Raw genomic sequence first — 114273 nt, 5'->3', positions numbered from 1 at the left:
CGGCCAGCCGGAAAACAGTGGCATGGAGTTGCGCTTCATGGCGGGCAACGCCGATGTGCAGGCGGGCGACGTGCTGCAGACCTCGGGCCTGGACGGGGTCTACCCGCCCGGGCTGCCCGTGGCCCGCGTGGTGCGTGTCGACCGGCGCGCGGACTCGGCTTTCGCGCGCATCGCGCTGGGCCCTCTGGCTCACCCGGACAGCGCCCGCCATGTCCTGCTGCTCGAGCCGCTGTCATCGCAGATGCCCGCCAAGCCGGCCGATGCGGCTGCTTCGGGCGCGTCGGCCGCGGGCGGACGCCACAAGGCGGCCTCGTCGGTCACCGTCACGCCGTCGGGGGTGCGACCATGATGCCGCGTGGCAGCGAGCTGCTGCTGCCGGTCAACCCGGTCTTCATCTGGTTTTCGCTGCTCGTGGCGATGCTCTTCAACATGCTGCCGTGGGGGCGCTGGGCCGGTGTGCCGGACCTGCTGGCCGTGGTGCTGGTGTTCTGGAACGTGCACCAGCCGCGGCGCGTCGGTGTGGGCGCGGCCTTTGTGTTCGGGCTGCTGATGGACGTGCACCAGGGCGCCTTGCTGGGGCAGCACGCGCTGGCCTACACGCTGCTGAGCTTTTTTGCCATCACGGTGCACCGCCGCCTGCTGTGGTTCGCCGTGCCGTCGCAGGCCGCGCAGATCGTGCCGCTGTTCATTGCCGCCCATGCCGTCTCGTTGCTGGTGCGGCTGATGGCCGGGGCGGGGTGGCCAGGCTGGCCGCTGGTGCTGGCGCCGCTGTTCGAGTCGCTGCTGTGGCCGGTCGCGAACTGGTTGCTGCTGGCCCCGCAGCGGCGACCGCCCGACCGCGACAAGAACCGACCTCTGTGACCGGCAACCCCGAAAATCGGTCACCGCGAAGGATTCCGGACAGTCTTGACCGATTCCCCGAGTCGGTCGTCGACTCACCCCCTCTGTTTTCGGGATGGTGCGGAGTCGATACTCAAGACACACTCTGTTGCAATTAATGGAGTGTGTGATGCGGTCTGCAATGTCTTCGGTTCTGACGTCTGTCGTCCTGCTGTGGGGCGCCTCGGCTCAGGCCGCCACGTTCTCGAGCTGGGACCTGAACGGATCGGCCGCGCTGATCGACGGCGGCAACACCGTGCGCCTGACCGCCAACCAGGCCAGCCAGGTCGGTGTCACCTGGGGCCCGGGTTCGCTGGACTTGGGCACCCTGCTCACCCGTGAGGAAAAGAAGCCCGTCGAGGTGCTCTTCGACTTCCGCGTCACCGGCACCGGGGTGAAGAGCAACTGGGGCGATGGGTTCGCGGTGTTCGTGTCCAGCCAGGCGCCGCTCGCCACGGCGTCGGGTGCGTTCGGCCTGAACGCGTTCGACGATGGCATGGCCTTCCTGATCGACCCGGCCGCGAACAAGGCCCTGTCGCGGCAGGCGGGGGCCACCAGCGATCCGGCCACCACGCTGGCGGCGTCCAAGCTCAAATTCGGGGCCGACAAGGTCGACATGCTGGACAGCACGCTGGTGCACGCAAGGCTGCAGTTCAGTTGGGTGAAGGACAAGGGCTGGACGCTCAACCTGTCGATGGACGACAGCCGCCCGGGCGAGGCATGGCGCACCTTCGCGACGTCGACCGTCTCGCAAAGCACTTTCTCGGACTGGAGTGACGTGCGCATCGGCTTTGGCGCCAGCACGCTGGGCGGCGAGCGCGCCAACTTCGACATCTTGTCGTTCTCGGCGCAGGACATGCGTTACCCGGCGGCGCCCGTGCCCGAAGCGTCGACGATGGCCCTCGCCATGGCCGGCCTCGGTGTGCTCGCCTGGTCGGCGCGCCGCCGCCGCGTGGCTGCGGGCCACTGAGCACGCCATCCCTGTTCTGAACCATGTTGCGCCCGCACTGCGGGCCGATTGGAGCTTCCATGTCTCATCGTTTTCAACGTGGCGCGCTGGCGCTGGCTGCCGCCTTTGTCTGCCAGGCACCGGCCTGGGCGCTGACGCTGGACGCATCGCAGGCCACCGTGGTGTCGGGCATCGGCTCGGTGAGCACCAGCGGCACGACCACCACCGTGACGCAGGGCAGCGCGGTGCTGCGCCTGAACTGGACCTCGCTCGATGTGCCGACGGGGCACACGCTGGCCTTCGCGCAGGGCAGCGCCACGCAGGTGGCCGTCAACGTCGTGACGGGCAACACCGGTTCGCAGGTGCTGGGCACGGTGACGGCCCCGGGCTCGGTCTACTGGATCAACCCCAACGGCCTCTTCATTGCCAAGGGTGCTCGCGTGGACGTCGGCAGCTTCGTCGGCAGCGCGCTGGGGCTGTCCATGCTGGAGCCCGCAACGGGCAAGGTCGTGCTCAAGAGCACGGGCAGCGCCGGCGTCGTGACGAACGAGGGCGAGATCGTGACGAGCGCCGGGGGCACGGTGGCCCTGGTCGGCCGCCAGGTCACGAACAGCGGCCTGCTGTCGGCGCCAGAGGGCCAGGCGCTGATGCTGGCAGGCGACCGGGTCGTCTTCAAGCCGAATGGCGAAAGCGGCGCGCTGTCCTATGTGCTCGACAAGGCGGCGGTCGACGCCCTGGTCCAGCAGTCCGGCACCGTGTCCGCCCAGGGCGGTACCGTCGTGCTCGACGCGCGTTCGCTGCAACAGGCGGTGGTCAACACCTCGGGTGTGCTCGAAGCCGGCAGCATCGAGGCTGGCACGCAGGGCGTGATCCGGCTGGTGGCGCTCGGTGCGCCGGGCAGCCAGATCGACGTCCAGGGCCAGTTGCGGGCCGGTGATCTGGAAACCGTGGATTGGCGCACCATGCCGGTGAGCGCAGAGCTGGCCGAGGGCGGTGTGCTGCGCTGGCAGGCCGCCATCGAAGGCGCCGGCAAGAACTGGGGCGAGTACTTCGTCGAGGCCCAGGCGATGGACAAGGTGTATGACGGCACCGACGTGGCTTCGCTGCGCTTCGACCTGCGCGGGCTGCCGAGCAACGTGCCCACCGCGATCGAGGTGGTGAAGGCGCGCTTCGATGCGGCCTTTGTGTCCGACGAGGCCGATCCGCGCTGGGACGTGGCGACCGAGATCCGGGCCAGCCTCGACGGCGAGGGCTACATCATGGCGGCGCCGCGTGAATCCGATGAAGGCCGCGTGCTGGCCGCCATCCTGCCCAAGGCGCTGGATGTGCTGGTGAAGACCAAGGTGGTCGACGGCACCCGCACGGCCGAGTTGATCGGCATTGACAGCACGCAGTTGATCGCCGGGGACAACGTGGATCCGCTGCGGGTGGAAGAGATCCTGTTCGATTCGGCCGAGGCCAGTGCCGAGCACATTCGCGTGCAGTTCCGTGGGCTGACGTTCTCCGGTTCGGAAGCCGGCAACTATACCTTCGCCCTGCTGCCCGAGGGCGCGGCCACCAGCCTGTCCCCCGGCCCGGTCTTCGTGACCAGCGGGCGCATCGTGCCGGCCGTGGTCGTGCCCGAAACGCCGACCAACCCCACCACCCCGACCACCCCCACCACACCGACGACCCCGTCCGTGCCGGGCACCGTGATCGGCACCGTGCAGCAGGGTGGCCAGCCCACCGGTCTGGGTGCCAACCTCGCCGGCCTGTCTGACCTGCTGAGCCGCTTCCCGGCCACCGCGGCCGGTGAGGAGGAGGATCCGGACCTGCTCGGCACGGTTCGTCTGTCGGGCAACAGCCCGCTGCAGGTGAAGGACGGCGGCGTCCGCGTGCCGGCCACGCTGCGCTGAAATGACCTTGCGCCGGCCCGTCGGGTCCGGCGCGCCCGAGACCTCTCACGGCGGCCGGCCGATGTCGGCCGCCGTGCTCATTCCCTCCGATTGCCATGTCCCGACCGATCCCCTTCCGCCCGCGTGACCTCGGTGTGGCCGCAGCCGGCCTGATGGCCGCCGTGGGGCTGCATGCCCAGACCCCGACTTTGCCCGGTGCGGGCGACGTGCAGCGTGCGCTCACGCCCCCCGTGGCGCCGGCCGTGCCACAAGACCGTGCCGCCCCGCTGACCGCGCCCGCGGCCCCCGCAGCCCAGGCCGATGCGGCGGGCCCCCGCGTGCTGGTGCGCGCGGTGCGCCTGACCGGCGTCACCGTGCTGCCCGAAGCCGAGGTCCGCGCGCCGCTGGACGAACTCGTGGGCCGCAGCTGGTCACTGATCGAACTGCAGCGCGCCGTGGCCCGCGTGACCCGTCTGTACCAGGAGCGCGGCTACCCCATTGCCCGCGCCATCCTGCCCGCGCAGGACATCGTCGACGGGGCGATCGAGGTGCGTGTGCTGGAGGGGCAGGTGGGGCAGGTCCGGCTGGACAACACCTCCCGTCTGACCGATGCCACCGTGGCCCGCCTGCTGGGCGACATCCCCGGCGGTTCGGTGGTGCGCGGGCCCGAGCTGGAGGCCCGCTTGCTGACGCTGGGCGACATCCCGGGCACCAGCCGCGCCAGCGTCGTGCTCGAACCCGGCACCCGCACCGGTGAATCGGACCTCACGGTGCGCGTCGACCCGGCCCCCGCCGTCACCGGGCAGCTGGACTTCGACAACCATGGCAACCGCTACACCGGTTACTGGCGCGCGGCCGCGCAGCTCGCCTGGAACAGCCCGCTGGGCCTGGGCGATCAGCTCACGGCCCGCGCGTTGGTCACGGACGAGTCGACCCAGAACCTGCGTCTGGGCTGGCGTGTGCCGGTGGCGCGCCCTGGCGTCACAGTCGGCGCGGCCTATTCCCAGGTCGATTACCAACTGCGTCGCGAGTACGAAAACCTGCGCGCCAGCGGCACCGCCCGCATGGGCACCGTGGACGTGGCCGCCACGCTGGCTCGCTCCCCGGGGGCGGGCCTGCTGGGCCGCCTCAGCTGGGATCAGAAGCTGTACGCCGACAAGATCGCCCTGCTGAGCAACCACTTCAACCGCAAGCAGGCGGATGTCGTGTCGGCGAGCTTCAACGGCTTCGGCACCCAGGGCGCCACCAGCCACGCGTGGACGGCCGTGCTGTCACGCGGCAAGCTGAACCTGCCGGCCGCCGAGCAGGTGGCCAACGACGGTCGCCGCACCATGGGCTACTTCAGCAAGGCGGTGCTGACCGCCAACCTGAATGCCACGCTGCGTCCGGGCTGGTCGGTGTTCGGCTCGGTCTACGGCCAGGCCGCCTCGCGCAACCTCGATCCGTCCGAGAAGATGTCCATCGGGGGCGTCAACGGTGTGCGCGCCTATCCGGAGGGCGAAGCGCTGGGCGACCAGGGCGTGCTGGGCACGGCCGAGCTGCGCTACACCCTGCCGCTGCAGCCGGTGCAGCTCGGCCTGTTCGTCGATTCCGGCCATGTGCGCTTCGACCGGTTCCAGTCGGCCGGCCGCCACGGTCGCACCCTCACCGGGGCCGGGCTGTCGCTCGTGTGGGCACCGACGCCGGACATCGGCCTGAAGGCCATGGTCGCCACCCGCCTGGGCGACGCGCGCATCGAGACCGAGCCGGACAGCCGCACCCGCCTGTGGGTGCAGAGCGTGGTGCGTTTCTGAGGCCGGCCGGCCGCCCTCACGGGGGCGCCGGCAACCCGCTCGCGCTACGATAGCGGGTTGCGCGCCCGCCCATGACCGAACTCAAGAACCTCGAAGCCGAACTCAGCCGCTTCCGGCTCCGCCTGTGGGCCGCGGCCGGCTTCGTGCTGCTCTGTTTCAGTCTGCTGGTCTTCCGCCTGGTCACGCTGCAGGTGGTGCGCCACGAGCAACTTGCCACGCAGGCCGAAAGCAACCGCATCGCGGTGGTGCCCATCGTGCCGAACCGCGGCCTCATCGTCGACCGCAACGGCGCGGTGCTGGCCAACAACTACTCGGCCTACACGCTCGAGATCACGCCCTCCAAGGTGCAGGATGTCGAGGCCACGATCGACGCGCTGGCCGAGATCGTCGACATCCAGGCCCGCGACCGCCGCCGCTTCAAGCGCCTGCGCGAAGAATCCAAGAGCTTCGAGTCCATCCCGATCCGCACACGGTTGAGCGACGAGGAGGTGGCCCGCTTCACCGCGCAGCGTTACCGCTTCCCCGGGGTCGACATCCAGGCGCGTCTGTTCCGCCATTACCCTTACGGCGCGCTGGCCAGCCACGTGCTGGGCTACATCGGGCGCATCAACCAGCGCGAGGCCGCCGCGATGGAGGACTGGCCCGAAGAGGACCAGGCCAACTACCGTGGCACCGAACACATCGGCAAGCTCGGCATCGAGCAGAGCTACGAGCGCGAGTTGCACGGCATCACCGGGGTGGAAGAGGTCGAGACCAGTGCGGGCGGGCGGGCCGTGCGCCGGCTGCGCTCCACGCCGGCCACGCCGGGCAACACCGTCCACCTGTCCATCGACATCAAGCTGCAGGGCCTGATCGAGCGCCTGTACGGCAACCGCCGCGGCGCGCTGGTGGCCATCGACCCCCGCAACGGCGAGGTGCTGGCCTTCGTCTCCAAGCCGACGTTCGACCCCAACCTGTTCGTCGACGGCATCGACAGCGAGAACTGGAAGGAGCTCAACGAGAGCACCGACAAGCCGCTGCTGAACCGCGCCCTGCGCGGCACCTACCCGCCGGGCTCGACCTACAAGCCCTTCATGGCCCTGGCCGCGCTGAATACCGGCAAACGCAACCCCAACACCATCGTCATGGACAACGGGGTGTTCCTGTTCGGTGGACACCGCTTCCGCAGCCCGGAGAACGAGCGCGGCGGCGCCATGGACATGCGCCGCGCCATCGTCGAGTCCAGCAACGTCTACTTCTATTCGCTGGCCAACGAGATGGGCGTGGACCTGATCCACGACCAGATGGCACAGCTGGGCTTCGGCCGGCACACCGGCATCGACCTCAAGGGCGAGGTCACAGGCATCCTGCCGTCGACCGAATGGAAGCGCAAGGCCTATCGCCGGCCCGAGCAGAAGAAGTGGTACGCCGGCGAGACCATCTCGCTGGGCATCGGCCAGGGTTACAACAACTTCACCATGCTGCAGATCGCCTCGGCGCTGGGCACGATGGTGAGCGATGGCCAGCGCCACCAGCCCCGCATCGTGCGCGAGATCGAGAACGTCGTGACCCGCGAACGCCACGTGCCCGAACGCACGTCGCTGACGCCGCTGCGCTTTCAGCCTGGGCACACGAGCCTGATCCGCGAGGCCATGCAGGGCGTGACGCTGCAGGGCACCTCCACCCGCGTGTTCCTGGGCGCCGGCTACACCAGCGGCGGCAAGACCGGCACCGCGCAGGCCGTGGGGCTGCGGCAGAACGAGAAGTACGTGGCCTCGCGGCTGGATGAATACCGGCGCGACCATTCGCTGTACGAGGCCTTTGCCCCGGTCGACAACCCGCGCGTGGCGCTGGCCGTCATCGTCGAGAACGCGGGTTTCGGGGCCGCCGCGGCCGCCCCCATTGCCCGCCGCGTGCTCGATTACCTGCTGCTCGGCGTCTACCCCAGCGAGGAGGACATCGCGCTGGTGCAGCAGGGCAAGGCCGCTGCGCCCGTCGGCACGCCACGCCGCGTCGCCGACGTGCCGCTGCCGCGTGCCACCGATGTGTTCGGCGCCGAGCCGCCCCGCGTCGTCGGCAGCGCGGCCTCCCCGGTCAGCGCGTCCGCCCCGGTCAGCGCACCGGCCTCGGCGGCGTCGCCGTCTGCGCCGGCACCCGCCCCGGTGCCTCTGCCCGCCCCGGCGCCCTCGGCCCCGGCCGCGCCGCCCCCCGCGGCCGTCCACGCTTCTTCGCCCCGCGTGCAGCCATGAGCATCGCCTTCGACAAGCCCTCGTTGTGGCAACGCATCCGCCCGGTCTTCCAGGGCTTCGACCTGCCGCTGCTGCTGATCGTGATGGCGCTGTGTGCCACCGGCCTGGTCACCATGTACTCGGCCGGCTTCGACCACGGCACGCGGTTCGCCGACCAGTCGCGCAACATGGTGCTGGCCGCCTTGGTGATGTTTGCCGTGGCCCAGGTTCCGCCGCAGCGCCTCATGAGCCTGGCCGTGCCGCTGTACGTGCTGGGCGTGGTGCTGCTGGTGGCCACCGAGCTGTTCGGCATCACCAAGAAGGGCTCGACCCGCTGGCTCAACGTCGGCATGGTCATCCAGCCGTCCGAGATCCTCAAGATTGCCGCGCCGCTGATGCTGGCGTGGTGGTTCCAGCGTCGCGAGGGCCAGTTGCGCGGGCCCGATTTCGCGATGGCCGGCGCCATCCTCATGCTGCCCGTGGGCCTGATTCTCAAGCAGCCCGACCTGGGCACGGCCATGCTGGTGCTGTCGTCCGGCCTCTACGTGATCTTCTTTGCCGGACTCAGCTGGCGCCTCATCGTGCCCGTGCTGGCGGCCGGTGCCATCGGCATCAGCCTGATCATCTGGTATGAGCCGCAGCTGTGCCAGCCCGGTGTGAAGTGGATCGGCCTGCACGACTACCAGAAGACCCGTGTCTGCACGCTGCTGGACCCGACGGCCGATCCGCTGGGCAAGGGTTTCCACATCATCCAGGGCATGATCGCCATCGGCTCGGGTGGGGTCACGGGCAAGGGCTTCATGCAGGGCACGCAGACCCACCTCGAGTTCATCCCCGAGCGCACCACCGACTTCGTCTTCGCGGCGTTTTCCGAAGAGTTCGGCCTGATCGGCTGCCTCGGCCTCATGGCCGGCTTCCTGGCGCTGATCTTCCGCGGGCTCTACATCGCCTCGCAGGCGCCCGTGCTGTTTTCGCGGCTGCTGGCCGGCGCGATCTCGCTGAGCTTCCTGACCTACTCCTTCGTCAACATGGGGATGGTGAGCGGCATCCTGCCGGTGGTGGGTGTGCCGCTGCCCTTCATCAGCTATGGCGGCACGGCCATGGTCACGCTTGGCCTGGCGCTCGGCATCCTGATGTCGATCGCCAAGAGCCGCGGGCTGATGCAGCGCTGAGTCGCGCCCGCCCCGGATGCGGGGTTTTGCGTACGATCAGGGTCGGCCCTCCTCCAACCTGTCACCATCGGCGACCATGCACACCGCCTCCTCTTCCCCTGCTGCCGTCCAGCATGACGGCCTGGACCGCCTGCTCATCTCGTTCGATTCGGCCATCCGCACCGTGTTTGCCGAGCACACGGCCACACGGCCCTGCCCGCAACCCGAAACGGAAGGCAGCGCGCTGAGTGACGAGCAGAAGCGCCTGTCGGCCGCGCTGATGCGCGTGAACCATGTGGGCGAGGTGTGCGCGCAGGCGCTCTACGCCTCGCAGGCCTGGGGCACGAAGGACCCGGCGCTGAAGGCGCAGTTCGACGCGGCCGCGCGCGAAGAGACGGACCACCTGGCGTGGACCGAACAGCGCCTGAAGGAACTGGGTGGGCGCACCAGCCTGCTCAACCCGCTGTGGTACGCCGGCGCCTTCGGCATCGGCCTGCTGGCTGCGCGCGCGGGCGATGGCGTCAGCCTGGGCTTTGTCGTCGAGACCGAGCGCCAGGTCGAGGCCCACCTCAACAGCCACCTCGACCGCCTGCCCGAGGGCGACACCGCCTCGCGGGCCATCGTGCGCCAGATGCGCGACGACGAGGTCGAGCACGCCGACGCCGCGCTGGCCGCAGGCGGTCAGGCCCTGCCGGCCCCGGTGCGCGGGCTCATGAAGCTGGCGGCCAAGGTGATGACCTTCACCGCCCACCGCATCTGAGCCCTCGGCGGCTCAGGCCGCCACCACCTCGAAGCTGGTCGTGATCTCGGCGGTCTTGCCGATCATGATCGAGGCCGAGCAGTACTTTTCGTGCGACATCTGGATGGCGCGGGCCACGGCCGTCTCTGGCAGGTTCACGCCGGTCACCACGAAGTGCATGTTGATCTTCGTGAACACTTTGGGGTCGACCTCGGCGCGGTCGGCCGTGATCTTGACCTGACAGCCGCGCACGTCGTGGCGCCCGCGCTTGAGGATCAGCACGACGTCATAGGCCGTGCAGCCGCCCGTGCCCGCCAGCACCGTTTCCATCGGCCGGGGGGCCAGGTTGCGGCCGCCGCCTTGGGGCGCGCCGTCCATGTTGATGATGTGGCCACTGCCCGTTTCAGCCATGAAGGCCATGCCGGAGGCGGGTTGCCAGTTGATCGTGCATTCCATGTGTCGGTCCTGCTGCGGGTGATATCCGTAAAAACCCTTGTGAACAATCGCGGGTGGTTGTACACTTGGCGACATCGCGATGGAACTTTTCCTGCTGTTGCGGAGTCGTTCCACTGCTTGTTTCGTTTGTCTCCTCCACCCATCTCCTTTGGTGGATTTAAACCCGAGTCTGCAAGGACTCGGGTTTTTTTTCGGCCCGGTGACGGCTAGAGCTGCGATTTCGCTGCGGCCGCGCTCAGCTTGGCCTTGGCCGCCATCTCTTCGCGCAGGCGCTTCAGCTTCTCGCGGGGGTCTTCTTTCTGGCCGCCCCCTTCGTCCAGCTTCATTTCGGCAATGAAGCGGCTGGGCGTGGCCTGCACGTACTCACGGCCCTTCTTGCGGCGCTTGAGCACGCTCACGCCCAGCGTCAGCCGCGCGCGCGTGATGCCCACATACATCAGCCGGCGCTCTTCCTCGACCTGCTGGCCGCTGATCTCGCCGTCCTCGCGCGAGAAGGGCAGCAGCCCCTCGTTGACGCCGGCCAGCACCACGTGGGGCCACTCCAGGCCCTTCGAGGCGTGCAGTGTGGTCAGCGTCACCTGCTTCTGATCGCTCTCGCGCTCGGCCAGGCTGGTGATCAGCGAGATCAGCTGCGCCACCTCGAGCACGTTCTTGCGTTCGCTCTCGACCGTCATGCCGCCGTCGTTCTCGATCTCACCGCCGCAGCGCTTGGCCACCCAGTCGACGAAATCCAGCACGTTGGCCCAGCGCGCCGCCGCGACCTTCTCGTTTTCTTCGTTGTCGTAAAGGTGCTGCTCGTAGCCGATCTCCTTGAGCCACTCCAGCAGCAGTTCCTTGGCCGCTTCAGCGCCCACGGTCTGGCGGGCGCGGTACTCCAGGTCGTTCACGTAGCGGCCGAACTCGTGCAGGCCATCGAGCGCACGCCGGTTCAGCGCCGTGCCCAGCGACTCCGAGAACAGCGCCTCGAACAGGCTCACCTTCCACTTGCCCGCGAATTCGCCCAGGGCGCCCAGCGTCTGGTGGCCGATGCCGCGCTTGGGCGTCGTCACCGCGCGCAAAAACGCCGGGTCGTCGTTGTTGTTGATCAGCAGGCGCAGCCAGGCGCACAGGTCCTTGATCTCGGCCTTGTCGAAAAAGCTCTGCCCGCCCGACACCTTGTACGGGATGTTGGCCTTGCGCAGCGCCTGCTCGAAGGGCCGCGCCTGGTGGTTGGCGCGGTACAGGATGGCGAAGTTGCTCCAGTCGGCCTTGTCGCTGCCCGGGTGGTCGTGCAGCAGGCGGTTGCGCAGCAACTGGAAGTGCGCCACGGTGCGCTCGGCCTCGTGCTCTTCGTTGTCGCACGCCATCAGCTTGATGGGCTCACCTTCGCCCAGGTCCGACCACAGCGTCTTCTGGAACAGCTTGGGGTTGAGCTGGATGACGTGGTTGGCCGCGCGCAGGATGGCGCTGGTCGAGCGGTAGTTCTGCTCCAGCGGGATGACCTTGAGGCTGGGGTAGTCCTGCGGCAGTCGCTTGAGGTTGTCCAGCGTGGCGCCGCGCCAGCCGTAGATCGACTGGTCGTCGTCGCCCACCGCGGTGAACACGCCGTCCGGCCCGACCAGCAGCTTGAGCAGCTCGTACTGCGTGGCGTTGGTGTCCTGATACTCGTCGACCAGCACGTGGCGCAGCTGGCGCTGCCACTTCTGGCGCACGGCCTCATGCTCCTGCAGCAGCTTCAGCGGCAGGCCGATCAGGTCGTCGAAATCGACCGCCTGGTAGGCGAGCAGCCGTTCTTCGTACAGTTTCATCACCCGCGCGGCCACCACGTCGTCGTCGGTCTTGCAGTGGCTCAGGGCGGCGTTCGAGTCCAGCCCCTGGTTCTTCCACAGGCTGATCGTCCACTGCCAGCTCCGGGCCAGCTTGGCATCGGTCGTGGCGCCGCAGTCGCGCAGGATGCTCGTGACGTCGTCGCTGTCGAGGATGGAAAAGCCCTGCTTGAGCCCGAGCGCGCTGCCGTCCTCGCGCAGCAGCTTGACGCCCAGCGAGTGGAAGGTGCTGACCAGCAGTTTGGCCGCGGCCCGCGGGCCGATCAGGCTCTTGACCCGCTCGCGCATTTCCGCGGCGGCCTTGTTGGTGAAGGTGATGGCGCCGATCTGCGAGGGCGCCAGGTCGGCGCCGTAGCCCGGCTGCAGCAGCCGCGCGATCTTGTGGGTGATCACGCGGGTCTTGCCAGAGCCGGCGCCGGCCAGCACCAGGCAGGGCGTGTCCAGGTGCTCCACGGCCGCCATCTGGGCCGGGTTCATGGTCGGAACAGACATCAGAGGCTGGCCACGAACTCGCTGAGCAGCTCGGCAAAGGCCTGTGGCTGTTCGACGGCGCTCAGGTGGGCGCAGCCTTCCAGCACCGCCAGCTGCGCGCCCGGGATGGCCCGTGCGAGCGCCTGGGCGGCCGCCACCGGCGTGGTCTGGTCGACGCTGCCGGCCACCACCAGCGTGGGCAGCCGGAGCTGGCCGAGGCGGTAGCCGTAGTCGGCCTCGCACAGCGCGGCGGCGCAGGCGGTGTAACCCTCGGGGTCGGTGGATTCGAGCAGGCGCTGGTGGCGGGCCACGGCGGCGGCCTGCGTGCGGCGGAATTCATCGCTGAAGAAGCGCGCCATGGTCGAGGTGCCGATGGCGCCCAGGCCGTGCGATTCCACCGTGGCAATGCGCTGCCCGATGGCCTCGCGGCCGGCCTCGTCGTAGCCGGCCGTCGTGTTGGCCAGCACCAGGGCCTTGACCTTGTCCGGGTGGCGCAAGGCCAGTTCCTGTCCGATCAGCCCGCCCATCGACAGGCCCACCCACACCACGGGCTCTCCACCGGCCACCTCGTCGATCAGGCGGGCGGCATCGGCGGCCAGTTCGGTCAGGGTCAGCGGCTCGGAGGGCGTCTGCGAGCGGCCATGGCCGCGGGTGTCGGGGCAGATCACGCGGTGGCCTGCGGCCAGTTCGTTGGCCACGAGGTCCCACATGCTGCCGTCCTGGCCCAGTGCGTGGCTGAGCACGAGCGTGTGCGCCGGCGCCTTGTTGCGGGCGTCGCGCACCGTGGCGTGCAGCTTGGGGCGGGTGTGCGTGAACACCGAGCGGCCCACGCCGGTGTGCCAGGCCTGGTCGGCCGGGTGGGGTTCGGGCTCCATGCCCAGTTCGCGCAGGATCTGCACCGCCTTGGCAAAGCCGGTGTTGGCCGCCGGCACGCCGGCATAGATGGCGATCTGGATCAGCGCCTCGCGCACCTCTTCCGGGGTCAGTGTGTGGGCGTTGCCGGGTGTCAGCGAGCCGCGGAGGTGGATCTCGAACTCGTCCCAGCGGCCCAGCGCACTCGTGACCGCCAGAACCAGCACGCGGCGGGTCTTCCAGTCCAGGCCGGGGCGGCCCCAGGCACCGTGCCAGGCGTACTCGGTGATGAAGTGCTGGAACTCGGCGTTGAAGCGGTTGGCCTTGGCGATGGACTTGTCGACCCAGGCATCACCCAGCGCGGCGCGCCGGTTGCGCATGCCGCGCTCGAAGTCGTGCTGGAAAACGGGGTCCTCTGGTCGTGACATGGCGGCGTGGGCAGGGCAGGCGGTCTGGAAAGGGCGGCCGGGTGGCGGCCACGAGATGCGAATTGTGCCGCGTTGCCTTCCTTGCCGCGCGCATCGGGGCAAGACGGAGGGGGCGCCGTGTAACACCAGGGTGGGCCCCGGCCGCCTGTTCGGGCGGAAACGACCTGTCACTTCAGTCGGTGGGCTTGCGGTATCGTGCGCGCATGCACCGCCTCCTGCCCTCCACCCCGACTGTGAACATGCTGCGCCGCGGTGCCGGCGTGGCCCCGTGGCTGGCCCTGCTGGGCGTGCTGGCAGGCTGTGCCAGCGGCCCGGGCAGCGACCGCGGGGCAGGGCAGGCGGCCCGGACGCCGGCCGGCGTGCCCCCGGTGGTCGCGCGCCATCCCGACCGCGACGGCCCCCCGTTGAACCCGCCCCCCGAACTGCTGGCGGCCGCGGCGTCCGAGCCGCGGATCGAACCCATCCGCTCCGGTGGCGCCAACAAGCCTTACACCGTGCTGGGTCAGCGTTACACACCGGAACGTGAAGATCAGGCATTTCGCGAACGGGGGCTCGCTTCGTGGTACGGCACGCGGTTTCATGGTCGCCGCACCGCCAGCGGCGAGCTGTACAGCGTCTACGGCCTCACGGCCGCGCACCGCACCCTGCCCATCCCGAGCTACGCCCGCGTTCGGCATGTGGCTTCCGGCAAGGAGGTCATCGTGCGCATCAACGACCGAGGGCCCTTCCACCGCGAGCGCGTCATCGACCTCAGCTATGCGGCCGCCCACCGGCTGGGCATCACCGGCGGACTCAGCGAGGTCGAGGTCGAGCGCCTGACCTTCGACGAGATCCGCTCCGGGGCCTGGCGCCGAGGCACACCGCTCGACCCGGCGCTGCCCGGCTCGCCCGAAAGCGAGGCCGCAACCCTGGCCTCGGGCCGCCTCGAAGGGGGGGCGGAGCCTGTCGGGCTGACCGCAGGAGGGGCAGCCGCCCCCGTGGCCACGCCGCCGGCACACACCCCGTTGGCGACCGAACCGGCGCCCGCCCGGGCCTACACCACCGCCGCACGCGGCTTCTGGGTCCAACTGGCCGCGCTGACGCGCCGTGACAGCGTCGAGCGCCTGCAGCAACGCATTGCCACCGACCTGCACGCGCTTCAGCCACTGCTGGCGGTGTTCCAGGAGTCGTCGCTGTTCAAGCTGCAGGTCGGGCCGTATGCCTCGCGCGAGCAGGCGCATGCGGCGGCTCGGCAGGCGCAGCATGCGTTGCAGGTGCGCCCGGTGGTCATCGAGCGGCGCTGAGCGGCGTCGATGGGCCGCCCGGGAAGGTCAGCCGTGCAGCGCGCGGCTGTGGGCGTGCACCGTGTCCACCAGCACCGACACGTTTTCCGGCGGGGTGAACTGGCTGATGCCGTGGCCCAGGTTGAACACATGGCCCGATTGCGCCGTGTGCTTGCCGAACGCATCCAGCGTGCGCTTGACCTCGGCCTGCACCTGCTCGGGGTTGGCAAACAGCACGTTCGGATCCAGGTTGCCTTGCAGCGCCACGCGGTCGCCGGTCAGGGCGCGGGCCTTGTCCAGTCCCATGGTCCAGTCCAGCCCGATCACGTCGGCGCCGCTGTCGGCAATCTCGTTCAGCCAGATGCCGCCGCCCTTGGTGAACACGATGTGCGGGATGCGGAAGCCGTTGTGCTCCTTCTTCAGTTGGCTGAGCACGCGCTGCGTGTAAGCCAGGCTGAACTGCTGGAAGGCGCCATCGGCCAGCACGCCCCCCCACGAGTCGAACACCATCACGGCCTGCGCGCCGGCTTCGATCTGGGTGTTCAGGTAGAGGGCCACCGCATCGGCGTTGACGCTCAGGATGCGGTGCATCAGGTCGGGGCGCTGGTACATCAGCGTCTTGACGGCGCGGTAGTCGTCCGAGCCACCGCCTTCGACCATGTAGCAGGCCAGCGTCCACGGGCTGCCCGAGAAGCCGATCAGCGGCACCTTGCCCACGCCGTTGGCGTCAGACAGTTCACGGCGGATGGTGCGCACGGCATCGAACACATAGCGCAGCTTGTCCATGTCCGGCACGGCGAGCTCGGCCACGGCGGCTTCGTCGCGCACGACCTTGGCGAACTTCGGGCCTTCTCCGACGGCAAAGCTCAGGCCCAGGCCCATGGCATCGGGCACGGTCAGGATGTCGCTGAACAGGATGGCCGCGTCCAGGTCGTAGCGGCGCAGCGGCTGCATCGTCACCTCGCAGGCCAGCTCCGGGTTGGTGGCCAGGCCCATGAAGCTGCCGGCCTGGTCGCGCGTGGCGCGGTACTCCGGGAGGTAGCGGCCGGCCTGGCGCATCAGCCACACGGGCGTGCAGTCGGTGGGCAGGCGCAGGCAGGCGCGCAGAAAGCGGTCGTTGGCCAGAGGGGGCAGCGAGGGGGATGAGGTGGCGACGGTCATCCGCGCATTGTAGGCAGTCCCCCTCAGCGCATTCAGGGGGGAGGGCGCGCAAGTCCTGAGCCAGATCACATCCGGCTCTGCCAGCATGCGTTGTATGTCACACGTTTTGTCTGATGAGCCCCCTTCGACGGTGCCGATGAACCGCACCGAGCACGGCTATGCCGCCATCGAGGGCCTGGCCGGCACCATGATCCAGCCCTATCTGGTGCGTCTGAGTGCCCCCGTCGACGAGGCAACGCTGCGCGGCGTGCTGCGTGCGCTGGTCACGGCCTACCCCAAGCTGCGGTCGGTGGTCGAACCCGGCCTGCACCGCTGTCATTTCCGCGTGCTGCCCGAGGGGCCACTGATCGACCAGCTGTTCGAGCGCGTGCTGCGCGTCCACCCCGGCCTCGATCTCGATGACCCGGACGTGCTGCTCGCCTGGCACCGCGACGCCCTGCACGACGTGGTGCCACTGGAGCGGGGCCTGGGGCTGCGGGTGCACTTTGCGCCCCATCCTGAGCGCCCCGCGCTGATCTTCGGCGTGCCCCACATCTTTGCCGACGGCATGACCATGGTGCACCTGGTGTCACAGCTGCTGCGTGGACTGGAGGGCAGCCTGATCGAGCCGATGCCGCTGGAGGCGCCTTCGATGCTCGGCGCCATCGCGCCCACGCACTGGTGGCAGTGGCCGCGTCAGCTGTGGCGCTCGCGCGCCCACCGCGTTGCCGAGCGACGGCAGTTGGCCGCGCTGCACGTGCAGCAACTGCCCACCCGCTTGCAGCCGCACTACACCACCACCGGCCTGTGCCACCACCAGGTGCCTGTCGGCACGGCGCGGCTGCGCGCTGCCGCCCGGGGGCTCGGTGTGTCGCTCAACACCCTGGTCGTGTCCGGTCTGGCGCAGGCCTTTCTCGAGCAGGCGCCTGACGACCCCCTGGCCGCGGCCGTCATCCGCATCTCCGTCAACCTCCGCCGCCACTACCCTGCGGCGGCGGGGCATGGCCCGCTGTGGGGCAACCACGTCGGCGCCTTCCTCGTGATCGAATCGGATCCCCGCAAGCCGCTGCTCGCCCGCGTGCGCGCCGTCGACGCCGCCATCCGCGAAGGCCAGGCCCGCTACGCCCGTCGCGAGATGGCCTGGACCTACCTGTGGGACGAGCTCACCCCCTGGCTGGGCCGCACGCTGATCGGCCACATCGCGGTCAAGATGATGCGCGCGGGCCGCTTCCCGAAAATCAGCTGCCATGCCACCAGCCTGGGCGATGTCGCAGCAATCCAGCCGCCCGTGGGGCGCGTGCGTGTCGAGCAGATGGTCGGCGTGGTCAACAGCATCTCGCCGCTGCCGGTGCTCACCGAGCTCGACGGCCGGCTCAGCATCCCCATGACCTGGCAGCGCGCCGAAACCGACGAGGCCGACGTGCGCGCCTTCCTCACCCGGGTGGATGCGGTGCTGGCCCGCATGGCCGACGAGGCCCTGTCCGCCACCGAAGCGCCGAAAGCCATGCCAGAGGCCCGCGCCGCCTGACGGCCGGGCCACGGGCCGGTCGCATCAGAGCCGGCCCAGCTCCACATACAGCGGCCGCGCATCGATGCCGGGCCGCGGGTCGTCGCCATAGCTCAGCCAGAAGTTGCTCGAGATGAGCTTCTGCCGCTTGTAGCCCCGTGGCACCTCGGCCAGCGGGTCGCCGTGGGTGAACGCCGTTGCGATCGCATCGTATTTCTGGCCCTGGTGCGCCATCAGCCAGTCCAGCAGCGCGCGGTGCACGGCCGGATCGTCCTCGCTCACCAGCGTGTTGTAGACCGTCAGGTAGTTCAGCACACCCCCCACCGGCGGCAGCCGGAAGCCACCCGCCAGCCCCACATACAGGTTGTAGAGCGGCCGCAGCACCTTCACCACCGGCTTGAAGCCCACGATGCGCGTCTGCTTGTAGGCCTTCTGGTCCCAGCCGGCCAGCATCCCGACGATCTCGCCGTGGCGCTCGGCCAGCACATAGTCCTCGATGCGCAGCCCGGTGTAGTAAGGGTCACCGGCCAGCAACTTGCTGAAGTCGTACACCGGGTAGCCGTTGCGGCGTGGCGCCTCGCGGTCGAAGTAGGCCTGCATGCGCGGCGCATCGGCGCGGGTCGCCTGACGCAACGTCACGCCATGCGGGATGCGGGGCGCCTGCTTGCGCACATAGATGAAGCTCGTTTCGATCGTGTGGCTGACCCAGAAGCGGAACAGCACGCCGTCGGCCACATTGGCCGCCGCCTCGAGCGGGGCCGTGTTGTCCTTGAGCACGATGCCTTGCAGCAACTCCTGGTCGGTGCGGTACTTCTTCTGCTCCATGAACAGCGACGATGCAATGCCCCGTCGCCGGTAGAACGGGTCGACCCGCGTGTCACCCGAGTAGTACACGCGCCGCTTCTGGCCACTGATGTAGAGGTCCCGCCCCGAGATCACGGTGAGCCCCGCAAGCACCTCCGGGCGCTCATCGTCCTCGGCCACCGCGACGATGAACTCGTCACCGATCACCCGTGCGCCGGTGAAGAAGTCGGGGGTGCGCTGAAAGCACATCTGCGCCAGCCCTGGCATGGTGATCTTGGTGATCAGGTCCTGGATGCGCGGGTTGTCGGCGGAGGTGCCCAGACGGATGGTGATGGCCATGGCGAGACTGCTTGAAAAGGGAACGACAGGAGCGGTGGGAGAACGGGGTCAGGCGGCCGACAGCACGCAGCCATCCAGCGCGTCGCGCAGCACAGCGGGCGCCGGGCCCGTCCAGTGGCGCAGCGGTTCGATCTTGATGTTGCCCTCGATCATTCCGCGCTCGCGGCATTGCTCGAGGTAGATGGCGCGCATGTGGGGCAGCGCCACGCAGGCTGCCGGCTGCAGCTGGCCCAGCTCGCGCGCCAGCTTGTAGTGGAAGTTGGCTTGCAGCGCCTGCTCCACCTGTCTGGCCAGGTCGTGTTCCAGCGCCAGGCGAGGCCGCGTGGCATCACACTCCACCAGGAGCACATAGCCCGGTTGACCGTGGCGCGCCTCATCGAGGGCCAGCAGCGTCACGGGCAGGGCGCCGTCCAGCATCAAGCCATCCTGCACCGCCTGCGCGGTCTGCGCGCTCGTCTTCTCGCCCACCAGGTCGACCCCATCGTTGCGGCCCAGAAAGGTGAAGCACGGCACCTGACCCAGCGGCGCCTCCACCCGCAGCACGTCGCTCATGCGGTAGCGCGCAAAACCGCTGCCCGTGGTCAGCAGGGGGATCACCTCCTGGCCGGTGCGCAGCTGCCACGGCGCCAGCACGCGGCCATCGTGCGCGTCCTCGAATTCGTAGACATGGCTCAGGTAGGCCAGCGGATAGCGACCCTCGAAGGGAAAGGTCACCACGCCCTCGGTCGCCCACAGGCCCTTGCCCTGGAAGGCCGCATGCGGCAGCAGACCTTGCAGGCGCCGCGCCCACGGGGCCGCCGCCGCCGTGTCCCAGGCACTCAGCACCGCGAGCTCCGGCCACAGGGCCTGGAAGAAGCGCCCGTTCGGCACGCCATCCCAACCGGCCAGCAGCCGGGCGGCGTGGGGTGCGCGTGGGCAGGGCACGCTGGTCATGCGAGGCGCCCGCGCGCCCCAGTCACCGCGTTGCAGCACCTCGGCCAGCTCGGCACGCCAGGCCCCCATCTGCTCGAGCAGCCCGATGCCGAAGGTCGGGCTCCACACCGACATGAAGCCGAGCGAACGGTCGGCGGCCAGCCAGGCCGCCGTGGCAAACAGCGAATCCTCCGAGGTCTCGGCCAGCGCGATCTCCTGCGGCGCCGCTTGCGTCAGGTAGGCCAGCAGGCGCTTGCCCCACGACAGCATCTTCATGTCGTCGTTGATGTCGCCCGCGGTCTGGCCGCGCAGCGCCGTCGGGATCCACGACAGCGACCAGTAATGCGTGCCATGGCCCTGGTTCGGGAACTGGCGGTACAGGTCGCCCACCCAGGCCGTGATGACCTGATCGAGCTCGTCCAGAAACAGCCGCGTGTACGGGATCCATTTCACCGCCGAGGTCGAACCGCTGGTGGGCTGATAGCGCATCACCGGTGAATCGATCAACAGCGCCTGCCGCTGCTGGCGCTGGGCGCTCAGTGCGGTCGCGTAGTCGGCATAGGTCGTCACCGGTTGCTGACGGGCAAACTCCTCCCACGACCAGTCTGCCCGCACGCCGCGCCGCTGCCCCTCGGGTGAGCGCGCCGCGGCCGACAGCCAGCGCGCCAGCCGCGCCCGCTGCACCGACTCCAGCTCGTCCACGTGGCGTGCAAACCGCCGCCGCCCCGGTTCCACCAGCGCCTTCAGCAGGTGGTGCCCCAACGTCGCGCCTGTCCCCATGCTCACGAGGTCCGGCCCTGCTCGATGCCCTCGACGTCTGTCTCTCGCCACACCACGCTGCGCGCCGGCTTGCGCTCGACGTCGAGCCCCGCCGGCCGGTGGGTGCCCAGCAGGTGCTTGCGCACCCACTTCACCGGCACGTCCACGATGGATCGGAACAGGCTCTCGTAGTCGCAGGCGCCGATGCACGGCACCTCCGTGCCGCGTCGCCACGTCGGGTTCACCTTCTCGAAGAAGGCGATGTGCGGATTGGCCGCGCGCAGTTCGGGCGTGATGTCGGCGACGTCGCCCTTCAGGCGCACGTAGTCGTTGCCGAAGTCCAGCAGCATCTTCTCGCGGTCGAAGTACTGCGGAAACAGCTGCTCGCAATAGGCCTCGGTGATGCGTCGGTACTTCTCGTCGTGCCCGCGCACGTTCGGGTAGTAGTTGTAGAAGTTGTTGGTCAGCAGCAGGTAGGTCTTGTAGCCCTTCGAGATCAGGAACCAGTAGAAGGGCACGAAGGGCTGCTTGATCCGCTCGATGACGAGCCGCCGGTAGAAGGTGTTGGCCAGCGCGTTGTTGCCCCAGTAGGCCGGGTCGACGATCGTGTCGCCACTGAAGATGCCGCGCACGCGCTTGCCGTCCACCTTCAGGTCGAAGAAGGTCTGCGTCGAGAAGCCCACCACCCGGTCGTCGGCCTTGCGCGTCACGAGGATCACGCCCGACTTCTTGCTCAGGTCATTGAGAAAGACATCCAGCGAGGTGTTCTCGTAGAAGCCGGCGTACAGGTCGTACATCTGCCGGATGTGGGTGACGGTGACGGCCGAGATCGGCCTGAAGAACGTGCTGACCTTGTCGCGAGAGGCTGAAGAAGACATCGCGGGCTCCGGGAAGGAACGCGGCCTGCGCGCGTGCATGGCCGTGTGGGTGACTGCATCTGCGACCCGTTGTCGGCCGCTTGTTAAACACAGGATGCCGGCCGGCCGCTGGAGCAGGCACCGGGCTTGCCCTCAGTGCACCCCGACATGAGGGGGCGGGTGATCAAGTGCGTCGCGGGCACGCCGCCGCCCGGACCTCCGTGTAAGGGATGTGTCAACTCAGTACAGTGCTGGGGCTTGGTTCGGCTCCGGGTAACCGCGTATAATCTTTAGGTTTTGCCGACGCAGGTCGGTGTCTTGCTCCACTGTCGCCGCTGTCCACGCGTGCGCTGTGTCTCCTGTCAGATCCAGGAGGCCGGGCGTCCAGTCAGCGGGTTGAATGCGCCAAGCGAGTCGTCATGCAGCCACCTCAGAGTCACAAGCCGGGAGGTCAGCATGCAGCGCAACAGGCCTTCGACGATTCCGACTGGACCGAAGACATCGATCCCCCCGTCCGGCCGCTGACGCGACAGGAAGCGCAAGCCCTTGTCGCCAAGCACCCTTCGATGTCGGTCTGGCGGATTCTCGCCTGGCAGGCTGCGGTGGCGGTGCTGGTCGCGCTGGTCTGGGGTGTCCTGTCGCAAAGCCCGGCTTCTGCGGTGTCCGCCCTGTATGGCGGCGCGGTGGTCGTGATACCCAATGCCCTGATGGCGCGCGGGATCTTCGGGCGAGGCGCGGGACGCAGTGTGGGAGTGCTCCTCGTGTGGGAGTTGCTCAAGCTCGGGTTGAGCGGGGCCATGTTGGCGCTGTCGCCCGTGCTGCTTCGCCCGATCGACTGGGCGGCCATGCTGGTGACCCTGGTGTTGTGCCTGAAAGTGATTGGAGTGGTTCTGCTCTTGGGGCAGGGCCGCGCGAAAAAATCTGTTTAACGAGAACTGCCGATGTCCGCCGAAGCTCACGCCGCTGAACACGCGCTCACTGCACCCGAGTACATCGGGCACCACCTCCGTCACCTGCAGAACAAGGTCGAGCCGCAGGCCATCGTCGACTGGTCCTACATCAACATCGACTCGGTGTTCTGGTCCGTCGTGATGGGTGCCCTGGGCGTCTTCCTGCTGTGGAAGGCCGCCCGCAAGGCCACCTCCGGAGTGCCCGGCCGCTTCCAGGCTGCCGTCGAGCTGCTGGTCGAGCTGGTCGACACGCAGGCCAAGGGCATCGTGCACAACGCCACCTCGCGCAAGGCCGTGGCCCCGGCCGCCCTGACCGTGTTCATCTGGATCTTCTTCATGAACGCGATGGACCTGCTGCCCGTCGACCTGCTGCCCCGTGTCTGGGAAGGCGTCTACGCTGCGGCCGGCCACGATCCGCACCACGCCTACATGCGCGTCGTGCCGACCGCTGACCTGTCGATCACGCTGGGCATGTCCATCTCCGTGCTGCTGATCTGTCTGTACTACAACATGAAGATCAAGGGCGTCGGCGGCTGGATCAAGGAGCTGTTCACGGCCCCGTTCCACGCGCATGGCACCGTCGGCACCCTGCTGCTGCTGATTCCGAACTTCTTCCTGAACCTGGTCGAGTTCGGCGCCAAGACCATCTCCCACGGCATGCGGCTGTGGGGCAACATGTACGCAGGCGAACTCGTGTTCATGCTGATCGCCCTGCTCGGCGCCGCTGTCGGTGCGTCCCTGTCGGCTGGAGGCATCGGCCTCTGGATCCTGGGCGTGCTGGCCGGTTCGGCCTGGGCCATCTTCCACATCCTGATCATTGCGCTGCAAGCGTTCATCTTCATGATGTTGACCCTGGTGTACATCGGTCAGGCCCACGAAGGTCACTGATCAGGTTTCACAAAAAGTCCTCTCTCCCTTTTCTCTAAACCAACCTTACTTTCTTTAGGAGCAATCATGGAACTGGTGTTGGCAAACGTCGCTCTGGCTTGTGGTCTGATCATCGCCCTGGGCGCCATCGGTGCCTGTATCGGTATCGCTCTGATGGGCGGCAAGTACTTCGAAGCCACCGCTCGTCAGCCCGAACTGATGAACGAACTGCAGACCAAGATGTTCCTGCTGGCTGGTCTGATCGACGCCGCCTTCCTGATCGGTGTCGGTATCGCCATGCTGTTCGCCTTCGCGAACCCCTTCATCGCCGCTCTGGCCAAGTAATCGGTCCGTTCTCGACTGAACATCCCATTTAACCGAGAAAGGTCCGAGCCGTGAATCTGAACGCAACGCTGTTCGCGCAGATCGTGGTCTTCGGGATCCTGTGGTGGTTCACGATGAAATTCGTGTGGCCGCCGATCACGAAGGCGCTCGACGAGCGCGCAAGCAAGATCGCCGACGGTCTGGCTGCCGCCGACAAGGCCAAGCTGGAACTGGCGAATGCCAACAAGAGCGTCCAGGAACAGCTCGCCCAATCCCGTGACGAGATCGCCCAACGACTGGCCGACGCTGAAAAGCGTGCTGCGGCCATCGTTGAGGAGGCCAAGCAGCGCGCTTCGCAAGAAGCCGCCAAGATCGTAGCCGACGCCAAGGCCGAAGCCGATCAGCAGGCCATCCAGGCCCGTGAAGCCCTGCGTGAGCAGGTCGCCGGTCTGGCCGTCAAGGGTGCCGAGCAGATTCTGCGTCGTGAGGTGTCTCCGGAGGTCCATGCCGACCTGCTGAGCCGCCTGAAGTCGGAGCTGTGATCATGGCCGAGCTTGCCACCATCGCCCGTCCTTACGCCGAAGCGCTGTTCAAGGCCACGCCGGAGGCGGAGCAATCCGCCTGGGTGGCGCAAGTCGCTGCCCTGGCCCAGGTCGCCAGCGACGCCGCTGTGCAGAGCTTCGCCGACAACCCCCGTGTCACTCAGGACCAGGTGTTCGGCGTGCTCACCGAGGCTGCCAAGGTGGCTCTCGCGCCGGTCGTGGCCAACTTCCTGCGTACCGTTCTGGAGAACGGCCGTCTGGCGGCGTTGCCGCTGATGGCCGAGCAGTTCCAAGCGCTCGTGCAAGCCCGCCAGGGCGTGTCCGAAGCCTGCATCGTCAGCGCCTTCCCGATCTCGGACGCCCAGGTGGCCGACATCGTGGCGCCGCTCGAGAAGCGCTTCGGTCGCAAGCTGGAAGCCAAGGTTGAGGTCGATGCCGACCTCATCGGTGGCGTGCGCGTCGTGGTCGGCGACGAGGTGCTCGACACCTCCGTGAAGGCCCGCCTGGAACGCATGAAGTCGGCCCTCCTGGCGTGATCCGGAGCCCGGCCTCAACCAAGAACAGTCGCTCAACCCTGCCGGTGGCTTCGTGCCACCGGTTGCCGTCAACGAGGTTTGCCAAGGTGCAGCCCTTGACCAGACTGGGAGCTAAGCAATGCAATTGAATCCCGCAGAAATTTCCGAACTGATCAAGAGCCGCATCGAAGGTCTCGGCGCGGCTGCCGACATTCGCAACCAGGGTACCGTCATCTCCGTGACGGACGGTATCGTGCGCGTCCACGGCTTGTCCGATGCGATGCAAGGCGAAATGCTGGAGTTCCCCGCCAACGCCGCTGGCGTGCCCACTTTCGGCCTGGCCCTGAACCTCGAGCGCGACTCCGTCGGCGCCGTGATTCTGGGCGAGTACGAGCACATCTCCGAAGGCGACACCGTGAAGTGCACGGGTCGCATTCTGGAAGTGCCCGTGGGCCCCGAACTGGTCGGCCGCGTGGTGAACGCCCTGGGTCAGCCCATCGACGGCAAGGGCCCGATCAACGCCAAGCTGTCTTCTCCCATCGAGAAGATCGCCCCCGGCGTGATCGCCCGTCAGTCCGTTGACCAGCCCCTGCAGACCGGTATCAAGTCGATCGACTCGATGGTGCCGATCGGCCGTGGCCAGCGCGAGCTGATCATCGGTGACCGTCAGACCGGCAAGACCGCCGTCGCCATCGACGCGATCATCAACCAGAAGGGCCAGGGCGTCACCTGTATCTACGTCGCCATCGGTCAGAAGGCTTCGTCGATCAAGAACGTCGTGCGCGCTCTGGAGCAAGCCGGCGCCATGGACTACACCATCGTCGTCGCCGCTTCGGCCTCTGACTCGGCTGCCATGCAGTTCGTGTCGGCCTACTCCGGCTGCGCGATGGGCGAGTACTTCCGCGACCGCGGTCAAGACGCCCTCATCGTGTACGACGACCTGTCCAAGCAGGCCGTCGCCTACCGTCAGGTGTCGCTGCTGCTGCGTCGCCCGCCGGGCCGCGAAGCCTTCCCTGGCGACGTGTTCTACATCCACTCGCGCCTGCTCGAGCGTGCCGCTCGCGTGAACGCCGACTACGTCGAAGCCTTCACCAACGGTGAAGTCAAGGGCAAGACCGGTTCGCTGACGGCCCTGCCGATCATCGAAACGCAAGCCGGCGACGTGTCCGCTTTCGTTCCGACCAACGTGATCTCGATCACCGACGGTCAGATCTTCCTTGAAACCAACCTGTTCAACGCAGGCATCCGTCCCGCCATCAACGCCGGTATCTCGGTGTCGCGCGTCGGTGGTGCAGCGCAGACCAAGGTCATCAAGAGCCTGTCCGGCGGTATCCGTACCGACCTGGCCCAGTACCGTGAACTGGCTGCCTTCGCGCAGTTCGCTTCCGATCTGGACGCGGCCACCCGCAAGCAGCTGGACCGCGGTGCCCGCGTGACCGAACTGCTGAAGCAGGCCCAGTACCAGCCGCTCTCGATCTCCCTGATGGGTGCCACCCTGTTCGCCGTGAACAAGGGTTACATGGACGACATCGACGTCAAGAAGGTTCTGGCCTTTGAAACTGGTCTGCACCAGTTCCTGAAGACCAGCCACGGCGCGCTGCTGGCCAAGATCGAAGAGAAGAAGGCCTTGGACAAGGACGCCGAAGCCGAGCTGCAAGCAGCCATCGTCGCGTTCAAGAAGACCTTTGCCTAAAGGAGCACGCCATGGCGGCAGGCAAGGAAATACGCAACAAGATCAAGAGCGTCGAGAACACCAAGAAGATCACCAAGGCCATGGAAATGGTCGCGGCTTCGAAGATGCGCAAGGCGCAGGATCGCATGCGTGCGGCCCGACCCTACGCTGAAAAGGTGCGCAACATCACGGCGAACCTGGCCTTGGCCAACCCCGAGTACGTCCACCCCTTCATGCAGCAAAGCGCTGGCAAGAAGGTGGGCTTCATCGTGGTGAGCACGGACAAGGGTCTGTGCGGTGGTCTGAACACGAACGTGCTGCGTGCCGTGACCAACAAGCTCCGTGAGCTGGATGGTCAGGGCGTCAAGGCCGACGTGGTCACCATCGGCAACAAGGCCACCGGCTTCTTCAACCGCATCGGCGCCAACGTGGTCGCCCAGGTGGTGGGGATGGGGGACACCCCCCATCTCGAGAAGCTGATCGGTCCGGTCAAGGTGCTGCTCGACGCGTACACCGCGGGCGAGCTCAGTGCGGTCTACCTGTGCTTCACGCGCTTCATCAACACGATGAAGCAGGAGCCGCTGGTGGAGCAACTGCTGCCCTTGAAGGCCACCGAGTTCGCTGGCGAGAAGACTCATGCCTGGGAATACCTGTATGAGCCGGATGCCAAGGTCGTCATCGACGACCTGATGGTGCGTTACGTCGAAGCGCTGGTGTACCAGGCTGTGGCCGAGAACATGGCTTCGGAGCAGTCGGCCCGCATGGTGGCCATGAAGGCCGCCACCGACAACGCAGGCAACGTGATCAAGGAACTGAAGCTGGTCTACAACAAGACCCGTCAGGCCGCGATCACGAAGGAACTCTCCGAGATCGTTGCCGGCGCGGCTGCGGTCTGATCTGAATATTGAATTGAAGGAACGAAAAATGGCTGACACGCAAGCAGTGGGCAAGATCGTTCAGTGCATCGGCGCCGTGGTGGACGTGGAGTTTCCGCGTAACCAGATGCCCAAGGTGTACGACGCCCTGAAGATGGACGGCTCCGTCCTGACCCTGGAAGTGCAACAGCTTCTGGGCGACGGCGTGGTGCGTACCATCGCGCTGGGTTCGTCTGACGGTCTGCGTCGCGGCATGGTGGTCTTCAACACCAACGCCCCGATCACCGTGCCCGTCGGTCCCGCCACGCTGGGCCGCATCATGGACGTGCTGGGCAACCCGATCGACGAGCGCGGTCCGGTTGACCAGGCCAAGACGGCCTCCATCCACCGCAAGGCCCCGGCCTACGACGAACTGTCGCCGTCGACCGAGCTGCTGGAAACCGGCATCAAGGTGATCGACCTGGTCTGCCCGTTCGCCAAGGGCGGCAAGGTGGGTCTGTTCGGTGGCGCCGGTGTGGGCAAGACCGTGAACATGATGGAACTCATCAACAACATCGCCAAGGCTCACTCGGGTCTGTCGGTGTTCGCTGGTGTGGGCGAGCGTACCCGTGAGGGCAACGACTTCTATCACGAAATGTCCGACGCGGGCGTCGTGAAGCAGGACAACCTGGCCGAATCGAAAGTGGCCATGGTGTACGGTCAGATGAACGAGCCGCCGGGCAACCGTCTGCGCGTGGCCCTGACCGGCCTGACGATGGCCGAGTCCTTCCGTGACGAAGGCCGTGATGTGCTGTTCTTCGTGGACAACATCTACCGTTACACCCTGGCCGGTACCGAAGTGTCCGCGCTGCTGGGCCGTATGCCTTCCGCCGTGGGTTACCAGCCCACCCTGGCCGAAGAAATGGGCCGTCTGCAAGAGCGCATCACCTCGACCAAGGTTGGCTCGATCACCTCGATCCAGGCCGTGTACGTCCCTGCGGACGACCTGACCGACCCGTCGCCTGCCACGACCTTCGCCCACCTGGACTCCACCGTGGTGCTGTCGCGTGACATCGCTTCGCTGGGTATCTACCCCGCTGTGGATCCGCTCGACTCGACCTCGCGTCAGCTGGACCCGCACGTGGTCGGCGAAGAGCACTACACCGTGGCCCGCGCCGTGCAGAACACGCTGCAGCGCTACAAGGAACTGCGCGACATCATCGCCATTCTGGGCATGGACGAACTGGCTCCGGAAGACAAGCTGCTTGTCGCCCGCGCCCGTAAGATCCAGCGTTTCCTGTCGCAGCCGTTCCACGTGGCCGAAGTGTTCACGGGCGCGCCTGGCAAGTACGTGCCGCTGAAGGAAACCATCCGCGGCTTCAAGATGATCGTCAACGGCGAGTGCGACAGCCTGCCGGAACAGGCCTTCTACATGGTGGGCACGATCGACGAAGCCTTCGAAAAGGCCAAGACGATGCAATAAGCGGCGCGCTTGGCCCTCACTCGGCGTTGCCGTGCGCGCCGGACTCTGAGTCCGGCTGTGCGCGGCGCCTTGATCGAGGACCAATCGCTTGCTTCTTGCAGCGTCTTGTCGTGTGCAAACCGTTGGGCGCTGCAAGCTCGTTAACCTTTTTTTGAAAGCTCGATATGTCCACCATTCACGTTGACGTCGTTTCGGCAGAAGAGTCGATCTTCGCGGGCGAGGCCACGCTGGTGTCCCTGCCGGGTGAATCGGGCGAACTGGGCATCCTGCCGCGCCACACCCCGCTGATCACCCGCATCAAGCCGGGCGCCGTGCGCATCCAGCGTGCCGACAACGGTCAGGAAGAGTTCGTCTTCGTGGCCGGCGGCATCCTGGAAGTGCAGCCGCACTGCGTGACCGTTCTGGCCGACACCGCCATCCGCGGCAAGGACCTGGACGAAGCGAAGGCGCTGGAAGCCAAGCGTCTGGCCGAGGAAGCCATCCAGTCTGCCAAGGGCGAGCTGGACCTGGCCCGCGCCCAGAGCGAACTGGCCGAGCTGGTCGCCCAGCTGGCTGCCATTCGCCGCCTGCGCAAGAAGTGATCCGCTGCTCGCCCGGTCCCCGGGCGGTGCACGCAAGAGCCCGTGGCATGCCACGGGCTTTTTTCATGGCCCGCCCGCCCGCGGTGGCCGATGACGCCCGGGTAGACTGTGGGGTTTCCCGCCCCGGGACTGAGCTTTTTCGGAGTGTTCTGATGCCTGCCGCGCGTCCAGCCGCCTCTTCCCCCCGCCGTTCGACGGTCGCCGCCACGTCGGCTCGCAAGGCCGCATCGCCCGCCGCGCCGTCCGGCCCGCTGGGGTTGCAGGACTACCTTCGCAAGGTGTTGACCAGCAAGGTCTACGACGTGGCGGTCGAGACGCCGCTGGAGCCCGCCCGGGAGCTCTCCCGTCGCCTGGGGCACCACGTCTACCTCAAGCGCGAAGACAAGCAGCCGGTGTTCAGCTTCAAGCTGCGCGGGGCCTACAACAAGATGGCCCAGTTGCCGGCCAAGGCGCTGGCCAAGGGCGTGATCTGCGCGTCGGCCGGCAACCACGCGCAGGGCGTGGCCCTCGGCGCGCGGCGCCTGGGCTGTCAGGCCACCATCGTGATGCCGGTCACCACGCCGCAGGTGAAGATCGACGCGGTGCGGCATTTCGGCGGCGACAACGTGCAGATCGTGCTGCACGGCGAAAGCTACTCCGATGCAGCCCTGCACGCCAAGCAGCTCGAGAAGAAGAAGGGCATGACCTTCGTCCATCCCTTTGACGATCCCGACGTGATCGCCGGCCAGGGGACGGTGGCCATGGAGATCCTGCGTCAGCATGCCGGCCCGATCGATGCCGTGTTCGTGGCCATTGGCGGCGGGGGGCTGATCGCCGGTGTGGCGGCCTACATCAAGGCGGTTCGCCCGGAGATCAAGGTGATCGGCGTGCAGACCAGTGATTCGGATGCCATGGTGCGTTCGGTGAAGGCCGGTGAGCGGGTGACCCTGCCCGACGTTGGCCTGTTCTCGGATGGCACGGCGGTGAAGCTGGTGGGCGAAGAGACGATGCGCCTGGCGAGCCTCTATGTGGACGACTACATCGTCGTCAACACCGATTCGGTGTGCGCGGCGATCAAGGACATCTACCAGGACACGCGCTCCATTGTCGAGCCGGCGGGCGCGTTGGGCGTGGCGGCGGTGAAGCAGTACGCGGCGCGCCATGGCAGTCAGGGCAAGACCTACATCGCCATCAACTGTGGCGCCAACATGAACTTCGACCGGCTGCGCTTCGTGGCCGAGCGCGCCGAGGTGGGCGAGGAGCGCGAGGCGCTGCTGGCCGTCACCATCCCGGAGGAGCGTGGCTCGTTCAAGCGGTTCTGTGAGACCATCGGCCCGCGCAGCGTGACGGAGTTCAACTACCGGATCTCGGACGAGAAGCAGGCGCACGTGTTCGTCGGACTGACCACGCGCGAGAAGGGCGAGTCGAAGAAGATCGCCAAGGCCTTCGAGGGCGAGGGCTTCGCCACGGTCGACCTCACCCACGACGAACTGGCCAAGACCCACATCCGCCACATGGTGGGTGGGCGTTCATCGCTGGCCGAAGGCGAGCGGCTGTACAGCTTCGTGTTCCCGGAGCGCCCGGGCGCGCTCATGGGCTTTCTGACCAGCCTGCCACCGGGCTGGAACATCAGCCTGTTCCATTACCGCAACCAGGGCGCCGACTACGGTCGCATCCTGGTGGGATTGCAGGTGCCGAAGGCCGAGGTGTCGCGCATCGATGCCCTGCTGCGCCGCCTCGGCTATCCATACGTCGACGAAACGCGCAACCCCGTCTACCGCCTCTTTTTGCGCTGAGTCGGGCCGGAGGCCGCGCTCACACCGCGGAGTCGGCACCCGGTTGACCCCGCTGAGCGGGGGGCGGATTGGCCGGCACGGGCGGCGGCGGCATGGCGTTGCCCTGCATCTGTTGCTCGGGCGAGGCCAGGGTGCCGCGTGCGGCGGGCGGACCATCGATGGGGTTGGCGGGGCGTGCGCCTTCGCGCGAGAAGCCGCTCACGGGCGGCAGGCTGCCCGCAGCGGGCGCCGGCAGCAGCGGCAGATCGAGCGTGATGACCCCGTCGCCTTGGGCCGGGCCGATGTCCACGCCGCGTTGAGTGAGGGCCTTGACGACCAGATCGCCATCGACGCGGTCACCCTGGCGCAACGCGCGCGGGGGCTTGCCATCCACCGAAACCAGGGCGACGCCCCGGCCGCCCGGTGTGCGGGGCGCCACGACGCCGAGGACCTTGATGCGCGCCAGCAACTCCGCCGAGGCGTTCACGACGGGCGTGGCTTCGGTCGCCTTGGCTGGCCCGGCCAGCAGGCGGCGCAGGTCGCCGCGGGCGGCAGAGTCGAGCGAGACCGGGCTGGCATTGGCGGGCACCCCGGTGGGCGGCGCCAGCCAACGCAGGCCCCAGAAGGCCAGGCTGGCCGCCACCGCGGCCCACGTCAGGAGGGCGAAAAAACGAGATGCCATATTGGCCCATTATGATGGGTGTTGCCTGGCGGACGTGCCGGAAACTGCGGGGGCAACCCCGGGTACATCCGGCGTCGGGCCCCGCATGGCGTGGGGCATGCTGACGCCAGGACACGCCACAGGGCGGCGCAACGCGTGATGTGTGTATCGGAAAGCAAGATGAGCAAGTTTCACAGGATTTCTCAAGGCGGCCGGGCCGCAGCCCGACGGGTGCAGCGTGGCTTCACACTGATCGAATTGATGGTGGTGCTGGTGATCATCGGTCTGCTGGCCGCGCTGATCGTGCCCAACGTGCTGGACCGTGCCGACGATGCCCGCGTGACTGCGGCGCGCACCGACGTGGGCAATCTGATGCAGTCGCTCAAGCTGTATCGCCTTGACAACCAGCGCTACCCGACGGGCGAGCAAGGCCTCAAGGCCCTGGTGGCCAAGCCCACCACCGCGCCCATTCCGCCGAACTGGAAGCCCTATCTCGAGAAGCTGCCCACCGACCCGTGGGGCAATCCTTACCAGTACGTGAACCCGGGCGTGAAGGGCCAGGTCGACGTCTTCAGCTTCGGGGCCGACGGCCAGAGCGGGGGCGAAGGCCGTGATGCGGACGTCGGTTCCTGGCAGTGAGGCCGGCCGCCGGCAGCGCGGTTTCACGCTGCTGGAGTTGATGGTCGTCATCGCGATGATCGGGCTGACGACGGCCGTGGTGTCGCTGGCCCTGCCCGATCCGGCTGCCACACGGCTGGACAGAGAAGCCGCGCGACTGGTGGCCCTGCTCGAGTCGGCGCGCACGCAGGCGCGGGCTGGCGCGCTCACCGTGTTGTGGGTGCCGCAGCCCGGCGCGGCCGACACCGACTACCAGTTTCTGGGATTGCCGCCGGCGTTTCAGCCGCCGCTGCAGTGGCAGACCCGTGAGGTCCGTGCCGAGGTCATGGGTGCGCGCAGTGTCGTGCTGGGGCCCGAGCCTGTCATCGGGCCGCAGAGCGTCGTGCTGCGCCTGGAGGACAGGCAGGTCGTTGTGGCCAGCGACGGGCTGTCGCCGTTCGATGTCGTGACGGGCGAGGCCCGCGATGAAGGGACGGTCGGTGCGCCGCGCTGAGCCCGCTTGCAGCCGCGGCATGACGCTGATCGAGGTGCTGGTGGCGCTCGCAATCGTGGCCGTCACGCTGTCTGCCGGCATCAAGGCGGCAGGTGGCCTGGGGGTCAATGCGCAGCGCATGACGGACCTGACGCTCGCGCAGATGTGCGCCGAGAACCAGTTGACCGCGATGAAGCTGTCACGCCTGTTCCCGCCCGTCGGCGACAGCGACTTCGCGTGTCAGCAGATGGGCCGCACGCTGCCCGGCCGCCTCGTGGTCCGCCCCACACCGAACCTCAACTTCCGACGCGTCGATGCGCAGGTGCTCGATGAGTCGAACCAGCCCATCGTGCGGCTGTCAACCATCCTGCCGCGGTTCTGAGCCCGATCCCGATGTCCTTTGCCCACCGCCCCTCTTCTGCCCGCTCCGGCGCCGTGTCGGCGGCGCATGCGCGTGCGCAGGGGTTCACGTTGGTAGAGGTGCTGGTCTCGCTGATGATTCTGTCGGTGCTGGCGGCCACCGCATGGAAGGGGCTGGACGCCATCAGCTCGGCCCGGACCGTGGCCGACGACAACCTGCGCCGCACGCTGCGTCTGCAGTCGGTGATGGTGCAGTGGGAGGCCGACATGGCCCAGGTGCTCGACACCCAGGTGGTGCCCGGGCTGGAGTACGACGGCGGCACGATGCGGTTGACGCGCCGGCACTCCGCGGGCGTGCAGGTGGTGGCCTGGGTGCTGCGCAGCGGGCGCTGGGTGCGCTGGGCCAGCCCGCCTGCCGTGCGCGTGGGCGAGCTGAAGCAGGCATGGCAGACGACGTATCAGCTGCAGGGCACCGAGCCCGGCGCGCTGACGGCCTTGCGCGGCGTCGCGCAGTGGCAGGTGTTCTGTTTCCGCAATGGGTCGCTGACGAACTGCCAGTCCACGGGCAATGTGGCGGCGGCGCCGGTGGCGGCCGAGGGCGCCAGTGCGCCGACGGTGCTGCGGCAGCAGCTGCCCGAGGCCGTGCGCCTGCAGATGGTGTTTGAAGAAGGCAGCGGGCAGAGTGGCCGGCTGCAACGCGACGTCATGCTGGCGCCGCAACCGAACTGAGTGGTCGTGATGCGCACCCGTCCCCATCGCGCCCCCGCCACGCGCCCTGCCCAGCGCGGGGCAGCCTTGCTGATGGCCATGGTGATCGTCACGCTGGTGGCCACGTTTGCGGCGTCGATGGTGTGGCAGCAGTGGCGGGCGGTGCAGGTGGAGGGCGCAGAACGGGTGCGCGCCCAGGCCATGTGGGTGCTCAGCGGCGCGCTGGACTGGGCGCGGCTGATCCTGCGCGAAGACGCCCGCAACGGTGGCGCCGATCACCTGGGTGAGGCCTGGGCCACGCCGCTGGCGGAGGCGCGGCTCTCCACCTTCCTGGCGGTGGACAACGCCAACACCGACGATGCCCCGGAGGCTTTCCTGTCCGGCCGGGTGGAGGACGCCACCTCGCGCTACAACCTGCGCAACGTCGTGGATGGCAACGGCGAACTCGATCCGCAGGAAACGGCCGTGCTGCGCCGCTTGTGCGAGACGCTGGGGCTGCCGCCATCGCTGGGCGATGGTCTGGCGGCCAGCTATCGACGCGCCTGGCTGGCGCAGCAATCGGCCGATCCGGCCATGCTGGCACGGCTGGGTGGCGAGAGCGGCCTGGCCCAGGCGGCCCTGATGCCCCAGTCGGTCGACCAGCTGGTGTGGCTGGGGCTGGATGCGGCCACGGTCGAACGCCTGCGCCCGTATCTGACGGTGCTGCCCGACGCGACCGGCGTGAACGCCAACACCGCGCCCAAGGAGGTGATCGCCGCGGTGGTCGAACGGCTGGACCTGGCCAGTGCGGAGCGTCTGGTGCAGGCCCGCCAGCGCGCCGCCTTCAAGGACACGGGCGACGTGGGGCGGGCGCTGGGCGTCACCACGGGGATGGATTTCTCGCGGCTGCGGGTGAACTCGGACTTCTTCGAGGTACGTGGTCGCCTGCGGCTGGAGGACAACGTCATCGAGCAGCGCCACCTGGTGCAGCGCGTCGGCATGGACGTGCTCGTGCGCTACCAGACGCGCTTCTCGGGACTGGAGCCGTCCGGCGGCTCCGGGCAGACCCGACCTTGACTCGCGGGGGAAGTGGGACGACCGTCTGCCATCCACGTATCAATCCGTAAAGGGGTGCTATTTCGGCGCTCCTACAATGTGCAAGCACCTATGCTGGTGCGATCTGTTTCTTTGATTTCGCCCTCACGACGCAGTCCCGCATGAGCCTCCTGATCATTCAATTGCCAGCCCGTGCGCGCCTGCGGACCGAGGCCGAGCAGGAGGCCGCCGATGTGTCTCCCGCTGCGGCGGGTCCGCGCGAGTTCGGCTATGTGCTGAGCAACGACGGTGTTTCGGTGGTGCGCCATGGCCATTGCGCGGCGCCCATGCTCCCGCGCGCCGAGACCGTGGTGGCCGTGATGCCGGCGCAGGACCTGAGCTGGCACCGCGTCACCTTGCCCAAGGCGCCGGCTGGGCGGCTGCGTGCTGCGCTGGCCGGCCTGCTGGAAGAGGCCCTGCTCGACGATCCGGATGACCTGCATCTGGCGGTCGCCCCGCTGGCCAAGGCCGGGCAGCCCACCTGGGTGGCCGCCTGCGACCACACCTGGCTGACCGGGTTGATGATGTCGCTGGAAAAGGCCAAGGTGCGCATTGACCGGGTCGTGCCAGCGGTGTGGCCGGACGAGCCGGCCTCGGGCTACTTCCAGGAGCGTGAGACCTGGGTGGAGGGCGCCGAAACCCCCGGCGAGATGGCCCTGACCTGGTCATCGCCCGATGGCGTGGCCACGTGGCCGGTGGAGGGCTCGATGGCGCGCGCGCTGCTGCCCGATCCCCTGCCGGACGACGCCCGCTGGTTCGCGACGCCTGCCGTGGCCTCGCCGGCCGAGCGCTGGCTGGGGCGCCCGGTGATCGTGCAGACGCCGGCCGAGCACCTGCTGCAGGCAGCGCGTTCGTTGTGGAACATCCTGCAGTTCGAGCTGACGCCGCGCAGCAAGGGCCTGCATGCCTTGAGCGACCAGTGGCGGCGCGTGATGAGCCCACAGTGGCGACCCGTGCGCGCCGGCCTGATGGCGCTGGTGGTGGTGCAGGTGCTGGGGCTCAATCTGTGGGCCTGGCATCAGCAGCGCGACGTGCAGCGCAAGCGCGTCGAGATGGTGCAGCTGCTCAAGCAGGCGCATCCACAGGTGCAGGTGGTGCTCGACGCGCCCGTGCAGATGCAGAAGGAAACCGAGCTGCTGCGCGCCGCGGCAGGGCAGCCGGGGGACAACGACCTCGAGGCCCTGATGGGCGCGGTGGCGACCGCCTGGCCGGCCGATCAGCCTGCGGCCTCGCTTCAATACGACGGCAGCAGCCTCACGCTGGCGGCGCCGCCGGGATGGGGGCCCACCGAACTGGAGGCCCTGCGCGAACGCCTGGGTGCCGCGGGCGTTCAGCTGGACCTGGACCCGGGCGCTGCCCGCATGACGGTGCGTCGCGCGCCGCGCGCCTGACCACGGAATTCTGATGGCTTCGATCGACGCTTCTTCTTTCCAGGGCCTTCGCCAGACCATCGAGGCCCGTTGGGCCACCATGGCGGTGCGCGAGCGCCGGCTGGTCACCGCCGCCCTGTGGCTGGCCGCGCTTGCGCTGCTCGTGCTGATCGGCATCCGCCCGGCCTGGCGCACCCTGGAGCAGACCCCGGTGCAGCAACGCGAGCTGGGGTTGCAGCTCGACGAGATGCGGCGGCTGGCCGACGAGGCCCAGGCCCTGCGCAACCGACCGCCCGTGCCGCCCGCCCAGGCCGAAGCCGCCTTGCGCGCGGCCAGTGATCGACTGGGCCCTGGGGCTCGCCTGATGGTGCAGGGCGATCGCGCGACGCTCGTGCTCGAAAGCGTGTCGGGCGAGGCGCTGGCCACGTGGCTGGAAGAGGCCCGGGCGGGCGCCCGCGTGCGCCCGCTCGAAGCCACGCTGAACCAGACCCGCCCCGGCCAGTACGCCGGCAACGTCGTCGTGGCCCTGGTGCCCGGGCCGGCCGCTCGCTGACGGCAGGACGAACCCCCCATGGCCTGGCTGTCCTCCTTCCGTCGCCGCCGCCCCGTCTGGTTCAAGGGGGCGAGCGCCCTCACGACCCGCTGGCTCGAGTCCACGCTGGAAGTGGCGCGGTGGGAGAACATGCGCAAGGCCGGGCGCCGCTGGGGCGTCTGGGGCGCGGTGGTGGGGGCCGTGCTCGGCATCGTGGCCTGTGCGCCCGCGCCCTGGCTCGCGCAGGCCGTGCTGAGTGGCACCGACGGCCGCCTGCTGCTGGCCGAGTCGCGCGGCACGGTGTGGCAGGGCGACGCCGTGGCGGTGCTGACGGGCGGGCCAGGCAGCCGCGACGCCCGTGCGCTGCCCGGTCGCCTCACATGGACGCTGCGGCCCACCTTCACCGGGCTGCAGTTGAAGCTGCAGCAGGATTGCTGCATGCCGGTGCCGGTGCTGGTGCAGATCCGGCCCGGCTGGGGCGGCGCGCAGGCCCGCGTGCTGCTGCAGGACGCGGGCGCCCCCACCCCGCGCGACACCGGCGCGGTGGGCCACTGGCCGGCGGCCTGGCTGAGCGGGCTGGGCACGCCGTGGAACACGCTGGAGCTGGGCGGCGTGCTGCGCCTGGATACGCAGGCCCTGACCCTGCAATGGGTGCGTGGGCGCCTGCGGGTGGAGGGGCGTGCGTCGGTGTCGCTCGACAACGTCTCTTCACGGGTCACGACGCTGGCCCGGCTGGGCTCCTACCGCCTGGACGTGCAGGCCGACCCGCAGGGCCAGCTGCAGATGGCGCTGTCCACGCTGGACGGCGCGCTGCAGCTGAGTGGTCAAGGCAGCAGCGGAGCCGGTGGCCTGCGTTTCCGGGGTGAAGCCCGGGCCACCCCGGCCGAGCAAGGCGCGCTCGACAACTTGTTGAACATCATCGGTCGGCGCGAAGGCGACCGGTCTGTCATTTCGATCGGATAAGGCATGAAGAAACCCCACCTGCTGACCCGTCCCCGTGCGACGGCGCTGATCGCCGCCCTGGCCGTGGGCCTCGGCCCGGGCGGGTTGCTCCCGGTCGGTCTGGCCCACGCTGCGCCGCAAGGGGCCGCACAGAAGGCGCCCCCCTCGGTGACGCTGAACTTCGTCAACGCCGAGATCGAAGGCGTCGCGCGCGCGATGGCGGCCATCACCGACCGGCAGATCATGGTCGACCCGCGCGTGAAGGGCACGATCACGCTGTACAGCGAGCAGCCGCTCACACCGCGTGAGGCCTACCTGAACTTCCTGGCGGCGCTGCGCGGCCAGGGCTTTGCCGTGGTCGAGGTGCAGGGCCTGCTCAAGGTGGTGCCCGAGGCCGAAGCCAAGCTGCAGACCGGCACGGTCGACGTCGGCACCGTCAAGCGGCAGGGCGATGTGGTGCTCACGCAGATCTTCCGCATCCAGTACGAGAACGCCAACAACCTGGTGGCCGTGCTGCGCCCGCTGATCAGCCCGAACAACACGATCAACGCGAACCCCGGCTCCAACACGCTGGTGATCACGGACTACGCGGACAACCTCAAGCGCATCGGGCAGATGATTGCGGCGCTCGACGTGCCGCAGGCCACCGACATGGAGGCCATTTCGCTGCAGTACGCGATTGCGGCCGACCTGGCGCCCGTGGTGCAGAAGCTGGCCGACAACAGCGCGACCGGGGCGCCGGGGGCCGGGGCGGCCGGCGGCCAGAGCACGCTGGTGATGGCCGATGCACGCACCAACACGCTGATGGTGCGCGCGCCCAATGCGGCCCGCATGGGGCTGGTTCGCAACCTGATTCAGCGGCTGGATCGCCCGGGCACCAGTGGCCTGGGTGGCAGCGGCATCCATGTCGTCTACTTGCGCAACGCCGATGCGGTGAAGCTGGCCCAGGTGCTGCGCGCCGCTTTCCCGGGCGCGGGCGGCGGCACCAGCGGCGGCGGTTCCTTGGGCGGCACCGGTGGCGCGGTGGGCACCCCGGTGTCGACGGCCGCGCAGACGGGCACAGGCGGCCTGGGTGGTGTGGGCAGCGGCACGGCGGCCGGTGGCGGCTCTGCGCAGTCGACGTCGCCGGTGGCGGCCTCGGCCCAGCCCTCCACGGGCGGCTTCATCCAGGCCGACCCGAGCACCAACTCGCTCATCATCACCGGCACGGATGCGCTGTATCGCCAGCTGCGCTCGGTGATCGACCAGCTCGACGGACGCCGGGCCCAGATCTACATCGAGGCCATGATCGTCGAGGTCAACGAGAACAAGCTGGCCGAAGCGGGCTTCCAGTGGGCCGCGGCAACGGGCACCAACAACATCGTGGGCGTGGGCACCAGCCTGGCGGCCGGCAGTGTGCCGGGCCTGTTCTCGCTGGCCGGTGCGTCGCGCTCGGCGGTGGCCAGCCTCAGTGGCTTCAACGTCGGCTATCTGCACAAGATGTCCGATGGCACCTACAACCTCGGCGCACTGGCCACCTTCCTGGAAACCAAGGCCGACGCCAACATCCTGTCCAAGCCCAACATGGTGGCGCTGGACAACGAGGAGGCCAAGATCGTCGTGGGCCGCAACGTGCCCTTCGTGACGGGTCAGTACACCAACGGGGCCACCTCGAGCTCCGGCTCCGTCAACCCCTTCACCACGATCGAACGCCGCGACGTGGGCCTGACCCTGCGCGTGAAGCCCCAGGTGGGCGAGGGCGGCACGGTGCGCATGACCGTGTTCCAGGAAAAGTCGGACGTCGAATCCGTCAGCTCGGCCCAGGGGCCGACCACGACCAAGAGCTCGATCGAGACCACCGTCGTGGTCGACGATGGGCAGACGCTGATCCTGGGCGGGTTGCTGAAGGACCAGTACGGCAACGACGAGTCGCAGGTGCCGCTGCTGGCCGACATCCCGGTCGTGGGCAATCTGTTCAAGAGCAAGTCGCGCTCGCGCAGCAAGACCAACCTGATGGTCTTCCTGCGGCCGGTGGTGCTGCGCTCGCAGGACGCCAGCAACGAGGTCACGCTCAACCGCTATGACTACATGCGCCAGCGCCAGGCGGACGTGGCCCCGTCGCCCAATGCCGTGCTGCAGGTGCGCGAGGCCCCGGTGATGGACCCGCTGAAGTTCAGCAGCGAGCTGACCATGCCGTCGGTGCGCCAGCCGCTGGACGACCCGAACGCGCCGCCGCCCACGGTGGTGATCCCGCCGGATTCGCGCTACGCACCCAAGCTCGCCCCGCAGCCTGCGGCCCCCGCAACCGGCACGCGGTGACCCGGAGACACTGACATGGGCGCACGCCATCCCCTTCCGTATGCCTTTGCCCGGGCCCAGGGCCTGCTGCTCGAGGTAGGCGACACCCGCGCGACGCTGTGGGCCAGTCCTGGCGTGTCGCCGTCGGCGCTGTCCGAAGTGATGCGGCGCTTTGTCGTGCACGCGATCGAGCTGGAGGCTGCGGATGCGCTGAATCAACGCATCGCCGTGGCCTATGCGGCCGGCGAGGGCAGTGCGGCGGCGGTGGTCGGCGAGGTCGAAAGCGCCGTCGACCTGTCCCGGATGATGCAGGACCTGCCCGCGGTGGAAGACCTGCTGGAGTCCAGCAACGACGCCCCCATCATCCGGATGCTGAACGCGCTGCTGACGCAGGCCGCGAAGGACGGCGCCTCCGACATCCACATCGAACCCTACGAGCGCTCTTCGGCGGTGCGCTTCCGGGTCGACGGCACGCTGCGCGAGGTGGTGCAGCCCAACCGGGCGCTGCACGCTGCGCTGATCTCGCGCCTGAAGATCATGGCCGAGCTCGACATCTCCGAGAAACGCCTGCCGCAGGACGGTCGCATCAGCCTGCGCATTGGCGGCCGTGCGGTGGACGTGCGGGTGTCGACGCTGCCCTCGGCGCATGGCGAACGTGCGGTGCTGCGGATTCTGGACAAGGGCGACACCAGCAAGTTCACGCTGGAATCGCTGGGCATGAGTGGCGAGTCGCTGGCGCAGTTCAAGCGCCTGCTGCGCCAGCCGCACGGCATCGTGCTGGTGACGGGCCCCACCGGCTCGGGCAAGACGACGACGCTGTATGCGGGCCTGAGCACGGTCGATGCCGCCACGACCAACGTGCTGACCGTGGAAGACCCGGTCGAATACGAGCTGCCCGGCATCGGCCAGACCCAGGTCAACGCGAAGATCGAGCTGACGTTTGCCAAAGCCCTGCGCGCCATCCTGCGCCAGGACCCGGACGTCATCATGATCGGTGAAATCCGCGACTTCGAGACCGCCCAGATCGCCGTGCAGGCCTCGCTCACCGGCCACCTGGTGCTGGCCACGCTGCACACCAACGACGCGCCCAGCGCCGTCACCCGCCTGACCGACATGGGCATCGAGCCCTTCCTGCTGTCGAGCTCGCTGCTGGGCGTGCTGGGCCAGCGCCTGGTGCGCAAGCTGTGCGTGCACTGCAAGCGCGAGGACGAGCAGGGCCGCTGGCACCCGGTGGGCTGCCCCGAGTGCGGCATGAGCGGCTACAAGGGTCGCACGGGGGTCTATGAATTGATGGTGGCCGACGACGAGTTGCGTGCGCTGATCCACGCGCAGGCGGCCGAGGCGACGCTCTTCGATCACGCCCAGCGCCACGGCATGAAGACCATGCGCGACGACGGCGACCGCCTGGTGTCCGAGGGCGTGACCTCGCTGGAAGAGGTCTTGCGGGTGACCCGCGAGTAATCGCCCCACGGAAAACCCGCCATGCCCGCCTACCGTTTCGAAGCGCTCGATGCCGCCGGCAAGACCATGAATGGTCTGGTCGAGGCCGACAACCCCAAGGCCGCCCGCGCCCAGTTGCGCGCCCAGGCCCTGGTGCCCATGAAGGTCGACCAGGTGATGGCGGCCGACAAGGCCGGTTCGGTCGGCTCCAGGCAGCTGTTCGCGCGCCGGGTGTTCAATCCGACGGCGCTGGCCATCTGGACACGGCAGCTGTCGGGCTTGGTCGTGGCCGGCCTGCCGCTCGAGCGGGCCCTGACGGCCCTGGCCGACGAGGCGGAAGACCCACGCCAGCGCGAGCTGGTGTCGCACCTGCGCGCCGAGGTGAACGCCGGTGCGCCCTTTGCGCAGGCCCTGTCGGGCTCGCCGCGCGAGTTCGACGACGTGTACCGCGGCGTGGTGGCGGCGGGCGAGCAGAGCGGCCAGCTGGGCACCGTGCTCGACAAGCTTGCCACCGACCTGGAAGACCAGCAGGCGCTCAAGGCCAAGCTGATCGGAGCCACGCTGTATCCGGCCATCGTGTCGCTGTTCGCAGTGGTCATCGTGGTTGCGTTGCTGGTGTTCGTGGTGCCGCAGGTGGCGCAGGTGTTTTCAAGCAGCAAGCGCGCGCTGCCCATGCTCACCCAGGTGATGCTGGGGCTGAGCGCCTTCATGCGCCAGTGGGGCTGGTTGCTGGGGCTGGTGCTGGGCGCCGGGTTTGCCGGGCTGATGGTGGGGCGCCGCAACGAGGGGTTCCGCCTGAAGTTCGACGCGTTCTGGCTGGGGCTGCCCATTCTGGGGCGGCTCTCGCGGGGGTACAACGCGGCCCGTTTCGCCGGCACGCTCGCGATGCTGGCTGGCTCGGGCGTGCCCATCCTGAAGGCCCTTCAGGCCGCAGCCGAGACGCTGTCGAACCGCGCCATGCGGGCCGATGCCATGGAGGCGCTGGTGCAGGTGCGCGAGGGGGCGCCGCTGGCCTCGGCCCTGGCCGCCAAGAAGCGCTTTCCGGGTCTGCTGGCGATGTTTGCGCGCCTGGGCGAACAGACCGGTCAGCTGCCGCTGATGCTGCAGCGGGCCGCCAACCAGCTGGGTGCCGAGGTGCAGCGCAAGGCACTCGCCATTGCCACGGTGCTCGAGCCCCTGCTGATCGTGGCCATGGGGCTGGTCGTGATGCTCATCGTGATGTCGGTGATGCTGCCGATCATGCAGATGAACACCTGGGTGAAGTGACCCGGCGGGTGTGGCACGCGTCGGGAATTTGAGCCAGGCCTGTCGGGGCGACTTCATCCACCGTTAGGATGAGCGTGTGTAATTTTTTGTCACGCGTACCGCAGCATGAAACTTTTGTTGATCGACGACCATCCGTTGTTCCGCGATGGCCTCAGCATGCTGATCACCTATCGGCTCAGCCTGCCTGGCGGGGCGTTGCAGGTGCTGCAGGCCGGTGACCTGACCCAGGCTGCGGCCGTGCTCGCCGAGCACCCGGATGTCGGGCTGGCATTGCTGGACCTCAGCCTGCCTCCCGACTGCCATGGCGTGCGCACGCTGGAGCGCTGGCGGGCCATGGCGCCGGACATCCCGGTGGTGGTGCTGTCGGGCGACGACCGGCCGGACACCATCATCTCGGCCATCGACGCAGGGGCCTCGGGCTTCATCCCCAAGACCGTTCAGGCCGGTGTGATGCAGGAGGCGCTGTCTCGCGTGCTGGCTGGCGGGGTGTACCTGCCGCCGTTGCCGGCCATGTACGCCATGCACGACGCAGACGATTGGGACGATGACCTGGACGATGACCTGCCGCGCAACGCCATGGGCCTGTCGGCGCGCCAGATGGACGTGTTGCGCCTGCTGGTCGAGGGCAAGGCCAACAAGGAAATCTGCCGCCAGCTCAACCTGTCGGAGTCGACGGTGAAGACCCACCTGGGCGCCATCTTCCGCAAGCTGAAGGTCAACACGCGCACGCAGGCCGTGGTCGCGGTGGCCAAGGCGGGCATGAACCTCAAGGCCTGAGGGCCGGCTGCGCAAAGGGGCGGTTTACCCCATCCACCGAACGGAGGATGGCGACCGCGCGCCTGTGGCGTTAACCTGAAGGTTGTTTCGGACGCTGTCATCACGTCACGCGGGCCATGGTCTCCACGATCATGGCCCGCATTTTTTTGGCGCTGAACGGTTTGTGCAGCACCGGCAGGCCGGTGCGCGCCAGGTCGGCCAGCCGGTCCGGTGCCGTGTCACCGGTGATGATGACCAGGGGCGTGCCGGGGTGCCGGTCGGCCAGCCAGCCGGCCAGATCGCGTGCGGTGCCGTCGGGCAGCCGGTGGTCGCTCACGGCCAGATCGCAGGGGTGCGCCAGCAGCGCTCGGGCGTCGGCCAGGCTGGCGGCGCTGCGGACTTCCAGCCCCCAGCCGGTGAACAGCCGGGTCAGGCTGGCGCGGATGTCGGCCTCATCTTCGACGAGCAGCACCCGCCAGGGCGGCAGCGGTGTCGGGGTGGTTGGCTCGGCTGTGGCCCGAGCCGGGGGACGCGTCTCAGCGCGCGTTGTGGCCTGCGGCACGGTCAGTGTGAAGCAGGTGCCATGACCGGGACGTGAGCGCAGCGTCAGCGTGTGGCCCAGCAGCCGGACTGCACGGCGCACGATCGCCAGACCGAGGCCCAGCCCCTGATGACGGTCGCGCGCCGGATTGCCCAGCTGCACGAACTCCTCGAACACCCGCGCCTGGTCGGCCTCGGGGATGCCGGGCCCCGTGTCCCACACCTGCAGCAGCAGGTGCCCGGCGCGGGGTCGGGCCGACACCAGCACGCCGCCTCGCTCGGTGTGGCGCACGGCATTGCCCACCAGGTTGCGCAGCACCTGCTCGAGCAGCAAGGGGTCGCTCCAGGCCTGGTGCTGTCCGGCGTGCACGCGCAGCGACAGGCCCTTGCGCCGGGCGGCCTCCGCCTCGTGGCTCACGATGTCGCCCAGCAGGTCGGCCAGCGGCACGGCGCGCGGCTGCACGTCCACGGTGCCGGCATCGAGCCGGGACAGGTCGAGCAGCCCCTTGAGCAGGCTCTCCATCGATACCACCGCGTGGCTGAGCCGCTCGCTGAGGTCGCGGGCCTGGTGGTCGGTCAGGCGCTCGCGCAGCAGGTCGTTGAGCAGGCCGATGGCGGCCACGGGTTGGCGCAGATCGTGGCTGGCGGCGGCCAGAAAGCGGCTCTTCGCCGCGTTGGCGTCGGCCAGTTCCTGCGTGCGGGCCTGGACTTTCTGCTCCAGGGTGGCGTTGTCGGCCTCGATGGCGTTGAAAGCCTGCACCACGCGGCCGACCACGACCAGGGTGAAGGGCGCCAGGCCCAGCGGGATGGCCCAGGCGATCCAGGGAAGGGCCTCGATGTGCCCCATCTGCCGGATGGCGAGGTAGTCATGCAGCCCGGCAATCAGCACGCAGGCCAGCCCGACGGCCAGGTAGCGCTGTGGCACGGCCTGCCCGGACGTGCGGTCGCGCAGCAGGATCACCAATGCGGGCAGCGACAGCGCAATCAGGGCGGGCTGCAACACCCGCCGGACCGTGTCGAGCATCGGATCCCAGGCGCAGAGGGCGAGCGCCAGGAGCGGAAAGGACGCGCCCGCCAGGTCGAGGGCGCGCTCGTAGCCGCGTCGCTGCTGGCCCGTGAACGCCATCGCAAAGCGCCCGATCAGCCAGACGCTGGCCGTGTGCGCGCTCAGGTGCATCCAGGAATCGAACTCCGGTGCCGTGCCCAGGTCCACCTCGACGAAGTAGCTTGCGTTGCGCAGGGCGGTGATCATGTAGAGCGCGCCGAACAGCCCGATGGCGCGCTCCTGCCGGCGTTGCCACCACAGCGCCACCAGGAAGAGTGAGAAGGTGACGCAGGCCAGGTTGAGTCCCACGGGCACCCAGCGCGCCAGGATCTGTCGCTGCACGAACTCGCCGCGCAGGTCGATGGTGGGGCCGATCAAGGGCAGCGACATGCCGCCCTGGGCCTTGCAGCCCACGTCGACCTGGAGCGTGTTCTCGCCGGTGCGCAGCAGGGCCGCCGGCACGTTGATCAGGTAGCCGGCCGGGAAGGAGAGCGCGCGCGAGTCGGTCGTGGTCACGTGCAGGTGCTCGCCGTTCAGACGGATCACATGCGACTGGCACAGTCGGTCGAAGCGCAGGGCCCAGGGCCTGTGGCGGGCGTCCTCCAGCTGCGCGGGCCGCACCACGAAGCGGGACGCGTAGCGGCCGCCGCCGCTGGTGGGCAGGCCGTCTTCGCGCCAGGCATGCGGCAGCTGCACGGCCCGGTGGGTCGGTTGTCGGTCGGGCGGCGCGGCCACCAGGGCGTGCGACAGCCACGTTACCGCCCCACGCGAGGCGCTCGGTGCTGGCCACGTCGCCATGCCCCACAGCACCGCAATGCCCAGCATCACCCACCACCACCACCGCCCCAGGCGGTCCAGCATCTTTGCGGCGGCAATCTGCCCCCGCGTGCCGGTGTTTGCTTCTGTCACCGTTTGAAAGCTCCCTGTCGGGCCTTTTCGAGGGCCACCCCGCATTGTGCGCAAAGCTGGCGCCCGCTCGGGGGCAACCCCCTGGAAGGGGCGTCGGTCTGGTGATAAGACTGGCACCGGGGCCTTTTGTCGGCGTGACCGCATGGCGCGGCGCTTGCTTCAATGGCCCTGTGTGTACCGGGTTGTCTGGAGGGCTGGCATGAGCAGTTGCACCGAACTGGTTCCGATTTCGCGTGAGGCGCCGATCCACGGGCGCATCCCCATCGCCCACATGCGGGCGGTGTACCGGCTGGACGAGGTGGAGCGTCGGCTGGGCAAGCTGCCCCCGCGCGATCACGAGAGCCTGCGCGCTACTTACGAGCGCATGCTGGAGAAGGGCGCCGACCGCTTCCAGGTGAAGCCATCGGGCCTGCCCGCCATGACACACCTGTACGACGAACTCCCGAACTTCCACGAGGTGCTCGACGACCTGAGGCGCCAGCTCGCGCTGTGCAGCGACAGCCGCGACGCGCTCGAAATCACGCCCATGCTGTTGCTGGGCCCGCCCGGTGTGGGCAAGACCCATTTCGCCCGCGAAGTGGCGCAGCTGCTGGGCACCGGGCTGGGTTTCGTGTCGATGAGCTCGATGACGGCCGGCTGGGTGCTGTCGGGCGCGTCGAGTCAGTGGAAGGGTGCGCGGCCCGGCAAGGTCTTCGAGACGCTGGTCGATGGCCAGTACGCCAACCCGGTCATGGTGGTCGACGAGATCGACAAGGCCGGCGGCGAGCACGCCTACGACCCGCTGGGCTCGCTCTACAGCCTGCTGGAGCACGACACCGCCGGCAGCTTCACCGACGAGTTCGCGGAGGTGCCGGTGGACGCCAGCCAGGTGATCTGGGTGGCCACGGCGAACAACGCGCGCGACATCCCCGACCCCATCCTCAACCGCATGAACGTCTTCGAGGTCGACATGCCGGACGAGGAGGCCGCCCGCAAGATCGCCACGCGGCTGTATCGCCGTCTCTGCGCCGACCACGACTGGGGTGCGCGCTTTGCCCCCGAGCCCGGTGAGGCCGTGCTGGCGGCGCTCGGCAGGCTGGCGCCGCGCGAGATGCGCCGCGCGCTGATGACGGCCTTCGGCAACGCCAAGCTGGACGGCCGACACGAGATCGAGCCGCGGGATCTGCCCGAGGCCGGTGGGCGCCGCAATCCGATGGGCTTCACGCACTGAGCGCGGCACGAGGCTCATCTTCTGAGCCTGCGGCCTCGGTATGATGGGCCCATGCCTGCCTCGCTCGACGGCCAGCTGGTCGTGGCCATTTCATCGCGTGCGTTGTTCGACTTCGAAGAGGAAAACCGCCTCTTCGAAGGCAGCGACGACCGTGCCTACATGCAGCTGCAACAGCAGCGGCTGGACGAGCCTGCACGCCCGGGCGTGGCCTTCTCGCTCGTGCGCAAGCTGCTGGCCTTCAATGCGCCCGGGCGCCCGCGGGTGGAGGTCGTGATCCTGTCGCGCAACGACCCGGTGTCGGGCATGCGTGTGTTCCGCTCGGCGCGCCACTATGGCCTGCCGATCGAGCGCGGGGTGTTCACACGCGGCGAGCCCCCCTGGCGGTATCTGCGGCCGCTGCATGCCAACCTCTTTCTGTCGGCCAACGAGCCGGATGTGCGCTCCGCGCTGGCCGAGGGCGTGCCGGCGGCCCGGGTGCTGCCGCATGCTGCCCGCGCCGGCGAGGCGCACCCCAACGAGGTCCGCATCGCCTTCGACGGCGACGCCGTGCTTTTCTCGGACGAGGCCGAGCAGGTCTACCAGCAAGGCGGGCTCGATGCCTTCCAGCGCCATGAGGTCGAGCGCGCGAGCCTGCCCCTGCCCGACGGTCCCTTCAAGCCGTTGCTGCTGGCGCTGCATGCCCTACAGCAGGCGCCGCAAGAGCACGAAGCCGCCACCGGCGAGCCCGCGGTGCTGGCGCCCATGCGGGTGCGCACGGCCCTGGTGACGGCGCGCGGTGCCCCGGCCCACGAACGCGCGCTGCGCACGCTGATGAACTGGGGCATCGAGGTCGACGAGGCCCTGTTCCTGGGCGGTCTGCCCAAGGGCGCCTTCCTGCGCGAGTTCGAGCCGGATTTCTTCATCGACGACCAGACTGGCCATGTCGACAACGCCGCCCCGCACGTGCCGGCCGGTCACGTGGCGGCCGGGGTGCGCAATCTGGAGGGGCCCGATGTCCGACGAACTGGGTGATTTCTTTGCCTTGCCGGCCTACAAGCCGGAGGAGGCCCTGGTCGCACTGCGCCGCAGCCTGCGCGAATGCCGCCCGCTGACCGAGCAGGGCACCGGCACGCCGGTGCGCTTCACCTGGCGCGGTCTGCCGGCCATCGAGCTGGCGCGCACCGAGGGCGCGGCCACCCTCAGCGTGGCGCTGGCAAAGCGACCGTCGCAACGGCCCGACTGGGCGCGGCGCACGCTGGCCTCGTCGGCCGAGCAGCGGCAGTGGCTGGACGACGTCCGCCGGGCGCTCAAGCGCTGGGACGACGAGGACTGAGCGGGCTCAGGCCGCGTCCTTGCGCATCTTGGCGCGGAACAGGTCGGCGATGCTGACCTCGCGCGGGCCGGGAATGACCTCGAAGGTCTCGCCGGCGGCGATCGTGCCGGGCACCCGAACGGCCAGGTAGTAGCCGCACCAGGCCGACTGGGCCATCATCTTCACCGCCTGCGGAAAGCCCATCACCGCCGCGAACTTGTAGCAGGGCCGGCGCGGCTCGCTGATCGCCAGCGTGCAATCCGGAAAGCGCAGCAGGTCACCGATCCAGGCGTCGGTCTCCAACAGGCCGGTGACCGTCAGGTTCTCGCCCGGCAGCCCCATTGGCAGGGCCTCATCCCAGGCCTGCACGCCCGCTTGCGCCCGCACCGTCTGCCAGAACGCGTAGTGCTCGTGCGGGTAGGCGTACACGGCCTTGCTCAGGCCGCCGTGCACGGTGAGGTCGGCCTGTTCATCGCCCGCCAGCCCCATGGGGCCCACCGCGATGCGCGCAGGCTCGGTCGGTGTGCTCACGGACTGCTTGCCGATGGCGCTCAGGATGCGCCGACCCTCGATCTCCATCGGCCGGGCTGGGGCCGTGTTGATGGACAGCACGCGACGGTCTGATGGCATGGGGGGCTCCGGCACAGATGAGGGCAGGCTGCCGAGCATAACCGCGCCCCGCTGCGCCTCCTCGGCTCAGTGCCAGGGCGACACGGACACGGCCATGGCCTTGAAGCCGATCAGGCAGGGTTGGCCCGGCGCCCAGCCCATCTGCTGGATGGACTTGCGCGTCAGCAGGGCCCACAGCGACACGGCGGGGCCGGTCAGTTGCCCGTTCGCGTCCACCGCGTGGTCCAGCTCGATGGCCACCGCGCCGTAGGTCCCGTGCTCGCCGGCCAGCATCACCTGCACCACCCGTCCGCGCAGGTGGTTGGACACGCTGGTGTCCACCGGGGCCTGGCGGTGCAGCACGATGTCCCGCGCGCGCACCTTGAGGCGCACCCGACTGCCGACTGGATGGAGGGTCGCCGGCACGGTCACGCGCTGGCCAGCCACGTCGACCTCGCTGAGCAGCCAGGTCACATCGTGCCGTTTGACGACACCCTCGAACACGCTGCCCGCCTGATCGCCTTCCAGAAACGACGACAGCGACACGTCCGACAGGATGTGCGGTGTCGGGCCGGCGCTCGCCATGCGGCCTTCATGCAGCACCACCACCTCGTCGGCCAGGTGGATCACCTCGGTCATCCTGGGCGTGACCAGCACCATGGGCAGGCGAAAGCGGGTGGGCACCTGCGCCAGCAGCTCCAGCAGCGCGGGATGCGCTTCGACCGGGACGCGGCCCAGCGGGTCGTCGAGCAGCAGGGCATGCGGATGGGCGAGCAAGGCCCGGCCGAGGGCCACCCGCAGCCGCTGCGCGGCCGACAGCGCGGTCACGTGGCGAGTCAGCAGCGTCTCGAGCTCGAGCCAGCGCGCCACCGCTTCCATGCGCGGCCCGCGGTCGCCACCGCCCACCCGGTGTCCGTACAGCAGGTTGCCCTGCACGCTCAGATGCGGGAAGAGGTGGGTGTCGGCATCGAGCCAGCTGAGGCGGCGGGCGTGGGCGGGCAGGTTCAGGCCCGCCGCCGAGTCGTACAGTGGGTCGGGCCCCAGGGCCACGCGGCCGCCGAGGGCGGGCTCCAGTCCCGCGGCGGCCTTCAGCAGGGCGGTTTTGCCTGAGCCCGAGCGCCCCACCAGTGCGCACACCCGCCCGGGCGCCACGCGGAATTGCGCGCGGATGTCGAGGCCAGGCCGCTGCAGTCGCAGTTCGACGCTCAACGCCCGTGGCAGCGGGCCCCCTGGCGCCGTCACGCCGGGGCCCCGGCGGCGGGGCGTGCCCATTGCCGGGCGCGCTGCCGCCAGTGCGCGCGGCCCCACTCCGACAGCAGCATGGCCACCACCGCCACACCGAGCGACGCCCAGGCCAGCTGCCATGCCACCCCGCCATCGGCCTGCCGCAGCGCGGCCACCAGGGCCAGCGGGGCGGTGTCGGTGGGCTCGGCGGGTGGGTGGGGCGCCAGCACCGTGGCGAGCACCAGCGTGGCGCCTGTTTCGCCCCAGGCCGCAGCCAGGCCCAGGGCCGCGGCCGACAGCACCGCCGGCCACGCCATCGGCAGGCTCACCGTCCACCACGTCTGCCAGGGGCTGGCGCCCAGCGTCCGCGCGACCGGCCCCAGCATGGCATCACCGGCCTCGAAGGCGGGCCGCAGCACGCGCACCATGAGCGGCAAGGTCATCAGCACGGCGGCCAGCATGGCCCCGGCCGGATAGAGCCCGGGCTGCCATCCGGTGTGCACCGCCAGCCAGTCGCTCGGTCCGCCGGGCGCGCGCAGGCCACCGGCCAGAATCAGCCCCACCACCGCGGGAGGCAACGCCATCGGCAGCAGGATGAGCGTGTCGACGATCAGCTTGCCGCGCCAGGGCGCGCGCGCCATCCACGCGGCGAGGGCCACGGCCACCGGCGTGCACACCAGCACGGTCAACGCGGCGATCTGAAAGCTGGACGCCAGGGCGGCCTGCGCAGCGGGAGCAAAGCCCATCGGCGCCCCCTTATGCCGAGGCCGGCAGCCAGCCGGGGCGCGCGCTGCGCCAGATGCCCTCGGCAAGCGGCCCCTGCATCCATTTCAGCAGCAACTGCGCGCCCGGATGTCGGCGCCGGAACGGCAGCGCCAGTTCGGCCGGCAGGGCGAGTTCAGGCCCCCCCGTGACCCAGACCCGCACGCCGGGGGGGGTGCTCCGGGCCTGCCATTGCGCGCGCGTCGTCAGGGCATAGGGAGCCAGGGCTGCGGCCTTGTCGGTGGTGGCGCGCGACAGGGCCGTGCCGCGGTCGAGCCGCGCCGTGGGCCGGTCCTGTGTCAGCCGGGCCACCAGGGCCCCGAGGGCCGAGTCGGGCGCAGGCGCCTCCCAACGGGCTGCTCCCGCGTCCTGGGCCAGCAGCACCTGCGCCAGCGCCTGCCGGAGGTCGGTCTGCTGTCGGATGCCGGCCGGGTCGGCATCCGGCCCGGTCAGGTACACCAGCGTGCGGGCCAGCACGGTGCGGCTGTGCACCAGCCCCTGGGCTTCCAGGCGGGCCGCATGCGGGTGTCCCAGGTACAGGCCAGCATCCAGTTGTCCCTGTTCGAGTTGGGTCAGCAGCGCCCCGGATGCGAGGGGTGCCCAGCGCGCCGCCCACCCGAGGTCGCGGGCCATGGCCGCCCACCAGCGGGCCGTCAGCCCCCCCTCGACCAGGATCGGATCGACCCCGACCACCGGTGCGCCGCCGCTGGCCGGTGAGGCGGGGCGCGCCTGTGTGACAGCGGGCAGTCCGGCGCCCCACAGGAGGGCGGGGACGCGTGCGAGCAGCGTACGGCGAAGGGGGCAGGGCATCGGTTCGGTGTTCATGTCGCATGCCAGCATACAAAAGGCTGACGCTTCTGTGACCTCGTTCTCGCCCCGGCAGGGATGACCCCACCGCCACGGGGGGCACCGCAAAGGCCCGGAGTCGACTAAACTGTGAGACCCCTGACGCCTCCGGATCGGAGTGCAGGGCTCCCCGACCTCCCGGTGGCGACCCCGCCCGGAAGAAGGACATGAACCGCCGGTGTGCGCATCAGCCCGCAGCCCACCGGCCAGGCCGACCTACCCGTTGGCCCCAGACCCGAGCTGGACGCTGCGGTCCAGCAGGGTGTCGAGAGCGCAAACCCCGCAACGGGCGATGTGGCCTTGCGCTGTCGAGACCCTGTTTACTACTTTGGAGCTTCTTCATGTCCACTTCCGCACAAGCGGCGCAGGTGAATGCGCCGGCCTACGTCAAAAACGCCAAACTGATCGCCTGGGTGGCCGAGATGGCTGCGCTGCTGCAGCCCAAGGACATCTACTGGTGCGACGGCAGCACCGAAGAGTACGACCGCCTGTGCGCCAAGCTGGTCGAAGCCGGTTCGTTCAAGAAGCTGAACCCCGAGCTGCGCCCCAACTCCTACCTGGCCTGGACGCACCCGTCCGACGTGGCCCGCGTGGAAGACCGCACCTTCATCTGCTCCGAGCGCAAGGAAGACGCCGGCCCCACCAACAACTGGTGTGACCCGGCCGAAATGCGCGCCAAGCTGCAGACCGGTGACAACGCCCTGTTCAAGGGCGCGATGGCCGGCCGCACGCTGTACGTCGTGCCCTTCTCGATGGGCCCGCTGGGTTCGAACATCGCCCACATCGGCGTCGAGCTGTCTGACAGCGCCTACGTGGCCGTCAACATGAAGCTCATGACCCGCATGGGCAAGGGCGTGATCGACGTGCTGGGCACCGATGGCGAGTTCGTGCCGTGCGTGCACACCGTAGGCGCCCCGCTGGCCGAAGGCCAGAAGGACGTCGCCTGGCCCTGCAACCCCGACACCAAGTACATCGTCCACTATCCCGCCACGCGCGAGATCTGGTCGTACGGCTCGGGCTACGGCGGCAACGCGCTGCTGGGCAAGAAGTGTTTCGCGCTGCGCATCGCCTCGACCATGGGCCGCGACCAGGGCTGGCTGGCCGAGCACATGCTGCTGCTGGGCGTGACCAACCCCGAAGGCCAGAAGTACCACGTGGCGGCCGCCTTCCCGTCGGCCTGCGGCAAGACCAACTTCTCCATGCTGATCCCGCCCGAGGGCTACAACGGCTGGAAGGTCACCACCATCGGTGACGACATCGCCTGGATCAAGCCGGGTGCCGACGGCAAGCTGTACGCCATCAACCCGGAAGCCGGCTACTTCGGCGTGGCCCCGGGCACCAACACGCTGACCAACTTCAACTGCATGAAGTCGCTGGACCGCGACGTGATCTTCACGAACGTGGCCCTGACCGACGACGGCGACGTGTGGTGGGAGTCGATGACCGACGAGGCCCCGGCTCACCTGATCGACTGGCAGGGCAACGACTGGACCCCGGCCATCGCCAAGGAAAAGGGCACCAAGGCTGCTCACCCGAACGCCCGCTTCACCGTGGCCGCCACCAACAACCCGGTGCTGGACCCGGAATGGGACAACCCCGCCGGCGTGCCGATCGACGCCTTCATCTTCGGCGGCCGCCGCTCGACGACCGTGCCGCTGGTGACCGAGGCCCGTGACTGGACCGAAGGCGTCTACATGGCCGCCACCATGGGTTCGGAAACCACCGCTGCGGCCTTCGGCCAGCAGGGCGTGGTGCGCCGTGACCCGTTCGCCATGCTGCCCTTCATGGGCTACAACATGAGCGACTACTTCCAGCACTGGCTGGACCTGGGCGCCAAGCTGCAGGGCGCCGGCCACGCGCTGCCCAAGATCTTCTGCGTGAACTGGTTCCGCAAGGGCGCCGACGGCAAGTTCGTCTGGCCGGGCTACAGCGAGAACATGCGCGTGCTGGAGTGGATGCTGGGCCGCCTGCAAGGCAAGGCCGGCGGCGTGGAAAACGCCTTCGGCGTGAGCCCCACGTATGAAGACATCAACTGGAACGGCCTGAACTTCACCAAGGACCAGTTCCAGTCGGTGATCGGCATCGACAAGGCCGCCTGGCAGCAGGAGTTGAAGCTGCACGACGAGCTGTTCACCCAGCTGTCGTACAACCTGCCTGCCGCCATGCCCGCCACCAAGGCGAAGCTGGAGCAGCGTCTGGCTGCCTGAGGCATCTCGCCGCGCTGCGCAGCATCGCTGCTGCGCATCAGCCAAAAGGCCACCCGAGGGTGGCCTTTTTCTTTGCCTGCCCGGTGGGTTGCCTTTTCAGAAAACTGGGATCACCGGAATGCGGGGTGGCGACCAAAAATTGCTTGGCTGACACTTGGTTACGGCTTTGAGAGGCGCCTCGTCCTCGTGTCACCACAGAACCCCTTTTCTGGGGATTGGGTGACGGAACACCTGGATGTATAACTGAGTGTGACAAATTCACGCCGGCTGATGATCCTCTCATGCGGTCTTGATGCACGGTTTTTTTAACCCTCATGGGAGTTTTTATGAAATTGAAGTCCTTGGTCGCTGCAGCGGCCTTCATCGCAGCAGGAGCGTCCGCCCAAGCTGCGGCTTTGTCCTTTTCGCCCGTTGGTGGCGGCTTGAAGGCTGATCTGAGCGGCATCGGCGACACCAGCTTCACCTTCACCCTGTCTTCCGACTATCTGTTCTCCAGCTCGGTGGCTGGCGTGCAGATCACCATTCCCGGCCTGTTCGATACCGGTGCCCCGATCAGCAGCGTGTCCTTGAACGGCACTGCCTTCTCGCTGGCATCGTCGTCGACCGCCTCGGGCCCCGTGATCTCCACCACCTACACGTACTCGCTGCTCAACTATCCGCTGAGCGCTGGTTCGTACACGCTGGACGTCAAGGCCACTGGCGCATTCGGCGGTGTTGCGACCCTGGCCCCTGTGCCGGAACCCGAGTCGCTGGCTCTGGCCGTCGCTGGCCTGGGCGTCGCTGGCTTCGTCGCTCGTCGCCGCAAGTCGGCCTGATCGACGCGCCGGGCGCGTACGCGGGCATCGCCCCGCAGCGCCCTCGCTCCAAAGCGGACCTTCGGGTCCGCTTTTTTCTTGTCAGCGCGCGCCGCTCGGTGAAGTCAGCGCCTTGGCAATCCGGTGTCGCCCCACCGTGGGCTTGGGCACGCGCACATCAAACCAGCTGCGCACGTCGGCATCCAGACCGATGCCGTGCATGAAGTTGTAGATGGCCTTCTTCAGCGCCTTGCCCAGCGCGTCGTGGTCGACGCCCGTGGGGTCGATGAAGGCCACGTCGTTCTTCGCAAAGCCACCCGCCGGCAGCGGCTGCAGCGTCACGCCATAGGCGGCGGGATCCTGCCCCACCGGCGAGTGCACGGTGCACGCAAAGCGGTGGAAGAAGCCGGACTGGATGCAGCCGTTCTCGAACAGCTGGCGCACGTACTCCAGCGCGTCCACCGTGTCCTGCGCGGTTTGCGTGGGGAAGCCGTACATCAGGTAGGCATGCACCAAGATGCCGGCGTCGCTGAAGGCTCGCGTGACACGCGCCACCTGCTCCACCGACACGCCCTTCTTCATCAGCTGCAGCAGGCGGTCGCTGGCCACCTCCAGCCCGCCCGAGATGGCGATGCAGCCGCTGTCGGCCAGCAGCTGGCACAGCTCGGGCGTGAAGGACTTTTCGAAGCGCACGTTGCCCCACCACGAGATGCCGAGCTGGCGCTGGATCAGCTCGTGAGCCAGGGCGCGCAGCACCTTCGGGGGCGCCGCTTCGTCGACAAAGTGAAAGCCGGTCTGACCGGTCTCCTTGACGATGGCCTCGATGCGATCGGCCAGTTCGGCGGCTGAGGCCGCTTCATAGCGCGAGATGTAATCCAGGCTCACGTCGCAGAAGCTGCATTTCTTCCAGTAGCAGCCGTGCGCCACCGTGAGCTTGTTCCAGCGCCCGTCCGACCACAGTCGGTTCATCGGGTTGAGCATGTCGAGCAGCGACAGGTAGTCGTGCAGCGGCAGGCCGTCCCAGGTCGGTGTGCCGACGTGCTCGAAGGGCACATCTGGCTCCGGGTGACGCATCAGCCGCACGGCGCCCGCTTCGTCGCGCACAAAGGTGCGCACCAGCTGTTCGGTGGGGCGGGCACCGGCCAGGTGCTCCAGCAAGGCGAGCAGGGGGCGCTCGCCGGCGTCGAGTGTCACGAAGTCGACGAAATCGAACACGCGGGGCTCGGCCAGCTCGCGCAGCTCGGTGTTGACGAAGCCGCCACCGAGGCCGATGCGCACCGTGGGGTGCTGTGCCTTGATCGTCTGCGCCATGCGCAGTGCCGCGTACACACTGCCCGGGAAGGGCACGGACAGCAGCACCAGGTCGGGTTGGTGGCGTAGCACGGCGGCGAGGGTCAGCTCGGCCAGCGTGGTGTCGATCAGGTTGGGCGGCGCGGCCAGGGCCTGCGCCAGCGGATCGAAGCTGTGCTGGCTTGCGGCGATGGATTCGGCGTAGCGCACGAATTCGAAGCGCGGATCGACTGCCTGCTTCAGCACGTCGGCCAGATCGTTCAGGTACAGGGTGGCCAGATGCCGGGCGCGATCCTGCAGGCCCAGAGCGCCGAAGGCCCAGGCCAGCGGGTCGCCGCTCTCATCGTCGACATAGTTGTCCAGGCTCTGAAAGCGCGGGCCCTCGGGCAGATAGCCGCGCGTGTTGACGCGGTGGGCCAGCGTCGGGTCGCGACCCTGCAGGAAAGCGATCACGCGGCCGATGGTCGCGTGATAGCGATCGAACTCCACCAGGAAGGTGTGGAGCGTGGCACTGCGGCCCCGTTCGGGCACCGCCTCGGCGTGCGCGCGCAGGGCAGTCAGGCCATCGGGCGACAGCAGCTTCAGCACCAGGGCCAGCGCCAGATCCTCCTGGAACGCGGCCACACCGCGGGAGCGCAGAAAGCCGGTCAGGTAGGCGGTCGAGGGGTAGGGCGTGTTGAGCTGCGTCATCGGGGGGATGAGCGCCAGCACGCGGAGGTGCTGCCCGGCCTTCAGTGTGCCGGTGTCCGGGCCGGGCGCCGCGTTGCCTGCCGGGGCTGCAGGCAGGATGGGGATCTGGGGCGTGGCGGAGCGAGAGGGCAGGGCGGTGGACACGAGGCGAGGCAGACGGAGGCGGCGGGGGCGCCGTGCCGGTCGCGCTGAGGCGCGCTGGCCGCACGGGCAGGCCCGCATTGTCCTGCGTTTCCGGCGTAGGCGGGTTAGAGTGCCGACATGGACCTGCACGTGTGGATGGCCTATGTCGCGGCCATGACCTTGATTTCGGTGTCGCCTGGCTCGGGCGCCTTGCTGACGATGACGCACAGCATGGCGCGCGGCGTGCGTGGGGTCATGCCGGGTGTGCTGGGTCTGCAGGTGGGGCTGGTGGCCGTGCTGCTGGTGTCGGGCGTCGGGCTGGGCGCGGTGCTGCTGGCCTCGGAGCAGGCCTTCACCGCGCTGAAGTGGGCCGGCGCGGCCTACCTGGTGTGGCTGGGCATCGGCCAATGGCGCGCGGCCGACCGCGAGCCCGAGGTGGTGGCCGATGCACCGGCCGGTGGCGCGACCTGGCGCATGGCCGTGACGGCCGCCACGCCGGCGCGCGTGTGCTTCGCCCAAGGCGTGCTCACCAACGTCACCAACCCCAAGGGCATTGTCTTCATGGTCGCGGTGCTGCCCCAGTTCCTGGACCCGGCCCGGCCCCTGTGGCTGCAATTGCTCATCTGCTCGGCCACCAGCGTCGTGATCGACCTCATCGTGATGCGGCTGGGCTATGCCCATGTGGCGGCTGGGCTGCAGCGCCTGATGAAGCGCCCCTCGGCACGCCGCGTGCGCGATCGCCTTTTTGGTGGCGTGCTGATGGCGCTGGGCGCCTCGCTGGTCTTCGTGAAGCGGGCGGCCAGCTGAGGCGGGCCCCCGCGTTTTGCCTCAGGGGATCAGCGGGGCGAGCCAGTCGGCAAACCAGTCGGACAGCAGCACCCGCTGCGAGGTGGGGTTGGCCTCCCACGCACGCATCACCGGCCCGGTGCCATCGAGCAGGTTGTCGACGAAGGACTTCACCGAACTCAGGCCGCGCTCGACGATGCTGGTGCCCCCGAAGGTCACGATGGTCAGGCAGTGCGAGCCATTGAGTTCGCGCTTGTTGGGGATGTAGTAGCCGATGTTGGGCTGTGTCTCCATCTGCGCCACCCAGGGCGTCAACTCCTGGCGCCACTTCTGGTTCAGCAGCTTGAGCCGCGTGGCCTCGTCCGGCGCATTCGCAATCTCCGGGTAGAACTTCTGGTACGAGAAGGCCGAGAAGTTGGTGTCCTCCTGGAAGTTGGCGTAACCGATCCGGTCCTTCGGGAAGATCTTGCCGAGGCCGGCGGTGATGCTGCCCAGGTTGTCCGCCGAGCCCGCCTGTGGGTACCTGGCAATCAGCTCGGTGACTAGGCCTTGCGGGCCGTCCAGGCCCCACACGGTGCGGATCTTGTTGTGCAGCAGCACCGAAGGCGCCTGGGTCGGCGTGGCGTTTTTCGGGACGTCGAACAGCGGGCCGGAGTCGGACAGCAGGGCCATCTTCTTCGGGGCCAGCGTTTCCCGGAAAGCCGGGTAGAGCGCCGCCGAGCCCACGCCACCGGCCGAGAAACCCGTGAGCATCAGGTGCTCGGGCTGCTTCATGTTCTTCGCCATCCAGGCGGCCACGGCCTTCGCGTTGACGGCCCCACGGTGGTAGTAGGCCAGCGGCTGGCTCGGGTCGACGTTGTTGTAGACGCCGACCTTGTTGCCGGTGTGCACGTCGCCCGTGCAGTAGGTGACGTAGACGATGTTCCAGCTCTGCGTCTGCACCGCCTGCAGGGGGTGAACGCGGGCGGTGAACGGCGTGACCAGCCCCCAGTGCGCTTGGCGATTGAAGTCGCTCATGTAGTTGGCGGGGATGCCGTCGGGGTTGACGGCATCGAGCAGCGTGCCGCCCTTGCACGCGGCCTGGTCCCAGCAGGCGCCGCCGCCTTCGAACATCACCACGGTCTTGCTGGTGAAGGGCGTGCGGTTGACGAAGAAGCGGTAGGGCGTGCCGTTGCCGCAGCTGGCGCCCGAACTGGCCGGCAGCTCGACGGCCTCCCACTGAAAGTAGCCGGCGTGCGCAGCCGAGGCGCCAAGCACGCCGAGGGCCAGCACCCGCGCGGCCACGCGGGCAGGGAAGAGACGGATCATGGTTCGCTCCTGAATGGGGTTTGAAGCGAGTGTCCGGGGCCCCTGCCGGGGTGCCTTCAGGGGAAACGCGGGCGACCGGGCCACGGGCGGCGACGCGGGGGCGCATCTGCCGACATTCGCCGCGGTGCCTGGCGCGTGCGGCCAAAAAGTGCGAAGCCCGCGCGATGCGGGCCTCGTCTGGGGGCGTCAGTACACGTCGGCCGGAATGCGCCGCTGCAGCACGCCGATCGGCGGCGCCCAGCGTGCGCCCTTGGGCTTCTTGGCCGTCACCAGCGTGATGTCGGCGGGCTCGAACACCTCGACGTTGTGCGTGATCGGCGTGGTCAGCACGTACTGGGCGCGTGTGCTGCGCAGGAAGTGGCCGACCAGCTGGATGTTGCGCACGTCGAGGTGGGCAAAGGGTTCGTCGATGAAGACGAAGCCGCCCGGGGTCTCGTCGTCCTTCATCAGGCCGACCAGCAGGATGAGCGACTTGATGACCTGCTGCCCGCCCGAGGCCTCGCCGTCGTTCAGGCCGATGGCGCCCTTGCCGTCGAAGTTGAAGTGCACGCGCAGTTCGGCCTGGCGCAGCACGCTGTCGTCGCCATCCAGGTGGGGCAGTTCGGCGTTGACTTCCACGCCGGCCAGCTGGCCCAGTTCGATGATGTTCTTGCGGTAGCGGCGCACCGTGGCCTTGAGCACGTCGGTGTAGCGCGCGCGGGCGTTGTCGACCGCGATGCCGGCGGCCACGTTGCTGGCCTTGCGCTGGCCCAGCTCGTCTTCCTGGCGCAGCACGTTGGCGTTCATCAGCGTGAGCTGTTCGATCACGGTGCCATCGGTCTCCCACTGGCCTTCGTTCAGTTCGCGCTCAACGGCCTCGGCACGCAGGCGGGCCTGGGTGGCGTTGCCGTAGTGGGCCTGCATGTCGGCGATGCGGGCGGGGCGGCGCCATGCGGCGGGCAGCGAGAGCTTGACCTCGCGCGCCATCACGGCCTGGGCCATGACGTCGTCGAAGCGGACCTGCCATTCGCGCTCGTGCTGGGCGCTGCGCTGCTCGATGTGGGCGAGGCGCTCCTGGGCCTGACGGTAGGCGTGCTGCGCGTTGGTCTGCTCGACCACGGCGCGCTTGAGCTGGGCCTCGGCCTGCTGCCAGCGCTCGCCGGCTTCCTGGCGGGCCTGCTTGAGCATGGGCAGCTGGCGGCGCGCTTCGCTGAACTCGGCTTCGCGCTCGGCCAGCTCGGCCGCGGCGGTGAAGCCCTGCGTGGCCTTGCGGGCATCCTGCAGCTGCCGGTCGAAGAAGGCCTGGTCGCGCACCACGCGGGTCATGTCTTCATCGAGCTGAGCCAGACGCGCCTCGATCGACGCGCGGCGTGCGGCCACGGCCGAGGCGCCGAACTGGTGCTGGCCCGGGTCGACCCAGACCGAGCGGCCGCCGCGGCCATCGCGGTGGTAGGCCTCCGGCGTGATCCACTCGCCCTTGAGCTTGACGCCCGCTTCGGTGCTGGCCACACGCTGGATGTTCTCCAGCTGGCGCAGCAACCAGCGCGGGGCCGGCGCGCTGAACTTCAGCACGGCCAGCAGGCTGTCGGCATCGGGCTTGGCGGGCGCGTCTTCGGCATCGGCCACGATGTAGTGGCGGTAGCGCTCTTTTTCGGCCAGGCTCATGGCCTGAGCCTCTTGTCGTGGGTTGGCCAGCACCACCACCCAGCGGCTGCCGCGCAGCACGCCTTCGGCCGCGGCGCGCCACTTCTCATCGGTGATTTCGATGATGTCGGCGATCAGGTGGTGCGCGATGCCGGCCTCGGTCAGCGTGCGCGTGAAGCGGCTGACGTCGGGTGGCGGCGGGGCCTGGCGCTGGCCCTTGAGGGCGTCGTACGCGCGCTGGGCGTCGTCGCGCTGGTCCTTCAGGCGCTGCCATTGCGCCGAGAGCTTCTGCTTGTGCTCGCTCAGTTCGGCGATGCGCAGCGTGAGCTTGTCGGCATCGCCCTCGACCACGGCCAGGCCGGCCAGTTCGTCGGCGCGCTTGACCAGGGCCTCGGTCGGGCGCTCGGCATCGCGGGCTTCTTCCTGCAGGCGGCGGGCGGTGCGCACCTGGGCTTCGATGGCCTCGACGCGTGCGGCGGCGTCGGTCTGGTCCTGCAGGCGCTGCAGCAGTTCGGCCTTGACCTGCCCGTGGGCGCGGCGGTCGGCGCTGGACTGCAGGCGCTGGCGGTGCAGGTCGCGCAGCTTGGTGGCCAGGCTCTTGCGCGTTTCGTGGCTGCTGAGCACGGGCACCACCTCGGTGGCCAGCGTTTCACGCTCGTGGCACTTCAGCTCGTACTGGCGGAACAGGTTCACGCGCGATTCGAGCTCGGCGCGCTGGGCCTTGCCGTGCGAGAGCTCGCGCTCGGCCGCTTCCACTTCCTGCAGCAGCTGCTTCTGGTGGTTGCGGGCTTCGTCGTAGCGGTCCAGCACCTCCTGGTCGCCGAACACGTCGAAGACCAGACGCAGCAGTTCACGCGGGCTGTATTCGCACAGGCGGTCGGTCTGGCCCTGTTCGAGCGCCAGCACCTTGGCGATGGCGCGCGACAGGCCTGCGCCTTCGAGGCGCTTGCGCCAGTTGTCGATGCCCAGCCAGTCGCGGTCGCCGGAGCTGCCGCGCTCGATCAGTTGCTCGATGCTGACGTCGCCTTCGACCATCAGGTAGCGGCGCGTCCAGTCACCGCCGTTGCGGTCGATGCGGCACACCAGCGTGACGACATCGCTGTAGAGCAGGCAGCGCGCAAACGGCCGGTTGCTCGACTGGCGGTTGCGCGGGCGGTTGTCGACCGTGGCGCGCAGCCAGGCGCTGTCGGCGTTGGCGTGGCGGGCGTAGGTCTTGTAGTTGCGGCCGCCCGAGCAATCCAGGCCCAGCAGCGTGCGCATGGCATCGAGCAGCGTGGTCTTGCCCGAGCCGTTGGGCCCGGCCACGGTGATGATGGCGCCGTCGAGCGGCAGGGTCAGGCGCTGGCAGTAGTCCCAGTGCAGCAGTTCAAGGCTTTGCAGGTGAAACATCGCGATCAGGCCGGGGTGTCAGGGGTGGCGGAAGGCTCATCGGATGAGCCTGTTGTCGGGGCGGCATCGATGGCCGCCGGGGCGTCGGCGGCCAGCAGCGCGTCCTCGGCCAGCTCGTCCTCGTCAGGGATCTCTTCCAGCGGCGGCTGCGTGAGCGCCAGGGGCAGCGCGCCGGCCAGCTGCTTGGCCTGGGCCAGCACATCGCCCAGCGCACCCTGCAGGATGCGCGGCGCCAGCGCGTCGTAGTCCAGCAGCAGGTCCAGAAGCGGGCCCTCGGCGATGTCTTCGCCCTTGCGCGTGATGAAGCCGTGGTTCTCCAGGCGCTTGAGGTTGGCGTCCATGCGCGTCTTCTTGCCCAGTTGCACGCCGAAGTCGGCCAGCAGCGCGCGGTAGGACACGAGCGGGCTGACGCTGGCGGCGGTGGGCAGCGGGCGTTCCTTGCCGAACATGTCGTTCTGCTGCTCGCCGTCGGCGCTCGCGGCGCGGGCCTGCTGGCGTTCACGCTTGGGCAGCACGATCAGCGCCCAAAGCACCACCAGCAGCGACACCGCGTCGCGCGGCAGGTCGATGTTGTTGTGGCTGTTGAGGCCCGCTTCGCCGAACACGCTGGCTTCGGCCGGGCGCAGCAGCGCCACGCTGACGTGGTCGGCATACAGGTTGTCGATCAGGCGCAGGCCCACCTGGGCCAGGCGCTCCTGTGTGGCCTGCCAGAGGTCGGCATCGATCAGCGCGCGCTTGACCTTGGGGTGTTGGCGCGGCAGCCAGCGGCGGGCCAGCAGTTCGGCGGCCAGCAGGGCCGCGTCGTCCAGAGTGCTCATCGGGTGGATCAGGATGCGGTGGGGGCCTCGGACGGCGTGGCGTCAGAGGCGGCAGGGGAGGGCGCGGTGGCGTCGGGCGCACCGGGTGCGGCCGTGCTCGGTGAGGCGGCCAGCAGGGCCGCGTCGGGCCGCAGGTGGCCTTCGCTGATCAGCGCCACGGCCTCGTCGTCGGTGGCCACATGCCGCGGCGTGGGCGCCCAGCGCCACGGGCTGCGCGCCAGGTCGCCGGTCAGGCCTTTCAGGGTCTGCGCCTGGGCGTCGCCCAGCAGCGGCAGCAGTTGCAGGCGGTAGGCGGCCTGCGCAAAGCGACCGCCCAGCACCGCCTCGGCCAGGGGGCGGGTGCCGGGCGGTGGCGCCTCAGGGTCCTCGTCCTCGCAGGACGCCGCGTGGGCGGCCGCGGCCTCGGTCGCCAGCTCGGACCAGCGCCCGAACAGGTCGATCAGCCCCCCGAGTTCGGCGGGCAGGCCCAGCACATCGAGCGTGCCGGTGGCGGCTTCGGCGGGCGGCGGCAGGCCGGCGGCCTCGCCCGCGTTCGGCCGGTCGCGTTCGAATTCGCCTTCGGCCACGTCGACCAGGTCGTGCTGGCTGACCATGACCGGGCGCACGGGCGTGTGCAGCGCATCGCCCAGCAACCCGTACAGCGCGGGGTGGCCTTGCAGCCAGGCGCGCACGTCCGAGGTCGTCAGGCCGGTGCTGCCCAACGTCACGCGCTGGCGGTCGGCCTGCTGCAGGGCGCGGGTGAACTGGCTCGCCATGGCCAGCAGGCGGGCCTGCTCCTGGCCGATGGCGCGGGCCTCGCGTTCCAGGCGCGGGTCGAGGTGGTCGGCGCGGATCAGCGCCGTCAGGGCCTGGCCGGCGCGGTCGACCAGTTGCAGCGCACGGTCGAAGCGCGGCTGGGCCAGGCGCAGGCGGGCTTCCGAGCCGCTGGCTATGGCTTCGGCAAACTCGTCGTGCAGGCGGGCCAGCTGCGCATGCAGGTGCTTGAGCTGGTTGGCGTTGACCAGGCCGAGCTGCTGCGCGCCGGCCACCTGGGCCAGCAGCGCGCCCATTTCCTCGTCGGCCTCACTGCCGTCGGTGGCGGGCGGCGTGCCCAGCGGCACCAGCAGCGCGTGCACCTGCTGCGCCAGGGGCGAAAGGTGGTGGTCCTGCGCGGTGGCATCCCACACCAGCAGGTTCAGCTCGCGCAGGCGCTTGAGGGCCAGGTCGAGTGCCTCGGGGCGCAGGGTGTGGAACAGGCGGTTGAGGTCGTCGCGGCTCAGGCGCGCCTGGGGCTGGCCGGCCAGCTCCAGAAAGCACCACAGGCGCAGCTGTACCAGGGCCTGCGGGCCGTTGAACAGGCCGCGCAGGGCGTCAAGGGCGTCGAGCCGACGGCCCAGGGCCCAGGCCAGCGGCTGTTCGGCGGCCAGGCCCGGATCGCGGAAATAGCCTTCAAAGCTGCCGGCTTCGGCAGCATCGGGCGGGGAAGCCTCCATCATGGGGGGGATTGTGCCGGATGGCACCGCCCCTTCAGCGGGCCGTGTGCGGCAGGCGGAAGGCGGCGACGGCCGCCACGAGTTGCTCGGCCTGCTGGCGCAGGCTCTCGGCGGCCGCGGCGCTCTGCTCGACGAGCGCGGCATTCTGCTGCGTGCCCTGGTCCATCAGCGAGATGGCCTGGCTGGCCTGACCGACGCCCGAGCTCTGCTCGCTGCTGGCTGTACTGATGTCGCCCACGATGCGGCTCACGCGCTCGATGGCCTGCACGATGTCCTGCATCGTTCGGCCGGCTTCATTGACCAGTCCTGCGCCCTGTTCGACGCGGTCGACGCTGGTGCCGATCAGCGCCTTGATCTCGCGGGCGGCCTCGGCCGAACGCTGCGCCAGCGTGCGGACTTCACCGGCCACCACCGCAAAGCCACGGCCCTGTTCGCCTGCGCGGGCTGCCTCGACGGCGGCATTGAGCGCCAGGATGTTGGTCTGGAAGGCGATGCCGTCGATCACGGTGATGATGTCGGCGATCTGGCGCGAACTGGTGTGGATGCCCTGCATGGTTTCCACCACCTGAGCGACCACGGCGCCACCCTGACCGGCCACGGTGGAGGCGCCCTGCGCCATGTCGTTGGCTTCGCGGGCGTGGTCGGCCGTGTGGTGCACGGTCGATCCGAGCTGCTCCATCGAGGCGGCGGTTTCCTGCAGCGCCGCCGCCTGCTGTTCGGTGCGCTGGCTGAGGTCCATGTTGCCGCGGGCGATTTCGGCGCTGGCCAGGGCGACGCTCTGGGCGCTGTCCCGCACCAGTCCCACTAACTGCACCAGGCTGGCACGCATGTCGGCCAGCGCCTGCATCAGCTGCCCGGTCTCGCTGCGGCTGGCGGGCGGGATGCGGGCCTGCAGGTCGCCGCCCGCCACGGCGCGGGCCACGTCGACCGCCTCGCGCAGCGGACGCGTGATGGACCGGGTGATGCGCCAGGCCACGCCCAGCGCCACCAGGCAGGCCGCCAGCCCGAGGCCCACGGTCCACATGAGGCTGTTGCGCCGGGTGCGGTGGGCCTCTTCGAGAAAGTGCTCGGCTTCGGCCTGCGCGTGCGCCGACAACGCCTCGCGCACCGTGGTCATCTCGGCGGCCACCTTTGCGGCCGGGCCCTGCGCCACCGCCAGTGCGTCCTGGTACTCGCCATCGCGCTTGAGTTGCACGACCTGGTCGCGCAGCGGGCGCCAGGTGTCGAGCTTGCCCAGCAGCACGTCCACCTCGGCCTGCATGGCCGGGATGCGGGTGCGCGCGAGGGCCAGGTCCTCGCGGACCTTCTGCTCGAGGCGCTGCATCTCGGCCGCGCGCTCGTTCACGGCCTGAGGGGTCTCGGCCAGCACCACATCGCGCAAGGCCCGGTTGATGCGGGCGATGTTGGCTTCGGCATGCGCGACGGCATTGGCCACGGTGAAAGGGCGCTCGTACTGGATGGTGGTCAGCTCGGCCAGGCGCGTCTGCTGCCACATCGAGAGGCCGACGGTGCCGAGCAGGAAGGCCATCAGGACGCCGAACCCGAGGGTCATGCGTTGCCCGATGGACAGATGGTCCAGTGTCATGAGGAGTTCCTTGGTGCCGCGGCCGCCGTCGGTCAGAAGAGGGGAGAGGGGCGGGGCCCGGTCGTTGCCGTGTTGTCGGCAGGCCAGGGTGCGGCTTGATGTCGCAAAACGTGAAGCGGTCACGTGTTGCGGATCTCGCTGAGCGAGCCGGCCCTCTGCCGAGGGCACAGTGGAAAATCCGACTACCATCGCCACCCGCCGTTGCCCACCCTGAAAGCCCGCCCGATGCCTGATCCCATGCCGACTCCGCCCGCTTCTGCGCCCTCGACCGGGACGCGCGTGGCCGTGATCGGCGGCGGCCCGGCCGGCCTGATGGCCGCCGAGGTGCTCGTGGCCGGCGGCGCATCGGTCGACGTGTACGACGCCATGCCGTCGGTGGGGCGCAAATTCCTGCTGGCTGGGCGCGGGGGGCTGAACCTCACGCACTCGGAGCCCATCGAGCCTTTTGTCGGTCGCTACGCGGCCCGGGCCGAGGCGGTGCGCCCCTGGCTGAATGCTTTCGATGCGCCTGCGTTGCGCGCATGGGCCGCCGGGCTGGGCGTCGAGACCTTTGTGGGCTCGTCCGGACGGGTGTTCCCGACCGACATGAAGGCCGCTCCGTTGTTGCGGGCCTGGTTGCACCGCCTGCGCGCGGCGGGCGTGCGGGTGCACACCCGCCACCGCTGGCAGGGCTGGCTCGCGTCGGGCGCGCTGCACTTCACCACGCCCGAAGGCGAGGTGACCGCCACGCCCGATGCCACCGTGCTGGCGCTGGGCGGGGCCAGTTGGGCGCGGCTGGGTTCGGACGGCGCCTGGGTGCCGTGGCTGGCCGAGCGCGGCGTGGCGGTGGCGCCCCTGCAGCCGGCCAACTGCGGCTTCGACGTGGCGCCCACGGCCGAGGGCCGCACCGGCTGGAGTGACTACCTGCGCCAGCGCTTTGCCGGCCAGCCCGTCAAGCCGGTGGTGGCCAGCGTGACGGACGCCGAAGGCCAGGTTCACCGCCAGCAGGGCGAGTTTGTGCTGACCGACACCGGCATCGAGGGCAGCCTGGTGTATGCCTTCTCGGCGCGCTTGCGCGACCAGATCACCGCCCAGGGGCAGGCGGTGTTCACGCTCGACCTGCTGCCCGACCACGACGCGGCGCAGGTGCTGGCCGAGGTGCGCCGCCCGCGCGGCCCGCGCAGCCTGGCCACCCACCTCAAGAGCCGGCTGGGGATTGCGGGCCTGAAACTGGCCTTGCTGCACGAGGTGCTGAGCCCGGAGGAGCTGGCCGACCCCATCCGCCTGGCTGGTGCGCTGAAGGCGCTGCCGCTCACCCTGCGGTCGCCGCGCCCGATCGACGAGGCCATCAGCACCGCCGGCGGCGTGCCGTTCGAAGCGCTGGACGACCACCTGATGCTGCGCGCGCAGCCCGGTGTGTTCTGCGCGGGCGAAATGATCGACTGGGAGGCCCCGACCGGGGGCTATCTGCTCACCGCCAGCATGGCGAGCGGCCGCCTGGCCGGGCAGGGCGTGCTCGCGTGGTTGGCTGCCGCCAGGGCCACATCGCAGACCTGACCCCCTGTTCGGGGCAGATGACCCCGAAGCGTGGGTCAGATCGCACACCACGGCGCACGCGGCCATGCGATATTGAGGGCAACCCACGACAGGAGGCCGTCATGATGCTGCTCGACGAAATGCTGGCCCTGAACCTGCTGACACCGGATCAGCACACCGAAATCCGCTGCTGGGTGCGGGGCGCTCGCACCCCCGAGCGGATCATGACCATGCCCGCGCATCTGTGGCGCGCCCTGGAAATGGCGAGCCTGCTGATGGACGTGGACACCGAAGGCGGGCTGCCCAACTGAGCGCCCTGCCGGCCGCCCGCCAGACGCGGGCGGACTTCCGGATCAGCCCTTGGCGGCCTCGCGCAGGGCCAGGCGCTTGGCGCGGGCCCGGATGTTGAGCGCCTCGACGGCCAGCGAGAATGCCATGGCCGCGTAGATGTAGCCCTTGGGCATGTGCACCTCGAAGGCCTCGGCGGTCAGGGCCATGCCCACCATCACCAGGAAGGCCAGCGCCAGCACCTTGACCGACGGGTGGCGGTCGACGAACTCGCCGATCGGCTTCGCGGCAAACAGCATCACGCCCACGGCGCAAATCACGGCGGCCACCATCACGCCGATGTGGTCAACCATGCCGACGGCGGTGATGACCGAGTCGAGCGAGAACACGATGTCGATGACGGCGATCTGGCCGATGGTGGCCCAGAACAGGCGCTGGCCAGCGGCTTTCATCACGGCCGGGTCGGCGGCCGGGGGGCCGTCCTCTTCGCGGGCTTCCACTTCCACGAAGATCTCGTGAGAGGCCTTCCACAGCAGGAACAGGCCCCCGCCCAGCAGCACGAGGTCACGGCCGCTGATGCCCTGGTTGAACACGTGGAACAGGTCGTCCTTCAGGCCCATGACCCAGCTCAGCGAGAACAGCAGCGCGAGGCGCGACAGCATCGCGAAGCCCAGGCCCAGTCGGCGTGCCTTGTCGCGCACGTCGGCGGGCAGGCGGCCCACCAGGATCGAGATGAAGATGATGTTGTCCACGCCCAGCACGATTTCCAGTGCGGTCAGCATGGCGAAGGCGATCCAGATGTTGGGGTCGAGCAGGAAGTCCATGGGTTCTGATGTGAGCAGCGAGGGCGACATGCCTGCGCAAAAGCCGCAGAGGATAGCCGCCATCGGGATGAATGAGAAATCGATATTCTGCGGAAGAAACTTCGAAAAAGCCGACATGTTCGCGAGGGCCGTGGCCATTCGACGCGGGGCTGTGCGACCATCGGGACGGGCGATGCCTGACGAAGATCATGAACCACACATACGACAGCTACAAGGCCGACATGCTGGCCCGCGGTTTTGACGAGGTCATTTCACGGGACTGGCCGGCGGGGGCCGAGCTGGACACCCACGTGCATGACTTCGGGCTGGAGGCCGTGGTGTCCGCCGGCGAGATGTGGCTCACGGTGGGCGACACCACCCGGCACCTGCAGCCGGGTGACACCTTCGCGCTGAACGCTGGGGTGCCGCATGCCGAGCGCTACGGCGCAGCCGGCGCCACCTACTGGGTCGCGCGGCGTCATCCGGCGTAGCATCGTCCTTTTCTCAGCCTCCCTTCCGCAAAGGCCCGCATGAAAGCAATCTGGAACGGCGGCGTCATCGCCGAAAGCGACGACATCGTCACGATCGAAGGCAACCACTACTTCCCGCGCGAGGCCCTGAACGAGGCCTACGTCACCTTCAGCAACCACCGCAGCAGCTGCGTGTGGAAAGGGCAGGCGCAGTGGCTGAGCCTGTTCGCCAACGGCGAGATGAAGCCGGATGCGGTGTGGTTCTACCCCGAGCCGACTGAAGCCGCGCAGGAGATCAAGGGCCGCGTCGCCTTCATGCCCGGCGTCGAGATCTCCGACTGACAGGCGGGTGATGGGCCCGTTGGCGGCCGTGAAGCGCCACAATGGGATCAGAAAGTTGGTCGCGTCCCTGTGTGGCCCTGGAGATTCCCTTGGTCCGCATCGAACTGTCCATTGACCTGCAATACGAGGTCGCCCCGCCAGGGGCCGACTTCATCTTCAACATCCATGGCGCGCACACCCGCTGCCAGGTGATTCGCAGCGAGCAGCTCGACATCAGCCAGCCGCTGCTGCCGCAGATCTTCACCGATCCGGTCAGCCACAACCGCTACCTGCGGCTGAGCGCCGCGGCCGGGCCGCTGAAGGTGGGCTACCGTGCGGTGGTCGACCTGCACCACCACCTGTGCGCGCCCGAGCTGATTGCCGAGACGCCGGTGGCGCGCCTGCCGCCCGAGGCGCTGGGCTACATCTACCCCAGCCGCTACTGCCAGTCCGACCTGATGGGCGCGCTGGTGATGCGCGAGTTCGGGCACCTGCCTCAGGGCCATGCCCGTGTGGTGGCCATCCAGAACTGGGTGCGCCAGCATGTGCGCTTCGAGGGCAACACCACCACCAGCGCCACCTCGGCGATGGACACGCTCACCGAAGGCCGCGGGGTGTGCCGCGATTTCGCGCACCTGATGATCGCGCTGTGCCGGGCGCTCAACATCCCGGCGCGCTTTGCCACCGGCATCGATTTCGGGGCCGATCCGGCTCTGGGGCCCACCGACTTCCACGCCTATGTCGAGGTGTTTCTCGGCGGGCGCTGGTACATCTTCGACCCCTCGGGCACGGCCATTCCGATGGGCTTCGTGCGCTTCGGCACCGGGCGCGATGCGGCCGACGTCTCGTTCGCCACCATCTTCGGCTCGGTGCAATCGCAGCCGCCGGTGATCCACGTGCAGGCCCTGCTCGATGGGCAGGGGCTGTGCGAGATGCCGCGGCACCGCACCGAGGCGATCTCGACGGACGCCCCGGCCCACTGGGGTTGAATCGCCGCCGGCCCCCCGAAACGCGCGCGATCCCGGATAATCGCGCATGAACACCTTTTCTTCGCCGGCCAACCCGGCGACCCCGGCGTCGGCCCATCCGGCCACGCCCGCCGCCGTCAGCGGCCCGTCCTTCCAGCAACTGCCCCTGTCGGAGGCCATGCAGGCCAACCTGCAGACGCTGGGCTATCTGGCCATGACGCCCATCCAGGCGGCCAGCCTGCCGCTGGCGCTGGCCGGCAAGGATCTGATCGCGCAGGCCAAGACCGGCAGCGGCAAGACCGTGGCCTTCGGCCTTCCCCTGCTGACCTCGCTGAACCCGCGGCGCTTTGCGGTGCAGGCGCTGGTGCTGTGCCCCACGCGCGAGCTGGCCGACCAGGTCACCACCGAGATCCGCCGCCTGGCGCGGGCCGAAGACAACATCAAGGTCGTGACCCTGTGTGGTGGCAGCCCCATCCGACCGCAGCTGGCCAGCCTGGAGCACGGTGCCCACATCATCGTGGGCACGCCGGGCCGCGTGCTCGACCACCTGGCGCGCGAGACGCTGAACCTCGAGGCGCTGCAGACGCTGGTGCTGGACGAGGCCGATCGCATGCTCGACATGGGCTTTGCCGATGACATCGCGCAGGTGGTGGCCCAGGCGCCGAAGCAGCGCCAGACGCTGCTGTTCTCGGCCACCTACCCCGAAGGCGTGGACAAGCTGGCGCGCCGCTTCATGCGCGATCCGCAGGAAGTGAAGCTGGCCGAGCGCCACGACACCAGCCGCATCCGCCAGCGCTTCTACGAGGTGAAAGAGGCCGAGCGCTTGCACGCCGTGGGCCTGCTGCTCGACCACTTCCGCCCGGCCAGCACCATCGCGTTCTGCAACACCAAGCAGCAATGCCGTGATCTGGTGGACGTTCTGCAGGCACAGGGCATCGTCGCGCTGGAGCTGCATGGCGACCTCGACCAGCGTGACCGCGATCAGGTGCTGGTGCGCTTTGCCAATGGCAGCTGCAGCGTGCTGGTGGCCACCGACGTGGCGGCGCGCGGCCTGGACATCGCGCAGCTCGAAGCCGTCATCAACGTCGACATCACGCCCGATGTGGAGGTGCACACGCACCGTGTGGGCCGCACCGGCCGCGCCGGCGAATCGGGCTGGGCCTTCAGCCTGGCCAGCATGGACGAGATGGGCCGTGTGGGCCGCATCGACCAGATGCAGGGCCGTGCCAGCGAATGGCACCCCTTGAGCGAGCTGACGCCTTCGACCGAACGGGAGCCGCTGCGCCCGCCGCGGGTGACCCTGCAGATCCTCGGTGGGCGCAAGGAGAAGATCCGCCCGGGTGACGTGCTGGGCGCACTCACCAAGGACCTCGGCTTTGACGGCGCCCAGATCGGCAAGATCAACGTCAACGAGTTCTCGACCTATGTGGCGGTGGACCGGGCGATTGCCGACAAGGCCTTGAAGGGCCTGCAGGGTGGCAAGGTCAAGGGCAAGTCGGTGAAGGTGCGGGCGCTGTAAGCCGCCGCCGTGTCACGGCCGCACGCGTGTGGCCGTCTGGCGCCTGCGCCGGCGCAGGCCGCCCACGAGGCCGAGGCCGGCCATGGCCAGCCAGGCCGCGTCGGTTTCGGGCACCGGCGTGGCCTGCACGGTCAGCCGGTCGATGACGAGTCCGAAGTCACCGTTGTAGCCGGCCTCCGCGGCCTCGTACGCCAGGGTGCCGGGCTCGAAGACGGCAACGACACGGAAGGCGAAGCCAGCCTGGTTTGCCACCGCTGGCAGTGCAGCAGACACGTCGAAGCTGGCCGTGAACCACTGGTCGGCCGCGGCCACACCGAAGGTGGCCACGTCGGTCCATGAGACGCCGCCATCGGCGGTGGCCTGCGTCAGAAACCACTTGTTGCCGCTCGGCTGCGTCTTGTAGTCGAACGACAGCGTCAGTTGCTTGTGTCCGACCGAGGAGACGTGCCCCTCGAACCCGGCCGTGCCCGACAACGTGCCTTGTGCCGGATAGCCGCCGACAGACCAGCCGCTGTCGAGCGGGAAGCCGGCCGGGTCGAGCGGTGAGCCAGAAGTGAACAGGCTGCTGGTGCCCCCGGTCAACAACAGCGTGCCGGCGCCTTCAGATGGCGTGAGCGAGCCCGTGTTGACCAAGCCGTCATCGCTGTTGAAGTCCCAGCTGGCCAGGGGGGTGGCGGCCATCGCCGGCATCGTGGACAGGAAGAGGGTGAGGGTGGCGAGCAGTGGCTTCATGGTGGCCCCGGAGTTTGTGCGTGGTGGAAACCATTCTCGAGTGTGGGCTGGCGACCACCCATCCCCAGAAATCATCCCCACTGCCAGAGCGGTCGTGCATCCTCGCGCACGGGGCCCACTGCCCATTGCACCGTCCCGTCATGCAGGCAGCGCGCGCTCCAGCAGTTCGCGCACAGCGAGGCCCCGCGTGTCGATGCTGCCGACCACGCTACCCCAGCGCTCGCCCAGCCGCGTCGCGATGAAGGCATCGGCCACGAAGCCGGGGGCGTGCTGCCGCAGCAGGCAGGCCTGTGCGGCGACGGCCAGGCGCTGCGCCAGAACGCGGCCGAGCGCCTCGAGCTGCGCAGGATCGGTCTGCAGCATCGACTGCAGCGCGCGCAGCGCCTGAACCAGCGCGCGGTCGTCGTGCGCCATCTGCCGCAGGTCGTCGAGCAGGGCCAGCGCCGAGGCGGGGTCCTTGGCGATCGCGCGCAGCACATCCAGGCACATCACGTTGCCCGAGCCTTCCCAGATCGAGTTGACCGGCGCCTCGCGGAACAGGCGGCCCATCTGGCCGTCCTCGACGTAGCCGTTGCCGCCGAACACCTCCATGGTTTCGCCGGTGACCTCGACGGCGCGCTTGCAGACCCAGAACTTGGCGGCCGGCGTCATGATGCGCTTCCAGGCCTTCTCGAGCGGCGTGTCGTCATGCTCGTAGGCCTGGGCCAGGCGCGTCATCAGCACGACGTTGGCCTCGTTTTCCAATGCCAGGTCGGTCAGCACCGATTGCATCAGCGGCTGGTCGGCCAGCAGGCGACCGAAGGCGCGGCGCCGGCGTGTGTAGGCCAGGCTCTGCACGAGGCCCTGCCGCACCATGCCCGCGCTGCCCACCACGCAGTTGAGGCGCGTGTAGGTGGCCATCTCGATGATGGTCGGGATGCCACGGCCCGGCTCGCCCATCAGCACCCCGTACGCGTCCTTGAACTCGACCTCGCTGCTCGAATTGCTGCGGTTGCCCACCTTGCTTTTCAGGCGCTGCACCTCGACCGCGTTGCGCGTGCCATCGGGGCGCCAGCGCGGCACGAAGAAGCACGAGGGGCTGCCGTCCGGTGTCTTGGCAACCACCAGGTGGGCATCGCACATCGGCGCCGAGAAGAACCACTTGTGGCCGCGCAGCGTGAACTCGCGGTCGGACGTGCCGATGGGCGTGGCCTGCGTGGTGTTGGCCCGCACGTCGGAGCCGCCCTGCTTTTCGGTCATGCCCATGCCGATCCAGATGGATTGCTTCTGCGCCAGCGGCAGGTCGCGCGGGTCGTAGGCGGTGCTCATCAGCAAGGGCAGGCAGGTGTCGCGCAACAGGGGCTCGCGCGCCAGCAGCGGGATGGCGGCCTGGGTCATCGTGGCGGGGCACAGGGTGCCCGCTTCCACCTGGGTGTGCAGGTAGAAGCCCGCCGCCCAGGCCGTCCAGCGGCCTCGGGCCCCGCTGGCGAAGGGCAGGGCGATGAGGCCCTGCTCGCGGTACATCGCCATCAGCGCGTGCCAGCTGGGGTGGAAGATGACCTGGTTGATGCGGCGGCCGCGCGCATCGAAGGCCTTGAGCTCGGGCGTGTGGCGGTTGGCCTCGTCACCCAGTACGAAGGTGTCGGCCTGGCCGAGCCGTGCGGCGTACTGCGCCAGGTCGGCGGTGAAGGCCTGCGCGCCGGCACGCTCCAGCGCGTCCAGCATGGGGCGGTCGGTGGTGAGCAGGTTGTAGTCCGTCCACTCGTCGAACTGGTTGCTGACTTCGTGTGTGTGCCAATCCATGCTTGTCTCCGGCTTGCTTCATGATCGGGGCCTGCACACCGCGCATCCCACCGATCGGGCTTGTTGTCATGGCAAAAATTCTAGGAAAGGCGACCGAGTCAGGTGTTCGGCTTTCGGGCCCCACGCGCCGCAAGCCGCGCCAGCAGCGCGCGCACCTGAGCTCCGAGGCGCTGCAGGAGGCCTTTGTTCGGGTTTTGATGGACAAGGGCTACGCGAAGGCGACGATCCGCGAGATCGCGGCGGTGGCCGGTGTCGGCATCGGCACGTTTTACGACTACGTCGCCAACAAGGACGCGCTGGCGGCCTTGACGATCCACATGCACGTCAAGCAGCTGGCCATCGCGATGGCGGCGTGTGCCGAGCGGCACCGTGGCGTGCCGACGCAGGTGCTGGCAGCTGCCCTGATCGACGATCAGGTCGATCGCATCCTGAGTGACATCCCGCGGTGGGCCGAGCTGTTCGTGCTGGAGCGCCAGGTGTCCAGCCGCACGGCCTACAGCAAGCACTACGAGCAGTTCGTATCGCTGTGGCAGCAGGCGCTGGCGTCGGCCAGCGACGCCATGCCGGTGGCGCTGCAGCCGCTGAAGGCGAGGATGATCCACGCCATCGTCTATGGCTGGATGACGCAGAGCCTCATCACCCAAGGGCCAGCAGTGGATGGCGAAGCCTTGGGGGATGAGGTGAAGGCGGCGGTCAGCGCGTACCTGCGCGGGGGCTGACCGCCGCGGGGCCGATCAGAAGAAGGCCTGGATGCCCGTCTGGGCGCGGCCCAGGATCAGCGCGTGGATGTCGTGCGTGCCTTCGTAGGTGTTGACCACCTCGAGGTTGACGAGGTGCCGTGCCACACCGAACTCGTCGCTGATGCCGTTGCCGCCCATCATGTCGCGCGCCAGACGGGCGATGTCGAGCGCCTTGCCGCAGTTGTTGCGCTTCATGATCGAGGTGATCTCGACCGCGGCCTTGCCTTCGTCCTTGAGTCGGCCCAGGCGCAGGCTGCCCTGCAGGCCCAGCGCGATCTCGGTCTGCATGTCGGCCAGCTTCTTCTGGATCAGCTGGTTGGCCGCCAGCGGCTTGCCGAACTGCTTGCGGTCGAGCACATACTGACGTGCGCGGAACCAGCAGTCTTCGGCCGCGCCCATCGCGCCCCACGAGATCCCGTAGCGTGCGCTGTTCAGGCAGGTGAACGGGCCCTTGAGGCCACGCACCTCGGGGAAGGCGTTTTCTTCCGGCACGAAGACGTCGTCCATCACGATCTCGCCGGTGATGCTGGCACGCAGCCCCACCTTGCCGTGGATGGCCGGCGCGCTCAGGCCCTTCCAGCCCTTCTCCAGCACGAAGCCGCGGATCTGGTCCTTGCCGTTCTCTTCACACTGCGCCCACACCACGAACACGTCGGCAATCGGCGAATTGCTGATCCACATCTTGCTGCCGCGCAGCGTGTAGCCGCCGTCCACCCGGGTGGCGCGCGTCAGCATGCTGGCCGGGTCGGAGCCGTGGTTCGGCTCGGTCAGGCCGAAGCACCCGATGAATTCGCCCGTGGCGAGCTTCGGCAGGTACTTCCGCTTCGTTGCTTCGTTGCCGAACGCGTTGATGGGCACCATGACCAGCGAGGACTGCACGCTCATCATCGAGCGGTAGCCGCTGTCCACGCGCTCCACCTCGCGCGCGATCAGGCCGTAGCTCACGTAATTCAGGCCGGCGCCGCCGTACTCGGTCGGGATGGTGGGCCCAAGCAGGCCCAGCTCGCCCATCTCCCGAAAGATGGCCGGGTCGGTGCGCTCGTGCCGAAAGGCCTCGAGCACGCGGGGCAGCAGCTTGTCTTGCGCGTAGGCGCACGCGGCGTCGCGCACCATGCGTTCCTCATCGGTCAGCTGGTCGTCCAGCAGCAGCGGGTCGGCCCAGTTGAAGGTGGCTTTGTTCTGGCTCATGTCGTGATCCGGTGGTGATGCTGGGACGTGCCCGCTTCAGGCGGCCAGTGTGGCGTCGGCCTGCTGGCCCAACGCGATGAAGCGCGCCAGGTGGTGGTCCTCGTCGCCCAGCTGGTGGTCGATCATGATGAGGCGCTTGGCGTAGTGCGGCAAGGGCAGTTCCCAGGTCATGCCGATGCCGCCGTGCAACTGGATCGCCTCTTCGGCCACCAGGGTGCCGATGCGGCCGATGCTGTACTTGGCGGCCGACAGCGCGCGTTCACGCTCGGTGCGGTCGAGGTTGTCCAGCACCGCCGCGGCGTTGATCACGGCCGATCGGGCCTGTTCGATCTCCAGCAGCACGGTGGCCATGCGGTGCTGCAGCGCCTGGAAGCTGCCGATGGGCTTGCCGAACTGCTTGCGGGTTTGCAGGTAGTCGATGGTCTGGCGCTTGGCCACTTCCATCGCGCCCAGGCTCTCGGCGCACAGGGCCACGACGCCGCGGCCGATCGCGTGCTCCAGCGTGGCCAGGCCCTGGCCTTCTGCGCCCAGCAGCGCGGTGGCCGGCAGGCGAACCTGGTTCAGCGTCACTTCGGCCGCGCGGGTGCCGTCGATGTTGGTGTAGGCGCGCAGCGTGAGACCGGGGGTCTGCGCCGGCACGATGAACAACGAGATGCCATCCGCATCGGCCACATTGCCGCCGGTGCGGGCCGACAGGATCAGCGTGTGAGCCTGGTCGGCAAACGGCACGACAGCCTTGGCGCCGTTCAGTACATAGCCTTCGGCATCGCGGGTGGCCGTGGTCGAGACATGGTTGGGTGCGTAGTAGGCGTCGGCCTCTTCGTGGGCCAGCGTGGCGATCAGGCTGCCGTCGATCAGGCTGGCCAGTTGCTCGCGCTGGGCGGCGTTGCCGGCGTGGGCCAGGGCACTGCCGGCCAGCACGGCGCTCGCCAGAAAGGGCTCGACCACCAGGCCGCGCCCGAGCGACTCGAACACGACCGCCAGGTCGAAGCCGGTGCCGCCAAAGCCACCGTCCGCCTCAGAGAACAGCGCGCCAATGGCGCCCAGCTCGGCAAACTTGTCCCAGTGGGCAGCGCTGTAGCCCGTGGGCGACGACGTGATGGCGTGGCGGGTGTCGATCGGGTACTGCTCGGCCACATAGCGGTCCAGCAGGTCCGCCAGCATGCGGCGGTCTTCGGTGTGGATGAAGTTCATGTGTGCCTCCGTGCTCACAGGCCCAGGATCATCTTGGAGATGATGTTCTTCTGGATTTCGTTCGAGCCGCCGAAGATCGACAGCTTGCGGTTGTTGAAGTACTGCGCGGCGGCGTAGGCGGCATCGCGCGGGCCGACGCGGGCGTCGTCATCGGCACCGCCCTCCAGCGCCTCGGGCAGGAAGGGCAGGGCATGCGGGCCCATGGCGCGGCGCGTCAGCGCATTGATTTCCTGGCGGATCTCGGTGCCCTTGATCTTCAGCATCGAGCTTTCCGCGCCAGGCGCCCCCCCGCCAGCCACCGCGGCGATCACACGCAGGTTGGTGGTCTTCATGTTCTCCAGGTCGATCTCGACCTTGGCCAGGCGGGCCGCGAACAGCGGGTCCTGGGCCAGCGGGCGGCCGTTCTTCATCACCTTCTGCGCAATCACCTTCAGGCGTGCCAGCGCGGCCACCGAGAAGCCCACGCCCGCGATGTTGGTGCGCTCGTAGGTCAGGAGGTACTTGGCGCAGGTCCAGCCCTTGTTCTCTTCGCCGACCAGGTTCTCGACCGGCACCTTCACGTCGGTGAAGAAGACTTCGTTGACCTCGTGCTCGCCGTCCAGCGTGATGATGGGGCGCACTTCGATGCCCGGGCTGGCCATGTCGATCAGCAGGAAGCTGATGCCCTCCTGCTGCTTGGCTTCGCGGTTGGTGCGAACCAGGCAGAAGATCATGTTGGCGTGGTGGCCCAGCGTGGTCCAGGTCTTCTGGCCGTTGACGAGGTAGTGGTCGCCCTGGCGCACGGCGCTGGTCTTGACCGAGGCGAGGTCGGAGCCGGCGCCGGGCTCGGAATAGCCCTGGCACCACCAGTCCTCACCGCTGAGGATGCGCGGCAGCCAGTACCGCTTCTGCGCTTCGTTGCCGTACTTGATCAGCACCGGGCCCAGCATGTTCACGCCGAAGGGCACTGTGCGGGGGCACCACGCCAGCGCGCATTCGTTTTCGAAGATGAACTTCTCGACGGCGTTCCAGCCGGTGCCGCCCCATGCCTGGGGCCAGTGGTTGGCCAGCCAGCCCTGGGCATGGAGGATGGCGTGCCATTCTTCGTAATCGGCCTTGGTCAGGTGCTGGCCGTGGCGCACCTTGTCCGTGAGGCGGGCCGGCACCTTCTCGGCGATGAAGCGGCGCACCTCGGCGCGAAAGGCCTGCTCTTCGGGGGTCAGGTTCAGGTCCATGGGGTCGTTCTCGGTTGAGGGGCTTCAGAAGATTTCGAAGAGGCCGGCGGCGCCCATGCCACCCGCGATGCACATCGTCACCACGGCCCACTTCACGTTCGGGTTCTGCGCCTTGCGGCGGCGGCCTTCCAGCAGCACGTGGCCCACCAGCCGCGCACCGGTCATGCCGAAGGGGTGGCCGATCGAGATGGCACCGCCATTGACGTTCAGGCGTTCGTCGGGGATGCCCAGGCGCTGCTGGCAGTACACCGACTGCGATGCAAACGCCTCGTTGAGCTCCCACAGGTCGATGTCGTCGACCGTGAGGCCGTGGCGCGCCAGCAGCTTGGGCACGGCAAACACCGGGCCGATGCCCATTTCATCGGGCTCGCAGCCGGCCACGGCCATGCCGCGGAAGGCACCCAGCGGCTGCAGGCCGCGGCGCTCGGCTTCCCGGCTGTCCATCAGCACGCAGGCCGAGGCGCCGTCGCTCAACTGCGAGGCGTTGCCCGCGGTGATGAACTGGTCGGCGCCCCGCACCGGCTCCAGCTTCGCGAGCGATTCGTAGGTGGTGCCCGGGCGGTTGCAGGTGTCGTGGTCCACCGTCACGTCGCGGTGCGACACGGCCTTGGTGTCCTTGTCGACCACGGCCATCGTCGTGGTCACCGGGATGATCTCGTCGGCATACCGGCCGGCTGCCTGGGCTTCGGCCGTCTTGCGCTGGCTCTCCACCGAGAAGCGGTCCTGGGCCTCCCGGCTGATGCCATAACGCTGCGCCACGATGTCGGCGGTCTCGATCATCGTCATGTAGAGCGCCGGCTTGTGCGCCTGGATCCATGGGTCGATGCCGCTGTCGCCGTCTTCACGGGTGCGGATGCCCGAGATGCTCTCGATGCCGCCGGCGATCATGGCCGGGGCACCGTCCACGATGATGCGGCTGGCGGCCATGGCCACGGCCTGCAGGCCCGATGCACAGAAGCGGTTGACCGTGGTGCCGGCAATCGACAGCGGCAGGCCTGCGCGGAGCACGGCCTGGCGGCCGATGTTGCGGCCGGTGCGGCCTTCGGGGTAGCCGCAGCCGAGGATGGCATCCTCGATCAGGTCGGCTTCGATGCCGGCGCGGTCGACCGCCGCCCGGACGGCGAACGAGGCCAGGGTGGGGCCGGGCACGATGTTGAACTCGCCGCGGTGCGACTTGGTCAGCGGGGTTCGTGCGGTGGACACGATGACGGCTTCACGCATGGGGTTGTCTCCTGAAGTGAGGTCGGGTCAGCCGTGGTTGAGGCTGTCGAAGTTCTTGCCTTCCTGCACCAGCCTGACCAGCAGCGGGGCCGGTTGCCAGAACAGCGGGTCTTCTTTGGCAAACGACTGGATGTCGGCCAGGATCTGCGGCAGGCCGACGAGGTCGGCGTACTTCATCGGCCCCCCCTTGTGGCGGGGGAAGCCGTAGCCGTGCACCAGCGTGACATCGACGTCGAGCGGCCGCAAGGCAATGCCCTCTTCGACCACCCGGGCGCCTTCGTTGACCATGGCGGCCACGTAGCGGCGCTCCAGCTCTTCGCGGGTGAAGGGGCGCGGGGTCACGCCGGCCTTGGCGCGCGCTTCGGCGATGAGGGGCTCGACGGCCGGATTGGGCTTGCCGCTGCGGCTGCCGGCTTCGTACACATACCAGCCCTGGCCGGTCTTCTGGCCGAACCAGCCGCGCTCGCACAGCCGGTCGGCAATGTGCACGTAGCGGGCCTTCGGGTCGCGGGTTGCGGCGCGGCGCTTGCGCGTGGCCCAGCCGATGTCGCCCCCGGCCAGGTCGCTCATCTCGTACGGGCCCATGGGGTAGCCGAAGGCGCGCACCATGGCGTCGATCTCGAACGGCGAGGCCCCGTCTTCCATCATGTGGTCGGCCGCCGTGCGGTACACGGCCAGGATGCGGTTGCCGATGAAGCCGTCGCACACGCCGGCGCGCACCGGCACCTTCTTGAGCTTCTTGGCCAGCGCAAAGCCGGTGGCGACCACGTCGGCGCTCACCTTGGCGGGCACCACGATCTCCAGCAGCTTCATGATATTGGCCGGCGAGAAGAAGTGCAGGCCGAGCACATCCTGCGGGCGCGAGATGCTGCCTGCGATCTCGTTGATGTCCAGGTAGGACGTGTTGGTGGCCAGCACGGCACCGGGTCGGCAGACGCGATCCAGCTCGGCAAACACCGCCTTCTTCACGGCCATGTCTTCGAACACCGCTTCGATCACCAGGTCGGCATCGGCGAGCGCGTCGTAGTGCGTCGAGCCCTGGAAGCGCGTCAGGATGGCGGCCTTGCCCTCTTCGGTCAGGCGGCCCTTGGCCACGGCCCCGTCATACACCTTGGCCACGCGCGACTGGCCGAGGGCCAGGGCCGCGTCATCGCGCTCGATCATCGTCACGTTCAGGCCCGCATCCAGCAGGGACACGGCGATGCCGGCGCCCATGGTGCCGCCGCCGATCACGCCGACCTTCTGTAACGGGCGGGGCTGAGCCGACTGGGTCTCTGGCGACTTGGTGACTTCGCGCTCGGCAAAGAACAGGTGGACCAGGCCGGCGCGCTGCGGACTGTGCAGGCACTGCGTGAACAGGTCGCGCTCGGTGGCCAGGCCGTCGGCAAAGGGCTGGTCCAGCGCGGCCTGCACGCAGTCGACGATCTTGCTCGGCGAGAACAGGCCCTTCTTCTTCGCCACCTCGGCGCGGGCCGCGTCGATCGCGGCCTGTTGCGCAGCCCGGTCGGCCAGCGCCGCAGTCTGTTCACCGGTGCGGCGGATCGGGGCGCCGTCGGCCAGCAGGCTGCGGGCGTAGGCCACGCCTTCAGCGGCGATGTCGTTGCTGGTCGCAATGTGGTCGATCAGGCCCAGGCGCAGCGCTTCCTTGGCGCTCGCGTGGCGGCCGCTGAGCATCAGGTCGAGCGCGGCGGCGGCGCCGATCAGGCGGGGCGCGCGTTGGGTGCCGCCCGCGCCGGGCAGCAGCCCCAGGGCGACTTCGGGCAGCCCCACCTTGGCGGTGTCGACGGCCACGCGGTAGTGGGCTGACAGCGCGATCTCCAGGCCGCCACCGAGCGCGGCGCCATGGATGGCCGCGATCACCAGCTTGTCGCAGGCTTCGATCTGGTTGCAGACCTCGGGCAGTGCAGGCGCCTGGGGCGGCTGGCCGAACTCGCGGATGTCGGCACCGGCGATGAAGTTGGCGCCCGAGCCCGCGATCACGATGGCGTGCACATCGGCGTCGTGGCTCAGTTCGGCAAAGGCCTGTTGCAGGCCCTGGCGCACCGCGGTGCTCAGCGCGTTCACCGGCGGGTTGTGCAGGGTGACCAGGGCGATGGCGCCGTCGCGTTGGACGCGAACGGCCGGGAGGGAGTCGGTATGGGCGGGCATGGCCTCATTCTTGGCACGGGCCCCGTTCTTGACAATCCGGGGTGGCATTGACAGACTGTCAAACAATTTTTGACAATCGACCCGTGCTGCGATGGATCTGCAAGCCCTCACCCTGCTGGTCGAGATCCTCGATGCCGGCAACCTCAGCGAGGCCGCCCGGCGGCTGAAGATGAGCCGGGCCAACGTCAGCTACCACCTCAACCAGTTCGAGCGGTCGGTGGGGCAGCAGCTGGTGCGCCGCACCACCCGCCGCATCGAGCCCACCGAGATCGGCCTGCGCCTGTACGAGCATGGCCGCGCCATCCGCGACGAACTGACGGCCGCGCGGGATTCGGTGGCCGCGCTGAGCCAGCATCTGCAAGGGCGCGTGCGCCTCAGTGTGCCCAGCGGCTATGGGCAGCTGGTGATGTCACCGTGGCTGATCGACTTCAAGCGTGCCCACCCGGGCGTCGTGCTCGATGTGGTGTTCGAGAACCGCGTGGTCGACCTGCTGCGCGACGAGGTCGACATTGCCGTGCGCGTGATCAGCGACCCGCCCGAGAACCTGGTGGCCCGCGACATGGGGCCGGTGCGTTATGTGGCCTGCATGACGCCAGCCTATGCCGAGGCGCATGGCGTGCCGCGCGCGCTCACCGACCTGGCCGAGGCCCCCGTGATCACGTCGGCGGTGGTGGGGCGCGAACTGCGTCTGGCCGCCACGCTGCATGGCGAGCGCCACGAGGTGCCGCTGCGGCCCACGCTCACGTCAGAGAACTTCCTCTTCCTGCGCGAGGCCATCGTGGCCGGGCTGGGCGTGGGCATCGTGCCCGATTACGTCGTGCATGACGAGGTGACGCGCGGCGATGTGATCACCGTGCTCGACGACTGGAAGCTGCGCATCTTCGGCATGCGCATGCAGATGCTCTACATGCCCAACCGCCATCACACGCGGGCGGCGGCCACGTTCATCGAGTTCATGCTGCAGCGGGCGCGCGCCGACCAGGCCGAGGGCTGATCGGGGCGCACCGCGCACGCATTCGTGCCCTGATCAGCGGACGTCGTCCTCTGTATCGCCATCGGCCTCGTCGTCAAGGCGCTTCATGTTCTCGAGCAGGCGCAGCAGGTAATGCAAGGTGTGCGTCATGTCGCTCGTCGACATGTCGCCGAGGGCCTGGTCGTAGAACCGGTGGATCTTGGGGCGCGCCCGCTCTTCCCACGTCACCCGTCCCGCGTCCGTCATCGTGACCAGCCTCGCTCGGCGATCGCGGCCGTCGGGGCGGCTGCACAGGTGGCCGTCGCGCTCCATGCGGCTGATCAGGCCGGTGAGGTTCTGGCGGCTGACCATGAGGTAGCGCGCCAGGTCGCCCATGCTCATCCCTTCCTGGGATCTGGCGCGCGACAGGGCGCCCAGCACGGCCCATTGCTGCGTCGTGAGCCCTTCGTCCTCGACCGCTTTCGTGCCGGTTTTGTGCAACATGTTTGCACATTGATAGAGCCGGAAGAAGATGCGGTTCGCCATCTCCATTCGGTGGGAATGCTGCTCTTTATTAGGGAAAACCATGTTTATCGAGGCCTCCGAGGGGCTTGTGCAGGGGGCGTTGGAGATCCAATAATAGTCAACATGTTGACGAAATTGCTTGAGCGAGATCGTATCGCAGCGAGCAAATCCTAGACCTTAGATGGAGATCCAGATGGCGAATTTTGATGGCAAGACGGTGATCGTGACGGGCGGCGGCGGCGGCATCGGGGGGGCGACCTGCAAGCGCTTTGCCCGGGGCGGCGCCAAGGTCGCCGTGTTCGACATGAACCTGGCGGCCGCCCGGAAGGTGGTCGACGAGATCCAGGCCGCTGGCGGCGTCGCCCAGGCTTTCCAGTGCAACATCACCGACCGCGCTGAAGTCGATGCCGCGGTGGCCGCTGCCGAGGCCGCCCTGGGGCCGGTCGCCGTGCTGGTCAACAACGCCGGGTGGGACGTCTTCAAGCCCTTCGTGAAGACCGTGCCGGCCGAGTGGGACAAGCTGATCGCCATCAACCTGACCGGCGCCCTGCACATGCTGCATGCCGTGCTGCCCGGCATGGCCGAGCGCAAGTACGGCCGCATCGTCAACGTGGCGTCCGACGCCGCCCGCGGTGGCTCGTCCGGTGAGGCCGTGTACGCGGCCTGCAAGGGCGGTCTGGTGGCCTTGTCCAAGACGCTGGCGCGTGAACACGCTCGCCAGAGCATCACCGTCAACGTGGTGTGCCCGGGCCCGACCGACACGGCCCTGCTGGCCGGTGTGGCCGAAGGGGCGCGCGATCCGGCCAAGCTGATCGAGGCATTCAAGAGCGCCATCCCGCTGGGCCGCCTGGGCCAGCCCGACGACCTTGCGGGCGCCATCGCCTTCTTCGGCAGCGACGACGCCGGCTTCATCACCGGCCAGGTGATCTCCGTCTCCGGCGGTCTGACGATGCACGGCTGAGCCGCGCCTTCCTTCCCACCTCACACGAAACGAGTCCACCATGTCCGCACCGTTCGAAGACATCCTCTACGAAGTCCGCAACCACGTTGCCTGGATCACGATCAACCGCCCGGAGAAGATGAACGCCTTCCGCGGCACCACCTGCGACGAGATCATCAAGGCCCTCAACAAGGCCGGCTATGACCGCGACGTGGGCTGCATCGTGCTGGCCGGCGCGGGTGACCGTGCCTTCTGCACCGGCGGCGACCAGTCGGCGCACGATGGCAATTACGACGGCCGCGGCACCATCGGCCTGCCGATGGAGGAGTTGCACACCGCCATCCGCGACGTGCCCAAGCCGGTGATCGCCCGCGTGCAGGGCTTTGCCATCGGGGGTGGCAACGTGCTGTGCACCATCTGTGACCTGACCATCTGTTCCGACAAGGCCATCTTCGGCCAGGTGGGTCCCAAGATGGGCTCGGTGGACCCCGGCTACGGCACCGCCTTCCTGGCTCGCGTGGTGGGCGAGAAGAAAGCCCGTGAGATCTGGTACCTGAACAAGCGCTACTCGGGTCAGGAGGCCGTGGACATGGGCCTGGCCAACATCTGCGTGCCGCACGAGCAGCTCGATGCCACCGTGCAGGAGTGGGCGGAAACGATCTGCGAGCGCAGCCCCACCGCCATTGCCATCGCCAAGCGCAGTTTCAACATGGACACGGCGCACCAGAGTGGCATCGCCGGCATGGGCATGTACGCCCTGAAGCTGTACTACGACACCGAAGAGTCGCGCGAGGGCGTCAATGCGCTGAAGGAAAAGCGCAAGCCGGACTTCCGCAAGTACGCCAAGTGATCCGCCGATGCCCTGCTGAGAAGAGGTAAGAGATGAACCCGAATCCCTACATCAACGAAGACCTGCAGGCGCTGGCCGAGACGGCCCGCCGTTTTGCGACCGAGCGCGTGGCGCCCGGTTTTCTGGAGCGCGACAAGACGCGTGACCTCGATCGCGTCCTGCTGCGCGAAATGGGTGAGCTCGGGTTCATCTGCCCTGAACTGCCCGAAGAGTTCGGCGGGATGGGCATGGGCTGTCTGGCGGCCGGCGTGATCCACGAGGAGATCGCCGCGGCTGACCTCAGCTTTTCCTATCTGAACCTGCTGGCTTCGTTGAACGGCCACATCCTGGCCAAGTACGGCAACCCCGAGGTCGTCGGGCCCTGGCTCAAGAAGCTGACCCGCGGCGAGATCATCTGCTGTATCGCGCTGACCGAGCCCCGTGGCGGCTCCGACGCGGCCAACCTGCGTCTGCGCATCGAGCGCGACGGCGACTTCTACGTCCTCAATGGCGAGAAGACCTCCATCTCGGCGGCCGACCAGGCGGACCTGGCCGTGGTCTTCGGTCGCACCGGTGCACCCGAAGACGGCGCCCATGGCGTGACCGCCGTGATGGTGCCGATGGACACCCCGGGCATCACCACCAACCGTTTTGACTGCCATGGCCAGCGTGCCATCGGTCGCGGTTCGATCTTCTTCGAGAACGTGCGTGTGCCCGTCAGCCACCGCCTCGGCGAAGAGAACAAGGGCTTCGTGCAGGTGATGCACGGCTTCGACTATTCGCGCTCGCTGATCGGTCTCCAGTGCCTGGCCGTGGCCCGTGCGGCCCTGACCGAAACCTGGGAGTACATCACGCAGCGTGAAGCCTTCGGCAAGCCGCTGTCGAACTTCCAGGGCGTGACCCATCCGCTGGCGCAGTTCGACACCGAGGTCGAAGGGGCTCGTCTGCTGTGCCTGCAGGGCCTGTGGCTGAAGGACCAGGGCCTGCCGCACACGGCGGAAGCCGGCATGGCCAAGTGGTGGGGCCCCAAGCTGGCCTACGACGTGATCCACCAGTGCCTGCTGTGCTATGGCCATGGCGGCTACGACCGCGGCGTGATGGAGCAGCGACTGCGCGATGTGCTGGGCTTCCAGATCGGCGACGGCACGGCCCAGATCATGAAGACCATCGTGGCCCGCGTGCGCGCCGGTCGCAAGAACGTGCCGGCCTGATCGATCGCCGCTGCACCTTGCTCGAACCATAAGAACGGAGACAAACCATGGACTTTGATGCTGTGCTGCTGGCGCCCCGGCGTGCCGCCGCGGTGGCCCAGGGCTACTGGCTCGACCGCACCATCAACGATGAGCTGGACCAGGCGGTGGCGACCTGCCCGGACCGGCCCGCGCTGACCGCCGTGCGTGTGGAAACGGGCGAGGTGACGCGTTTCACCTATGCCGAGATGGCCCGACTCGCCGACCGCATCGCGGTGGGCCTCACGCGCCTGGGCGTGGGCAAGAACGACATCGTCGCCTTGCAGCTGCCCAACTGGTGGCAGTTCACGCTGACCTACCTGGCGTGCTCACGCATCGGCGCGGTGCTCAACCCGATGATGCACATCTTCCGTGAGCGCGAGCTGTCCTTCATGCTGCAGCACGGCGAAGCCAAGGTGGTCATCGTGCCCAAGGTGTTCCGCGGTTTCGACTTCGAGGCCATGCTCGACGGGCTGAAGCCGCAGTTGCCCGCGCTGCAGCACGTCGTGGTGGTCGGTGCGGTGGATGCCGATGGGCAACCCGCCGCCCACAGCTTCGAAGCCCTGCTCACGGTGCCGGAGTGGGAGAAGTCGCCTGACGCGCAGGCCGTCCTCACCCGCAACCGGCCGAGCGCGGACGACATCACCCAGCTCATCTACACCTCGGGCACCACGGGCGAGCCCAAGGGCGTGATGCACTCGGCCAACACGGTGTTCTCCAACATCGTGCCTTACGCCCGCCGACTGCAGCTCGGCGCGGGCGACACGGTGTTGATGGCTTCGCCGATGGCCCACCAGACCGGCTTCATGTACGGCCTGCTGATGCCCATCATCCTGAAGTCGCACGTGGTGCTGCAGGACATCTGGGACGCGAAGAAGGGCATCGAGCTGATCAACGCCGAGCAGGTGGCCTTCACCATGGCTTCCACGCCCTTCCTGACCGACCTGACCAACACCGTGCAGGCGGCCCACACCAGCGTGCCCTCGTTGAAGACGTTTCTCTGCGCGGGTGCGCCCATTCCCACGGCCCTGGTGGAGCAGGCCCGTGCGGTGCTGGGCGTGAAGATTGTCTCGGCCTGGGGCATGTCCGAGAACGGTGCCGTGACGACGACCCGCCTCGATGATCCGGACGAGCGCGCCTTCAACACCGACGGCTGTCCGCTGCCCGGGGTGGAACTCAAGGTGGTCGACGTGGAAGGCCGCGAACTGCCGCCCGGCCAGGCCGGCAAGCTGATGGTGCGGGCCTGCTCGAATTTCGGGGGCTACCTCAAGCGCCCGCAGCTCAACGGCACCGATGCCGACGGGTGGTTCGACACGGGCGATCTGGCCCGCATGGACGACCACGGCTACATCCGCATCACGGGGCGCAGCAAGGACGTGATCATCCGCGGAGGCGAGAACATCCCCGTCATCGAAATCGAGAACCTGCTGTATCGCCATCCCGCGGTGGCATTGGCGTCCGTCGTGCCCTATCCCGACGAGCGCATGGGCGAGCGGGCTTGCGCCGTCGTGGTGACCAAGCCCGGGCAGGCGCTGACCTTCGATGAGATGGTGGCGTACATGAAGGCGCAGAAGGTCGCGATGCAGTACATCCCCGAGAAGCTGCTGGTGCAGGAGTCGCTGCCTTCCACCGCCTCCGGAAAGATCCAGAAGTTCAAGCTGCGCGAGATGCTGGCCGAGATGACGCGGCAGGTGCAGGCGTGAGGTGCGCATGAGTCAGCTCGAACGCCCCATCCTCACTGCGACGCACGGCCGTGTCGCGCTCATCACCCTGAACCGCCCGGCGCAGATGAATGCGCTCAACGACGCCCTGATGAGCGCCCTGGGCGAGGCCTTGCTGGCCTTCGACCGTGACGAGGGCATCGGCGCCATCGTGGTCACCGGCAACGACAAGGCGTTTGCCGCCGGTGCCGACATCGCCGCCATGGCCGACTGGACCTACCAGGACGTGGTGCGCGACCAGTTCGTGACCCGCAACTGGGAAACCATCCGCCAGGTGCGCAAGCCGGTGATTGCCGCCGTGGCCGGCTTTGCACTGGGCGGCGGTTGCGAACTGGCGCTGGCGTGCGACATCGTCATCGCGGCCGAATCCGCCCGATTCGGGCTGCCCGAAGTCAAGCTGGCGGTGCTGCCGGGCGCCGGGGGCACGCAGCGCCTGCCGCGGGCCATCGGCAAGGCCAAGGCCATGGACCTGTGCCTGACTGGACGCATGCTCGACGCCCACGAGGCCGAGCGCGACGGGCTGGTCTCGCGTGTGGTCACGCCCGAGCGGCTGATGGACGAGGCCATGGCCGTGGCCACCACCATCGCCGGCTTCTCGCTGCCCGCTGTCATGAGCATCAAGGCCTGTGTCAACCGTGCCTGGGAATCTTCCCTCGCCGAAGGCATCGGCTTCGAGCGTCGCGAGCTGTATGCACGCTTCGCCACCGACGACGCCCGCGAAGGCATGCACGCCTTCCTGGGCAAGCGCAAACCGGTGTTCCAGCACCGTTGAACCCTCAAGGATCACACCATGTCTTCTTCCACCAAAGCCACCTTCCAATGGGATGATCCCCTGCTGCTGGACCAGCAGCTGACCGACGATGAACGCGCCGTGCGCGATGCCGCCCGCGCCTACTGTCAGGACAGGCTGGCTCCGCGCGTGCTCAACGCCTTCCGCAACGAGCAGACGGATGCATCGATCTTCCGCGAGATGGGGGAGCTCGGCCTGCTGGGCGTGACCATCCCCACCGAGTACGGCGGCTCCGGCCTGAACTACGTTTCCTATGGGCTTGTGGCCCGCGAGGTCGAGCGCATCGACTCGGGCTACCGTTCGATGATGAGCGTGCAGCACTCGCTGGTCATGGTCCCGATCAACGAGTTCGGCACCGAAGCGCAGAAGAAGAAGTACCTGCCCAAGCTGTGCACCGGCGAGTACATCGGCTGCTTCGGTCTGACCGAACCCAACCACGGCTCGGACCCCGGCAGCATGATCACCCGCGCCACCAAGGTGGGAGGCGGCTACAAGCTCAGCGGCTCGAAGATGTGGATCTCGAACTCGCCGATCGCCGACGTGTTCGTGGTCTGGGCGCAGTGCAATGAAGACGGCAAGGACGCCATCCGCGGCTTCATCCTCGAGAAGGGCTGGAAGGGACTGAGTGCGCCCGCCATCCATGGCAAGGTCGGTCTGCGGGCCTCCATCACCGGTGAGATCGTGATGGACGAGGTGTTCGTGCCCGAAGAGAACGCCTTTCCCACCGTGCGGGGTCTGAAGGGGCCCTTCACTTGCCTGAACAGCGCACGCTACGGCATCTCCTGGGGGGCGCTGGGGGCCGCCGAAGACTGCTACAGCCGGGCCCGCCAGTACGTGATGGACCGCAAGCAGTTCGGCAAGCCGCTGGCGGCCAACCAGTTGATCCAGAAGAAGCTGGCCGACATGCTGACCGAGATCACGCTGGGCCTGCAGGGCTGCCTGGCCCTGGGGCGCCTGAAGGATGCTGGCCAGGCACCGGTGGAGGTGACCTCGATCATGAAGCGCAACAGCTGTGGCAAGGCGCTCGACATCGCCCGCCTCGCGCGCGACATGATGGGCGGCAACGGCATCTCCGACGAGTTCGGTGTGGCACGCCATCTCGTCAACCTCGAGGTGGTCAACACCTACGAAGGCACGCACGACATCCACGCCCTGATTCTGGGCCGTGCGATCACCGGCTCGGCCGCTTTCTGATTCTCACCCCGCATCGGAGCACAACAACATGAAAGCACTTGTCGCCGTCAAGCGCGTGGTCGACTACAACGTCAAGGTCCGTGTCAAGGCCGACCAGAGCGGCGTGGACATCGCCAACGTCAAGATGAGCATGAACCCCTTTGACGAAATCGCCGTCGAAGAGGCCGTGCGCCTGAAAGAGCAGGGCATCGTCACCGAAGTGGTGGCCGTGTCCTGCGGTGTGGCCCAGTGCCAGGAAGTCCTGCGAACCGCGCTGGCCATCGGCGCGGACCGTGCCATCCTGGTCGAGAGCGACGCCGAGCTGCAGCCCCTGGCCGTGGCCAAGCTGCTCAAGGCGATCGTGGACAAGGAGCAGCCTGGTCTGATCATCGTCGGCAAGCAAGCCATCGATGACGACAGCAACCAGACCGGTCAGATGCTGGCCGAGCTGGCCAACCTGCCGCAAGCCACCTTCGCCTCCAAGGTTGCCAAGGACGGCGACAAGCTGCTGGTGACCCGTGAAGTCGATGGCGGCGCCGAAACGCTGTCGCTGTCGATTCCCGCGGTGGTGACGACCGACCTGCGCCTCAATGAGCCGCGCTATGTCACGCTGCCCAACATCATGAAGGCCAAGAAGAAGCCGCTGGACACCTTCAAGCCGGCCGACCTGGGTGTGGACGTGAGCCCGCGCCTGAAGACACTCAAGGTCAGCGAGCCCCCGGTGCGCTCGGCCGGCATCAAGGTGGCCGATGTGGCCACCCTGGTCGACAAGCTCAAGAACGACGCCAAGGTCCTGTGAGACCGTTCCAAGAGGAGACACACATGACCGCACTCGTCATTGCCGAACACGACAACGCCTTGCTCAAGGGCGCGACCCTCAACACCGTCACTGCGGCCGTCGCTTGCGGTGGCGACGTGCATGTGCTGGTGGCTGGCCACAATGCCGGTGCTGCTGCCGCAGCGGCCGCTCAGATCGCTGGCGTCACCAAAGTCATCCATGCCGATGGCCCCAGCCTGGCCCAGGGCCTCGCCGAGAATGTGAAGGCTCAGGTCGTGAGCCTGGCGTCCAGCTACAGCCACATCCTGTTCCCCGCCACCGCTGGCGGCAAGAACGTGGCCCCGCGCGTGGCCGCTCGCCTGGACGTGGCCCAGATCAGTGACGTCACCAAGGTGATCTCGTCTGACACCTTCGAGCGTCCCATCTATGCCGGCAACGCGATGGCCACCGTGCAAAGTGCCGACGCCGTGAAGGTGTTGACCGTGCGCACCACCGGCTTCGACGCCGCAGCCGCCACCGGTGGCAGCGCCGCCGTGACCACCGTGGACGCCGTGGCCGATTCGGGCCTGAGCACCTTCCAGGGCAGCGAGATCGCCAAGAACGATCGTCCCGAACTGACCGCTGCCAAGATCATCGTCTCCGGTGGTCGCGCGCTGGGCTCGTCCGAGAAGTTCAACGAGGTCCTCACGCCCCTGGCCGACAAGCTCGGTGCCGCCCTGGGTGCTTCGCGCGCCGCGGTGGACGCCGGCTATGCCCCTAACGACTGGCAGGTCGGCCAGACCGGCAAGATCGTGGCGCCGCAGCTCTACGTCGCGGCCGGCATCTCGGGCGCCATCCAGCACCTGGCCGGCATGAAGGACTCGAAGGTGATCGTCGCGATCAACAAGGATCCGGAAGCCCCGATCTTCCAGGTGGCCGACTACGGGTTGGAGGCGGATCTGTTTGCCGCCGTGCCCGCCCTGACCCAGGCGCTCTGAGCGCCGCGCTCCCCGCGCATCCATCTTGCCGCTCCACCGGGTCTCCAACCCGGGGGGCAGGTCACGCCTGTACCTCGATGTCCAGGCTTTCGAGAGGAGACAAACATGCTCACCATCAACCTGTTCAACGGGCTGGTGTATGGCGCCCTGCTCATCGTGATGAGCTCGGGCCTTGCCCTGATCTATGGCTTGCGCCGCGTGGTGAACTTCGCCCACGGCGCGCTCTACATGCTCGGCGCCTATCTGGGCTACACCGTGGCCATCCACAGCAACTTCTGGGTGGCCCTGGTGGTCGCGCCGGCCTTGATGGCCGGGGTGGGTGTGCTGCTCGACCGTTACGGGTTTCGCCTGCTGCAGGACCGCGAGCCGCTCAATGTGATGCTCGTCACCTTCGGCCTCCTGCTCATCCTGGAAGACCTGGTGGTGGCCATCTGGGGGAAGGGCAATCACTCGATCTTCACGCCCACGCTGCTCGATGGCTCGGTGGCCGTCTTTGGTCATGACCTGCCGGCCTATCGCATCGCCGTGCTGTTCACGGGGCTGGCCGTGGCTGCCGGGCTGACGGTGTGGCTGCGCTGCTCGCGTGTCGGTCTGTTCGTGCGGGCCGCCTCGACCGAGCCCGTCACCACCTCGATGCAGGGCGTCAACACCGACATGCTGAGTGCCGGGGTGGTGGGCCTGGGCAGCGCGTTGGCCGGTCTGGCCGGCGTGGTCGCCGGACCCTTCCTGTCGCTGTCGCCGCACATGAGCTCCGACGTGCTGATCGACTCCTTCGTCGTCGTCGTGATCGGGGGGCTGGGCTCGCTGGCGGGGGCCTTCATCGCCGCCATCCTGCTGGGGATGATGCAGGCCCTGGGCGCCGTCTACCTGCCTGGCGTGTCGGTTCTGCTGCCCTTCCTCTTCATGATCGTCGTGCTGATCTGGAAGCCCTCGGGCCTGATGGGCAGCCGCACCTGACCGAGCTGGAGAACCACATGAACATGAGTATGTCTCGCATCAGCGTCCTGTCGGTGCTGACCTTGATCCTGGGCGTGGTCATCATGACCTTCGTCACCTCCGGCTCGCTGCTGGCGATGTTCACGCAGGCGGTGGTGTACGCCATCTCGGCCCTGGGCGTGGGCTTTCTGCTGCGCCAGAACGGCCTGGTCAGCTTTGGACACGCCCTGTTCTTCGGTGCCGCCGGTTACGGCATGGGCGTCATCTTGCAGCTGGAGTGGATGTCGGCCGAGCTCGCCGTCTTTGCGGTGCTCGGTGGCCTGGCGCTGGTGGGCTTTCTGATGGGCCTGGTGATCGTGCGCGTGCCCGGCATTGCCTTCGGCATGCTGACCCTGGCCATTGGCCAGATGGCCTACCTGCTGGCCACCCGCGCCACCGGCATGACCGGCGGCACCGACGGCATGAGCGTGGCCTGGCCCAATGAGGTGTTCGGCTTCTCGCAATCGGTGCTGCTCAAGCCCGCCGTGCTGTTCATGGTGGCCTGGGTGTTGATGGTGGTCGTCACCTGCCTGCTGCTGTGGGTCATCCGCACGCGCTTCGGGGCCATCACCGAGGCCATCCGCGACAACGAAGAGCGCGCGCGCTTCATCGGCATCACCACCACCGTGCCCCGCGCCGCCATCTTCGCCATCTCCGGCGTGGTCACCGGCATCGCGGGTCTGCTGTCTTCGTTCAACACCGGCTTCGTCTCGCCCGAGACCCTGCACTGGAGCGTCTCGGCCATCACCTTGTTGATGGTGGTGGTGGGCGGCTTCAAGCGCCCGATCGGCCCGATCGTCGGTGCCATCGTGTACTTCCTGTTCAAGGATCTGCTCGGTGAGTACGCCACGCACAGCAACGCCATCTTCGGCGCGGCCCTGATCGCGGTCATCGTGTTCTCGCCCGACGGAATCACCGGGGCCATCGAGCGGGCCTTCAAGGGCAAGAAACCCGCCGGTGCTGCGCACCAACCCATCAGCCACTGAGCGCCACAGGAGACACACATGAGCCAGTACGTTCTACAGGCCCAGGATGTGGCCATCCACTACGGTGGGGTGAAGGCCCTGGACGGCGTGGACATGACCCTGGAGAAGGGCCAGATCCGCGGCCTGATCGGCCCCAACGGCGCGGGCAAGTCCACGGTGATCGATGCCATCACCGGGCGCCGTCCGCTCACGCGGGGCAAGGTGACCCTGATGGGTCAGGACGTGAGCCACCTGGGGGCGGTCGAGCGCCGCGCCCGCGGCCTGTCGCGCAGCTTCCAGCGCACCTCCATCTTTCACGGCATGACCGTGCGCGCCCAGGTCGAACTGGCGTCTTACAAGATGGGCATGCAGAACTCGGCCGAAGACGCCGAGGCCGTTCTCAGGGAGCTGGACCTGGACCGCCTGGGCCACATCGTGGCCGAGGACCTGGGCTACGGCGAGCAACGCCGACTCGATCTGGCACTGGCTCTGGTGGGCCGCCCGCAGGTGCTGATGCTGGACGAGCCGATGGCGGGCCTGTCCGTCAAGGAGTCGCACGATCTGGCCAGGCACCTGAAGGCGCTGACCTCGAAGTGGGATGTGTCGGTGCTGCTGGTCGAGCATGACATGGACGTGGTGTTCGGCATCTCCGACGTCATCACAGTGTTCGAACTGGGCCGCGTGATCGCCCAGGGCGCCCCCGCCGAAGTCCGCGCCAACCCGCGCGTCCGTGAAGCCTACCTCGGGAGCACCGCATGAGCGCTCTGTTGAACCTCCAAGGCGTCCAGTCCTACTATGGCTCGGCGCACATCCTCCACAGCCTGAGCCTGCACGTGAACGCCGGCGAGCGCGTGGGCCTGATCGGCCGCAACGGCGTGGGCAAGACCACCGTGGTCAACACCATCCTGGGCCTTGCCCAGATGAAAGCGGGCCACATCCACTTCGGCCCCAAGCAGATCGACAGGCCGCGTGCCTACATGGCTGCACAACACGGCATCGTGGTGGTGCCACAGGGCCGCCGCATCATCGCCAACCTGACCGTGGAAGAGAACCTGTTGCTGGGGGCGGCCACCGGACGCAAGGGCCACTGGCATGTGGCCGAGATCTACAAGCTCTTCCCGATCCTGAAGGAGCGCGCCCACACCTCGGGCACGGCGTTGTCCGGTGGCCAGCAGCAGATGCTGGCCGTGGGGCGCGCGCTCATGGCCAACCCCGATCTGATCCTGCTGGACGAGCCGACAGAAGGGCTCGCGCCGGTCATCGTCGACCAGCTTGCCGACATCTTCAATCAGGTCGCCGACCAAGGCACGGCCCTGCTGCTGATCGAGCAAAACATGAGCCTGGTGGCTCGGGTGGCGCACCGCTACCTGGCCATGGCCAAGGGCGCGGTCGTGGCCGAAGGGCGTGTGGACAACACGCGCGAATGCCTTGAAGACCTGGAATCCCACGTGATGGTGTGAGCGCCTTCACGCGCGGTGAATCGGCGGCCGGGCCGCATCCGGCAGACGTTGTTTGAGACGAGGAGACCGAGATGAACAAGTACACGAAGATGACCCGTTTGCTGGCTGGTGTGGTGCTGGTGGCCAGCCTGCCGACCGTGGCCATGGCGCAAGCCAGGGAGCCCCTGAAGATCGCCCTGGTCGCATCGAAGTCGGGCGGCTTTTCCACCATGGGCGCCGACGTCATCAGCGGCATCCGGTTCGCTGTCGAGGAAGCGAACGCCAGAGGCGGTGTCGATGGCCGTCGGGTCGAACTGGCCGAAGGCGACGATGAAGGCACGCCGGACGCCGGACGCCGTGCCGCCGAGAAACTGACCCGAGAGGGGTACAAGTTCATCCTCGGTCCCATCACCTCCTCCATCTCGCTGGCCATCAGCCAGAACCTGACACGCTGGGATGCCGCCTTCATCGGCACCATGGCCAAGGCCGACAAGCTGACGGCCGACGCCTGCAACCCGCGCTTCATCCGGACGAACCACTCGGACGCCATGGACCTGGCGATGATCAACCAGTGGGTCAAGGGCCTCAAGGGCAGCAACTTCGCCATCCTGGCGGCCGACTATGTGTGGGGCCAGGATTCGGCCAAGTCGTTCGAGGCGGCCGTGACGGCGCAGGGCAAGAAGGTCAGCCTCAAGCTGTTCGCGCCGCTGGGCACCAAGGACTACGCCCCCTACATCCAGCAGCTCAAGGCCGCCGGCGTCGACGCCATCTGGTTTGCCGACGTCTCGGGGGGCGTCAACTTCGTCAAGCAGGCCAATGACTTCGGCCTGAAGACCCCGCTGATCGGCCACGCGCTGGTGTCCAACTTCATCATCAACGCCACGGGCCGGCTGCTCGAGGGCACGCCGGGCAATGTCGGCTACACGCCGGACATCGACTCGCCCGCTTCGCAAGCGTTCGTTGCGGCCTTCAAGGCCCGCCACAAGCGGCTGCCCACCGACACGGAAGGCCAGGCCTACAACGGGGCGATGGTGCTGTTCCAGGGCGTGGCGCTGGCCCGGAGCGTCGAACCCGAGGCGGTGACCAAGGCCCTGCGCGGTGCCACCGTGGACACGCTGTACGGCAAGGCCGCCGTGCGTGCGGCCGACAACCAGATGGTGATTCCGAACTATGTGGCGCGCGTGAAGGTAGCCGATGGCGTGCTGCGCCCGGTGATCGAACAGGCCTTCCCGGCCTCGATCACCCCACCCGCCTCGCCGCTTTGCAAGATGTGATGGCTCATTGTGTGAGCCAGTACTAGGGGCGCGACGCAACGCGACGGGTCATTCCCGCCGGCGCCGTGCCCCGTTTTCCCGAAGAGCCGTAGACAAAGGAGACAAGCATGAAGTTCCGACATTCCTTCCTGGCCGCTGCAGCCCTGCTGACCACGGCCGGCGCGCAGGCCCAGGCCAGCAACGTGACGCTGTACGGCACGCTGGACCAGTACCTCAACTACATGAAAAGCAGCTCGGGCAAGAGCCTGACATCGCTCAATGATGGCGCCCTGATGCGAAGCCGGTTGGGATTCCGCGGCACCGAAGACCTCGGTGGCGGTCTATCGGCGAAGTTCACGCTGGAACACGGCCTTTACGCCGATGCCGGCAAACAGAACGACAGCACGCGCTTCTTCGACCGCCAGGCCTGGGTGGGACTCGCGACACCCTACGGCGAGTTCCGGGCCGGCCGCCAGAACACGGCTGCCTTCACCCGCAGCGCCGAGGTGGACTACAGCGGCCGCACGCTGGGCTCGCTGTCCAACTGGTATGGCCTGACCGCCCGCTACGACAACGACCTGGCCTACATCTCGCCGCGCATCAACGGCTTCGTCTTCGAGGCCCACTTTGCGCCCGGCGAACAAGGCAAGGGCAGCCCGGCCAGCAAGGCCGTGTGGCAGTTTGCGGTCGACTACGACGGCGGCCCGATCAAGGCCGGGTTTGCAGGTTTGCGCGCGCGCCCGGCCGCCGGTTCGGCCGTGGGCAAGACCATCGTGTTCGACAACCTGTACGGTAGCTATGACTACGGGCAGGGCAAGGTCTACGCCTCGGTGATCCGCAGCAACGTCAGCACCGGATCGGCCAGCGGTCCTCTGCAGGGCAACAACGCGGGCATGCTGTTGGGCGCCACCGGCACCCTGGTGACCGGGGACGCCGGCACGGCGGCCGATGCGCACCGCTTCCACAACGTGGTGCAGCTGTCGGCCGACTACCGGGTTTCCAGTGCGCTGCGCGTAGGCGGCATGGTCGGTCGCATCCACGACACCTCCGATGCCAAGGAAAGCGCCACCGGCGCCTCGCTGGGGGCGTTCTACGACCTGTCGAAGCGCACCACCGTCTACGGGATGGGGCAGGTGCTGCGCAACGATCGCAACGCGGGATTCGTGCTGGCGGGCTCGGCCGCGGTGCTGCCCAACTTCGAGGCCGCCGACGTCAACGGCAAGCGCCTGACGGCCATGCAGCTCGGCATCCTGCACCGCTTCTGATGGGCCGCGGCATCGGGTGGTTCAGGCTCACGCCAGCCACTCGATGCCCGGCAGCTGCGCACATTCAGTGCGGATGATCTGCGCCATGTCCTGCATGTAAGGCCGGCTGGCCAGCGCCTTCGGGCACACCGCGTGCAGCTCGCTCCACAGGCCTTTCGGGCCGATGCGCACGGCCTGCACATAGTCGTGCTGCAGGTAGCTCTGCAGACCCCAGCTGGGCAGGGCGGCCACGCCGCGGCGGCTGGCCACCAGTTGCACGATGGCCACGGTGAGCTCGGCCGTGCGGCGGGCCGGCGCCACGCCAGCGGGCTGCAGCACCTCGCGGATCAGGTCGATGCGCTGCTCGGGCACCGGGTAGGTGATCAGCGTCTCGTCGGCGAAATCGCGCGCGCTCAGGCTGCGCTTGTGGCGCAGGGGATGGTCGTTGGCCACCACGGCCAGGATCTCGAAGCGGAACAGCGGCTGCACGGACCACGGCCGCATCGCACGCGGCTTCGAGCCGATCACCAGGTCGGCCTTGCCCTCCTTGAGCAGGGCCAGCGGGTCGGCATGAAAGCCCGCCACCAGATCGACCTCGACCTCGGGCCAGCGTTGGCGGAAGGTGTGCATCACCGGCATCAGCCAGTCGAAGCAGGTGTGGCATTCGAGCGCGATGCGCAGTTCGCCGCCGGTCTGGCCCTTCATGCGCTGCAGGTCGCGCTCGGCGGCGTCCACCTCGATCAGCACCGTGCGGGCCAGGGTCAGCAGGCGGTCGCCGGCCGGCGTGAAGCGCAGGCCCTCGCGGGTGCGTTCGAACAGCGGCAGGCCATGGTGGTCTTCCAGCGCGCGGATCTGGTGTGACAGCGCCGACTGGGTCAGGTGCACGCGCTCGGCGGCGGTGGTGAGCTTGCCGGTGTCGGCAATGGCGACAAGCGAACGCAGATGGCGAAGATCGAGCATGAGCCACATGATCGCACGGGCTGTGCCCCATGCAATCGATTCATGCAATGACCTTCTGGTGACCCGTCCGCACGATGCGCTCGGCGCGGTACGCTGCGCACCCCCTCGCGGTCGCGCCGCGATCAGCGCTCACCCATCGACTCGCTCAAGGTCTTGCGGATGGGTTTGAGCAGGTAGGCCATCAGGCTGCGCTGCCCCGTCCGGATGTCGGCTTGCGCCGTCATGCCGGGCAGGATCTCCAGACGCTTGCCGCTGCTGCTGATGACGGGGAACCCTTCGGGTCTGACGTGCACGCGGTAGTGGATCTCCTCTCCGCGTCCCGTGTCCTTCTTCATGCTGTCCGCGCTGACGTAAACCACCCGTCCCGCGACGCTGCCATGAACGGTGTAGTCGAACGGATCCAGGCGGATGGTCGCTGGCAGGCCAGGCCGCACGGACGCGATGTCGGCCGGACGCACCTTGGCTTCGATGATGAGGTCGTCGCCCACCGGGACGATCTGCATGAGTTCATCGCCGGCCCGGAGCACGCCGCCGACCGTCGTGACCCGGATGTTCTTGACGATGCCCGGCCCGCTCGCCTTGAACACCGTGTCCTCGTGTTCCTGGGTGCGCCGGGCCATCACCTGGCTGAGTTGTGCGACCTCGTCCTCGGCCTTGGCAAGATCCTGACGGGCGTCTTCCAGGAATTTGTTTTTCCGTCCCAGCAGGCGTGATTCGGCCTCGTTGGCGGCACGCTGCACCCGCATGAGCTCGGAGCCGCTCGCGTCGCCGTTGGTGGCCAGTTGCTCGACGAGGCGCATTTCCTTGCGCGCCAGGTCCAGCCCGACCTGGAGCGTGCGAAGGTCTTCCTGCAATCCCGAGCGTCGCTGGATGAACAGGGCCTGCTCGACCCGGACCTGCTCGGCGGCGGTGGCGTTCGGGGCCTCGGGGAACACGGGCATCGGGGCGGCCGTCACCTCGGCCTTCAGCCGGGCTGCGCGGGCGCGCAAGGCAAACAGGCGTGCCTCGGTTTCGCCCATGTTGGCGGCCACCCGGGTCGGGTCCTGGCGTGCGAGGACCTGGCCGGCCTTTACCTGGTCACCTTCCTTGACATACAGCGCCGACAGCACCCCCCCATCGACGGACTGGATCACCTGCACCCGGCTGCTGGCGATCACCTCGCCGCTGGCGCGCGTCACCTCGTCGATCTGGAAGGACATGGCCCAGACCACGAAGCACACGAACACGCCGCCCAGCAGCCAGGCCAGCCAGTGGCCCGAACCCTGGTGGTAGGACTGCAGCCGAGCCAGACGCGCGTCTGCGGCCTGACTGTCGTGGCGCCCGCTGCGTGGCGGGCCTTGATCGGGGTTCACGTGGGTCGTCTCCTTGCGGTCGGGTCAGGCGCGGCGGGGCGCAGGTGCGGGCGTGGGCCGGGTGGCAACCGTGCGCAGGATGCTTTCCGGTGTGCCATCGTGGACGACCTCGCCCTGGTGCATCACCAGCACGCGGGTGGCCACCTTCATGGCCTGTTGGGGGCGGTGGGTGGCCACGACCAGGATGTCCTCCGGTCGCACGTTCTCGGCCAATACGCGCCAGACGCGCGCCTCGCTTTCTGCATCCAGCGAGGCAGTGGGCTCATCCAGCAGCCACACCACAGGCCGGTTGATCACCACGCGTGCCAGGGCCACAAGCTGCTTCTGCCCTCCTGACAGGCCCTCGCCCCCTTCACTCAGGGGCAGGTCCATGCCCTGCGCACTCTGTGAGGCAATTGCATCGACGCCCAGATCGCTTGCGATCTTGAGCAGCCGCGAATCGCCTGCCGTGCCGGACAGGGCCAGGTTGTTGCGCAGGCTGCCCTTGAACAGGTGCACGCTCTGAGGCAGGTAGCCGACCTGGCCGGCCAGCAACTGCGGCTCGATCTCCCACAGGTCGGCATCGCCCAGTCGCACGCGGCCTTCTGCGGGTCGGTACAGGCCGGCCAGCACCTTGAGCAGCGTGGACTTGCCGCACCCGATCGACCCGACCACCAGCACCCGCTCACCGGCCTGGATGGTCAGCCTGTCGATGTTCAACTGCTTCAGCGCCGAGTCCGGGTAGCTGTAGCGCACCTTCTCCAATGCGATCTGGGTCGGCAGTTCTTCGGGTACCAGCAGTGTCTGGGTCTCGCCGCGGTCGCGTGCCAGGCGCAGCACCTGGTTCACCATGTCGAGCGACTGGCGCACGCTCTGCCATTGGGTCAGGTACTGCACGCCCTGTGACACCGGGCCGATGACCCGACCGCCGAGGATGGAGCACGCAATCATGGCCCCCATGGTGAGCGTGCCCGCCTCGATCTGCCACACCCCCACCACGACGGCCGCAACATAGGCGATGCTCGACAGGGTGCCCATCGTCACCTGCGAGGTGTTGCTGATGGCCTTCTGTTGCACGGCGTAGGCGTCGATCGTGTCGGTGATGTGCTGCCAGTCCTGCGCGAACCGCCAGCCCGCATTGGCCGCGCGAATGGACTCGGCGCCGCGGATCGCATCGACGAGGATGCCCTGACGTTCGTTGCTGCGTGAAACTTGCTGCTTGAGCAGATCGCGCAAGCGAAGCTGCGTGACCAGGCCCAGGCCCACGGCCACCGGCAGCAGCACGGCGTACACCCAGGCAATGGGGCCACCGATGACCGCGATGAAGGCCATGAACATCAGCGTGAACGGCAGGTCGATGAGGCCGAACAGCACGCTGGAGGTCAGGAACTGGCGCACGGATTCCATCCCGCCGACCTGCGCGGCCAGGGTGCCCAGGCTTCTAGGCTGCAGATCCAGGCGCAGGGACAGCAGGTGCTCGAACACCTGCTGCGACACGGTCTTGTCCACCGACACCGCCAGGCTGTCGAGCACCCGCGCGCGCAGGATCTTGAGCAGCCAGTCCATCAGGGTGGCGATGGCCATGCCGGCCACCAGGGTGGTCAGCGTGGCGTAGGCCAGGGTGGGCACCACGCGGTCATAGACCTGCATGGCAAACAGCGAGGTGGCCACCGCCAGCAGGTTCACCACCACGGTTGCGGTGGCGACCGTCACGATCCAGCCGCGGCTGGCGAACACGGCCTGCCACAGCAGGCGCAGCGCCGGGTTGTCCGCCAGGAAGCCTGCCGAAGCCCCGGGCGCGGCCGCGGTGGGCCGGGGGCGGACCCACAGGACCAGGGCATCGCGCAGGCGGCTCTCCGCGCATGTGTGCACCTCACCTTGCGCATCGCGCAGCAGGACGGTGTCTTCCGTCTCGTCGCTCGGGTCGACCGGTGCGGCGTCCCGCGCGTGGGCTTGCGCGATGAACCAGCCTTCGTCCAGTCGCACCAGCGCCGGCAGGCGCCGTTGATCGAAGCGCCGCCAGCCCAGTTGCAGGACCGAGACGCCCTTCAACTGCGCCTGGTTGGCCAGAGCCCGGACCCACTCCACGGGCGGGCTGCTGGCTGTAACCGCAGCAGGCAGGCGCTGCATGGCCGCAGTCAGCCCGGCCAGCGTCACGGCGTGGCCCGCTGCCGACAATGCCTCTGCCAGCAAGGCCAGTGGCGGCAGATCCCGGTGAAGCCCGGGCGCGTCGGCGCCATTCACATCACGCATCGCGCATTCCCATCGTCACGGTTGGCTGTGGTTGTTCCTGCGCGGACTCGCCAGACCGGAGGTCCGCCAGCGCGTCGAGCTCGCCAGTCAGGGCCGCCAGGCGGAGGCCGTAGACCAGCCAGTCTGTTTCAGCCTGGACCTGGGCCAGACGTTGCTCGGTCAGTTCGCGCTGCATGTTGAGCACATCCAGCCACGACTTGTAGCCGGCTTCGTACTGTCGCTGGTAGGAGTCCAGCAGGAGACCCAGGTCGGTCACCGACCGGGTCTGGTTGTCGCGCAGCTGGCGTTGCGTTTCCTGTTGCAGGAAGAGGGACCGTACCGTGCGCTGCACGTCGTTGAGCGTGCTCTGGTGGTCGGCCCGTGCGGCGTCACGTCGAGACACGGCAGCGCCCACGCGGCCCCGTGTGCCCATGCCCAGGTTGTCGAGCGCCCCTTCGACCACGACCCGGACCGTCGTGCCGGGATTCGTGATGCCGGTCGTCTGGAAGCTGCGGTCGGCCTGCAGGTAGACCGATGGCATCGCAGCCAGTCGCTCGCGTTCGATCTCGGCCTCGGCAAGCCGGATGCGCTCAGCCTTGAACGCCAGGTCCGCGTGCGCCGTTTCGGCCAGCGTCAGCCAGTCGCTCACGCTGCGGCGGCGCTCGGGCAGAACCAGCGCATCCGGGACGGGCAGTGCGCTGTTCACCGGGCCGCGGGTCAGGGCTTCCAGCTCGGTCTGCGCCAGCAACCATTCCGTCTCGAGCCGATCGCGTTGCATGCGAGCCTGGGTCAGCCGCGCCTCGGCCAGACGCACGTCAGCCGCCGAGGCCAGCTCCCCGCCCTGGCGACGCCGGATGCGCTCGAGCAGGCCTCGCAACTGCGACTGGTTGTCGTCGCCCACCTGCAGGCGCAGTCGGGCACCCCATGTGCGGACATAAGCGGCGGCGGTCTGGTCCAGCAGTTGCCGCTGCAGGCGCAGCAGATCGGCCACTTCGGCCTGCGCCTCCACATCCGCCACCGCAATGGTGCTGTCGATGCGGCCGAACGCCCACAGCGGTTGCCGCACCCGCACGCTGCCCGGATTGGTGCCGGCCTGGTCGCTCTTCTGTGCGGCCCACTGTGCGCTCAGGCTGGGCAGGCGCTGTGCGCGCGCGGCATCGCCGAGGGATTGCCGGGCGGCCACCTCGGCCCGCTTGCCTTGCACGGCCGGGTGCAAGCGCAGCACCGATTGCAACGCCTGCACCACGCCCGACACGGGCTGGGGCGCCTGCGCGCCGGCGGGGGAGGGCGGCGCACCCTGTGCCCATCCTGCCCCCGGCATGGCCAGCCCAGCCCCGAGCCAGCACAGCAGGGGGCGCCACGGAAGTCTGTTCATGAAGGGACGTCTTGTTGCCAAGCCTGGTTCAATGTAAGAAAAAACAGGGACCCCGGCGTGTGCCGGAATCCCTGTTTCAGGCCGCCGTGATCAGACGGGGGTGTGCTCGTCCTTGTTGGTCACCAGGTTGGACCACCCGAACTCCGCGCCGGTGGTGTGCACCACCGAGAGCAGGTTCAGTTCGATCGAATCGACCGAATCGTCGCCGCCCGAAGACTGCTGGTGTGCCCAGATGGCCGTCAGAGTGGGGTCGTCTGCAGCCGTCACGGCGAACACCGAGGTGTTGCGCATGCCGTCTTCGCCTTCCGCGGCGAAGGTGAACAGGCTGTTGAGCAGGCCCGCCACTTGCGATGCATCCGTCACATCCTGGGATGTGGCCGCGTGCGCGGTCGACGTCACCAGACCGAACTCCTCGCTGTCAAGGTCGAACGGCACCGGCCCGCCACCCATCACGCTCACGGCGTTCACCGTGACATCGTCCACCCGCGTCGTCGCAGCGAGTTCGCCTTCCAGGGCGATGACATCGTGCTCGGGCTGGAAGTTGTGGATCACGTCCGGGCCGCCGGTGCCCAGGGCGACCAACTGGGCGCTTGCCTCGTCCCAGGTGAACTCGGCAAATCCTTGGCGGCTGTTGTCGATCGCGCTGTCCGCCAGCGCCGAGGTGGAGGCGGCCGCACCTTCGCTCACCGTCGCATCCCGCTGGATGACCAGGTCGGATCCGCCCGCCGTGTACAGGTCCTTGTCGCCTTCTGCATCGATGGTGTCCGGCGTGCCGCCCTTCAGATGGGTCGTGTAGAGCCCCTCGTCGGCGTAATAGCCCGAGTCGGAGCCATACAAGGCGGCATCGCCCGTCGCGGTGTTCTGCTCATCCAGTTGCGGCGAGTTGGCGATGGCGGTGTAGCCGCTGTCGGGGTTGGTGAAGCTCTGACGCACCCCCTCGGCGTCGGCGAGGGCCGGGTCGCCGAAGAAGTTGCTGTTTTCACCCTCACCCGAGCCCGGGTTGGTGATGCCGACGGCCTCCTGCGTGATGTCCTTCGCGGCCGTGACGATGACGATGTCGTTCGGCTCCGTCTCACTGCCCTGGACCAGTGCCGCGTCGGTGACCACATCGGCGCCTTGAACGATCTCCGTGACCGACGAGACGGTTTCGAAGACGCCATCCTCGTAGTAGATGGCGCCAGCGACGATCTCGTCCGCGAGGAAGCCCGGGCCCACCGGCGTGTTGTCCGTGTACAGGCGCACGGTGTTGGTCTGGTCGTCTTCCGACACGGTGCCCATCACGTTGGGCCCGAAGAAGTCCGCCGTCACGACGATCTTGCGGTTGACGAGGTCAACTGTGGCGGAACCGACCAGATCTTGCGCTTCCAGCTGGCTCTTGAGGCCGTTCAGGATATGGGCCTGTGTGTCTCCGGCTTGCACGGTGTAGCTCGCCGAGGTCTTGCCTAGCTCAAGCGTCAGCACCTGTCCCGCCGTACGGGTGTTCAGGTACGTGTTGGTGAAGACGAGCTCGATCTGCTGATAGGCGTTGTTGGCCGAGGCGTCGATCACGGGGCGCGTCATGTCCGACACCAGCAGCGGATCGGCCTGCCCGTCGAGTGCGGTCAGCGTCAGCGTCAGATTCTTGCTGGACAGGTTCACGCCGTCGGCGGCCAGCACATTGGCCAGGGCCGGGATGCTGTCGCCGTCCGTGTTGTCGATCGCATCGAGCAGCTGGTCGCGCAGATCCTCCAGCAGTTCCAGGCGGCTGTTCCCATCCAGCGTGAACGACTGCCCCGCGACACTGATGTCCACCGTGCGGCCGATGCCGGCGATGAAGGCGTCGTCATTGAAGGCCGCGTCGAAGCCGATCTCGGTCACCTGCTTGACGGCATCCGTCGAGGTGGTGCCGGTGATGGCGAGGTCCAGACCTTCCTGCTGGCCGGTGAAGGTGAAGGTGACCCCTGTCACATCACCGGGCTGCTGGAAGATGAGGGCGGGACTGTCCAGCATGCCGAACGTGCCGGCGGAGTCGAAGCGCAGTTCCCCCGTCGGCTCGTCAAAGCTCACCGTGAACGATGGCTCCAGATTGGCCCGGAAGTAGGCTTGTGCATCGGCGGCCCAATCGGCAAGGCTGGTGTAGGCTTTGCTGGTGGTGAACGTGACGTTGCCAGGGGAGGGGTCATCCGGGATGCCGTACGTATTGGCACTGGCATCCGTCATCTTGAAGAAGCCGAACTCGGCCAGCTTGGCTTCGATGGTGGCGGTCGAAAAGATCCTCACGCCCAGGCTGTTCTCTTCACGCCATTCGTAGCCCGTGGGGCCGACGAAGGTCTTCGGCGTCTCCGTCTCCGACACCTCGAGCGCCACCGTCACCTGCTCGCTGTCGATACCGGTCTCGGCATCCGTGAGCGCGGCCAGCAGGGCCTCTGCCGTGGCCCGCGGATCGCCGTCCACCATGTTCGCGGTGTAGGTCTGACCCAGCACCGTGATCGAGACCGTGCCCGGCGTGGCAGCCGCATCGATGCCGGCCGAGAAGTAGTCCGCGGTGTTCGCGCTGAAGCTCACGGTGGTGACTTCTGCTGCGCCCGGCGCGCTCGCGGTGGCCGCGGTCACGGTGAACTGCTGCTTGACGTTGTCGGCCGAGGTCAGCGTGATGACGCCGCCCGACTCGCTCACGGACGAGATGATGCCGGTCAGGCTGCCCGGGACGGCGGGCACGCCTTCCGTGGCGGGCGTGCCGTCGATCTCGGCCTGGATCTTGGCGACCAGTGCGGCCAGGCTGCCTTCGGCGTCGGGCAGGCTGTCGCCGTCGGTCGAGCCATCGGCCATGTCGGCGGTGATGACGATGGGCTCGCCGCCGTCTGTCGGGGTGATCTGAATGCCGAGGCTGCCGGCCGCGAAGTACGTGATGGGGCTGGTGTCTGCGAGACCACTGAAGTCCACCTGGGCGATCTGCTTGACACCCTCGTAGTCGAGGCGCACGTCGGTGATCGAGAAGGACTCCTTGCCCAGCGTGGCCGAGGTCAGCACGATGTCGCCCGTCTCGGGATCAATCGCTGCGCCAGACAGGATGCCGCTCAGCGTGCCGCCCTCGCCGACTTCAGCGTTGATCGCATCGGTGAGGGCCTGGGTGGTCAGCTCCTCGCCGGTGGACTCGGTGAAGTACCTGCGGTCGATGTAGCTGTGCCCGCCGATGTTGTAGTAGCCCTGGATGGCGGGTTGGGCGCTCAGGGCGCCGTCTTCCAGCGTGGCGACGAGCCGCGTTTCCGTGCTGTCCGTCGTCATCGTCAGCGAACCGATGTAAGGCGAATCCGCGGCCATGCGCTCCAGCATCTGCGCGATCGTTTCGTCGGTCCGGGTGTACGTCGTCTTCTGTGGCGCGCCGTTCGCGTCGGTGTACAGCACTTCCAGGATGAAGGTGATGCCCGAGCTGCTGCCGGTCACGGCGGTGGGCAGGCTGTACTCGATCGGTGCGACCGAGGTTGCGACCATGTCCGCCGAGATGACGATCGGTGTGCCGAGCTCGCCATCGGTGATCGGTGCGATCTTCGCGTAGACCTTTCCGCCTTCGAAGTACACATCGGCCCCGCGGTCCGTCGACGTGCCGTCGCTCAGGGCGGCGTAGTTCGCGGCATCCCCCAGCGAGATGGTGGCCTGCTGGTAATCGCCCTCGAAGTCCATTCGAGCGTCGGCGCTCAACGGGTCGGTGGCCTCGGTGCGCGCGGTGAACGTCAGCGTGGTGGACGACTGCGTCACGGTCTCCACGACCTCGGCCAGCGTGGACGGCGTGGTGACGTCGACCATGCCGTAGGATTGTTCGTAGACCGTCTCACCGTCCGTGGCAAACACCACGATCATCAACGGGCTCCCATTGCCGGCTGCGTTCGTGACCGGGTGGCTCGCGGCTGTCGTGAACGTGATCTGATTCAGCGTGGCGTCCAGCGTGAAGGTGGCGACGCCCTCGAACTTCGTGTTCAACGCGTCGACCAGGCCGCCGATGGTGTCGGGCTTGTCGCCCGAATCGGCGTACCCCCACTCGTCTGCTGTCACGTCACCGATCTTGAAGTCAAGCACATAGCGAACCGTGCCGAAGTTGGTTTCGTTCAGCGGGGAGCTGGACTCCAAGTCGAATGCGAACGAGAAGACGCCGGTGGTCTCACCCTCTACGGCTTTGTTCACGGCATCGAGCAACCTGGAGACCGAGGCGGCCGCATCGCCCGCCACCATGTCGGACGTCACCGTCTGGCCGCCCACCTTCACGCTCAGCGTGCCGCCCTCGTAGTAGTCGGCGTTGTCGCTGCTGAAGGTCACGGCGGTCTGCTGCTGGACGCCGGCCTGGTCGATGGCCGCGGCCGTCACGCTGAAGGTCGGCTCGAAGGTGTCCACCAGGGGCACGCTCTTGCCGTCGAGGCGCAGGACGACGTTGTTCCCGTCAGCGTTCTGCACCACGGTCACGGACCCGAGCACGTCGGCCAGGGCCTGGCCATCGACCATCTTGGCCTCGATGGCCTGTTTCAGGGCGGCCACCGTGGCCACCGGATCGGCGGTGTAGACGCCCGCAGCTTCGGTGTAGACCACGTTGGCGCTCACTTCCGTGCCGTCGATCGTGATGTACACCTTGCGGTCGAAGTTGAACGTGTCGCCCAGCGAGCGGGTGGCCGGGTAATCGGCTGCAGCGTCAGAGAATTCGACATCCCAACGCGTCTTCTGCCCAGGGTTCGAAATGTCGATGAGACCGTCGGGCGTGCCGCTGTCCGTGACCACGCTGAGCTTCACACCGGCCTGGCCGATGATGTCGAGTACGTGGTTGTCATGAACGAGGACCTCGCTGACCGGCGCCCAGGATCGGATGGCGTCCGCGAAGGCAGCGAGCGCGGATGCCGGGGTGTCTTCTGCGGTGGTCGTGTACTGGTACGTCTGCCCATTGATCTTGACCTGGAGAACGCTGCCCTCCCGATAGTCGCTGGCGGTGCTCGAGAACGTGAGCGAGGTGACTGGCAGGGTCTGGCCGTCGTAGACCGTCTGGTAGACGAGGGTGTCGCTCGACAGGTCGTCCTCGTCCGATGTGAGCCAGGCGGTGTCGGCACCCAGCCCGCCGTAGATCGTGTCGTCTCCGCTGCCGGTGGAGATGGTGTCCGCGCCGGCGCCGGATTCGATGCGCAGGTTGATCGACGGGCCGAAAGCCATCATGTCGATCAGGTTGGCGTTGCTGTTGCCGAAGGCCACGACTTCCTCGGCGCCGGCCATCGCTGCATTGGCCTGTGGGCTGGTCAGCGCGGATTCGATGGTCTTGTACGCGTCGCGGATGGTGTAGCTGACGTTGGTCGAGTTCACCGACAGGCCGGCCTGGGCCAGCGCCACAGCCTGCGCGACCGTGAGCGAGCCGATGACGGTCAGCGGCACGGTGGACGGTTGATAGCCTTCGATGCGGTCAGCAAACGTGCCGATGAAGGTGTTGAGGACGGTCGACGAGCCGTTGACGCCCGGTGCGCCGAAGATCTCCGCCACCGTGAAGGCGTTGGTTGGATTGGTGTCGTCGCCAGGCAGGTCCGTGGTCCAGTCTTTCAGCTGGGACGTGTCACCCAGCGAAACCAGCCACTCCGATTCGGTGCCGACGAAACCGTTGTCGACGGCGACCTGGTAAGCGGACTTGCCGTCCGCACCCGTGGCACCCGTGGCGCCTGTGTCACCCTTCTCGCCCTGCGCGCCGGTTGCGCCCGTGGCGCCGGTGTCACCCTTCTCGCCTTGCGCGCCGGTTGCGCCCGTGGCGCCGGTGTCACCCTTCTCGCCTTGCGCGCCGGTTGCCCCTGTGGCGCCGGTGTCCCCCTTCTCGCCTTGCGCGCCGGTTGCGCCCGTGGCGCCGGTGTCACCCTTCTCGCCTTGCGCGCCGGTTGCCCCTGTGGCGCCGGTGTCCCCCTTCTCGCCTTGCGCGCCGGTTGCGCCCGTGGCGCCGGTGTCCCCCTTCACGCCTTGCGCACCGGTTGCACCCGTGGCGCCGGTGTCGCCCTTCTCGCCTTGCGCACCGGTTGCACCCGTGGCGCCGGTGTCACCCTTCTCGCCCTGCGCGCCGGTTGCCCCCGTGGCACCGGTGTCGCCCTTCTCACCTTGTGCGCCGGTTGCGCCCGTGGCACCCGTCGCACCCGTCGCACCCGTCGCACCCGTCGCACCAGGCAGGCCGGCGGGCCCTGTGGCACCGGTGTCCCCCTTCGGCCCCGGGGTCAGGCTGATGTTGTTCAGTTCGTTGCGCAGGCCGTCGACCAGCTTGGCGACGGTGTCGTACGCGGCGATGCCCGCGTTGAAGCCGCCGTCGACAATGATCTCGATGCCCTTCGCACCGAGCGAGTTGCCCACGATGCTGTCAGACAGCGCCTGCAGGACCTCGGCACTGCTGCTGCCCACCTCGGCCCCCGAGATGGTGGCCAGCACAACGCCATAGGGGTTGGCTGCCGCGTTTGACGTCCCATCCACATTGATGACCGCGACCGGGGTGTCCTTCACCAGGTCGATGGTGTTGCCGTTCACATCGACGAGACCGAAGGCCTTGGCGATGTTCTGGTTGGTCGTGGCGATCTGCTCCGGCGACACGCCGGTCAGCTTGTCTTCCGTGAGGCCGAGCTCGCGAACAGCCAGCTCGGTCAGCATGTTGATCGACACGTTGTACGTGCCGGCCTCGGGGATGACCGTCACGGCGCGCAGGTCCACCTCCAGGTCCTTCGGGCGCTTGGTCGCTTCGTCCACATAGTCTGCGCCGCTGCCCGTGTCGGTCACCTTCAGCAAGACCGGCCCGGTGTAGTTCGTGATCTCGACCCGGAAGCTGCCATCGTCGTTGACCGTCCCCGTGGTCAGGACCTTCCCGTCCGGGTCGTAAGCCGTCACGACCAGCCCGTTGCCGCTCACCACCGGTCCCAGCACGATGCTGCCGGTGATGACCGATTTGGCAACCGGCACCGCCGCGGCGCTGCCGCCACCGCCTCCGCCCGCCGCGCCCGCAATGGCACCGAGCCCGGCGGTGCCGGCGGCCACATTGCCCCATCCGGGCAGCGACGAGGCGGCCGATTCGGCCGCCGCGACGGTCTGCGCTGCGCCGGCTTGCCAGACAACCCCGGTGCTTTCCGCCGCAGCCGAGCTGGCCGAGATGACCGTGCTTTCACCGGCTGCAGTGGGGCCGAGGTCCAGAACGGCCATCCGGTTGTCGGCATAGAACTCGTCGATCTGGGCCAGCAGGCCGTCCTGGCTCGCGTCTTCGATGATCAGCGCATTGCCCTGCTTCTTGACCGTGACCTTCTGGTAAGGCTGCTGCGTCTGTGCATCGAGGACCTGGTACCTCACGCCCGGCTCGGCGACAAGGCGGACGCCCTTGATAAGGGGCTGGTTCTTGATCTCCTGCGATGCGGAGATGGTGCGCAGAATGAGTGCCGACATGGCTGGCTCCAATGGTGAAACTGAGTCCTCGAACGCAGCGGGGAGTGCTGCGCACTGCAATTCGTCATGCGCAACAACCGTTGCATGTGGTTGCAAGTGAGACGATTTGTTTCAGTCTAGGGGGCGCCACTTCGGGACTCTCTCGTTCCCTCTCATGCGTGAGAGGTGTTGCTGCGCTCATCCGAACGGCTGATGCCGTGGGCGAGGCGCCGCGCCTCGGCTGGGCCGATCAAGTCAGCCGTTCGATCGCAAAGCGCAGGTTCTCCTGGACCCGTTCGCGCATGCCGGTCGGGAGCTGCCGCTCCTCCAGCAGGCGCTCGCATGCGGTTCGGCACTCCGCATACCGACCACTCCAGTACGCGTTCACGGCCAGTTCGTCCAGCAGGCCATGGTCGTAGATCCACGACTCGACGAAGAGGCCGCTGGGCGGCCGAGGGCCGAGTCCGCGCTTTGCGAACCAGTAGCCTTGTTCATACCGTTTCTGCAGGCGACATAGACGGCTCGCGGCATGCAGGGCTTCGGCCCGTGCTGGCTGCGCGGCGGTGGCGCGCAGCCAGGTGTCGATCACTTGCTGTGCGGGATGGCCGAGCCGCTCCTGCAACTGCCCGGCGCGGTACAGCGCCACGAAGACCTCCTCCTCCCAGTAGCCCATCTCCGCACGTTGCTGATAGGCCGCCAGGGCGCGTTCGATCTGCCCGCTGTCCTTCAGGCTTTGCGCCAGGTAGAAGGTGTAGCGTGAACGCAGAAAAGGGTCGGTTTCGGTGCGCAGGGCGCACGCCAGGACTGCTGCATCCTTGTGAAATTTCTGAGGGTCGCGACTGCGGTCACCCCCGCTGTTGTATTGCATGTGCACGCCGTCCAACGTGCTGCGGCCCTTCGCCTCGGGTGGGATGGCGACGTACTCGTGCAGCACACCGCGATAGCGGAACGGCAGTCCGTTGCGCAGCAGCAGTGGTCGTTGGTACCGGATCGCACCATGGGCGATGTCGACGTCGATGACATCGTCCTTGAGGCTCGCCTTGCATGCACGTGCATCGAAGCCGGGCGGGTAGACCAGCGTGTCGTCGGCGTCGATGACGAGGGCGTAATCGATGTGCCGCTGCTCGCGCAGGCGTGCCAGCGCGTCGCTCCGGTTGAAGGCAAAGTCCTGCCAGGGCACGTCCACCACGTCGCCGGGGACGCCGTGTTCGGCGAGCCAGGCGCGCACGACGGCCTGGGTCCCGTCGGTCGACCCGGTGTCTTCGATGAACACATGGTCGATCAGTGGCAGGACACTGTCGAGGCAGCGGCGGATGACGTGAGCCTCGTTCTTGACGATCATGCACAGCCCGATACGGGCGGGTGCCGCTTGATCGGGCGCGACACGGACAGGGGAGAGCGGCGGCATCTTGAGGTCGGGGTGAGCGCTGCGGCCTTTGCTGCCTTGTCCACGCATGAGGCGCCTGCTACGCTCGAGCGGAGCAGCGGTGGCCGACACAATGGGTTTCAGGCCGGCGTGTCATGCCTTGCCCGAATCCAAATTATCAGATCCGTCCGACGGGGTGAGACTCTCGAAGCATCTCATCGCCGAGAGCCACTCGTCGACCACTTTTCATGTCACAGAGCCCTGCCCGCGCGCTCCCCTCAACGGATTTCAGTGTGTCCCTGGTCGAGCATGATCTCGGCTTGCGTGAGGGCATGGCGTCCGAGCTGCAAGGCCGCGGCTTCCATGTGCACGCCTTTGCCGACGCGTTGGGCTTCTACCGATTCCTGACGACGCGTCCTCGCACGGTGTCGGTCCTCGATGTCGAAATGCCGAATGAAGGGGGGCTGTCCATTGCACGCCATCTGCGCTCGCTGGATGCGCAGATGGGGGTCATCCTGCTGACGGCGAGTCCGCTTCGGGCGGTCCGGCTCGAAGGGCTCGCGGCGGGCGCCGACGCCTGCCTCACCAAGCCCGTCGACACGGACGAGCTCGTGCTGTTGCTCAACCGACAGATGTCACGGCAGCTTGCGAGTCCCGGCGAGGCCGTGGCGCGATTCCGGCGTGCCAGCGACCCCGATGCACCCTGGCGCCTGCAGGTGAGCACCGCCATGCTCCATGCGCCGGCAGGGGAGGGCGTCCGCCTCACGATGAGCGAGGTGCAGGTGCTACAGGCCCTGACGACGAAGGTCGGCGAGACATGCAGCCCTGTGGCGCTCTGCCGCGCGCTGGGTTTGACTTCCGACGAGTGGAGCAGCCATCGGGTGGAAGTCATCGTCAGCCGCCTTCGACAGAAAGTGAAGCGCGAGATCGGACTCGACCTGCCATTGCGCACCGTCCGAGGGCACGGCTATCTCTGGCCCGAGGGTGTCGTCTGAGCCGTCGTTCACCAAGGGCGCGTGGCTGTTGACGACGGGGTCTGCGCCACCGTCACGCCAGCACCTTGAGCAACCACGCATTCAGGTCCTCGACCTCCTCCATGCACAGGCTGTGTCCCATGGGGTAGGTGTGCCAGTCGACCGTGTGGCCCAAGGCACGCAGCCGGTCGCGCGCTGCTGCGCCGCGGGCCGGCACCACCACGTCGTCGTCATCGCCGTGCGCCAGGAAGATGGGCGTGCTCAGGTTGGCCGCATGCCGCTCGGCCTCGGTCGTGTCAGGCAGCGGCAGGTAGCCCGACAGCGCAGCCAGCCCAGCCAGTCGCGCCGGGTAACGCAGCCCCGTCAACAAGGTCATCGCGCAGCCTTGCGAAAAGCCCATCAACACGATGCGTTCGGCGGGCACGCCTCGCGCCACCTCGCGGTCGATCAGCGCCGCAATCTGCGTCTGTGACGCACGCAGTCCCGGTTCGTCTTCAATGCGACCGCCGCCTGGCGTGGCGATGATGTCGTACCACGCGGGCATCACGTGTCCATTGTTGATGGTGACGGGCCGCACCGGCGCATTCGGCATGACGTACCGCACCGGCCCCACGGCCGACAGGTCGAGCGCGCGGCACAGTTGCAGAAAGTCGCTGCCATCGGCGCCCAGGCCGTGCAGGATGATGAGCGTGGCGCGCGGGGCGTCGGCGGGGTTCAGTTCAAGCGTCTCGAGCATGCTGCCTAGAATAGCGCCCCCCGATCCCCTTGCGGGACAGCCTGAAAGAAGCCCCCAGATGGACATCATCGTCAAAGAGGAACTGCGTGCCTACATCGACCCGCTGACGCCGGAAGAGCACGATGCGCTCGAGCGCAGCATCCTGGCCGAAGGCTGCCGCGACGCACTGGTGCTGTGGGGCAATGTGCTGGTCGATGGGCACAACCGCTACGGCATCTGCACGAAGCACGGCATCCCGTTCCAGACGGTGCAGAACCCGCGGTTCAAGTCGATGGAAGACGTGCACCTGTGGATGATCGACCA

97 protein-coding genes (2 of these 97 cut by a window edge) are annotated in these 114273 nt (G+C 68.2%); 62 read left to right on the top strand and 35 right to left on the bottom strand.

Annotation, left to right across the window (positions count from 1 at the left end; translation table 11 throughout):
- The 8 genes from mreC to coq7 form a co-directional block, all read left to right on the top strand.
- Positions 1-349 carry the final stretch of a rod shape-determining protein MreC gene (gene mreC / locus DEH84_RS16040; protein WP_109037763.1) on the top strand. It extends 611 nt beyond the left edge of the window, so 349 of the gene's 960 nt are visible here — the last part of the coding sequence; its start codon lies beyond the left edge, outside the window; it ends in the stop codon at positions 347-349.
- Entirely contained in the window at positions 346-861 is a 516-nt protein-coding gene (gene mreD, locus DEH84_RS16035) for a rod shape-determining protein MreD (protein ID WP_109037761.1), read from the top strand. The genes mreC and mreD overlap by 4 nt, the downstream gene beginning before the upstream one ends.
- A 160-nt stretch (positions 862-1021) precedes the next feature.
- A complete protein-coding gene (locus DEH84_RS16030; protein WP_159099002.1) occupies positions 1022-1849 on the top strand; it encodes a PEP-CTERM sorting domain-containing protein in 828 nt (275 codons plus the stop codon).
- Positions 1850-1908: 59 nt separating this feature from the next.
- Positions 1909-3723, top strand: a complete 1815-nt coding sequence (locus tag DEH84_RS16025; protein ID WP_159099001.1) for a two-partner secretion domain-containing protein — start codon at positions 1909-1911, stop codon at positions 3721-3723.
- A gap of 95 nt (positions 3724-3818) precedes the next feature.
- A complete protein-coding gene (locus DEH84_RS16020) occupies positions 3819-5495 on the top strand; it encodes a ShlB/FhaC/HecB family hemolysin secretion/activation protein (RefSeq protein ID WP_109037756.1) in 1677 nt (558 codons plus the stop codon).
- Positions 5496-5566: 71 nt separating this feature from the next.
- On the top strand, positions 5567-7723 hold the full coding sequence (mrdA, locus tag DEH84_RS16015) for a penicillin-binding protein 2 (RefSeq protein ID WP_109037755.1): 2157 nt from the start codon (positions 5567-5569) through the stop codon (positions 7721-7723).
- Positions 7720-8874 carry a rod shape-determining protein RodA gene (rodA, locus tag DEH84_RS16010; protein ID WP_109037753.1) on the top strand — a complete coding sequence of 385 codons (1155 nt, stop codon included), beginning with the start codon at positions 7720-7722 and terminating at the stop codon, positions 8872-8874. Before mrdA ends, rodA begins: the two co-directional genes overlap by 4 nt.
- Positions 8875-8950: 76 nt before the next feature.
- A complete protein-coding gene (gene coq7, locus DEH84_RS16005; protein WP_109037752.1) occupies positions 8951-9613 on the top strand; it encodes a 2-polyprenyl-3-methyl-6-methoxy-1,4-benzoquinone monooxygenase in 663 nt (220 codons plus the stop codon).
- 12 nt (positions 9614-9625) lie between these two features.
- On the opposite strand, the gene DEH84_RS16000 is transcribed toward coq7, so the two are convergent.
- The 3 genes from DEH84_RS16000 to pcaCD form a co-directional block, all read right to left on the bottom strand.
- Positions 9626-10048, bottom strand: a complete 423-nt coding sequence (locus DEH84_RS16000; RefSeq protein WP_109037750.1) for an OsmC family protein — start codon at positions 10046-10048, stop codon at positions 9626-9628.
- 206 nt (positions 10049-10254) lie between these two features.
- Complete coding sequence (locus DEH84_RS15995) at positions 10255-12345, bottom strand: ATP-dependent helicase (protein WP_179950595.1); 2091 nt, start codon at positions 12343-12345, stop codon at positions 10255-10257.
- The gene (gene pcaCD, locus DEH84_RS15990) at positions 12345-13604 is read right to left on the bottom strand and encodes a bifunctional 4-carboxymuconolactone decarboxylase/3-oxoadipate enol-lactonase PcaCD (protein ID WP_109038451.1); all 1260 of its coding nucleotides are present in this window, start codon (positions 13602-13604) and stop codon (positions 12345-12347) included. The genes DEH84_RS15995 and pcaCD overlap by 1 nt, the downstream gene beginning before the upstream one ends.
- A gap of 203 nt (positions 13605-13807) precedes the next feature.
- On the opposite strand from pcaCD, the gene DEH84_RS15985 reads away from it, so the two are divergent.
- Positions 13808-14887, top strand: a complete 1080-nt coding sequence (locus DEH84_RS15985) for a septal ring lytic transglycosylase RlpA family protein (RefSeq protein WP_245932617.1) — start codon at positions 13808-13810, stop codon at positions 14885-14887.
- A gap of 27 nt (positions 14888-14914) precedes the next feature.
- Here DEH84_RS15985 and hemE read toward each other — a convergent pair whose 3' ends face one another.
- Entirely contained in the window at positions 14915-16027 is a 1113-nt protein-coding gene (hemE, locus tag DEH84_RS15980) for a uroporphyrinogen decarboxylase (protein WP_109037748.1), read from the bottom strand.
- Between the two features lie 136 nt (positions 16028-16163).
- Between hemE and DEH84_RS15975 the strand changes: the two genes are divergently transcribed.
- Complete coding sequence (locus tag DEH84_RS15975; RefSeq protein WP_109037747.1) at positions 16164-17534, top strand: hypothetical protein; 1371 nt, start codon at positions 16164-16166, stop codon at positions 17532-17534.
- Positions 17535-17558: 24 nt separating this feature from the next.
- On the opposite strand, the gene DEH84_RS15970 is transcribed toward DEH84_RS15975, so the two are convergent.
- Genes DEH84_RS15970 through DEH84_RS15960 form a run of 3 tightly spaced genes read right to left on the bottom strand, consistent with a single transcriptional unit; the run spans position 17559 to position 21205 of the window.
- Complete coding sequence (locus DEH84_RS15970; RefSeq protein ID WP_109037745.1) at positions 17559-18656, bottom strand: GNAT family N-acetyltransferase; 1098 nt, start codon at positions 18654-18656, stop codon at positions 17559-17561.
- A 48-nt stretch (positions 18657-18704) separates the two neighbouring features.
- On the bottom strand, positions 18705-20348 hold the full coding sequence (locus DEH84_RS15965; protein WP_245932792.1) for a GH3 family acyl-acid amido synthetase: 1644 nt from the start codon (positions 20346-20348) through the stop codon (positions 18705-18707).
- A gap of 2 nt (positions 20349-20350) precedes the next feature.
- Positions 20351-21205, bottom strand: a complete 855-nt coding sequence (locus DEH84_RS15960) for a hypothetical protein (RefSeq protein WP_109037744.1) — start codon at positions 21203-21205, stop codon at positions 20351-20353.
- Between the two features lie 398 nt (positions 21206-21603).
- Between DEH84_RS15960 and DEH84_RS15955 the strand changes: the two genes are divergently transcribed.
- From DEH84_RS15955 to ilvA, 10 genes are all read left to right on the top strand, one after another.
- Positions 21604-22113 (top strand): ATP synthase subunit I, encoded by a 510-nt coding sequence (locus tag DEH84_RS15955; RefSeq protein WP_109037743.1) that lies wholly within the window; start codon positions 21604-21606, stop codon positions 22111-22113.
- A gap of 12 nt (positions 22114-22125) precedes the next feature.
- Positions 22126-23022, top strand: a complete 897-nt coding sequence (atpB, locus tag DEH84_RS15950) for a F0F1 ATP synthase subunit A (protein ID WP_109037741.1) — start codon at positions 22126-22128, stop codon at positions 23020-23022.
- Between the two features lie 66 nt (positions 23023-23088).
- A complete protein-coding gene (atpE, locus tag DEH84_RS15945; protein WP_058088930.1) occupies positions 23089-23346 on the top strand; it encodes a F0F1 ATP synthase subunit C in 258 nt (85 codons plus the stop codon).
- 50 nt (positions 23347-23396) lie between these two features.
- Positions 23397-23867 (top strand): F0F1 ATP synthase subunit B, encoded by a 471-nt coding sequence (locus DEH84_RS15940; protein WP_109037740.1) that lies wholly within the window; start codon positions 23397-23399, stop codon positions 23865-23867.
- A 2-nt stretch (positions 23868-23869) separates the two neighbouring features.
- Positions 23870-24403, top strand: a complete 534-nt coding sequence (locus DEH84_RS15935; protein WP_109038448.1) for a F0F1 ATP synthase subunit delta — start codon at positions 23870-23872, stop codon at positions 24401-24403.
- Between the two features lie 118 nt (positions 24404-24521).
- Positions 24522-26075 carry a F0F1 ATP synthase subunit alpha gene (gene atpA, locus DEH84_RS15930; RefSeq protein WP_109037739.1) on the top strand — a complete coding sequence of 518 codons (1554 nt, stop codon included), beginning with the start codon at positions 24522-24524 and terminating at the stop codon, positions 26073-26075.
- An 11-nt stretch (positions 26076-26086) separates the two neighbouring features.
- The gene (atpG, locus tag DEH84_RS15925; RefSeq protein ID WP_109037738.1) at positions 26087-26950 is read left to right on the top strand and encodes a F0F1 ATP synthase subunit gamma; all 864 of its coding nucleotides are present in this window, start codon (positions 26087-26089) and stop codon (positions 26948-26950) included.
- Between the two features lie 28 nt (positions 26951-26978).
- The gene (atpD, locus tag DEH84_RS15920) at positions 26979-28391 is read left to right on the top strand and encodes a F0F1 ATP synthase subunit beta (protein WP_109037736.1); all 1413 of its coding nucleotides are present in this window, start codon (positions 26979-26981) and stop codon (positions 28389-28391) included.
- Between the two features lie 164 nt (positions 28392-28555).
- Complete coding sequence (locus tag DEH84_RS15915) at positions 28556-28972, top strand: F0F1 ATP synthase subunit epsilon (protein ID WP_109037734.1); 417 nt, start codon at positions 28556-28558, stop codon at positions 28970-28972.
- 152 nt (positions 28973-29124) lie between these two features.
- Positions 29125-30747 carry a threonine ammonia-lyase, biosynthetic gene (gene ilvA / locus DEH84_RS15910; protein ID WP_109037732.1) on the top strand — a complete coding sequence of 541 codons (1623 nt, stop codon included), beginning with the start codon at positions 29125-29127 and terminating at the stop codon, positions 30745-30747.
- Between the two features lie 19 nt (positions 30748-30766).
- On the opposite strand, the gene DEH84_RS15905 is transcribed toward ilvA, so the two are convergent.
- On the bottom strand, positions 30767-31408 hold the full coding sequence (locus DEH84_RS15905; RefSeq protein ID WP_109037730.1) for a hypothetical protein: 642 nt from the start codon (positions 31406-31408) through the stop codon (positions 30767-30769).
- A gap of 159 nt (positions 31409-31567) precedes the next feature.
- On the opposite strand from DEH84_RS15905, the gene gspG reads away from it, so the two are divergent.
- The 12 genes from gspG (at position 31568) to DEH84_RS15845 (ending at position 43223) form a co-directional block, all read left to right on the top strand.
- On the top strand, positions 31568-32026 hold the full coding sequence (gspG, locus tag DEH84_RS15900) for a type II secretion system major pseudopilin GspG (protein WP_159099000.1): 459 nt from the start codon (positions 31568-31570) through the stop codon (positions 32024-32026).
- Positions 32001-32498 carry a prepilin-type N-terminal cleavage/methylation domain-containing protein gene (locus tag DEH84_RS15895; RefSeq protein WP_109037727.1) on the top strand — a complete coding sequence of 166 codons (498 nt, stop codon included), beginning with the start codon at positions 32001-32003 and terminating at the stop codon, positions 32496-32498. Before gspG ends, DEH84_RS15895 begins: the two co-directional genes overlap by 26 nt.
- Before the next feature lie 19 nt (positions 32499-32517).
- Positions 32518-32859 carry a type II secretion system minor pseudopilin GspI gene (gspI, locus tag DEH84_RS15890; protein ID WP_109037725.1) on the top strand — a complete coding sequence of 114 codons (342 nt, stop codon included), beginning with the start codon at positions 32518-32520 and terminating at the stop codon, positions 32857-32859.
- Positions 32860-32870: 11 nt separating this feature from the next.
- Positions 32871-33566: a PulJ/GspJ family protein gene (locus DEH84_RS15885; RefSeq protein ID WP_109037724.1), complete on the top strand. Its 696-nt coding sequence runs from the start codon at positions 32871-32873 to the stop codon at positions 33564-33566.
- A gap of 9 nt (positions 33567-33575) precedes the next feature.
- Positions 33576-34601, top strand: a complete 1026-nt coding sequence (gspK, locus tag DEH84_RS15880; protein ID WP_109038447.1) for a type II secretion system minor pseudopilin GspK — start codon at positions 33576-33578, stop codon at positions 34599-34601.
- Positions 34602-34741: 140 nt separating this feature from the next.
- Positions 34742-36010 (top strand): type II secretion system protein GspL, encoded by a 1269-nt coding sequence (gspL, locus tag DEH84_RS15875; protein WP_109037722.1) that lies wholly within the window; start codon positions 34742-34744, stop codon positions 36008-36010.
- 13 nt (positions 36011-36023) lie between these two features.
- Positions 36024-36542, top strand: coding sequence for a type II secretion system protein GspM (gene gspM / locus DEH84_RS15870; RefSeq protein WP_109037721.1), 519 nt, complete (start codon positions 36024-36026; stop codon positions 36540-36542).
- Between the two features lie 18 nt (positions 36543-36560).
- Positions 36561-37484 carry a type II secretion system protein N gene (gene gspN / locus DEH84_RS15865; protein ID WP_245932616.1) on the top strand — a complete coding sequence of 308 codons (924 nt, stop codon included), beginning with the start codon at positions 36561-36563 and terminating at the stop codon, positions 37482-37484.
- A 3-nt stretch (positions 37485-37487) separates the two neighbouring features.
- The gene (gene gspD / locus DEH84_RS15860) at positions 37488-39761 is read left to right on the top strand and encodes a type II secretion system secretin GspD (protein ID WP_218929734.1); all 2274 of its coding nucleotides are present in this window, start codon (positions 37488-37490) and stop codon (positions 39759-39761) included.
- A 15-nt stretch (positions 39762-39776) separates the two neighbouring features.
- Positions 39777-41201 (top strand): type II secretion system ATPase GspE, encoded by a 1425-nt coding sequence (gene gspE / locus DEH84_RS15855; RefSeq protein ID WP_109037720.1) that lies wholly within the window; start codon positions 39777-39779, stop codon positions 41199-41201.
- 21 nt (positions 41202-41222) lie between these two features.
- Positions 41223-42446 (top strand): type II secretion system inner membrane protein GspF, encoded by a 1224-nt coding sequence (gspF, locus tag DEH84_RS15850; RefSeq protein WP_109037719.1) that lies wholly within the window; start codon positions 41223-41225, stop codon positions 42444-42446.
- A 105-nt stretch (positions 42447-42551) separates the two neighbouring features.
- The gene (locus tag DEH84_RS15845) at positions 42552-43223 is read left to right on the top strand and encodes a LuxR C-terminal-related transcriptional regulator (RefSeq protein ID WP_109037718.1); all 672 of its coding nucleotides are present in this window, start codon (positions 42552-42554) and stop codon (positions 43221-43223) included.
- Positions 43224-43323: 100 nt separating this feature from the next.
- Here DEH84_RS15845 and DEH84_RS15840 read toward each other — a convergent pair whose 3' ends face one another.
- The gene (locus DEH84_RS15840) at positions 43324-45696 is read right to left on the bottom strand and encodes an ATP-binding response regulator (RefSeq protein WP_159098999.1); all 2373 of its coding nucleotides are present in this window, start codon (positions 45694-45696) and stop codon (positions 43324-43326) included.
- Between the two features lie 199 nt (positions 45697-45895).
- Here DEH84_RS15840 and DEH84_RS15835 point away from each other — a divergent pair, with 199 nt between their 5' ends.
- Genes DEH84_RS15835 through DEH84_RS15825 form a run of 3 tightly spaced genes read left to right on the top strand, consistent with a single transcriptional unit; the run spans position 45896 to position 48218 of the window.
- Entirely contained in the window at positions 45896-46906 is a 1011-nt protein-coding gene (locus DEH84_RS15835) for an AAA family ATPase (protein WP_109037716.1), read from the top strand.
- Between the two features lie 51 nt (positions 46907-46957).
- Positions 46958-47917 carry a 5'-nucleotidase gene (locus DEH84_RS15830; RefSeq protein ID WP_109037715.1) on the top strand — a complete coding sequence of 320 codons (960 nt, stop codon included), beginning with the start codon at positions 46958-46960 and terminating at the stop codon, positions 47915-47917.
- A complete protein-coding gene (locus tag DEH84_RS15825) occupies positions 47898-48218 on the top strand; it encodes a hypothetical protein (RefSeq protein ID WP_109037714.1) in 321 nt (106 codons plus the stop codon). The genes DEH84_RS15830 and DEH84_RS15825 overlap by 20 nt, the downstream gene beginning before the upstream one ends.
- Positions 48219-48224: 6 nt before the next feature.
- Here the strand turns inward: DEH84_RS15825 and DEH84_RS15820 are convergent, their stop codons facing one another.
- From DEH84_RS15820 to DEH84_RS19165, 4 genes are all read right to left on the bottom strand, one after another.
- Positions 48225-48827: an MOSC domain-containing protein gene (locus tag DEH84_RS15820; RefSeq protein ID WP_109038445.1), complete on the bottom strand. Its 603-nt coding sequence runs from the start codon at positions 48825-48827 to the stop codon at positions 48225-48227.
- A gap of 66 nt (positions 48828-48893) precedes the next feature.
- Positions 48894-50015, bottom strand: coding sequence for a molybdenum ABC transporter ATP-binding protein (locus DEH84_RS15815; RefSeq protein WP_159098998.1), 1122 nt, complete (start codon positions 50013-50015; stop codon positions 48894-48896).
- Between the two features lie 29 nt (positions 50016-50044).
- Positions 50045-50776 carry a molybdate ABC transporter permease subunit gene (locus DEH84_RS15810; RefSeq protein WP_109037712.1) on the bottom strand — a complete coding sequence of 244 codons (732 nt, stop codon included), beginning with the start codon at positions 50774-50776 and terminating at the stop codon, positions 50045-50047.
- Positions 50777-50786: 10 nt separating this feature from the next.
- The gene (locus DEH84_RS19165; protein WP_159098997.1) at positions 50787-51617 is read right to left on the bottom strand and encodes a substrate-binding domain-containing protein; all 831 of its coding nucleotides are present in this window, start codon (positions 51615-51617) and stop codon (positions 50787-50789) included.
- A 362-nt stretch (positions 51618-51979) separates the two neighbouring features.
- Here DEH84_RS19165 and DEH84_RS15805 point away from each other — a divergent pair, with 362 nt between their 5' ends.
- Positions 51980-53845 carry a phosphoenolpyruvate carboxykinase (GTP) gene (locus DEH84_RS15805; RefSeq protein ID WP_109037711.1) on the top strand — a complete coding sequence of 622 codons (1866 nt, stop codon included), beginning with the start codon at positions 51980-51982 and terminating at the stop codon, positions 53843-53845.
- A gap of 314 nt (positions 53846-54159) precedes the next feature.
- Complete coding sequence (locus DEH84_RS15800) at positions 54160-54660, top strand: FxDxF family PEP-CTERM protein (RefSeq protein ID WP_109037710.1); 501 nt, start codon at positions 54160-54162, stop codon at positions 54658-54660.
- A gap of 81 nt (positions 54661-54741) precedes the next feature.
- Here DEH84_RS15800 and DEH84_RS15795 read toward each other — a convergent pair whose 3' ends face one another.
- On the bottom strand, positions 54742-56619 hold the full coding sequence (locus DEH84_RS15795) for a B12-binding domain-containing radical SAM protein (protein ID WP_109038444.1): 1878 nt from the start codon (positions 56617-56619) through the stop codon (positions 54742-54744).
- A 261-nt stretch (positions 56620-56880) separates the two neighbouring features.
- Here DEH84_RS15795 and DEH84_RS15790 point away from each other — a divergent pair, with 261 nt between their 5' ends.
- Positions 56881-57549 carry a LysE family transporter gene (locus DEH84_RS15790; protein WP_109037709.1) on the top strand — a complete coding sequence of 223 codons (669 nt, stop codon included), beginning with the start codon at positions 56881-56883 and terminating at the stop codon, positions 57547-57549.
- A gap of 21 nt (positions 57550-57570) precedes the next feature.
- Here DEH84_RS15790 and DEH84_RS15785 read toward each other — a convergent pair whose 3' ends face one another.
- The 5 genes from DEH84_RS15785 to DEH84_RS15765 all read right to left on the bottom strand — a co-directional run bounded on the left by DEH84_RS15785 (position 57571) and on the right by DEH84_RS15765 (position 65723).
- The gene (locus DEH84_RS15785; protein ID WP_109037708.1) at positions 57571-58836 is read right to left on the bottom strand and encodes a pectin acetylesterase-family hydrolase; all 1266 of its coding nucleotides are present in this window, start codon (positions 58834-58836) and stop codon (positions 57571-57573) included.
- Between the two features lie 186 nt (positions 58837-59022).
- Positions 59023-61848, bottom strand: a complete 2826-nt coding sequence (locus tag DEH84_RS15780) for an ATP-binding protein (RefSeq protein WP_109037707.1) — start codon at positions 61846-61848, stop codon at positions 59023-59025.
- A 5-nt stretch (positions 61849-61853) separates the two neighbouring features.
- Positions 61854-62666, bottom strand: coding sequence for a DUF4194 domain-containing protein (locus DEH84_RS15775; RefSeq protein ID WP_109037706.1), 813 nt, complete (start codon positions 62664-62666; stop codon positions 61854-61856).
- A gap of 8 nt (positions 62667-62674) precedes the next feature.
- Positions 62675-64141, bottom strand: coding sequence for a hypothetical protein (locus tag DEH84_RS15770; protein ID WP_245932615.1), 1467 nt, complete (start codon positions 64139-64141; stop codon positions 62675-62677).
- A gap of 31 nt (positions 64142-64172) precedes the next feature.
- Entirely contained in the window at positions 64173-65723 is a 1551-nt protein-coding gene (locus tag DEH84_RS15765; RefSeq protein WP_159098995.1) for a methyl-accepting chemotaxis protein, read from the bottom strand.
- Between the two features lie 225 nt (positions 65724-65948).
- On the opposite strand from DEH84_RS15765, the gene DEH84_RS15760 reads away from it, so the two are divergent.
- Together DEH84_RS15760 and DEH84_RS15755 are read left to right on the top strand one after the other, a co-directional pair.
- Positions 65949-67259 carry a TIGR03862 family flavoprotein gene (locus tag DEH84_RS15760; RefSeq protein ID WP_245932614.1) on the top strand — a complete coding sequence of 437 codons (1311 nt, stop codon included), beginning with the start codon at positions 65949-65951 and terminating at the stop codon, positions 67257-67259.
- Positions 67260-67360: 101 nt separating this feature from the next.
- A complete protein-coding gene (locus DEH84_RS15755) occupies positions 67361-67549 on the top strand; it encodes a hypothetical protein (protein WP_109037704.1) in 189 nt (62 codons plus the stop codon).
- 42 nt (positions 67550-67591) lie between these two features.
- Here the strand turns inward: DEH84_RS15755 and DEH84_RS15750 are convergent, their stop codons facing one another.
- Positions 67592-68350, bottom strand: a complete 759-nt coding sequence (locus tag DEH84_RS15750; RefSeq protein WP_109037703.1) for a TerC family protein — start codon at positions 68348-68350, stop codon at positions 67592-67594.
- Between the two features lie 188 nt (positions 68351-68538).
- On the opposite strand from DEH84_RS15750, the gene DEH84_RS15745 reads away from it, so the two are divergent.
- From DEH84_RS15745 to dbpA, 4 genes are all read left to right on the top strand, one after another.
- Positions 68539-68820 carry a cupin domain-containing protein gene (locus tag DEH84_RS15745; RefSeq protein WP_170119678.1) on the top strand — a complete coding sequence of 94 codons (282 nt, stop codon included), beginning with the start codon at positions 68539-68541 and terminating at the stop codon, positions 68818-68820.
- Positions 68821-68859: 39 nt separating this feature from the next.
- A complete protein-coding gene (locus DEH84_RS15740; protein ID WP_109037702.1) occupies positions 68860-69141 on the top strand; it encodes a DUF427 domain-containing protein in 282 nt (93 codons plus the stop codon).
- Between the two features lie 89 nt (positions 69142-69230).
- Positions 69231-70109 (top strand): transglutaminase-like domain-containing protein, encoded by an 879-nt coding sequence (locus DEH84_RS15735; RefSeq protein WP_109038441.1) that lies wholly within the window; start codon positions 69231-69233, stop codon positions 70107-70109.
- A gap of 157 nt (positions 70110-70266) precedes the next feature.
- Positions 70267-71607 carry an ATP-dependent RNA helicase DbpA gene (gene dbpA / locus DEH84_RS15730; protein WP_245932791.1) on the top strand — a complete coding sequence of 447 codons (1341 nt, stop codon included), beginning with the start codon at positions 70267-70269 and terminating at the stop codon, positions 71605-71607.
- A gap of 12 nt (positions 71608-71619) precedes the next feature.
- Here the strand turns inward: dbpA and DEH84_RS15725 are convergent, their stop codons facing one another.
- Positions 71620-72339 (bottom strand): MYXO-CTERM sorting domain-containing protein, encoded by a 720-nt coding sequence (locus tag DEH84_RS15725; protein ID WP_109037700.1) that lies wholly within the window; start codon positions 72337-72339, stop codon positions 71620-71622.
- A 138-nt stretch (positions 72340-72477) separates the two neighbouring features.
- On the bottom strand, positions 72478-74121 hold the full coding sequence (locus DEH84_RS15720; protein WP_109037699.1) for an acyl-CoA dehydrogenase family protein: 1644 nt from the start codon (positions 74119-74121) through the stop codon (positions 72478-72480).
- Between the two features lie 68 nt (positions 74122-74189).
- On the opposite strand from DEH84_RS15720, the gene DEH84_RS15715 reads away from it, so the two are divergent.
- Positions 74190-74840: a TetR/AcrR family transcriptional regulator gene (locus DEH84_RS15715; RefSeq protein WP_109037698.1), complete on the top strand. Its 651-nt coding sequence runs from the start codon at positions 74190-74192 to the stop codon at positions 74838-74840.
- Positions 74841-74855: 15 nt separating this feature from the next.
- Here the strand turns inward: DEH84_RS15715 and DEH84_RS15710 are convergent, their stop codons facing one another.
- Genes DEH84_RS15710 through DEH84_RS15690 form a run of 5 tightly spaced genes read right to left on the bottom strand, consistent with a single transcriptional unit; the run spans position 74856 to position 81826 of the window.
- Entirely contained in the window at positions 74856-76049 is a 1194-nt protein-coding gene (locus DEH84_RS15710) for an acyl-CoA dehydrogenase (protein ID WP_109037697.1), read from the bottom strand.
- Positions 76050-76085: 36 nt separating this feature from the next.
- Positions 76086-77243, bottom strand: coding sequence for an acyl-CoA dehydrogenase family protein (locus tag DEH84_RS15705; RefSeq protein ID WP_109038440.1), 1158 nt, complete (start codon positions 77241-77243; stop codon positions 76086-76088).
- A gap of 14 nt (positions 77244-77257) precedes the next feature.
- Positions 77258-78457, bottom strand: coding sequence for an acyl-CoA dehydrogenase family protein (locus DEH84_RS15700; protein ID WP_109037696.1), 1200 nt, complete (start codon positions 78455-78457; stop codon positions 77258-77260).
- A 24-nt stretch (positions 78458-78481) separates the two neighbouring features.
- Positions 78482-79678, bottom strand: coding sequence for an acetyl-CoA C-acyltransferase (locus tag DEH84_RS15695; RefSeq protein WP_109037695.1), 1197 nt, complete (start codon positions 79676-79678; stop codon positions 78482-78484).
- A 27-nt stretch (positions 79679-79705) separates the two neighbouring features.
- Positions 79706-81826: a 3-hydroxyacyl-CoA dehydrogenase NAD-binding domain-containing protein gene (locus DEH84_RS15690; RefSeq protein ID WP_109037694.1), complete on the bottom strand. Its 2121-nt coding sequence runs from the start codon at positions 81824-81826 to the stop codon at positions 79706-79708.
- 91 nt (positions 81827-81917) lie between these two features.
- On the opposite strand from DEH84_RS15690, the gene DEH84_RS15685 reads away from it, so the two are divergent.
- The gene (locus tag DEH84_RS15685) at positions 81918-82820 is read left to right on the top strand and encodes a LysR family transcriptional regulator (protein WP_109037693.1); all 903 of its coding nucleotides are present in this window, start codon (positions 81918-81920) and stop codon (positions 82818-82820) included.
- 33 nt (positions 82821-82853) lie between these two features.
- Here DEH84_RS15685 and DEH84_RS15680 read toward each other — a convergent pair whose 3' ends face one another.
- The gene (locus tag DEH84_RS15680; protein WP_109037692.1) at positions 82854-83330 is read right to left on the bottom strand and encodes a MarR family winged helix-turn-helix transcriptional regulator; all 477 of its coding nucleotides are present in this window, start codon (positions 83328-83330) and stop codon (positions 82854-82856) included.
- A gap of 166 nt (positions 83331-83496) precedes the next feature.
- On the opposite strand from DEH84_RS15680, the gene badH reads away from it, so the two are divergent.
- From badH to DEH84_RS15610, 14 genes are all read left to right on the top strand, one after another.
- Positions 83497-84264, top strand: a complete 768-nt coding sequence (badH, locus tag DEH84_RS15675) for a 2-hydroxycyclohexanecarboxyl-CoA dehydrogenase (protein ID WP_109038439.1) — start codon at positions 83497-83499, stop codon at positions 84262-84264.
- 40 nt (positions 84265-84304) lie between these two features.
- Positions 84305-85093: a 2-ketocyclohexanecarboxyl-CoA hydrolase gene (gene badI, locus DEH84_RS15670; RefSeq protein WP_109037691.1), complete on the top strand. Its 789-nt coding sequence runs from the start codon at positions 84305-84307 to the stop codon at positions 85091-85093.
- A gap of 32 nt (positions 85094-85125) precedes the next feature.
- Positions 85126-86283 carry a cyclohexanecarboxyl-CoA dehydrogenase gene (aliB, locus tag DEH84_RS15665; RefSeq protein ID WP_109037690.1) on the top strand — a complete coding sequence of 386 codons (1158 nt, stop codon included), beginning with the start codon at positions 85126-85128 and terminating at the stop codon, positions 86281-86283.
- A 47-nt stretch (positions 86284-86330) separates the two neighbouring features.
- A complete protein-coding gene (gene aliA / locus DEH84_RS15660) occupies positions 86331-88004 on the top strand; it encodes a cyclohexanecarboxylate-CoA ligase (protein ID WP_109037689.1) in 1674 nt (557 codons plus the stop codon).
- 7 nt (positions 88005-88011) lie between these two features.
- The gene (locus DEH84_RS15655) at positions 88012-88794 is read left to right on the top strand and encodes an enoyl-CoA hydratase (RefSeq protein WP_109038438.1); all 783 of its coding nucleotides are present in this window, start codon (positions 88012-88014) and stop codon (positions 88792-88794) included.
- An 18-nt stretch (positions 88795-88812) separates the two neighbouring features.
- Positions 88813-90006 (top strand): acyl-CoA dehydrogenase, encoded by a 1194-nt coding sequence (locus DEH84_RS15650; protein WP_109037688.1) that lies wholly within the window; start codon positions 88813-88815, stop codon positions 90004-90006.
- 28 nt (positions 90007-90034) lie between these two features.
- On the top strand, positions 90035-90784 hold the full coding sequence (locus DEH84_RS15645; protein ID WP_109037687.1) for an electron transfer flavoprotein subunit beta/FixA family protein: 750 nt from the start codon (positions 90035-90037) through the stop codon (positions 90782-90784).
- A 23-nt stretch (positions 90785-90807) separates the two neighbouring features.
- Positions 90808-91740: an electron transfer flavoprotein subunit alpha/FixB family protein gene (locus DEH84_RS15640; protein ID WP_109037686.1), complete on the top strand. Its 933-nt coding sequence runs from the start codon at positions 90808-90810 to the stop codon at positions 91738-91740.
- 105 nt (positions 91741-91845) lie between these two features.
- Entirely contained in the window at positions 91846-92697 is an 852-nt protein-coding gene (locus DEH84_RS15635; protein WP_109037685.1) for a branched-chain amino acid ABC transporter permease, read from the top strand.
- A 23-nt stretch (positions 92698-92720) separates the two neighbouring features.
- A complete protein-coding gene (locus DEH84_RS15630; RefSeq protein ID WP_109038437.1) occupies positions 92721-93701 on the top strand; it encodes a branched-chain amino acid ABC transporter permease in 981 nt (326 codons plus the stop codon).
- An 18-nt stretch (positions 93702-93719) separates the two neighbouring features.
- Positions 93720-94439, top strand: coding sequence for an ABC transporter ATP-binding protein (locus tag DEH84_RS15625; RefSeq protein ID WP_109037684.1), 720 nt, complete (start codon positions 93720-93722; stop codon positions 94437-94439).
- Entirely contained in the window at positions 94436-95140 is a 705-nt protein-coding gene (locus DEH84_RS15620) for an ABC transporter ATP-binding protein (RefSeq protein ID WP_109037683.1), read from the top strand. Before DEH84_RS15625 ends, DEH84_RS15620 begins: the two co-directional genes overlap by 4 nt.
- 71 nt (positions 95141-95211) lie before the next feature.
- Positions 95212-96393 (top strand): ABC transporter substrate-binding protein, encoded by a 1182-nt coding sequence (locus DEH84_RS15615; protein WP_109037682.1) that lies wholly within the window; start codon positions 95212-95214, stop codon positions 96391-96393.
- Between the two features lie 107 nt (positions 96394-96500).
- Positions 96501-97637: a porin gene (locus DEH84_RS15610; protein WP_109037681.1), complete on the top strand. Its 1137-nt coding sequence runs from the start codon at positions 96501-96503 to the stop codon at positions 97635-97637.
- Between the two features lie 27 nt (positions 97638-97664).
- Here the strand turns inward: DEH84_RS15610 and DEH84_RS15605 are convergent, their stop codons facing one another.
- From DEH84_RS15605 to DEH84_RS15580, 6 genes are all read right to left on the bottom strand, one after another.
- Positions 97665-98576 carry a LysR family transcriptional regulator gene (locus DEH84_RS15605; RefSeq protein WP_109038436.1) on the bottom strand — a complete coding sequence of 304 codons (912 nt, stop codon included), beginning with the start codon at positions 98574-98576 and terminating at the stop codon, positions 97665-97667.
- 122 nt (positions 98577-98698) lie between these two features.
- Entirely contained in the window at positions 98699-99928 is a 1230-nt protein-coding gene (locus tag DEH84_RS15600) for a beta-barrel domain-containing protein (RefSeq protein ID WP_109037680.1), read from the bottom strand.
- 24 nt (positions 99929-99952) lie between these two features.
- On the bottom strand, positions 99953-102160 hold the full coding sequence (locus tag DEH84_RS15595; RefSeq protein WP_109037679.1) for a peptidase domain-containing ABC transporter: 2208 nt from the start codon (positions 102158-102160) through the stop codon (positions 99953-99955).
- Complete coding sequence (locus tag DEH84_RS15590) at positions 102153-103514, bottom strand: TolC family protein (RefSeq protein ID WP_109037678.1); 1362 nt, start codon at positions 103512-103514, stop codon at positions 102153-102155. Before DEH84_RS15590 ends, DEH84_RS15595 begins: the two co-directional genes overlap by 8 nt.
- 90 nt (positions 103515-103604) lie before the next feature.
- Positions 103605-110915 (bottom strand): hypothetical protein, encoded by a 7311-nt coding sequence (locus DEH84_RS15585; RefSeq protein ID WP_159098994.1) that lies wholly within the window; start codon positions 110913-110915, stop codon positions 103605-103607.
- Between the two features lie 229 nt (positions 110916-111144).
- Entirely contained in the window at positions 111145-112350 is a 1206-nt protein-coding gene (locus DEH84_RS15580) for a glycosyltransferase (RefSeq protein ID WP_218929733.1), read from the bottom strand.
- Between the two features lie 203 nt (positions 112351-112553).
- On the opposite strand from DEH84_RS15580, the gene DEH84_RS15575 reads away from it, so the two are divergent.
- Complete coding sequence (locus DEH84_RS15575) at positions 112554-113255, top strand: response regulator transcription factor (RefSeq protein ID WP_159098993.1); 702 nt, start codon at positions 112554-112556, stop codon at positions 113253-113255.
- Positions 113256-113307: 52 nt separating this feature from the next.
- On the opposite strand, the gene DEH84_RS15570 is transcribed toward DEH84_RS15575, so the two are convergent.
- Positions 113308-113970: an alpha/beta hydrolase gene (locus DEH84_RS15570; protein WP_109037675.1), complete on the bottom strand. Its 663-nt coding sequence runs from the start codon at positions 113968-113970 to the stop codon at positions 113308-113310.
- A gap of 58 nt (positions 113971-114028) precedes the next feature.
- Here DEH84_RS15570 and DEH84_RS15565 point away from each other — a divergent pair, with 58 nt between their 5' ends.
- Positions 114029-114273: the 5' portion of a ParB N-terminal domain-containing protein gene (locus DEH84_RS15565; protein ID WP_245932613.1), read on the top strand. 679 nt of this gene lie beyond the right edge of the window; the window shows 245 of its 924 coding nt (coding positions 1-245); it begins with the start codon at positions 114029-114031; the stop codon falls past the right edge of the window.

The sequence above is a fragment of the Aquabacterium olei genome, from assembly GCF_003100395.1.
In the GTDB taxonomy this organism is placed as follows: Bacteria; Pseudomonadota; Gammaproteobacteria; order Burkholderiales; family Burkholderiaceae_C; genus Aquabacterium; species Aquabacterium olei.
The sequence above is the reverse complement of the archived record's forward strand: the minus strand, read 5'-3'. Positions and strand labels throughout refer to the sequence as shown.

Bases quoted from the DNA above. Each gene is read 5' to 3' on its own strand.
- mreD (WP_109037761.1), top strand. From the start codon at position 346: ATGATGCCGCGTGGCAGCGAGCTGCTGCTGCCGGTCAACCCGGTCTTC.
- DEH84_RS16030 (WP_159099002.1), top strand. From the start codon at position 1,022: ATGTCTTCGGTTCTGACGTCTGTCGTCCTGCTGTGGGGCGCCTCGGCT.
- DEH84_RS16025 (WP_159099001.1), top strand. From the start codon at position 1,909: ATGTCTCATCGTTTTCAACGTGGCGCGCTGGCGCTGGCTGCCGCCTTT.
- DEH84_RS16020 (WP_109037756.1), top strand. From the start codon at position 3,819: ATGTCCCGACCGATCCCCTTCCGCCCGCGTGACCTCGGTGTGGCCGCA.
- mrdA (WP_109037755.1), top strand. From the start codon at position 5,567: ATGACCGAACTCAAGAACCTCGAAGCCGAACTCAGCCGCTTCCGGCTC.
- rodA (WP_109037753.1), top strand. From the start codon at position 7,720: ATGAGCATCGCCTTCGACAAGCCCTCGTTGTGGCAACGCATCCGCCCG.
- coq7 (WP_109037752.1), top strand. From the start codon at position 8,951: ATGCACACCGCCTCCTCTTCCCCTGCTGCCGTCCAGCATGACGGCCTG.
- DEH84_RS16000 (WP_109037750.1), bottom strand. From the start codon at position 10,048: ATGGAATGCACGATCAACTGGCAACCCGCCTCCGGCATGGCCTTCATG.
- DEH84_RS15995 (WP_179950595.1), bottom strand. From the start codon at position 12,345: ATGTCTGTTCCGACCATGAACCCGGCCCAGATGGCGGCCGTGGAGCAC.
- pcaCD (WP_109038451.1), bottom strand. From the start codon at position 13,604: ATGTCACGACCAGAGGACCCCGTTTTCCAGCACGACTTCGAGCGCGGC.
- DEH84_RS15985 (WP_245932617.1), top strand. From the start codon at position 13,808: ATGCACCGCCTCCTGCCCTCCACCCCGACTGTGAACATGCTGCGCCGC.
- hemE (WP_109037748.1), bottom strand. From the start codon at position 16,027: ATGACCGTCGCCACCTCATCCCCCTCGCTGCCCCCTCTGGCCAACGAC.
- DEH84_RS15975 (WP_109037747.1), top strand. From the start codon at position 16,164: ATGAACCGCACCGAGCACGGCTATGCCGCCATCGAGGGCCTGGCCGGC.
- DEH84_RS15970 (WP_109037745.1), bottom strand. From the start codon at position 18,656: ATGGCCATCACCATCCGTCTGGGCACCTCCGCCGACAACCCGCGCATC.
- DEH84_RS15965 (WP_245932792.1), bottom strand. From the start codon at position 20,348: ATGGGGACAGGCGCGACGTTGGGGCACCACCTGCTGAAGGCGCTGGTG.
- DEH84_RS15960 (WP_109037744.1), bottom strand. From the start codon at position 21,205: ATGTCTTCTTCAGCCTCTCGCGACAAGGTCAGCACGTTCTTCAGGCCG.
- DEH84_RS15955 (WP_109037743.1), top strand. From the start codon at position 21,604: ATGCAGCCACCTCAGAGTCACAAGCCGGGAGGTCAGCATGCAGCGCAA.
- atpB (WP_109037741.1), top strand. From the start codon at position 22,126: ATGTCCGCCGAAGCTCACGCCGCTGAACACGCGCTCACTGCACCCGAG.
- atpE (WP_058088930.1), top strand. From the start codon at position 23,089: ATGGAACTGGTGTTGGCAAACGTCGCTCTGGCTTGTGGTCTGATCATC.
- DEH84_RS15935 (WP_109038448.1), top strand. From the start codon at position 23,870: ATGGCCGAGCTTGCCACCATCGCCCGTCCTTACGCCGAAGCGCTGTTC.
- atpA (WP_109037739.1), top strand. From the start codon at position 24,522: ATGCAATTGAATCCCGCAGAAATTTCCGAACTGATCAAGAGCCGCATC.
- atpG (WP_109037738.1), top strand. From the start codon at position 26,087: ATGGCGGCAGGCAAGGAAATACGCAACAAGATCAAGAGCGTCGAGAAC.
- atpD (WP_109037736.1), top strand. From the start codon at position 26,979: ATGGCTGACACGCAAGCAGTGGGCAAGATCGTTCAGTGCATCGGCGCC.
- DEH84_RS15915 (WP_109037734.1), top strand. From the start codon at position 28,556: ATGTCCACCATTCACGTTGACGTCGTTTCGGCAGAAGAGTCGATCTTC.
- ilvA (WP_109037732.1), top strand. From the start codon at position 29,125: ATGCCTGCCGCGCGTCCAGCCGCCTCTTCCCCCCGCCGTTCGACGGTC.
- DEH84_RS15905 (WP_109037730.1), bottom strand. From the start codon at position 31,408: ATGGCATCTCGTTTTTTCGCCCTCCTGACGTGGGCCGCGGTGGCGGCC.
- gspG (WP_159099000.1), top strand. From the start codon at position 31,568: ATGAGCAAGTTTCACAGGATTTCTCAAGGCGGCCGGGCCGCAGCCCGA.
- DEH84_RS15895 (WP_109037727.1), top strand. From the start codon at position 32,001: ATGCGGACGTCGGTTCCTGGCAGTGAGGCCGGCCGCCGGCAGCGCGGT.
- gspI (WP_109037725.1), top strand. From the start codon at position 32,518: ATGACGCTGATCGAGGTGCTGGTGGCGCTCGCAATCGTGGCCGTCACG.
- DEH84_RS15885 (WP_109037724.1), top strand. From the start codon at position 32,871: ATGTCCTTTGCCCACCGCCCCTCTTCTGCCCGCTCCGGCGCCGTGTCG.
- gspK (WP_109038447.1), top strand. From the start codon at position 33,576: ATGCGCACCCGTCCCCATCGCGCCCCCGCCACGCGCCCTGCCCAGCGC.
- gspL (WP_109037722.1), top strand. From the start codon at position 34,742: ATGAGCCTCCTGATCATTCAATTGCCAGCCCGTGCGCGCCTGCGGACC.
- gspM (WP_109037721.1), top strand. From the start codon at position 36,024: ATGGCTTCGATCGACGCTTCTTCTTTCCAGGGCCTTCGCCAGACCATC.
- gspN (WP_245932616.1), top strand. From the start codon at position 36,561: ATGGCCTGGCTGTCCTCCTTCCGTCGCCGCCGCCCCGTCTGGTTCAAG.
- gspD (WP_218929734.1), top strand. From the start codon at position 37,488: ATGAAGAAACCCCACCTGCTGACCCGTCCCCGTGCGACGGCGCTGATC.
- gspE (WP_109037720.1), top strand. From the start codon at position 39,777: ATGGGCGCACGCCATCCCCTTCCGTATGCCTTTGCCCGGGCCCAGGGC.
- gspF (WP_109037719.1), top strand. From the start codon at position 41,223: ATGCCCGCCTACCGTTTCGAAGCGCTCGATGCCGCCGGCAAGACCATG.
- DEH84_RS15845 (WP_109037718.1), top strand. From the start codon at position 42,552: ATGAAACTTTTGTTGATCGACGACCATCCGTTGTTCCGCGATGGCCTC.
- DEH84_RS15835 (WP_109037716.1), top strand. From the start codon at position 45,896: ATGAGCAGTTGCACCGAACTGGTTCCGATTTCGCGTGAGGCGCCGATC.
- DEH84_RS15830 (WP_109037715.1), top strand. From the start codon at position 46,958: ATGCCTGCCTCGCTCGACGGCCAGCTGGTCGTGGCCATTTCATCGCGT.
- DEH84_RS15825 (WP_109037714.1), top strand. From the start codon at position 47,898: ATGTCCGACGAACTGGGTGATTTCTTTGCCTTGCCGGCCTACAAGCCG.
- DEH84_RS15820 (WP_109038445.1), bottom strand. From the start codon at position 48,827: ATGCCATCAGACCGTCGCGTGCTGTCCATCAACACGGCCCCAGCCCGG.
- DEH84_RS15810 (WP_109037712.1), bottom strand. From the start codon at position 50,776: ATGGGCTTTGCTCCCGCTGCGCAGGCCGCCCTGGCGTCCAGCTTTCAG.
- DEH84_RS19165 (WP_159098997.1), bottom strand. From the start codon at position 51,617: ATGAACACCGAACCGATGCCCTGCCCCCTTCGCCGTACGCTGCTCGCA.
- DEH84_RS15805 (WP_109037711.1), top strand. From the start codon at position 51,980: ATGTCCACTTCCGCACAAGCGGCGCAGGTGAATGCGCCGGCCTACGTC.
- DEH84_RS15800 (WP_109037710.1), top strand. From the start codon at position 54,160: ATGGGAGTTTTTATGAAATTGAAGTCCTTGGTCGCTGCAGCGGCCTTC.
- DEH84_RS15795 (WP_109038444.1), bottom strand. From the start codon at position 56,619: ATGACGCAGCTCAACACGCCCTACCCCTCGACCGCCTACCTGACCGGC.
- DEH84_RS15790 (WP_109037709.1), top strand. From the start codon at position 56,881: ATGGACCTGCACGTGTGGATGGCCTATGTCGCGGCCATGACCTTGATT.
- DEH84_RS15785 (WP_109037708.1), bottom strand. From the start codon at position 58,836: ATGATCCGTCTCTTCCCTGCCCGCGTGGCCGCGCGGGTGCTGGCCCTC.
- DEH84_RS15780 (WP_109037707.1), bottom strand. From the start codon at position 61,848: ATGTTTCACCTGCAAAGCCTTGAACTGCTGCACTGGGACTACTGCCAG.
- DEH84_RS15775 (WP_109037706.1), bottom strand. From the start codon at position 62,666: ATGAGCACTCTGGACGACGCGGCCCTGCTGGCCGCCGAACTGCTGGCC.
- DEH84_RS15770 (WP_245932615.1), bottom strand. From the start codon at position 64,141: ATGATGGAGGCTTCCCCGCCCGATGCTGCCGAAGCCGGCAGCTTTGAA.
- DEH84_RS15765 (WP_159098995.1), bottom strand. From the start codon at position 65,723: ATGACACTGGACCATCTGTCCATCGGGCAACGCATGACCCTCGGGTTC.
- DEH84_RS15760 (WP_245932614.1), top strand. From the start codon at position 65,949: ATGCCTGATCCCATGCCGACTCCGCCCGCTTCTGCGCCCTCGACCGGG.
- DEH84_RS15755 (WP_109037704.1), top strand. From the start codon at position 67,361: ATGATGCTGCTCGACGAAATGCTGGCCCTGAACCTGCTGACACCGGAT.
- DEH84_RS15750 (WP_109037703.1), bottom strand. From the start codon at position 68,350: ATGGACTTCCTGCTCGACCCCAACATCTGGATCGCCTTCGCCATGCTG.
- DEH84_RS15745 (WP_170119678.1), top strand. From the start codon at position 68,539: ATGAACCACACATACGACAGCTACAAGGCCGACATGCTGGCCCGCGGT.
- DEH84_RS15740 (WP_109037702.1), top strand. From the start codon at position 68,860: ATGAAAGCAATCTGGAACGGCGGCGTCATCGCCGAAAGCGACGACATC.
- dbpA (WP_245932791.1), top strand. From the start codon at position 70,267: ATGCAGGCCAACCTGCAGACGCTGGGCTATCTGGCCATGACGCCCATC.
- DEH84_RS15725 (WP_109037700.1), bottom strand. From the start codon at position 72,339: ATGAAGCCACTGCTCGCCACCCTCACCCTCTTCCTGTCCACGATGCCG.
- DEH84_RS15720 (WP_109037699.1), bottom strand. From the start codon at position 74,121: ATGGATTGGCACACACACGAAGTCAGCAACCAGTTCGACGAGTGGACG.
- DEH84_RS15715 (WP_109037698.1), top strand. From the start codon at position 74,190: ATGGCAAAAATTCTAGGAAAGGCGACCGAGTCAGGTGTTCGGCTTTCG.
- DEH84_RS15710 (WP_109037697.1), bottom strand. From the start codon at position 76,049: ATGAGCCAGAACAAAGCCACCTTCAACTGGGCCGACCCGCTGCTGCTG.
- DEH84_RS15705 (WP_109038440.1), bottom strand. From the start codon at position 77,243: ATGAACTTCATCCACACCGAAGACCGCCGCATGCTGGCGGACCTGCTG.
- DEH84_RS15700 (WP_109037696.1), bottom strand. From the start codon at position 78,457: ATGGACCTGAACCTGACCCCCGAAGAGCAGGCCTTTCGCGCCGAGGTG.
- DEH84_RS15695 (WP_109037695.1), bottom strand. From the start codon at position 79,678: ATGCGTGAAGCCGTCATCGTGTCCACCGCACGAACCCCGCTGACCAAG.
- DEH84_RS15690 (WP_109037694.1), bottom strand. From the start codon at position 81,826: ATGCCCGCCCATACCGACTCCCTCCCGGCCGTTCGCGTCCAACGCGAC.
- DEH84_RS15685 (WP_109037693.1), top strand. From the start codon at position 81,918: ATGGATCTGCAAGCCCTCACCCTGCTGGTCGAGATCCTCGATGCCGGC.
- DEH84_RS15680 (WP_109037692.1), bottom strand. From the start codon at position 83,330: ATGGAGATGGCGAACCGCATCTTCTTCCGGCTCTATCAATGTGCAAAC.
- badH (WP_109038439.1), top strand. From the start codon at position 83,497: ATGGCGAATTTTGATGGCAAGACGGTGATCGTGACGGGCGGCGGCGGC.
- badI (WP_109037691.1), top strand. From the start codon at position 84,305: ATGTCCGCACCGTTCGAAGACATCCTCTACGAAGTCCGCAACCACGTT.
- aliB (WP_109037690.1), top strand. From the start codon at position 85,126: ATGAACCCGAATCCCTACATCAACGAAGACCTGCAGGCGCTGGCCGAG.
- aliA (WP_109037689.1), top strand. From the start codon at position 86,331: ATGGACTTTGATGCTGTGCTGCTGGCGCCCCGGCGTGCCGCCGCGGTG.
- DEH84_RS15655 (WP_109038438.1), top strand. From the start codon at position 88,012: ATGAGTCAGCTCGAACGCCCCATCCTCACTGCGACGCACGGCCGTGTC.
- DEH84_RS15650 (WP_109037688.1), top strand. From the start codon at position 88,813: ATGTCTTCTTCCACCAAAGCCACCTTCCAATGGGATGATCCCCTGCTG.
- DEH84_RS15645 (WP_109037687.1), top strand. From the start codon at position 90,035: ATGAAAGCACTTGTCGCCGTCAAGCGCGTGGTCGACTACAACGTCAAG.
- DEH84_RS15640 (WP_109037686.1), top strand. From the start codon at position 90,808: ATGACCGCACTCGTCATTGCCGAACACGACAACGCCTTGCTCAAGGGC.
- DEH84_RS15635 (WP_109037685.1), top strand. From the start codon at position 91,846: ATGCTCACCATCAACCTGTTCAACGGGCTGGTGTATGGCGCCCTGCTC.
- DEH84_RS15630 (WP_109038437.1), top strand. From the start codon at position 92,721: ATGAGTATGTCTCGCATCAGCGTCCTGTCGGTGCTGACCTTGATCCTG.
- DEH84_RS15625 (WP_109037684.1), top strand. From the start codon at position 93,720: ATGAGCCAGTACGTTCTACAGGCCCAGGATGTGGCCATCCACTACGGT.
- DEH84_RS15620 (WP_109037683.1), top strand. From the start codon at position 94,436: ATGAGCGCTCTGTTGAACCTCCAAGGCGTCCAGTCCTACTATGGCTCG.
- DEH84_RS15615 (WP_109037682.1), top strand. From the start codon at position 95,212: ATGAACAAGTACACGAAGATGACCCGTTTGCTGGCTGGTGTGGTGCTG.
- DEH84_RS15610 (WP_109037681.1), top strand. From the start codon at position 96,501: ATGAAGTTCCGACATTCCTTCCTGGCCGCTGCAGCCCTGCTGACCACG.
- DEH84_RS15605 (WP_109038436.1), bottom strand. From the start codon at position 98,576: ATGCTCGATCTTCGCCATCTGCGTTCGCTTGTCGCCATTGCCGACACC.
- DEH84_RS15595 (WP_109037679.1), bottom strand. From the start codon at position 102,160: ATGCGTGATGTGAATGGCGCCGACGCGCCCGGGCTTCACCGGGATCTG.
- DEH84_RS15590 (WP_109037678.1), bottom strand. From the start codon at position 103,514: ATGAACAGACTTCCGTGGCGCCCCCTGCTGTGCTGGCTCGGGGCTGGG.
- DEH84_RS15585 (WP_159098994.1), bottom strand. From the start codon at position 110,915: ATGTCGGCACTCATTCTGCGCACCATCTCCGCATCGCAGGAGATCAAG.
- DEH84_RS15580 (WP_218929733.1), bottom strand. From the start codon at position 112,350: ATGCGTGGACAAGGCAGCAAAGGCCGCAGCGCTCACCCCGACCTCAAG.
- DEH84_RS15570 (WP_109037675.1), bottom strand. From the start codon at position 113,970: ATGCTCGAGACGCTTGAACTGAACCCCGCCGACGCCCCGCGCGCCACG.